Here is a 114,908-nt window from a genome sequence, read left to right as displayed (position 1 = left end):
CGACGCGGTCGGCATAGGTGGCGAGTGCGGCGTAGACAGCTTTGGCAGCCACGGAGAGGCCGGGCCGGCGCATGACCGACGCGGCAACGGTTCCCCATCGACTGCCCAGTTGTTGAGCGCCCATGATGTCCCTGCGGATATGTTGATGACCCGCGACGGACAAAGTCCTTCCCTGGCGAGAAACCGCTGGCCGGCTTTTCGCTTGTCAGGAAGGACGGGACCGGACTACTCTGGAGGTGTCGAGGCTACAGGTAGGTGGTTCCATCCGCCGCTTGTATTCGGGGAAAGGTCCGCCCTGGCAGGCGGGCCTTTCCTTGTTTTCCGGCTACGTCATGTCAAAAAACCTCATTCTCCCAAAACTTCGTTCCTGTGCCTTCACAGTTCCGGATTCCAGAACGGCAGCGTCGTGAAGTCCGCCGGCCTGCCGGAGGACCGCCGCCAGAAGATGACGGCGACATCCTTCAGCGGGATGCGTTCGGAGCCTTCCATCGGCCCGGCTTCCAGACGTTTCTGGTTGGCCAGCGCAATGCCGTAGTCGGGCAGGCTGTCCGCCTCCAGCAATTGCTTGACCAGATACTTGAACCCCTTGAGCGGGGTCGAGCCGCCGACATGGGTCTTGAGGGATTCCAGGTTGATCCGGAAACCCTCGTTGCCGCCCATGTGGCTGCGGGCGATCTCGTAGATGCGCCGGGGCAGCGGCGCCAGTTCGAAGTACCGCTGGTTATAGGTCAGCATCATGTCGTCGTGCAGGATGGCGCGGTAGAGCCAGTCGCACAGCTCGACCGTGATCGAGCGCATCGACTTCTTGCCGTCCTTGGTCGTGCGGTAGTTGATCTTGGCCTTCGAGATCCAGGAGAACCAGGCATCCTCGCCCTCGCCGCCGGTCTCGATATTGGTCTTGATCTGGGTACCCTGGAGCCGGTCGATACTCTCCCGGATCTGCTCATAGGCGGAGCCGCCCACCACCTTGCCGGATACCCGGCAGAAGTCGTTGGCGGTGAAGGTGAACTTCTGCGCCGGCCGCTCCCCCTTCTCCATCTTCTCGCGCATCAGACTGGCGATGTAGATGATGAAGTCCTTGTCCACGACGTTGGCCATGCCGGAATAACTCGGCTTGACCTCGATCCGGCGCAGACCGTCATCATAGACGATCGGGTCCATGGATTTCCGGCTGGTATCGAGAGCGAAGAAGCCCCAGACCATCATCCGGCGATCATTGCTGACGTCGCCCCGCAGGGGACTGTCGAACAGGCCTAACTGGCGTCCTTCACTCATGGCTCCTCCTCATGGATGCATGATGCCACCGCAGGTCCGCCCGTACAGTCGATGAATCGCGCAGGTCAACCAAACGCCAAATCTTTTTCCCTGGGGTCAACCAAACGCCAAACCGGTGAACCTCCGAGGTGAACCAAACGCCAATGCGGTCGACCATCAGGTAAACCGAACGCCAATACGATGGGCATCCAGGTAAACCAAGAGCCAACGAGACCCACTCGAATCGGCCCCGACTCCCGATTTGGTCCGTTGACGGGAGTGTGAGGCATCGCCGAGCTTGGCGTTCGGTTGACCAAAACCGCCCGAATCGCGTTTAGGAGCAGGTCGCACCCCCTGCACTTGGCGTTGGATTGACCTGATGGAGGTGGGGACTGGGGGCCGGACGTGCCGCTTGGCGTTCGGTTGACCAACCGGCGGGCCTATACACCGAAACCGATCGAGAGGAGACTTTGCGACATGGCGACGATCAGCGAGCAGCAATTTCTGGCATCCCTGGAGCAGGACCCGCCGACGGTCGAACTGCCGCCCCTGCTTCAGGCCATCCGGCTTGGGCTGAGGGGTGAGTGGGAAACGGCGCACGGGATCGCCCAGACGATGGAGGACGACGCCGACGGGGCCTGGGTCCACGCTTGGCTTCACCGGATCGAGGGCGACCTCGGCAATGCCGGTTACTGGTACCGCCGCGCCGGCAAGCCGGCCGCGACCGAGAGCACCGATGCCGAAGGTCGGGCGATAGCGCGGGCGCTGCTGGAGCGGTGAACCGGCGGTCATGGAGATCCCCACATAATAAAAGGGCCGCGGTTTCCCGCGGCCCAAGGTCGATCGATCGGTCTCTGAAGCGTGGTGAAGCTCAGAGGCTGTGTTCGGAGAAGAAACGCAGCATCTCGCGCGAGGCGTCCGGTCCGCGCGGATCGGTGTAGGAACCGGACGGGCTGCCGCCCGCCCAGGCGTGACCGGCACCCTTGATCGTCCACTGCTCGCACAGCGCCTTGCCGGAAGCGTCGGCGTGGACCGTGCGGCTGTAGCCGTGGCCGCCGGGCGCGGTCGCCTGCCCGCTCTCCACCTTGGATGTCAAACCGGACGCCGAGGCCTTGGCTTGGGCAACCACCGCGTCGCCATTGCGGAGGTTGACCGTGGAGTCCTTATCGCCGTGGAAGACGATGGTCGGGACAGGGCGGGTGCCGGCAGATCCCGTGCTCCCTCCCCCCTGACGCATCGCGGCGAAGGCGGAGGGGATGTCGCGGGCGGCGCCGACCGGCAAGCCGGAATGGACGCAGACCGCGGCGTAGAGCTCGGGATAAGCCGCACCCATGATCGCGGCCGCCGCACCGCCGGCCGACAGACCGGCGACATAGACGCGGGTGGCATCGACCGGATGCTCGGCGATGATCTGGCGCGTGATCCCGGCAATGATCGACGGTTCGCCCCGGTCGCGGCCCTGATCGTTGGGGGTGAACCAGTTCCAGCACTTCTGCGCGTTGGCCGACGACGGCTGCTGCGGGTAGACGACGATGCAGCCGTGCTCCTCGGCCAGTGCGTTCATGCGGGTTCCGGCGGCGAAGTCGTCGGGCGACTGGGTGCAGCCGTGCAGCATGACGACCAGCGGCATCGGCTCGGCGGTCCGCTTGGCCGGGACGTAGAGCTTGTAGTCGCGGCTACCGGCCTGGTTGGTGAAGGTCGCCGTGGTGAACGACGCGCCGTCGGGCAGCGGCTCGGCTGCTGGGCGCAGACCGGCGCCGCCCAAGCCGTTGAGGCCGCTCAGGCCGCCGATATCGAAGTTGCCGATATCGAACTTACCGATGTCGAACTTACTGATGTCGAACTGGCCGGCGTCGAACTGGGCTGTCTTGGCGCGGGCGGCGAGATCCCGCAACGTTTCGGCAAGACCGGTACGGGGCTTCGGGTAGAACTTGCCGGTGAAACCGGAGGCCGGTTCGGCAGCGGGTTTGGCGGCTTTGGCCTTGGTCGCGGGCTGCGGCTCGGCGTCGTCGAGAACGACCGGCTCCACGTCGATGATGGTCGAAGAGTTGGCGGTCGAAGCGGGGCCGGTGTGCGCCGGCTCCGGGATGTCGCCGCCCTGGAGCAGGCGCTGGATCAGGGCGGTAGCTTCGGCGAGGTTACCGGTCGAGGTGAGGCGGGTCGCTTCCGCCATTCCGAGGGACATTCTGTTGGACATGTCAAAGCCTTTCAAAGCTTGCAAGCGGGCTTGGGAGAGGGCGCAGGTCCTCTGGTCGAGGGACGATGCCGTCTCCCGCTGCTGGGTTCGGTCGGTGTCGGGGCCGGCGGCGCGTGGTGCCGCCGGAAGCGACTATTTGATGCGGTCTGCCAGGGCGGCCTTGACGGCGGCGCTGGCGTGCAGCGCCCCCAGCACGGTCAGGGAGGCGATAGTGGCTCGGGCGAGTTCGGGCGTTACGTCGGGGGAGATGGTTGCGAGCCCAAGGACGCGGACGTCGAGCATCTGCCCCGCTTCCTTCGCCGCTTCAAGATCCTCGCGGGTGAAGGTGCGGAGGCCGAGATCGACGCTTTTGCGGGTCACGGCCTGCCGGACCACGTCCGAGTGCCGTTCGATCTGATTGCGGATGGCGGTCCGGATGAAGTCGGTGCGGTTGGAATAGAACCCTTCCTGCACCAGGAGATCGACGTGGCCAAGGTCCACGTAGCCGAGATTGATCGTGATCTTCTCGCTGTCGGTCGCCTTCGATCTGATGTCAGTTACGTTGTTGGCCATCTCATTTCCATCCTCTCACCATCTGCATGGATGGTAATTGGTGCTGACCCGGATGTCCTTCAAGCGGAAACCGCCCTGCCCATGGAAGAATGTTCACATGCCCCTCGCGTGCGTAAATGTAAGCAGGTGTCATGATTCTGCGGTCTCCAGTATGCGGATATGCGAATGCGTTTCCGCCGAGGCTTCAGCGGATGGAAATGGCGGACATGGTTCGGGTGTTGACGGAAGGACACTTATCCTAGATCGGGAACGCCGTCAATCGTTGCGGATCGTGATGGTTCGGCTTGCCGTCTGTTGTTCCAGACAGGTGTTCAACGGGAAAAAGCAACAGGAGAGATCAGGTGAACGCGAGCATCAAATCGGATAAAACCGATGGGAAGAAAGACAGCGACGATCTGACGATCAACACCGACGATCCGCCCGCCGGCCTGCCGGATATCGGAGCGCCGGGGCTAGGCGGTGACGAGATGCCAGGCGGCGTCATTACCGGCGGCGACGGGAAGGCGATCCGGAAGGAGAAGAAGTCCGAGTCGTGAGGCGGACAGCTTCCTATAAAAGTGAACAAGTAATACTGCGACTTGATAAAGCTGCCTGGTAAAGACGTTTCCGCTGTAGGTCGGTCTAAAGCGGAAACGGTGGATGGATCGTGATCGAAAAATGTGTTACATGGTACTGTCTGGAAAACACATCAGGATGTCGAACATGCCGGATGCGACCTTCACTTTCCGCGTCGAGGACGAGTTGAAAGCAGCTTTCACCGCGGCAGCGAAAGCGCACGACCGCACGGGCGCGCAGTTGCTGCGCGATTTTATGCGCGACTACGTTGGCCGTCAGGGGGACGAGCAAGGATATGATCCATGGTTCCGGCGTCAGGTGCAGGCAGGCATCGAAGATGCCGATGCTGGCAGGGTCGTATCCGCCGATGAGGTAAATGCGACCTTCGCAGCGCGGCGAGCCGAAACTTTACGCAGACTTGACGGCGCGAAATCTTGAAACTGACTTGGACCAGGACTGCCATAGCCGACCGCCATAAAATTTACGATCATATCGAAGCCGATAATCCACGGGCCGCCGAGCATTTGGACAATGTGTTTGAAGAGAAAGCCAGCTAATTATTGCAATATATGAATATCGGCCGCCTTGGCCGTGTTTCAGGCACTCGCGAACTGGTAATCTCAGGAACGCAATATTTGATGATCTATCGTTATGACAAATCATCGGTCATCATCTTGCGCATACTGCATGGTGCTCAGCAATGGCCTGATGCCAGCGGGAACTGAAATTTGACTAGTGATTTCCGACTTCTCTGCCGGAAATCACTAGTCAATTCTAAATGCTATCGCCGCTACTTCACCTCTCCCGCCAGCCAGTGCCCGATCGTCCCCTTCTCGGAACTGACTTCGCTCCAGCCGGGCTGAACACCATCCATGTTGGGCAACTGGTGCGCGATGCCCTTGTGGCAGTCGATGCAGGTGCGTTCTCCCGTGAACAGGTAGCGCTCGTGGACTCGGGCGGCCCTGGCGCCTTGTTTGGTGATGTCCATCGATTCGGTCGAGTGGCAGTTGCGGCATTCGAGTGAGTTGTTGGCCTTGAGCCGCGCCCATTCGTGCTCGGCCAGTTCGCGGCGCATCGCCACGAACTTGTCGCGCGTGTTGATGGTGCCGAAGATCTTGCCCCAGACTTCCTTCGACGCCTGCATCTTGCGGGCGATCTTGTCGGTCCATTCATGGGGGACGTGGCAGTCGGGACAGGTCGCGCGGACGCCGGAGCGGTTGGTGAAGTGGATGGTCTGCTTCAACTCCTCGTAGACGTTGGTATTCATCTCGTGGCAGCCGACGCAGAATTGCTCCTGGTTGGTCGCTTCCAGCACGGTGTTGAAACCGCCCCAGAAGATGACGCCGGCGGCGAAGCCGCCGAGCGTCAGGAAGCCGAGGCTCAGATACCGGCTGGGGCTTGAGAGCGTGCGCCAAGGGCGCAGCAGGAACTCGGGCAGCTTCAGTCTCATTGCCCAGCACCTCCGGCAGACGGGCGGCTGATCATGCTGTCGATGGTCTGAAAGGTGTTGGGCACGAGCGGCTGGGCCGTGGTCTGCGGGACGTGGCACTGCATGCAGAAGTACCGGCGTGGCGACACGGCGCCCAGCGTCTGGCCTTCACGGTCTAGGTAGTGGGTGATGCTGATCATCGGCGCCTGAACGGCTTCCGTGTACTGGCGGCTATGGCAGGTCAGGCAGCGGTTGGTGTTCAGGTTCAGTTGATAGTCCCGGACATTGTGCGGGATGACGGGGGGCTGTTCCGGATAGTTGCGGGCGACGCGGCGGTCGTCGGTGACGTCGGCCGGGATCTGTGGCGGCGTCACCTCATCGGTGAACTGGACCGGCGGGCGGAAGGGCGAGTCGATCTTGACGCTGCCGGTGTTCACGCTGCCGGTGTTCTGGGCGGACAGGAGCGCCGGGACCAGGAGGCAGGGCAGCGCCGCGAGCAAGGCTAAGTGGTAGAGACGCATGATTCAGCCCTTCCTTATGCCGCGACGATCTTGACGGCGCATTTCTTGAAGTCGGTCTGCTTGCTGATGGGATCGGTGGCGTCGAGCGTGACCTTGTTGATCAGCCGGGCGCTGTCGAACCAGGGGACGAAGACCACGCCGCGCGGCGGCTTGTTGCGGCCGCGCGTTTCCACGCGGGTTAGCATTTCACCGCGCCTGGACATCACCTTGACCTCCGACCCGCGCCGCAGGCCCCTGTCCTTGGCGTCGTCCAGGTGCATGTAGACCAGCGCCATCGGCATCGCCTTGTAAAGCTCTGGCACGCGCATCGTCATGGAGCCGGAATGCCAGTGCTCCAGCACGCGGCCGGTGACCAGCCAGAGATCGAATTCCTGATCTGGAGACTCGGCCGCCGGTTCATAGGGCAAGGCGAAGATATTGGCCCTGCCGTCCGGGTTGCCGTAGAACTTCAGCCCTTCGCCGGCCTTGACGTAGGGGTCCAGGCCCTCGCGGTAGCGCCACAGGGTTTCCTTGCCCTCGACCACCGGCCAGCGCAGGCCGCGCGCTTCGTGGTACATGTCGAACGGCGCCAGATCGTGGCCGTGACCGCGCCCGAAGGCGGCGTATTCCTCGAACAGGCCTTTCTGGGGGTAGAAGCCGAAGGCCTTGGCCTCGCGGTTCTCGTAGTCAGGATTGGTTTCCGCTGCCGGGAAGCGGTCGACGGTGCCGTTGCGGTAGAGCACGTCGAACAGGGTCTTGCCGCGATACTCGGGGTGGGCGTCCAGGGTTTCCTTGGGCCAGACCTCGTCGGTGGTGAACCGCTTGGAGAACTCCATCAACTGCCACAGGTCGGAGCGCGCCTCGCCCGGCGCATCGACGAGCTGGTGCCAGAAATGGGTGCGCCGCTCGGCGTTGCCGTAGGCGCCTTCCTTCTCGACCCACATCGCCGCCGGCAGGATTAGGTCGGCGGCAGCCGCCGTGACGGTCGGATAGGCGTCGGAGACGACGATGAAGTTGGCCGGGTTCCTGTAGCCGGGCCATGTCTCGTTATCGCTGTTCGGCGCCGCCTGGAGGTTGTTGTTGACCATGATCCAGAAGGCGTTGAGCTTGCCGTCCTTGAGCATCCGGTCCATCAGGACGGCGTGATAGCCGACCTTGGCGGGCAGCAGGCCGTGCGGGATCTTCCAGATCTCCTCCGCGTGTTCGCGGTGGGCGGGATTGGTGACCACCATGTCGGCGGGCAGCCGGTGGGCGAAGGTCCCGACCTCGCGCGCCGTGCCGCAGGCGGAGGGCTGGCCGGTCAACGAGAACGGGCTGTTGCCCGGTTCCGAGATCTTACCGGTCAGCAGGTGGATGTTGTAGACCATGTGGTTGGCCCAGACGCCCCGGACATGCTGGTTGAAACCCATGGTCCACAGCGACATGACCTTGGTCTTGGGATCGGCGTAGAGTTCCGCCAGAGCGATCAGCCGTTCCTTGGGAACGCCGCTCAGTTCGGACGCCTTCTCCACCGTGTAGTCGCTGACGAACTTGGCGAACTGCTCGAAGTCTATCGGCGTGCTGTCGGCGGGAGTCTTGGAGTTGGCGGCGCTCGTTTCCAGTACGTGTTCCGGACGGAGGCCGTAGCCGATGTCCTTCTGGCCTAGGCGGAAGCTGCAATGCTTGGCCACGAAGTCCTGGTTTACCCGGCCGGTCTGGATGATGTGGTTGGCGATGAAGTTCATGATCGCCAAGTCGGTGCTTGGCTTGAAGATCATCGGGATATCGGCCAGCTCGAAGCTGCGGTGCTCGAAGGTGGAGAGCACGCCGACCTTGACGTGCGGAGCCGACAAGCGGCGGTCGGTGATCCGGGTCCACAGGATCGGGTGCATCTCCGCCATGTTGGAGCCCCAGAGCACGAAGGCGTCGGCGTGCTCGATGTCGTCGTAGCAGCCCATCGGCTCGTCCATGCCGAAGGTGCGCATGAAGCCAACCGCCGCCGAGGCCATGCAATGCCGGGCATTGGGATCGAGGTTGTTGGTCCGGAAACCGGCGCGCATCAGCTTGGTGGCGGCGTAGCCTTCCCAGATCGTCCACTGGCCGGAGCCGAACATCCCGACGGCGTCGGGTCCCTTCTCCTTGATCACCCGTTTCCACTGGCTGGCCATCTCGTCGAAGGCCCGGTCCCAGGAAACGGGCTGGAACTCGCCCTCCTTATGGTATTTGCCGTCGCGCATGCGCAGCAGCGGCGTGGTCAGGCGGTCTTCGCCGTACATGATCTTGGACAGGAAGTAGCCCTTGACGCAGTTGAGGCCGCGATTGACCTCCGCCTTGATGTCGCCGTGGGTGGCGACCACGCGGTTGTCCTTGGTCGCGACCATCACGCCGCAGCCGGTGCCGCAGAACCGGCACGGCGCCTTGGACCATTTGAGCTTGGCGTCCTGCCCGGCGACCATGGACGACTGCGCGAGAGCCGGGACGCTGATGCCGCCCGCTGCGGCTGCGGCGGCCACGGCCTGCGCCTTGATGAAATCCCGACGATCCAACATGGGTTGGTCCCCTGTTCCTTAAAAATCGGCTGTGAAAATTCAGACGGTGGCCAGCGCCGCTTCGTGTTCGGCGGGCTCGACTTGATGAAAGACCAGGACGGCGGACAGGACGCCGTCGAGCAGGTGCATCGCGGTCATGCGGTCGGCGATGAAGCCTTCGTGCGGCCCCTCGACCGTGACCACCAGCTTGCTTTCCTGGGCGAGGTGAATTTCCGCGCCCTCCATGGCGAGGATGGCGGCGTGGACCGCCTCTCTCATCGAGGGCTGGAAATGCACGAGCAGCGACGCGATGTGCAGTTCGCCACCCCATGGAATCCGCTTTTCCGTCTCAGACCTTGACTTAGGCGGCATGTCCGTCTCCCGCGTGCAACTGGATGGTGATCGCCCCGACCGGGCAGGTGGATACGCAGGCGCCGCATCCGGTGCAGGCTTGACCGTCGACAAGGACGCGGGCGATGCCGCCCGGGGCCAGCGCGAAACGGATGGCGGACTGGTCACAGGAGTCCTGGCAACTGCGGCAGGTGATGCCCTGGGCCGAAAGGCAGGAGGCGCCGGCCGCCGCGACGGCGTTCCAGGGGTTGCCGGCGGTGTCGCCGAACACAGGTGCCGGGCAGGCGGCGGCGCAGTCGCCGCAGAATGTGCATTCGCCCTTCAGGAAGTCGATCTCGGGGAAACCGCCGTCGCCGGCGCCGACGATGCCTTCCGGACAGGCCTCACCGCACTTCCCGCAGCGGATGCACAGGGAGGTGAAGCTGTTCTGGTCGGACCACGGAGGCCGGATGGACGGCCGGGAGGGGCGTGCGCGACCGCGCAGCAGGTTTCTCCGCCGGATATCGACTGTATCGCAGGTCATTGGGTGTCACCGATCCGCGATCAGACGGCCGGTGGTCCGGGAGGACCCATGATCATCTGGTAGATCCAGACGGCGAACCCGTAGCCGCCTACGACGGCGACGGCCAGGATCGGCCAGATCGCGAAGGCGAGGACGAGGAACATGGTGATTTCCCGGCGCTTGGCCCCGGCGTCGGCCGGGACCTTGAACTTGGACGCATACACCATGTCATCGGATGATCCTGGTGAGGATTCTGGGCGGTTCGGACGCATGATCACTCTTCCGCATACCGGGAGGGCATGGCCCTTCAGGTGAGTTCGTTTGGTCTTATTTGTTGGTAAGCGGGGTTGCCGGGGAAGAAATTGACTTGGATCAAATCACCGGACGTTAGTGAGCCGATTTACTCACTATTCTCCGTTTTCGGCAAGAAAAATTTAGCCTCTTGATAAATATCAAGTGACGCATTTAGCAGTGATATTGTTGAATGGGTGACTTTTACTGCCGGGTTTCTTGATGGGTGCTGTGTGGAAGCGGCGTCGAAGCCGACTGGTGAGTTCCGGCAGAAGTGTCGGGCTGAAGAGGCCCGACCTACAAAAGTAGCTTGGCGACAGCACGCTGACGTAGGTCGGGCCTCTTCAGCCCGACATTTAACGCTCCAGACCGGTCGCAATTTAAGGCCGTTGGTATAACTTTCTAGGTTGGCGTTATGCCGGCATGACGGGGAACGCCGGGCGCGCCTGAGCGCGCCCGGTAGCCGCCGAAGCGGATCGTTATGCCAGCGCCAGCTTGCGGGCCGCTTCCTCACGCTCGATCCAGCGCTCGAGGATGGCGACGTGCTCACTCTCCTCCTTGACGAACTCCTTCGCCAGCGTCTCGATCTCGGCGTCCTTGGTGTGACCGGCGACGGTCAGGTAGAACTCGAAGCCGAGCTTTTCGCCGTGGAGCGCCGCCTTCAGGGCGTCGAGACGCGACAGCGAGGGGTCGCCCGCCCACAGGGCGGTCCGCTCCGGTGTCGCCAGATCGGGCCATACGTGGTCGCCGGGCATGAAGCATGATACGTCCACCGACCCCGCCCGCTTCTTGGCTTCGGCCAGGTGCAGGCGCGAATATTCACCCAGCTGGGTGAAAAGCTCGCTGATCTCCTTGTTGCCGACCTTAGCCATTTCGACCGCCAGCTCTTCGAAGTGGATGGCGGCATCCTCCTCGACCTTGACGGCGTAGCCCAGGAACTCCTCGACCGAGGCGATCTCGAGGCCGCCCTTGTAGGACTTGACGGCGGTGGACAGGGCCGGCCGGGCCTTCGGCAGGGTCTCGTCGCCGGCGAAGATCACGGCGATGTCCTCGTCGCGCACGAAGTACTGGCACGCCAGCCGGTAGCGCGGCGGCATGTCGTTGGTTTCGGCGTTCTCGATCTCGGCCGGAGTGATCTTGCCGAGCTGGCGCAGCATCTCCTTTTCTTTTTCGGTCAGGGCAAGGCCATAGGGCTTGTTGGTGCCGAGGTGCTTGATCTCCACCAGGCAGGAGCCGCAATTGCCGTCGCCGCAGTCGAAGGGGATCGGAAGCTTGTGCTCCTTGGCGAGCGCCAGGAGCGTTCCGCGGTCGCCGGCGACCGCATACAGGGTGACGTCCTTCGCCATCACCGGAGACTTGAAGGTCACGTTCGCCAAAATAATAATCCTTTTTCAATTCAGGGTAGAACTACCCGTTGAGCAGCCGCCGGCCGGTCAGGCAGAGTCGTCGAAATCCTCGATGTATTTTGACGGTTCGATGAAAAGCCGGCAGCTCCTCCCTATCCCCGGCACTGCCGGGGATGTGGTGGAGGCTAAAGGTGCAAAATTCGTGCTAAAGCTACGTTTGCCTGTAATGGCAATGGCTTAGGCGATATAGCCGTGCCGAAGGGTTCGACGATTGAGATGAACCCGACACAAGACGAACCTGACAAATGGTCCCGTTCCGGACATCGCGTCGTCGGGTGTTTTTCGATTGCCGAAGGCGCCGCCGATCGAAACCGGCGGCCGCTGCCGGTTCAGTTCATCCGGCTTTCCGGACGGCGTCGAAGAAGCTGTGGTCGAACAGCGCATTGAGATCGACCGGCTTGATCTGGGCGCCCGTGGTCTGCTGGAAGTCCTGGAGGAGTGCGGTGGACTCCATGATCTCGTGCGGGTTGGCGACGAGGTTGGTGTTGGGCGACCGGAGCGCTTTGGCGATCACGTCGGGGTCGACCAAGCCCTTGCCGATAAAGGCGGAGACGTGCGCGGCGGCGCGGTCGTGTCGCGTGTTCGCGAAGTCGGTGGCGCGGACATGCAGTTCGACCAGCTTGGCGATGGCGTCGCGGTGTTCGGCGATCGCCGTTTCGCGTACCGCCAGCACGGCGCCCGGCTGGCGCGGCAGCATGGCGTTGGCGGGCGCGACGATCCGGGCGGTCGGGTCGCGTTCCTGCACGATCGTCAGGACGGGTTCCAGGATCGAGGCTCCCTCGACCGCACCGGCAAGCAGCAACTGCTGCACCTGATCCTCGCCGACGCCGACGATCTCGACATGCGCGGGATCGGCCTTGGCGACGTTCCGGATGTAATAGCGGAGTATCGTGTCGGGCACCGAGCCTTGCGGCAGCGTGGCGATCTTCGCGGGGCGCCCCGCCCTTTGATAGAACTGGCGGAACCCGTCGGCCGGAGACGCCGAGGCGGCCATGGTTTCCGCGAAAGGGCCGCGCCCGATGAAGGCGACCTGATCGATAATGTTGGAAGCCAGCACCTTGATGTCGATGCCGCGCGACCGCGCGACCATCGCGGGGCCGATGCCGACATAGACGACGTCCAAGCTGCCGGACGCCAGCGCCTGAACCATGGCTGGGCCGGAGGAGAACGACGTGAGCTTGAGGTCTAGCCCGGCCTGACCGGTCCAGCCTTCCCCTTCCATGATGAAGAGCTGCGTCATCGGTATGATCGGAATATAGCCCACGCGGAGCGTCACCGGGGACGCGGCCTCAGCGCGCGACGACAAGGCCGCCGGCGACAGCGTTGCAGGCGACAGGGCCAGCGTTGCGGCGGCTCCGGACAGGCGAAGGAACCGGCGGCGGGCTAAGGGTATCTGCATGACGGAAGCTCCCAGGCATTTCATTTTTCTTAACTTACACGGTCGATCGGACCGGGTCGCCCTGGAACTCCGGTGTGGAACCCGGCAAACGGTCAGGGAAAAAGTATAATCGCGATCTTGGCCCTACCCTATCGACCATCATCATAGTTGCCGCATCAGTATGCAATAGCGGCTGATCCATCGGGACCATCCATGGATATTGTGAAGTCATTCCGGTTCCCGGAGGACGACACGCCGTTGTTCGCCGGTGACTTCCGGTAGCGGAAAAGGGCTTTTGACACCTCATGCAGGTTTCCTGATGTTGATCATTGCAAGAACTTTCGTGGCAGCCGTGCTGGGAGCGCTGACCGTGCAGTCCGCACAGGCACAGGTCCAGCCGCAACAGGCCCAACAAGCTCAGGCCCAACAATCTCAAGCCCAGCCGCGCAAGGGCGCCAGCCAGTCGCCGAAGGAGAGGATAAACGCCTGGACGGTCGGCCTCGCGGGGGGGCAGCTGGAGGGCGCGCCGCTTCGGCTGGCGTCGGAGATCTCGCGGGTGGTGGACGACGGCGACAACCTGCACGTCTTGCCGATCGTGACCCGGGGCCCAACCGAGAACGTCAATTCTCTCCTGTACCTCAGGGGAGTCGACATGGCGGTCATCAATACGGACGTGCTGGATGAATACAAGGCGCAGGTGCCGAACATCCAGCAGCAGATTACGTATGTCCTGAACCTTTTTCCCTCCGAGCTTCATGTATTCGTCCGGCCGGAAATCCAGTCGCTCGCCGATCTCAAGGGTAAAAAGGTCAATTTCAACACGCTGGGTACTGCCGCGGCCTATTCGGGTCCCTTGATCTTCACGCGGCTGGGGCTCGACGTCGATAAGACCTTCATCCCGCATCAGGTGGCGCTGGAGCAGATGAAGTCCGGCGGGATGGATGCCGTCGTGTTCATCACTTCCAAGCCGGTGGACGCCTTTCTCAAGGGCCGCTGGGAAGCGGGCTTCAAGTTCCTGCCTGTCGAATACGACAACAGGCTGGCGGATTACTATCTGCCGTCTCAGCTTGGGTCCACGGACTATCCGTCCCTGATCGCGGAGGGCGCCCAGGTGCCGACGATCGCGGTCCCGACTTTCCTGGCCGCCTATAACTGGCCACGCAATTCGGACCGCTACAAGCGCATGGACCGGTTCGTCGACCGGCTGTTCAGCCGGCTCGAAACGCTCCAGGGGCCGGGGTTCGATCCGAAGTGGAAGAACGTCAATCTGGCCGCGAAGGTGCCGGGACTGGAACGCTACCGGTCGGCACAGGAATGGCTGGACCGGCCCGGCACGGTGGAAGAAAGCGGTTTGCCGAAATGAGGCGGGCCGCGATCCTTCCGCTGCTCCTGTCCTCCCTGATCACCGGACCAGACGCCTGGGCACAGGATACCGGCAGTTCCGACCGGCATGACCCGGAAGAATGGGTCATCAGCGAAACCAGGTCGCCGGTGGACTACAGCCCGCAGGTCAGTGCCATGATCGCGTCCATCCCGTCGCCGGGGAACTGGGGGATGTCGTTCTCCCTGCATTGCAGGCAGGGCAGGACCGAGGCGCTGTTCGGCATCCCGGACTTCGCCCGTTTTCCAGCGGGGTCGGGATTTCCGGTGGAGTACCTGGCAGTCAGCCAGCAGGCCATCGACGCCCGCTCGGTCGAGCGCCGCTGGGTGGAGCGGCGCGGCGTCGAAAGGGGCTTCGACGAGGTGAGCGGCGCGGTGGACGCCGCCCTAACGGGAGATGCCGTCGCATTCCTGAAGTCGCTGCCCGACGACGGCATCCTGTCGGTGCGGGTGCGCGACAGGAATGCCGTGACGCATGACGCCGAGTTCCATCTGAAGGACTTCGGCCCCGTTCGGGACAAGCTGGCGGCGGCCTGCAACTGGCCGCCGCGATAGGGATGGGGACCGGCGGCCCGGTGGGCCGGCCGGATCAGTCTTCGGAGGCGTCGGCGGCTTCGCCGTCGCTGTCCGGGGAGCCCATCATGGCGCTGGCGACGAGGCCGGCATTTTCCCGGATCTTCGCCTCGATGGTGTCGGCGATCTCCGGGTTCGACATCAGGAAGCCCTTAGCGTTCTCCTTGCCCTGCCCGATGCGCTGGCTGCCGTAGCTGAACCAGGAACCGGACTTTTCGACGATGCCGGCCTGGACGCCGAGATCCAGCAGCTCGCCGGTCTTGGAGATCCCCTCGCCGTACATGATGTCGAACTCGACCACGCGGAACGGCGGGGCCATCTTGTTCTTGACCACCTTGACTCGGGTCTGGTTGCCGACGACGGTGTCCTTGTCCTTGATGGCGCCGATCCGCCGGATGTCGAGCCGCTGCGAGGCGTAGAACTTCAGCGCGTTGCCGCCGGTCGTAGTTTCCGGATTGCCGAACATCACGCCGATCTTCAGCCGGATCTGGTTGATGAAGATAACCGTGCAGTTCGACCGGGAGATCGAGCCGGTCAGCTTGCGGAGCGCCTGGCTCATCAGGCGGGCGTGGCGACCGACATGGCTGTCGCCCATCTCGCCTTCCAGCTCGGCGCGCGGCACCAGGGCCGCGACGCTGTCCACCACCAGCACGTCGATCGCACCGGAGCGGACCAGGGTATCGACGATCTCCAGCGCCTGCTCGCCGGCATCGGGCTGCGAGATCAGCAACTCGTCGACATTGACGCCGAGCTTGCGGGCATAGCCGGGATCGAGCGCGTGTTCCGCGTCGATGAAGGCGCAGGTGCCGCCCGCCTTCTGCGCCTGGGCGATCACGTGCAGGGTCAGGGTGGTCTTGCCCGAGCTTTCCGGACCGTAGACCTCGATGATGCGTCCTTTCGGCACGCCGCCGATGCCGAGTGCTATGTCGAGCCCGAGCGACCCGGTGGAGATCGCCTCCACAGCCGGCATCTCGCCGCCGCCGCCCAGTTTCATGATCGCGCCCTTGCCGAAGGCGCGTTCGATCTGGGTCAGGGCTGCATCGAGCGCCTTGTTACGATCCTGTGTGGACTCAACGAGCCTCAACGGAGGTGTGGACATGATAGCGACGTTCCCAAATTCCAATCAGATCCGTTATGTACTATTTTTGTTCTCATTTTTTAGGGTTTGGCAGCGTTTTTCGCGCTGCTAATTAGGGGTAGAAATATACTGTGGGATGCAGCCGCCGCGATGTCGTCTTTGTCTTTACCCGCCGAACGGCATAGATTGTCGGCTGAGAGTTTGGCGGAGCCAGGACATGGAACGCACCTGCCTGCCGGCTAACCCAGCCTTAAGATTTGTAGCCTAATTTAACAAAAATTGCAGGAAGTCCGGGCCCCGGACGCAAGTTTTAAGTGGAAACCGTTGGAGACTGGACATGCTTGCGAGGGGAGAAGCGCGGGATCGCCTGATCGTGCTTGCCAGTTGCGCTTTGGCGCTGGCCGTTTCCTCATCGCTGGATCTCGTTGAAGCGATCCATGATTACCTGGATGGATTGGAGCATTTCGAGGCGGACGAAGTCTTCACCGCGTTCATCGTGGCCGCCATCGGGCTGGTGTGGTACTCCCGCCGGCGGCTGAAGGACTTCCGGCGGGAACTGAACCGCCGGATCGCGGCGGAAGCGTCCCTTACCCTGGCGGAGCAGCGTCTCGCCCTGGCGGTCGAGGCGGCCGATGTCGGCCTCTGGGACTGCGACCTGGAAACCGGCCGCATGGAACGCTCGCACCAGCTGGACGAGGTGATGGGCTGGAACGCGGCCGATCTCCATACCGGCGAGGACTTCCTGGACCGCGTGCATCCCGCCGACGCCGAGCGCGTGCGCGGTCGCGTGACCGAAGCGATGAACGGCGGTGCCTACCGGGTCGAGTTCCGCGTCCTGCGGTCGGACGGTTCCGTTGCCTGGCTCGAGTCACGGGGCCGCGTGCTTTTCGACGGGAGCGGATCTGTCGCCAGACCCAACCGGATAGCCGGGACGGTCATGGTGGTGACCGACCGCGTCCTCAGCGCCGAACGGCTCAAGGCGTCCCTTGCGGAAAAGGAAACCCTGCTTCAGGAGGTTCACCACCGCATCAAGAACAACCTTCAGGGGTTGTGGTCGCTGATCCAGCTGGAAAAACGCCGGCTGGGCCGCGGAGCGATCCGGGACCGGCTGGACGCGCTGGAGGGCCGCATCCAGGTGATGGGGGAGATCCACAAGGCGCTCTACGCTTCCGAAAACGTGTCCACGGTGGACATCGGTCCGCAGCTGCAAACCCTGTGCGAGGGCATCCGCAACATCTCGCCCAGGCCGGAGCTGATCTCGATACAGGTCGCCTCCGATCCTCTGCGGTGCTCTCTCGACACCGCCATTCCGCTGGGAATGCTCGTCCACGAGATCGTCACCAACGCGGTCAAGCATGCTTTTCCCGAAGGCAGTCCGGGGCGGATTTCGGTGTCGCTCCGACGGGCCGGCGACACGGTGCGGCTGATGGTGTCCGACGACGGCCGGGGCGACGGAACCTTGGACTCGGGGGAACCGGGCGGTATCGGCAAGCAGCTGATCCAGTCGCTGAGCGGCCAGCTTTGCGGTTGGGTGACGGTCTCGAAACTGGAGGGGACGACGGTCACCGTCGAGATGCCCGCCGGCCTGTTCCCGCTTTCCGACCCGAATTCCTCCAGCCACCATCCGGTGCTGGAAGCCGAACCGGTCTGATACCAGGAGCCTGTAGGTTGGGCCGTGGCCCAACAAACACTGTCCTCACAGGTCGATTTCTTCGGCCCGGCATCCCTGCCGGAGTCGGGAACCCCGGCCTAGGCACCCCACATCAGCCGGGATGGCTCAGCGAGGCCAGGGCGCCCCGGACGCGGTTATACTCGGTTCCGATGGACGCCAGGGTGCGGGTGGCCATCCCCTCGGGAGGGGCCGTGCCCTCGGCAGCGCCGCGCGCCGCCGTTTCCAGTTCCCCGCAACGGGCTGTCAGTTCGAGCGCCCCGATGCTGGCGCTGCTCGACTTCAGGCTGTGGACGGTCTTGGCGATCAGGGGCCAGTCACAGAATTCGACGCCCTCGCGCAGCCGCTTCATAAGGTCCGGCGTCTTGTCGAGATAGAGCTTGGCCACTCTCACCAGCACGTCGGGATTGCCGAAGGAACGCAGTTCGTCCAGCGTGCGCCGGTCCAGCACGCTGTCGGCATCGAGACCGTCCAGACCGGCATCCGGACCGGCGTCGCGCCGGGGTTCGGCGGCGGGCGGAGCGCCTGGTTCGCGCGCCGCCTCGTTCCGGGCCAGCCACCGGCGCAGGACCACGCCCAGCTGCTCGCGCGTGAAGGGCTTGGCGATGTAGTCGTCCATCCCGGCGGCAAGGCAGTTTTCCCGGTCGCCGTTCAGGGCATTGGCGGTCAGGGCGACGATCGGGATCCGGGCGGCCTTCAAGGGCTGGCGCGTTTCGTCCAGACGGATGGCGCGGGTCGCGTCGAAGCCGTCCATCTCCGGCATCTGGCAGTCCATCAGGATCAGGTCGTAGTTGTGGCGCCGCGTCCGTTCCAGCGCTTCCGAGCCGTTGACGGCGGTGTCGACTGTGCAGCCGAGCAGCTTGAGCCGTTCCATCGCCACTTCCCGGTTGATCGGGTTGTCTTCCACCAGCAGGACATGGGCCGAGAGCGGGTGGTTGAGCCTGCCCGGCACGAATACCGGCCCGGACGCCGACTGGTCCACGGCACAGCCGGCGGCAGCCGGTTCGAACGCAACGGTGAACCAGAAGGTCGATCCGGCGCCGGACCCGCTGGCGACGCCGATCTCACCGCCCATCAGGGAACAGAGCTGGCGCGCTATCGCCAGTCCCAGACCCGTGCCGCCGAAGCGGCGCGTGGTCGATCCGTCCGCCTGGGCGAAGGCATCGAAGATGGCCGCCTGCTTGTCCTGCGGGATGCCGATGCCGGTATCGGCCACTTCGAAGCGCAGGCCGATCTTTCCGGCGGGGATCTCGTCTCCGGCGGCGGGCTTGACCCGCACCGTGACCTCGCCCGAACGGTCGGTGAACTTGAGCGCGTTGCCGATCAGGTTGACCAGGATCTGGCGCAGCCGGCCGGCGTCGCCGACCAGGCCGGAAGGGATCGATATCGGGATCAGGCAGGCGAGTTCGATGCCCTTGGCGGCGGCTTGGCCGGTGAAGCACTCGGTGACCTCCTGGACCAGGGATCGCGGGTCGAAGGGACTGGAGTCGAGCTCCATCTTGCCGGCTTCGATCTTCGACAGGTCCAGGATCGAGTTAATCAGGCCGACCAGCGTTTCACCGGAGTGGCGGACCACTTCGGCAAGGTGCCGCTGCCGGTCGGACAGGTCGGTATCCAGCAGCAGCTCCATCATGCCCAGGACGCCGTTCATCGGCGTGCGGATCTCGTGGCTCATGTTGGCGAGGAACTCGCTCTTGGCGCGGTTGGCCGCTTCCGCCGTCCGCTTCGCGTGGCGAAGCTCGCGGACGATCCTTTCCAGCTCGGCATTGGCGGCGGACAAGGCCGCGGTGCGTTCGGCCACCTGCCGCTCCAGCATCTCGCCCTGGTTGGCCAGCCTCTCGTCGCGCAAGCCGATCTGCCGCAGCATGTCGTTGAAGCCGTCGATCAGGGCGTCGATCTCATCGCCGCGCCGCTCTTCGCGCCCGGAGCCCGGGTCGCGCCGGAACAGGCGTATCGCATAGTCGTTGGACGCCGATACGGCGGCCATCGTGGTGGTAAGGTCCACGATCGGACCGGACACCACCCGCTGGAGCCGAGACGAGATCAGGAACGTTCCCAGCAGCGAGATGACCGCGGCGAGCGCCACGATGCCGTAGTAGCTGCGAAGGTTGACGGCCAGCTCAGTCAGGTCCGCCGTCAGGTGGACCAGCCCCAGGATCTCGCCGTCGAGCCGGATCGGAACGAAGACGTCCAGTCCCTCGTCCGTGAACTCGTGGAACTCGTGGTCGTCGGGGCTTCCGGCAGTATAGGTACCATTGAATTTGCCGGTCAGCAGGGCATCCCTGATGAAGTCCTGCTCCATGTCGGCAACGGCATCCGCGGAATTCTCGGCTTCCACCTCGCCCTTGGCGGCATATGTGGCGAAGGCGCCGCCGCGCAGCCGGACGATGTGGGCGTGCCGGATCTGGGGCTGGGCATGCAGCGCCGCCAGGGTCTGCTCCGCCGCCCTCGGGTCTTCGAAGGTCAGCGCCGCCGTCGTGTTGGCGGCGATCACGTGGCCGATGCTCGCCAGCTGCGTCACGGCGCTCTGCCGGTAGCGGCCCTGCTCGTGGAAGATCAGCGCCGCCGTGATCATCAGCAGGCTGATGCCGCTGGTCAGCAGCATGATGCTGATGAGTTTCCGCTGGAGCGGCATCTGGCGGAACAGGGAGATCTTCATGACGAACCTCCGGCGCGGGTGATGATCGCCAGGTTGAGCAGTTGCGAACTGACGGTCAGGCCGGTCGGCGCTATCCTGTCCGGGTCGATCTCGAACCGGATGCGGCCGTCGGTGAGGACGAAGCCGACCATGCCGCCGGAGCGGACGAAACCCTGGCCGTCGCCCACCGTCAGGACCGGCTTGTCCTTGAGGTTTTCGGCCAGTCCGGCGATTTCCCGGGCGTAGGGAAGGCCGACGAAGACGATGCGGCACCGCCCGATCTCGCCCGGCTTCGTCAGCCGGCGCACCTCGACCGGCCTGCCGTCCACCGGCTTGCCCTTGAGCAGGTCGAGCGCCGGGCCGAACGGATCGTCGCCAAGGATGCAGATCGTGAAGGTCGCTTCAGTCGGTGAGGGCGAGGGTGGCCACGCCATGAATTTTGCGAAGTTGTAGAGGAAGGCGGCCTTCACTTCGTACTCGTTCGGCGCCGCATGGGACTGGCCTGAAGAACCCGTGGTCGCGAGCAGTGCTATGAGGATGGTCAGCGCATAGCCGTTCATGCGCCGGAAATGGCTGCGGACCTGTGCGCTCCATTTGAATAGGCGAGGCATGCTTCAGAACTGCACCGTCGCCTTGGCGTAGACGCTGCGGCCCACGCGGGTCGGAGCCGTCGACAGGAATTCCGGCCGGTACTCCAGGCGCGAGCCGCCGACGAGGTTCTGACCGACCAGCGACAGTTCCAACCCATCCGTCGCCCGCCAGCCGATGCGGGCGTCCAGCGTGGTGTAGCCGTCGATTTGGAGGGCCGGCAGCCCGGTGGTATGCCGGACGATCACGTCCATCTCGACATCGCCGCCGAGATCCGCCGAGGATTGCAGGTTGAACTGGTGCTGCGGACTGCTGCCGTCATCCAAAGCCGCCGAGAAAGTGTCCACGCTGCCGCTGTCGGCGCGCGTTTCCATCCGCAGGAAGGTGTAGGAGCCGCGCATCCGCCAGCCGTCGAGCGGCTGCCATTCGGCGGCGGCCTCGGTTCCCCAGGTCCGGGCGCTCAGGCCGTTGCCGGCGAGCAGGGGCATGTTGAACCGGGGAGCCGGCGCCGATGAGAACGCCACCGGCTGCTGTTCGAGCGAGCGCAGCTTGTCGTAGATGTTGTAGAAGCCGGCGATGTCCAGCGACAGGTTGGAGGCGAGATGGGCACGGTAGCCGGCTTCGAATGCCGTCAGGTTCTCGGAGTCGAAGCTGCGCTGGCCGGTCGGCTCGACCGTTACCGCCAATCCCGCCGGTCCCGGCTGGATCGCCTGGACGAAGCGGATATCGTCTTCCGCCCGCGACGGCGTGCGGACCGCGCGCGACACGGCCGTCCAGAACGTGTGATCGGCCGCCGGCGTCCAGAGCAGCCGGGCGCTGGGCTGGATCTCGGTCCCGCTATAGCCGTTGTGCTCGAACTTGGACCCGACCGTGAAGTGCAGGGTATCCGGGATCAGCGTGATCTCGTCCTGCACGAAGGCGCTGAAGACATGCTCCGTCCGCCGCCCCGGCTCGACCGACAGCGAGAAGTTGCTTGAGATGTCGTCGGAGTTCAGCCGGTATCCGGCGCCCCAGATCAGGTCGTGCCGGTCGAACGGCGCCATGCGGTGCTGGAACTCGATGTCGACCGTATCGTTGGTCGCCTCGACCTGCGGCCAGTCGATGCTTTCCCGGTTGTAGTAGGCTTGGAGCGAGATTTCCGACGTGGCGGACAGGGTGCGGGTCCATCGGCCGAGCAGGTCGGCGTTGAGCAGCTTGTCGCGTTCCTCGACGCTGCGGGCGAAGGGCGCATCGGGATGGAATAGCGTCGCCGTCTCGCCGAGCCTGCCGGTGGTGATACCGCCCTGGGCCGAAAAGGCATTGTCCGCATCGGTCTTCCAGTCCGCGCGAAAGCCGGCTCGGCTGCGGTCGAAATCGTCGGAGGCGTCCTCGCCGGACGATGTCAGGCCCTGCTCCCGCCGCGTGTGCTTGGCGTAGACCCGATAATGCCCGTCGCCATTGGCGAAGGCGTCGCCGAAGCGGACGGCGCCGGCCGCCCGCTCCTGATCGCCGACGGCGCCGGCGACCAGCATGCCCTGCGTCGCGGCGGCGGGCTTCGTGATGATGTTGATGACGCCGTTGACCGCATTGGCGCCCCACAGGGTGGCGCCTGGACCCCGGATGACTTCGATCCGGTCGATGTCCTCCAGCATCGTGTCCTGCAATTCCCAGAAGACGCCGGAGAACAGCGGCGTATAGACGCTTCGGCCGTCGATCAGGACCAGCAGCTTGTTGGCGAAGCGGCCGTTGAAGCCGCGCGCGGTGATCGCGTAGCGTCCGCTGTCGATCCGGGCGACCTGGAGGCCGGGGATCAGCCGCAGCGCGTCGGGTATGGTGGTGGCGCCGGAGCGCCGGATGTCGTCGCCGGTCAGGACCGAGACGGCCGCCGCCACGTCGCCGAGCGCCTGGGCCTTCTTCGCCGCCGAGGTGACCTCCACCCGCAGGTTCATCAGGTCTTCGAGGCTGAGATGCGTCAGGTCCGATACGCCCATCCGGTCGAGCGCCGAGGCGGCGCTTACCGGCATGACGACCGCTGCAAGGATGGACATCAGCGTCCTTAGACCGGGTCGGCGTCGCACGGCGGTAATCCTGGTTCGGATGGATGGCGGGATGTGGTTGGGCGGCATGACGGCTTGAAGTTCATTCGGCAGCCGTGACCGGCAGCCTCCGCTTTTCCGTAAGGATGCGCTCCTGTGGAAACGTCAGGATGACCGTCGTTCCGACATCGGGGGCGCTCAGGATCTCCAGCGTGCCGCCGTGGAGCTCGATCAGCCGCTTGGTCAGCGGCAAGCCAAGGCCCGTGCCCTCGTAGCGCCGGCTGTGGGAACTGTCGATCTGGCCGAACTTGGCCAGGGCGATCGGGATATCCTCGGCCCTCATGCCGATGCCGGTATCCGCGACTTCGAACACCAGGCCGCCGGTGCCGCCCTGGTCCGGGAATTGGCCCGGATGTTCGCGCCGGACCCGCAGCATCACCTGTCCATTGTCGGGCGTGAACTTCAGGGCATTCGACAGGATGTTCAGCAGGATCTGGCGCACCCGCAATTCATCGGCGAAAAGGGCGGGAAGCGGCCGTTTCGGCAGATCCAGGGTGAACGAGATCCCCTTGGCATCGGCCTGCGCCTGCAACAGGCGCCGGCAGGCATGGGCGACCCTGGTCACGTCGATGGGGTCGTCGTGAAGCTCGATCATGCCCTGCTCGGCCTTGGACAGGTCCAGGATCGCGTTGATCAGGTGCAGCAGATGTTCGCCGCTCTCGTGGATCATCCGGACATAGCTCTCGTACTGCTCGTTGCCGATCGGGCCGTAGAGCTTCCTGTCCATGATCTCGGTGAAGCCGAGGATGGCGTTCATCGGCGTGCGCAGTTCATGGCTCATGGTCGCCAGGAAATCGGACTTCGCGCGGTTCGCGGCTTCGGCCTGATTGAGAGCCCTGCGCAGGACGTCCTCGCTGCGGCGGCGTTCGGTGATGTCCTGGGCAACCCCGGCGACGCGGACGATCTCGCCGCGGCAATCCCGCTCCGGCCGTCCGGTGAAGCGGACGATCCTGATGTCATCGCCGTCGTCGACGATGCGGAAGTCGCCGCTTTCCTCGGCGGGCGGCATGCCCTGCCCGAGCAAGTCGGCCGCCGTGCCGAACCGGTCCCGGTCGTCGGGATGGATGCGCGAAAGGACGGCGGCTAGACTGGGGGCGAGTTGCGACCGTCCGTCGCCGTCCGGAGCGTAGCCGAGCAGGGAGAACATCTCCCTGGACCAATTCATCTCGCCCGTGCCGACGTCCCATTCCCAACTGCCGAGAGACGCGATCTTCTGGGCCTGCGCCAGCCGCCGCTCGCTTTCGCCCAGGCGGCGAAGGCTTTCGCTTGCGCGCAGCATGTAGCGCAGGCGCTGCATCAGGATCATCCAATTGATCGGCTTGGTGATGAAGTCGGTGGCGCCGGCGGTATAGGCCTGCTTGATCGAGCCGACGTCGTCCAGGCCGGTGACGATCAGGATCGGTATATGGGCGCCGATCCCGGTGGGCAGGGCGCGCATGGCGGCACAAGTCTCGAAGCCGTCCATTCCAGGCATCACGACATCGAGCAGGACCAGATCGGGCCGGTGATCCTGGAACATCGTCAGCGCAAGTTCGCCGTTGCAGGCGTCCACGACCTGAAAGCCTTCGCGCTCCAGCGCCTGGCGATAGAGAAACTGCGCCACTTCGTCGTCGTCGACGACAAGGACGAGAGGCTGCGATCGATCGCTCCAGCCTGGGCTTGTCAGATCGCTCAGCATTGGGGCACGACACGATTGGAGATGGGATTATGGCGGATTCCACAGGCGAGATGGAGGATCGCGTCCATTTTCAATCCCTTCGTCGCATCCTGGTGAATTACCTACAAATAGAGATATCTCAAATGCCCCGTGTAATTCATTAGAACGTTCGCCTTTACGCTAACAACGATCTAGGTATAACCATATGGCTATCGATATAGATAATTTAATAAAATGCCGTTATTTGGGGTAGAGGCATGTAGCGCCAAGGCTTGCGCGACAATATGGCAGCGGCTGCCGGGCCGATACCAAGGGGCCGAAGACATCGACCTGTGTGGACAGTGTTTGTTGGGCCACGGCCCAATCTATAGGATCCTGCTTCGCAGGTTGGGCCGTGGTCCAACACTGCCGGAGCGCCGGTCAAACTCTTCGGCTCCTGGTATGTTAAAATCGGCGGGAAGCCGCTTCCACGCCCGGCGACCGGCGGGACGAGTGGCTTGAACCCGTCCGGTCAGGCCGCTTTGCGGTGCGCCGGCCGCAGACGGCGCTTCATTTCGTCGAGAAACCGCCGCACCTCGCCGACGGTCAAGCCGTCGCGGGCCAGCAGGGCATGCAGGATCGGGTCGTTCAGCAACTCGTCGAGCGACGGCTCGGGTCTTCCTTTGTTCATCACCGATCTCCAGAAAATTGATTTTCGTAAACTTTGCCGGGACTCCACGGGGACTCCGGCGTCAGGAAATCCGGATAGGAGTTCGGTGAATCGGATCGGCTGGGCATCGCATGATTCCCTCCCTTGCAAAGCCGGTTTATTGTTGATGAGCTTTTTTCCGGCAGCGCCCTTTTAGGCTTTTCGCACTGATGTCTCCAATCTAAAAATACTGCCGGCTGCGAATCTTTCGGCATAAGGAATAGGCCCTTGTGCAAGTCTCTCCCGCAGCGAAGTGTGCGGTCGGAATAGACCGGCTGAGACCGTCCGAACCCCATGCGCTTGATGACGTGAAGGCAGGTGTCGCTGGATGGCTCGTTCAGCATCCCTAAGCTTTGGCTTCACCTGAATTCAATCTGGATTGCTTAAAACCAAAAGTTGTTCATCTTGAGAGTAAAAGAAACAAGGCGTAATAATCCGCGCCGCATTTTCAGATTGGTGTGAAACAAGATTAGTATCTTGAGAAATTAAAATAACTCAAAAATTTGATATTTGCTAATTGATAGTCTTTAAGCATTTAATTTTGATAATCATTTGCATGCATAAACAGTATCAAGGATGATGATGCTTTCACCTTCCGACTTTATGCATGAGCATAAGAGGTATTTCTATACATTTAATAAGCGATTTACCAAAAGAACTATGAGTATGATCATCGAGTGATCCAGTTAACTTATGCTAATAAAGCCCTGCCGATGCAAAAGGTCTTAACATGACGAAGGTTCCTGGTGTTTTGCGAACCTTCCGGTTTGCGAACCCGTCAGAGAAGTCCATGACAGGGAGTGTGAGCTTTGCCGTATGATATCGAGGCGCTGCGGACAGTTATCGGTCTGCTGAAAGACCCGGCCCTGCTGCTCGATACCGACGGTCGCACGCTTGCCGCGAACCGGCGTTCGGCCGCGCTGTTGCGTTCCTGTCCGGAAGCTTCCCGGAGAACCAATGCCGATGGGGAAAGGTTCTTCGACGGTCTTCCTGCCGCCGGAGATCGCGTACCCTGGCAGACGGCGGCAAGGAGCGTGGTCAAATCAGGAAAGCCGGTCCATCGTGAGGGCCTGATCCACGGCCGAAGGTTCGACGTCATGCTGGCGCCGCTGACCGGACCGGATGGGCAGCCCTGCGCCGTCCTGTGCCATGCGGTCGAGCAGGCGCAGCCCGAACCGGGCAGGAGCCGCGGCAGTGATGGACCCGATCTCCAGTCAATACTCGATCAGATCCCCTACGGCATCTTCTGGAAAGACCTTCACTCTCGGTATGTCGGCTGCAACAAGCCCTTCGCCGATGCGACAGGACTTGCCGATCCCCGCGAAATCGCCGGCTTGTCGGATTTCCAGCTCTTCGATCCGGATATGGCCCGGACCCTGCACCGGGAAGACCAGGAGGTGGTGCGGAGCGGACGGGTGCTGCGCAAGGTGGAACAGCAGGTCACATGGTCGAGCGGCAGGAGCCTGGACGTAGAAAAGCTGAAACTGCCGCTCCGGTCCGGAACGGGAGATATCATCGGCGTTCTCGGCATGGTCGAGGATGTGACGGCCCGCCGGGAAACCGAGGAGCGCCTGAGAGCGGCCAAACAGGAAGCGGAGCGGATCAGTGCCGCGAAATCTAGTCTCTTCGCGGCAGCCAGCCATGATCTGCGGCAGCCGATACAGGCGATGAGCCTGTTCGTCGCCCTGCTTGCGAACCGTGTCGCCGATCCGGCTGCCCTTGCCCTCGTCGAGAAGCTCCGGCAGAGCATGACCGAATACACGACGATGCTGGACGCCTTGCTGGATTTGTCGAAGCTGGAGACCGGGACGCTCGACCCGGTCATCATGCCGATCCGTCTTCAGGATCTCCTGCGGCGTCTGGACGATGAGTTCGCGCCGCTGGCCGCCGAGAAGGGGCTGCGGCTGACCGTCGTGCCGACCAGCCTGTCCGTTCGCAGCGATCCGATGCTGCTGGACCGGATGCTGAGGAACCTCATTGCCAATGCGATCCGCTACACCGCCAAGGGGCGGATCCTGATCGGCTGCCGGCGGCGCGGAAAATGCGCCTGCATCGACGTCCAGGATACAGGCATCGGCATTCCCGCCGACAAGCTGGGTCAAATCTTCCGCGAGTTCTACCAGATCGGGCACGACGCTTCCGGTGCCAGGGAAGGGGCTGGACTGGGATTGGCCATCGTGCACCGGATCTCCGTCAGCTTGCATCACGAGGTCAGCGTGTCATCCCGCGTCGGCCATGGGTCGCGCTTCAGTGTCGAGGTCCCGATCGAATTCAGCCCCGAGGCGGCCGCTTCTCAAGAGGGATGATGTGCCTAAATTTCGCTCACGCAATTACTTAGAATTGTCTCACTCTCGAACTTGACTCGAAAAGGCAAGTCAAAGTAGCAGTCTGGCATCGACATCAATCCTTATATGGAAATGGCAATGCCCGAACCTACCGCATACGATCAATTTTTGCTTGAGCTGATTAACAAGGCCCGCGCCAACCCGACCGCTGAGGCTTCCAGGCTCGGTATCACGCTGAACCAGGGTTTGAACTCCGGCCAGATCTCTACGGCCGCCAAGCAGCCGCTCGCTTTCGACGGCGATCTTGTGGACGCGGCTCATAAGCATTCGAAATGGATGCTCGATACCGATACCTTTTCACACACGGGCGCCGGCGGATCCAGCTTCACGACCCGCATGAAGGCCGAAGGCTATGTCTTGTCCGGCAGTTGGACGGCGGGCGAGAACATTTCCTGGGGCGGCAGCACGGGCACGATCAACCAGCTGACGCATACCCAGGCGCGGCACGACTCCCTGTTCAAAAGTCCGGGGCACCGCGTCAATATCCTGAACGACAACTTCAAGGAAATCGGCACCGGCGTCGAGTTCGGCAAGTTCGGCGCCTACAACGCGTCGATGGTGACGGAGGATTTCGCCAGGACCGGCACCGCGTCGTTCATCACCGGCGTCGCTTATGACGACCGCAACGACAACAACTTCTACACGCCCGGCGAGGGACGCGGCGGCATCAAGGTTTCGGCGGTTTCCACCGGAACGGCCACCCCAGTCACCGTGACCGACATTACCGGCGTCGCCGGCGGGTACGACATCGCGGTCGCTCCCGGCACTTATAAGGTAACCTTCTCCGAAGGCGGTCTGGCGGCCCCGATCGTTCGAACCGTCACCGTCGGCAGCAAGAACGTCAAGATCGACCTGATCGACGCACCCTCCGCCACGGCCCAGGTCGCCGGCGTCTCGGCTTCCGCTTCGACTTCGGATGCGCTGGACTTCACGGCACTGGCCGGAAGCGCCGGAAAGCACGGCGCAGGGCATCACGCCGGTGCGCCTCACCCCGGGGCCGCTCACGGTCACGACGGCGCCCACCACACCGCGCCCGTCGATTACGCCCAAGCCATGCTCGCCCTGATCGGCGTTCCCGACGGCCATCACCAGGGCGATTACCTGGCGGCGTAAGCGGGATAGGTTTCTCGAACCTGTTCGGAGGCTATCATGGTCTCTGGTACCGAGACCCCTAATACCAAAGGCATTTAAAATTGCCCGGTGAGTTCCTGTAAAGATGTCGGGCTGTAGAGGCCCGACATCTAACGCTCCAGACCGGTCAATGTTTGATGCCGTCGGTATAATACCAGGGGCCTAAGACATTGACCTGTGAAGACAGTGTTTGTTGGGCCACGGCCCAACCTACAGGCTCCTGCTTCGTAGGTTGGGCCGTGGCCCAACACTTGCCGACCGCCGGTCAGACTCTTCGGCTCCTGGTATAAGGCCACCGCCGAGCTTCGTGACCGCCGGATTGCGTTGATGCAAATAAGCGAAACCCAGGGTGCCATCCAGAAGAAGATCGATGAGGCGAACGACTGGTTGGCACGCCGGGTTGGCTGAAGGATCTGATCGCCTGACCGCTCGGAAACGTTGAATGTCGGGCTGAAGAGGCCCGACCTACAAAACCAAACGCGGGCAAAAGCACGCTGACGTAGGTCAGGCCTCTTCAGCCTGACATCCAGCGCTCCTGACCCGTCAATGTTTAATGCCCCCGGTATCAGGCCAGCGCCGCCGCCGTGACTTCCTCCAGGTCGTCGATCCATTCGCTGCCGAAGCGGACCAGCGGCCGGTCCGTTCCGGCGCGTTCGCTCAGCAGGTATAGTTGAATATGCCGGTCGTCGGCGCCGCGCGCGCCTAGGACCATCGTGAATGTCTCGCCCGCGACGACGTGCTGGAACCGGGACTGAGCCGTCCCGTGGGGCATCGGCGCTATCTGCGGCAGCACGGCGGACGCACTGCGGAAGGCGTAGCCGTGCTCGCCCTTGTGGCTTCCCTGGGGCTTGCCGCACTGCCCCAGCGTCGCCTTCGTCGCCTTGATCAGATCGCCAAGACGGGAGAGGGCAGCCGCGTCGAAGCTTTCGCCGCAGGCGTGCCATAAGCCGCCGTTGCCTTCCAGCAGGGTCGCGATGCCGCCCTCGAACGTGGGGTCGGTGGCATCGACGCCGATGGCGAAGTGCTTGCCCAGCGCCGTGGTGGTGAACATGCCTTCCATCTGCCTGGAACTGAGACGGATATCATGGTCCGCTTGCGTCATATGTTCGTCCTCTGGGTTCGGCCCATCCGGAAGCGGCGCGGCCATCTCCCCGTGGCGGCGCCCCCTTGACCCGCACGCTCCGCGTATCGGGCAGGGGGTGACGATGATGCGCCTAAACCCACCCGGACCGCTAGCTGCAAAGCACCGGGAGCAGGACGTCCGGACTGCGATTCGAGGCCGCGTCCGCCGGGATGCGGCGCCATTGCACGATACTTGATCTTCAGCCCAGATTTAGAGCGATGACTTTGTGTGCAAAACGGCGGCGGTTTTAATACTTCTGTCACTTAAGATTTGATCTAGATCAATAATGCGGCCGTGGTCTTTATTGGCGCAATTTGTTTAACCGACTCTTTATGTTGCAGTGCAATATTCCCGCATGGCGCGGTTGAGCGCAAAGACCTCAAGTCGAAGGGGCAGTTGGTTTTCCGGACCGTGGGGGCGAATCCGCGTCGTCACGACCTGGGAGCATGCTCCGAGACCAAGAAATTGGATTATTAATATGGATACCTTCCAACCGGAAAAGCCCGTCTCAGCCCCAGTCGCTTCGGGACTCGTCGAGAACGTAACCTACGACGAGATCACCATCGGCCAGACGGCGTCGCTGTCACGCGTGCTCGACCATAAGGACATCGAGCTGTTCGCGCGGGTTTCCGGCGACACCAACCCCGCCCATCTCGACGCCGCCTATGCGGCGGAGACGATCTTCAAGGGTGTGATCGGCCACGGCATCTGGTCGGCGTCGATCGTCAGCGCCGTGCTCGGCACCTGCCTGCCCGGACCCGGCGCCATCTATCTCAGCCAGGACCTCAGGTTTCGCCGTCCGGTGCGGCCCGGCGACAGGATCACCGCGACCGTCACCGCCAAGGAAAAGCGCGACGACAAGAAGATCGTCGTCTTCGGCTGCGAAGTCGTCAACCAGACCGGCGAAGTCGTGCTGAGCGGCGACGCCACCGTGATCGCTCCGTCCCATAAAGTGATCCGCCCGCGCATCCACCTGCATGAACTGCGCGTCCTTGACCATGCGGGACACGACGCCCTGCTGGCGAAGTGCCAGGGGCTGGAACCGATCCGCGCCGCCGTCGTGTTCCCGACCGACGAGGTTTCGCTGCGCGGCGCCGTCGAGGCGGCAGACGCCGGCCTGATCGTGCCCCTGCTGGTCGGCCCCGAGACCGTCATCCGCGCCGTCGCCGAGCGCCACGGGCTGGACCTGTCGGCCGCCGTCATCGTCCCGGCCGCCGATCCTGTGACCGCGGCGACGGTGTCGGTCGGCCTGGTGCGCGACGGTCAGGCGGAGGCCCTGATGAAGGGCAACCTGCATTCCGACATCCTGCTGGGCGAAGTCGTTCGCCGCGACTCCGGCCTGCGCACCGGCCGCAAGGTCAGCCACGTCTTCGTCATGCACGTCCCCGGCCGGGTCAGCTCGCTGCTGGTCACCGACGCCGCCGTGCTGATGTACCCGACACTGGACGAAAAGGTGGACATCGCGCAGAACGCGATCGACCTTGCCCATGTGCTGGGCATCGACGTGCCGCGCGTCGCGGTGCTGTCCGCCGTGGAGACCGTAAGCTCCAAGATCCCGAGCACGCTCGACGCCGCGTCGCTGACGGTCATGGCGGCACGCGGCCAGATCCGGGGCGCCGTCGTGGACGGCCCGCTGGCCTTCGACAACGCGGTCGATCCGGAAGCGGCACGCATCAAGGGCATCAAGAGCGAGGTCGCGGGCCGCGCTGACATCTTGCTGGTGCCGAATTTCGAGGCCGGCAACATGGTCGCGAAGGAATTGTCCAAGATCGCCCAGGCCGACGGGGCCGGAGTCGTGATGGGCGCCCGCTGCCCGATCGTGCTGACCAGCCGGTCGGATGACGAACGCACCCGCGTCGCGTCCTGCGCCGTCGCCGTCCTGGTCGCCCATGCCCGCCGGGGCGGCTGAGGCCTTCGGTTGCTCCGATACCGGCGCCGATCGCGGCGCCTCCGACATTTCAAGACCCCCGACACTTCAAGACTAGGAGCCAAGCGATGCCTGACACCACCTCCCCCGCCGCCGGCGCTGCCGTTCGCACCGCGCGCGTTCCCGACCTTGCCGGCAAGCGCGGCCTGGTCGTCGGCATCGCCAACGCCAGCAGCATCGCCTATGGCTGCGCCAAGGCCTATCGCGACCTGGGCGCCGAACTGGCGGTGACCTACCTGAACCCCAAGTCCGAGCGCTTCGTGCGCCCGCTGGCCGAGGAACTGGGCGCATCGATCATCATGCCGTGCGACGTCACGACCGAGAACGAGCTGGAGGCCGTCTATGCCGAGATCGAGCACACCTGGGGCAAGCTGGACTTCATCCTGCACTCCATCGCCTTCGCGCCGATGCAGGACCTGCATGGGCGGGTGATCGACTGCTCGCGCACCGGCTTCATGAACGCGATGGACGTGTCGTGCCATTCCTTCATCCGGATGGCCAAGCTGGCCGAGCCGCTGATGGAGAAGGCCGGCGGCGGCAGCATGCAGACGGTGTCGTATTTCGGCGCCGAGAAGGTCGTCGAGCACTACAACATCATGGGACCGGTCAAGGCGGCGCTGGAAAGCGTCACCCGCTATCTGGCGGCCGACCTGGGTCCCAAGGGCATCCGCGTCAACACGCTGAGCCCCGGCCCGCTGGCGACCCGCGCCGCTTCCGGCATCGACCATTTCGACGACCTGATGGTCAAGGCGACGGAGCGGGCACCGACCCATCACCTGACTACCATCGAGGAAGTCGGCTCCTACTCCGCGTTCCTGGCGACCGATGCCGCCAAGTCGGTGACCGGCCAGCTCGTCTATATCGACGGCGGCTACAACATCATCGGTTGAGCTGAGATCATGACCTCCCAGACCACTTTCCCCGAAGCTCACCTTCCCGATGCCGCCGCGATGTCGGAAGCCCTGAGCCAGATCGTCGAGCACGGTAACCATATCCTGGCCGAAGCGGCCGGCAAGGCCGGCTCCGGCGGAAAGGTCTCATCCGATCCGCTGCACATCGGCGATGTGGCGCTGGCCGCCGCGCGCTCGGTGATGGCCGATCCGTTCCGCATGATGGCTGCTCAGACCGACCTGCTGTTCGATTGCGGCAGGCTGTGGCGCAACACGGCGCGCCGCATGCTGGGAGAGGCGCCCCTGCCGGTCATCGTGCCGGAAAAGGGCGACCGACGCTTCTCCAACGCCGACTGGACGGATGTCTCGGCATTGGACAACGTCAAGCAGCTGTATCTGCTGTGGTCGCGTTTCCTGACCGACAGCATCGGCGACGCTAAGGCGCTCGACCCGCACATGGCGCGCAAGGTCCAGTTCTATACGCGCCAGCTGATCGATACCCTGGCTCCGACCAACAGCCCGCTGACCAACCCCGAGGTGCTGCGCGCCACGGTGGAGAGCGGCGGCCTGAACCTGGTGCGCGGCTTCCAGCACATGCTGGAGGACATGGACCGCGGCCATGGCCGGATGTCGCCGAAGATGACCGACTTCGACGCCTTCCAGGTCGGACGGAACATCGCGACGACCCCCGGCAAGGTCGTCTATCAGAACGACCTGATGCAGCTGGTCCAGTACACGCCGTCCACGGCCGATGTGAACAAGCGTCCGCTGCTGATCGTGCCGCCCTGGATCAACAAGTTCTACATCCTGGACCTGCGCGAGAAGAACAGCTTCATCAAGTGGGCGGTCGATCAGGGCCATACCGTCTTCGTGATCTCCTGGGTCAATCCGGATGGGCGCTTCGCCGCCAAGAGCTTCGAGGACTACATGCTCGAAGGTCCGCTGGATGCCCTGGACCAGATCGAGAAGGCGACCGGGGAGAGGTCGATCAACGCGGTCGGCTATTGCCTGGGCGGCACGCTGCTGGCATCCACGCTGGCCTACCTGAGCCGCAAGGACGGCGGCAAGGGCCGAGACCGCATCGCGTCGGCGACCTTCTTCACGACCATGACGGACTTCACCGATGTCGGCGAGATGTCGGTCTTCATCGACGAGGAGCAGATCTCCAGCATCGAAGCCGGCATGGCGGAGAAGGGCTATCTCGACGGCTCCGCCATGGCGTCGTCGTTCAACATGCTGCGCGCCAACGACCTGATCTGGTCGTTCGTGGTCAGCAGCTACCTGCTGGGCAAGGAGCCGCTGCCGTTCGACCTGCTGTACTGGAACAGCGACAACACCCGCATGCCGGCGGCCATGCACAGCTTCTACCTGCGCAACATGTACCAGAAGAACCTGCTGGCGAAGCCGGACGCCGTGACGCTGGCGGGCGAGCCGATCGACCTGCGCCGGATCGAGACGCCGTGCTTCTTCCTGTCCGCCCGCGAGGACCACATCGCCCCGTGGAAATCGACCTATGCGGCGACGCAGGTGTTCGGCGGGCCGGTCAAGTTCGTGCTGTCGGCGTCGGGCCATATCGCCGGCGTCGTCAACCCGCCGGCCGCCAACAAGTACTGCTACTGGACCGGCGCCGACCTGCCGGCGGCTCCCGACGCTTGGCTGGAGGGTGCGGCCCGCACCGAAGGCTCGTGGTGGCCGGAATGGAACGCTTGGGTCGGCGGCTACGGCGAGGGCAAGGTGCCGGCCCGCCAGCCGGGTGCCGGCGAACTGCCCGTGCTGGAAGACGCGCCGGGCAGCTACGTGGCGGCTCGGATCGAATAGCCGCCTTCCCGCATGGCGGCCTTGCCGGGGGAACTCCTTGGCATCGCCGCCATCCGGGCTAAATGAATGATGTCGCCGCTCCGGCGCCCGTGACACGGCGCCGGAGCGGCTTCGTTTTCAAGGCAGCGTAGCAAGCGAATGTCGGAAGCAATTGTCAGGGATCGTATCGAGCGTGCGTGAAAGAGGTCAGGGAGTTCCGCTATCCGATCTGATGGAGCCCCTGCTGGGAGCATCGGACGGCAACGACGGCGAGGTGCTGGATGCCGTCAACCTCGTGGCCGAGGCCATCGCGGCATTGGGCATCACGGTGACCGACACCCAGGGGCATCCGCTGCCCGGCGTCACCGACACGGTCGCCGTCCTGGCCATGCTCCAGCAGTACCGGCAGCAGCTTGTCCGCCGGGGCCGGATGGAGGACGCCGTCGGCCTGGGCGATCTGGCGAAGCGGATCGCCGGACTGAAGTAGAAGTGCGGAGTCCGATCGGACGGTAATCACTTTTAAAAGAATTCGTCCCAATATGCCGACGCAACAACTGAGGGCGTCGTCGTGGGGTTTTCGTCGATCCGGCATATTCCCGTTTATCTCGAAGCTGACATGGCGGCGCCGATCGCCGCATGCTCGATGAGCAAGGCGCGGATACTGATCAATGACTACGCGGCAAAGCTTGGGGCGATCAACGGCCGGTCCGGCCTGTCCATCGTCTCCGCCGATATTCTCAAGGACCATGTCGGACCGCTTCTTCAACTGATTTCGCCGGCGGCGGCCGGGGCTTCGAAGTCGGCGGACGGCGATGCGCCTGTACTGTCCCATCGGCCCATGAATGACCGCGAGGTGATGGAGCTTCTGGTGGAAGCCGCCAACCTGACGCGTGACGCCGTCGGCGGCTTGAGCGAACGGACCATCGCGGAGCTGCGCGAGATCAGGCAGAGGCTGTCGGATGCCGTTCCCGGCATGACCTTCCCGCGCCCGACCATCGGCCCCGTCGCCAGCAAGCTGAACCAGTTGCTCCAGGTCTTCAGTCAGGCCCAATCCGACAGGAAGCTGGACGACGTGGCGACGATCAGGAAGATTCAAGCCCTGACGTGGTGACCGAAGCCGAAGCCGGGTGAATGGCGCAAAGCGAAGACAGACATGACGAGGACTGGCATGACAAGGACCGGCGTATCCGTGTCCGCGTCCGTGGACAGGTCCAGGGCGTCGGTTTCCGGCCGCGTGTCTTCACGCTCGCATGCCGATTCGGCCTGACCGGCTGGGTGCTGAACGACGCGGAAGGCGTCCTGCTGGAGGTGCAGGGGACCTTGGCCGGGGACTTCCTGGCGGCGCTGACCGCCGAAGTGCCGCCGCTTGCCCGGATCGACGCGATAGTGTCGGAGCACGTGCCCTTGCTGCCCGGCGAGAACGGGTTCGAGATCCGGCACAGCCGGACCGGTGGCGGCATGGCCACGGGCATCGGTCCCGATGCCACGGTCTGTCCGGATTGCCTGGCGGAACTGTTCGACCCCGCCGACCGCCGCTACCGCTATGCCTTCCTCAACTGCACCCATTGCGGCCCGCGTTACACGATCACGCGCCGGCTGCCCTACGACCGGCAACAGACCTCGATGGCCGGGTTTCCGTTGTGCCCGACTTGCGCCGCCGAATACGGCGATCCCGCCGACCGCCGGTTCCATGCCCAGCCCACGGCCTGCCCGGATTGCGGCCCGCGCCTGTCCCATCCGCCCGAAGAGATCCTGGTCCATATTTCCGCCGGGCGGATCGTCGCGATCAAGGGCCTGGGCGGCTTCCATCTGGCGGTCGACGCCGGCAATGGCGATGCGGTCGAGCGGCTGCGGCGGGTCAAGCAGCGGAATGGCAAGCCCTTCGCCTTGATGGTCGCCAACGCGCGGTCGGCTGCGCGGTTCGTCCACCTGGACGCCGATGAGCGCCGCCTGCTGGAGAGTGCGGCCCGGCCCGTCGTTCTGCTGCGCCGCCGGGCCGATACTCCGCCGCTAGCTCCCGCCATAGCGCCCGACCTGGCGTGGCTGGGCGTCATGCTGCCCTACACTCCCCTGCACTACCTGCTGTTCCACGAGGCCGCCGGACGACCGTCCGGTACCGGGTGGCTGGACGAGGCGCTGGACCTGACGCTGGTCATGACCTCGGCCAATCCCGGCGGCGAACCGCTTGCGATCGACAACGACGAGGCGCACCGGCGGCTGGCCGGCATCGCGGATGTGGTGGTCGATCATGATCGCGATATCGTGGTCCGGGCCGATGACTCGGTCGTCCGGATGGTCGCGGGTGCTCCGGCCTTCCTGCGGCGCGGCCGGGGTTTCGTGCCGGTGCCGGTCCGGCTGCCGCGCGCCGTTCCGCCGGTCCTGGCGGTCGGCGGGCACCTGAAATCGACGGTCTGCGTGACGCGCGGGAGCGAGGCGTTCCTGTCGCAGCATATCGGCGACCTGGACAACGCGGCGACCGTTGACTTCCTGGAGGAGACCGTCGGCCACCTGCTCCATGTGCTGGGGGTGGAGCCGGTGGCGGTCGCCCACGACCTGCACCCCGATTTCCACTCCACCCGCTTCGCCGAACGGCTCGGCCTGCCGACGGTCCCGGTCCAGCACCATCATGCCCATGTCGCGGCCGTGCTGGCGGAACATGGGGTGGAAGGACCGGCGCTGGGGCTGGCGCTCGACGGCTTCGGGCTGGGAAGCGATGGAGGTTCCTGGGGCGGGGAAATGCTGCTGGTGGATGGTCCGGTGGCGCAGCGCATCGGTCATCTGGCGCCGCTTGCCCAGCCGGGAGGCGACGCGGCGGCCCGGCAGCCCTGGCGGATGGCGGCGGCGGCGCTGGTCCGTCTGAACAGGGCGGACGAGATCGCGGTGCGCTTCAACCGCTTCGGCCCGGCCGACGGCGTCCGCCGGATGATCGAGCGCGGCATCAACTGCCCCCTGACGACATCGTGCGGACGCTGGTTCGATGCCGCCTGCGGGCTGCTCGGCATACGCCCGACCGCCGGATTCGAGGGGGAGGCCCCGATGGTGCTGGAGTCCTTGGTCCGACATCCGCGCGCCGTTGTGGGAGCGTGGCGCATCGACGGCGGCGTGCTCGACCTGCTACCGCTGCTCGACGCCCTGCCGACGGCATCGGACGCAGCCGAGGGCGCCGACCTGTTCCACGGCACGCTGACCGCCGCCCTGATCGACTGGACGCTGCCGGTCCTGCGGGAACGCGGGCTGCAACGGGTGGCATTGTCCGGGGGTTGCCTGATGAACGGCGTCCTGGCCGAAGGCCTCGCCTCAGGCTTCGCCGCCGCCGGCATCGAGGCGCTGCTGCCCCGGCAGGCTCCGGCGAACGACGGCGGCCTTAGCCTTGGTCAAGCCTGGGTGGCGGCATCGAGCGTCCGGGAAACGCTTCAAAAGTCTGGACGGAACGGTATTGTCTTTCGGGCCGAATGAACGAAGCCTGAGGATCGAGACGCCATGTCCGCTACACCGGCCGCCCCGCGAATCGCCGCGACGCTGATCCTGCTGCGCGACGGTGCGCGCGGGTTGGAAATCCTGATGATCGAACGGCATGCCGGGCTGCGCTTCGCGCCGGGAGCGCTGGTGTTTCCAGGCGGAGCCCTGTGCGACGACGACCTGTGCGACGACGATCACGCCGATGGCGACGACAACGATATGCCGTTGCGTCTGGCGGCGATCCGGGAATGCTTCGAGGAATGCGGCATCCTGCTTGCCCGTCCCAGCGGAGGTACCGGGCCGATCGATGCGGAGGCTGTCGAGCGGTTGACCGGGCGATATCAGAGGCGGCTGCTTGCCGGAGAAATCGGTTTCAACGCGATGCTGGCCGCCGAGGGGCTGGTGCCGGCTTGCGACCTCCTGGTTCCCTATGGACACTGGATAACCCCGGAAATTCGGCCCAGGCGCTTCGACACGCTGTTCTTCCTGGCCCCTGCCCCATCGGGTCAGGCCGCCGAACCCGACGGGTCGGAGGTGGTAAGATGCCTGTGGGACCGTCCCCAGGATATCCTGCTGGCGGCGGATCAGGAGCGGGCGCGCCTGATCTTCGTGACGCGGATGAATCTCGCCCGGCTTTCGCGTAGTGCGTCGGTCGCCGCGGCGCTGGCGGGTGCATCGGCCCAGCGGATCGTCAGGATCACGCCGGAATATGTGGAAACCGGCGGAGGCGCCGAGCTGCACATACCCCAGGGGACCGGCTATGAACCCTGCGTTTCACCGGCCTCGTTGAACGATCTGGCGTAATTATCTTACGCAGCCGTATCACACACCAGAATGCACTTCCACCCAACGGGAAACTCTGCTGCTCCTGGTACGTGGCATATTGCATTCAATACGCCACAGGCAGAAGATGATTTGACATAATAAGAACCGTGGGAGGAATGTGTGAATAGCAATGGGACCCATCGTCACGCCCCGTCCGCCGTCATTGTCTCCGCCGTTTGTTTCGGAGTGCTGGCCGGCTTGGGGCAAGCCGCGATCATGCTGTTCACGGACCTGCCGGGCCTGGAACTGCCGCGGATGGTCTGGACGAGTTTCTGATGCCTATTCGATGCCGTACGGGCGCTCGTGGCCTTCGCCGCTCTGGGAAAGACGGTCGGACGTCCAGAAGATGCTGTCGGTTTCTCCTGCATCGTCGGACCGGGTGAACGGCCAGGCAGTGCCGGTAGTCGTCAGGACATGGGTCACGAGGCCGGCAAAGGCGGTGAGCGTAAGAAGGAAATCGGTGTTCTTCAGCATGGCTTGGGCCTCGTAGATAGGGTTGTGATGCTGTCGTTTGCTGCATAGCAACATAAACCCTTCGGCAGGCGCGATCAAGGTCGCTGAAATACAAAATACCAGATGCCAGCCTTGCATTTCGGGCAAGGCTTGGAGCATTGTGATCGGCAAGTAAAACGCAAGTGCCATGTTGCACTGCGAAGTTCCCGCGCAGCTCGGAGAAAGTCCTTGAGCATAGGTGCGGTCTATCCTTCGAGATCCCCCCGAGCAGAGCGAAATATAAAACCCCGGTTATGGCCGGGGCTTTTTGGTTTCGTTTTCAACTTTTTCTTTCGGATACCTCGCCTGATCCAGTTCCGCATCGTGGAAAAATAAGAAAAGCATTTGCAATGGACTTGGTGTATGGCATTCAATATACCAGACACCAGGGAGAACGGAGCCCGCAGAGGCGAGGGAACAACGGAAACTCCCCGGAAAAAATGAAGTACGGACCAAAAAGGCTGTCCATCCACACGGAGGAAACGTCCGATGAATACATCGGTTAATCAACAAGGAAGAACAGCGGCCGAACAGGCCGATCGGACGCGCTGGATTCAGTTAGTAGTTGGCGTCATCTGTATGGTCGCCACCGCCAACATCCAGTACGCGTGGACCTTGTTCGTCCCTGAAATTCAGGCGACCTATGGATGGACCCGCGCGTCGATCCAGGCCGCTTTCACGATCTTCGTCGTCGTCCAGACCTGGCTTACGCCGATCGAGGGCTACTTCATCGACAAATACGGCCCCCGCGTCATGGTCGCCATCGGCGGCGTGCTGACCGGTCTGGCCTGGGTCATCAACTCCTACGCCACGGACCTGACGGGCTTCTACATCGGCGCTGCCGTCGGCGGCATGGGTGTCGGCTGCGTCTATTCGACCTGCATCAACAACGCGCTGAAGTGGTTCCCGCATCGCCGCGGCCTTGCGGTCGGCCTGACCGCCGGCGGTTACGGCGCCGGCTCGGCACTGACCATCCTGCCGATCGCCAACATGATCGCGACGACCGGTTTCCAGAGCGCCTTCTTCTTCTTCGGTATCCTCCAGGGCACCATCATCTTCGCGGTGGCTTGGTTCCTGCGCTCGCCCCAGAAGGAAGAAGTCCGTCATTCGACCAAGGTCTCCCAGTCTCGCCGTGACTATACTCTGGGCGAGGCCCTGCGGACCCCGGTCTTCTGGACCATGATGGCGATGTTCATCCTGACGGTCACCGGCGGCCTGATGGCGGTGGCCCAGCTCGGCCTGATCGCCCACGACCTCGGCGTCAAGGAATTCCCGGTCAACCTCTACTTCTTCACGATGGCGGCCCTGCCCTTCGCCCTGATGCTGGACCGCGTCATGAATGGTCTGTCCCGTCCGCTCTTCGGCTGGATCTCCGACCACATCGGCCGCGAGAAGACCATGTTCATCGCCTTCACGATGGAAGGTGTCGGCATCGTCGCCCTCGGCTACTTCGGCCACAATCCCTACGCCTTCCTGATCCTCTCCGGTGTCGTGTTCCTGGCCTGGGGTGAAGTCTACAGCCTCTTCAGCGCCACGGCCGGAGACGCCTTCGGCACCAAGCACGTCGGCAAGATCTACGGCGTCCTGTACTGCGCCAAGGGCTTCGCCGCCCTCCTGGTCCCCGTCGGCAACCTGCTGATGGAAGCCACCGGAACGTGGTCGACCGTCCTCTACACCGTCGCCGCGATGGACCTCCTGTCCGCGACCTGCGCCCTTGTCGTCCTGCGGCCGATGCTGGCCAAGCACCACGCCCGCAACGCCGAGGAAATGCGGATCGCCGATCTGGCCCAGAACCAGCAGATCCGCCCGGCGACCACCTGATCTCCCCCTGAAGCACCCGACGTACCCGTCAGGGACTTCTAAACTCAAGCCGCTGCCGAAAGGCAGCGGCTTTTTTCTTGTGAGCTCTTATAGCAAGGGCCAAAGGCATTGACCTGGGAGGACGAGGTTTGTTGGGCCACGGCCCAACCTACAGGCTCCTGCTTCGTAGGTTAGGCCGTGGCCCAACATTTCCGGAGCGCCGGTCAAACTTTTCGCCTCCTGTTACTACACCCCGACCGCCGCCTTGATCCGCCTCCGCGTCAGCGGCAGTTCGTGCAGGCGGACGCCGGCCGCGTCGGCGATGGCGTTGGCGATGGCGCCCGCCGTCGGTCCCTGGGCTGCCTCCCCGGTGCCGAGATACGGCTTGCCGGGCCGGTCGATCACATGGACCTCGACGCTGTCGGGGATGTGGTCGAAGCGGAGGATGGGATAGGCGCTCCAGTCCCGGCTGGTGATCCGGGTGCGGTCGAACGTCACCTGCTCCATCAGCGTCCAGCTCGACGACTGGACGATGCCGCCCTCCGTCTGGTTGCGGATGCCGTCCGGATTGACCGCCTGTCCGCTGTCGATGGCGGCGACCGCGCGGACCAGCCGGGCGGCTCCCGTCTCCCGCTCGACCGCCACCTCCACGGCGACCGCGCAATAGGCCGCATAGTTCTTGTAGCGGCCGAAGCCGAAGCCCTTGCCGTGCCCCGCCGGAAGACGGGCGGAGGACCAGCCGAACTTCTCGGCGGCCATCGTGACGACGTCGCGGGCGCGGGGGTCTTCCAGGTGGCGCAGGCGGAAATCGACCGGGTCGGTGTCCGCTGCTGCGGCCATCTCGTCCATGAAGCTCTCCAGCGCGAAGACGTTCATGAAGGCGCCCAGCCCCCGGAGCGCCGAAGTCCTGACCGGCATATCCGGGATGTAGCGGTGGACGATCCGGACGTTGGGGATGGCATAGAGCGGGATGGCGTTGCGGTCGCCGCCGCCGGCCGGCTGCGGGATCGGCTTCGGCGGGTCCGGCTTGAACGGTTCGGCCAGATGCCACGCCGGCATCAGGGCACCCGCCCCGCCGGGGCGGGTCGAATGCGGGGCGCTCCAGACCTCGTACTGGTAGTCGACGATCCGGCCCTGGGCATCGACGCCGCCGCGCGCCTTCGACACCATGGCGGAACCGAACGGCTCCCAGCAGTGCTCGTCCTCCCGCATCCACTGGACCCGCACTGGCCGGCCGGGGAAAGCGCGGGCGATCAGCGCCGCGTCGGCCCCGGCGTCGTCGGCGCCGTTGTGGCCGTAGCAGCCGGACCCCTCCGTGTGGATGCAATGGACCTGCGCCTCGTCCATCCGCAGCATCTCGGCGATGGCGGAGCGTAGCGGGAACATGCCCTGGCCGTGGGACCACACCGTCATCGCGCCGTCGCGGAACAACCCGATCGCGCAGGACGGGCCGATCGAACCGTGGATCTGGAAGCCGCGATGGAATTCCGCGTCCAGCCGGTGGACGGCGCCGCCGACGGCGGCCGGGTCGTCGCGCCGGTCCTGGATCACCCGCTCGTCGGATTGCAGCGTCTGGATGTCGCGGAACAGCGTGCCCTGGTCGGGCAGTGTTTCATGTTCGTCCCACTTTACCGCTTGCGCCAGCACCCGCATGGCGTTGATCGCCTGCCATTCCCGCTCCGCCACGACGGCCAGATAGTTGCCGTCGCGGAACGTGCCAACCACGCCCGGCATCCGTTCGGCGACAGCGGTATCGACCTCGCGGATGCCGGCGCCATAGCTGGGCGGGCGGACGACGCGCGCATGGACCATATTGGAAAGCCGCATGTCTTGGACATAGGCGGCGCCGCCCGTAACCTTGGCGGGGATATCGACGCGCGGCAGGTCGCGTCCGATCACGCTGTAGGAAGCAGGGTCCTTCAGGACCGTTCCGGCTTGGGCGCGGACGCCTTCCAGCTCGCCGCCGGCCACCAGCTCGCCATAGCCGAGGCTTCGGCCGTCCGGGGCCGCGACGGCTCCCTGCGCCAGCTTCAAGTTGTCCGCCGGTACGCCGAAGCTTTTCGCCGCCAGATCGCGGAGGATAGCGGCTACCCGCGCTGAGGCGTGCAGGATGGCGGTGCCGCTTTCCTGCATCGACTGGCTGCCGGCGGTGTAGCTTTCGTTCGGCGTCCGGCCGGTATCGGCCGTAACCAGGGTGATCGCCATGGGATCGACGGCCAGTTCCTCCGCCGCGACCTGAAGCAGGGCGGTCCGGATGCCCTGCCCCAGCTCCGCCTTGCCGGTGAAGACGGTGATCCCACCGTCGGCGTCGATCCTGATCCAGGATTCTAGCAGCGGGTTGCTGTTCAGCGCCTTGGGCATGCCCGGCGGCGTCCCGCCGTCGCCCTCCTGCGGGGCCTGGGCCAGCAGGCGTCCGGGGAACAGCGTGAAGCCCACGACGAGCGCGCCGCCGCCGAGGAAGCCCCGGCGCGATAGAACCGGTCCGTTCATCGCCGGTCCTCCCCGTTGCTGGTGGTAGCACCCGCATCGGCGGTCTGCATGAACCCTGCCGCGCGGCGGACCGCCTTCATGATCCGCATATGGGTGCCGCAGCGGCACAGGTTCGGCTTCAGGGCGTCCCGGATTTCGGCGTCGGACGGCGAGGGCGTGCGCTCCAGCAGCGCCTGGGCGCTGATCATGAAGCCGGGGATGCAGTAGCCGCACTGTGCCGCCTGCTCCTCCATGAAGGCGCGCTGGACCGGTCCGGGATCGTCGACCGTGCCGAGACCTTCGACCGTGCGGATGGCGCGGCCCTCCAGGACGACGATCGGCGTGACGCAGGACACGACGGGAGCGCCGTCCACCAGCACCATGCAGGAACCGCACTGCCCCAGGCCGCAGCCGAACTTGGCCGCGTTCATCTCCAGGTCGTCGCGCAGCACGTAGAGCAGCGGCGTTGCCGGGTCGGCATCGACCTGATGGTCCCGGCCGTTGACGGACAGGGTAATCATCATTCCCCCTTCGCTATTCTGGTGCTGGAGCCGCCGGCAGAACCGGTTTCGGAGCGGATGCGGGCGACATGCCCCTCGATATCAGTCCAGGCGGGCTGGCCGCTGAACCGGGTACGCAGATACGCCGTCAGTTCCGCGAACTGCTTGTCGGTCAGGATGTGGGCGAAGCCCGGCATCAGCGGGGCGGCCGCCGCGTCGGGCGTCATGACGCCGCCCATGATGGCCTGGATCACGTTGCGCGGGTCCGGCTGGGCGATCGATGTCGCCTTGGCCAGATCGACCGGTGCCGCGAACTGAAGGGGACCACCCGGCTCGTGGCAGGTGGCGCAGGCCCCGGCATAGACCGTCGCGGCGCCGTTGCCGGCCGGCACGGCTCCGGCGGGAGGTGCTGGCCGCCGCTCGCCCATGCCGTCGGCGATATAGGTCGCCATCGCCCTGATGTCCTCGTCCGGTACGGACGACAGGTTGCGGATCACGGGAGCCATCGGACCGGCGGCCAGGGCATGGTCCTCGCTGACGCCTTTCCGTAGATAGGCGTAGAGGCTGTCCTGGTCCCACGGGACGGGAGCGGTCGAGGCTTCGTTCAAGGCCGGCGCGTGCCAGCCCTCGGACTCGCCGCCGGCGAACTTGCGGTCGGTCTCGCGCGCACCCAGCAGGTTGCGCGGCGTGTGGCAGGCGCCGCAGTGGGCGACGCCCTCGGCCAGATAGGCGCCCCGGTTCCACTCCGCCGAACGCGCCGGATCGTCCTTGAACGCGCCCTGATCAAGGAACAGCAGCTTCCATCCCGCCAGCAGCGGGCGGAACTGGAGCGGCCAGGGCAGCTCGTTGGCCGGCGCTTCGGCCCGCACCGGCTCCCGCGTCATCAGGTAAGCGTAGAGCGCGCGGTTGTCGTCCGCCGAGATGCGGGTGAAGTGGTCGTAGGGGAAGCCGGGATAGAGGTGATGGCCCTCACGGTCCACCCCCTCCCCCATCGAGCGGGCGAAGGCTTCCTCCGACCACGTGCCGATGCCGGTTTCCGGATCGGGCGTGATGTTGGTGCCATAGATCGTGCCGAACGGCGTCTTCAGTGGATAACCGCCGGCGAACGGCTTGCCGCCGGCGGCAGTGTGGCACTGGGCGCAGTAGCCGAGCGAGGCGAGCTTCGCGCCCTGCGCTATCCGTTCAGGCGGAAACGCGGAGCGCTCGGGCGGTTTTATCGGATCGAGTTCGGACCGCCACGCCAATGCTGCGAACCCGCCTGCACCGACGACCGCAAGCAGCAGCAATCCACCCAGGATACGCGTCGTCCGCAAATGACATCTCCCTCCGGTTTTGCGGCGTGACCGGAAGAAGCTGTTTCAATGCTCGAGAGGCCGCCGCGGGGTTTCTGTTTGGAACTATCCTGTTCCAACAAGTCTCCGCCCGCGACGGTTCCCGTCTTTATCCAGCCAAATCAGGCCGCTTCGCGCAAGCCGACGGTCGGCAGGTCGAACGGCATATCCGCCGCGATCTTCTCGGAGACCACCTGCGCGGTCGCGGCTGACAGCGTCCATCCCAGATGGCCGTGGCCGGTGTTGTAGAAGACACCCGCACGGCGGCCGGCTCCCACGCGCGGCATCATGTCCGGCATCATCGGGCGCAGGCCGCTCCACGGCACGACCTTGCCGGTATCGACCATCGGGAAGAGCTGGCGGGTCCAGTCGACCAGCGGCTGGATGCGGTCGGCCCGGATGTCGCGGTTCTCGCCGTTGAACTCCGCCGTGCCGGCGATCCGGAGGCGGTCGCCGCCCAGGCGGCTGGTGACGATCTTGGCCTTGTCGTCCAGCAGGCTGACCCAGGGGGCCGCGTCGCGGCTGGCTTCGTCGTCCAGATGGACGGTGATCGAGTAGCCCTTGACCGGGTAGATGTTGACCCGGTCGCCGACCATGGCGGCGAACTTGCGGCTGGCGACGCCGGCGCAGATCACGATGCCGTCGACGACCAGTTCGTCGTGGGAAGCCGTCGCGTCGCCGTTGGTCCAGACGACCTTGATCTCCCGGCCCAGATGGTCGAGCCGCTCGACCGTGGCGTCATGGACGAAGCGGACGCCGCGCCGGATGCAGGCCTTCGCCAGCCCACGGGTGAACTTGTGGATGTCGCCGGTGGCGTCCGACGGCGTGAAGAACCCGCCGTGGAAGTCGCCGGTCAGGGCCGGCTCGATCGCGCGGATTTCTTCCGCCGTCACGGCGCGGCGGTCGAGCCCGCCTTCCGTCAGCATGTCGTTGACTTGCGCTGCGTGGTCGAAGCTCTTGCGGTCGCGGTAGAAGTGCAGGATGCCGCGCGTTTCCAGGTCGAAGTCGATGCCTTCGCGCTCCGCCATGTCGAACAGGTGCTTGCGCGCCTCGATGGCGAGCCGCGTGGTCGCGATGGTGTTGGAGCGGTACTTGGGAATGTTGCCGACGAACTCGGCCATCCAGGAATACTTGTGCCAGTTGGGCGACGGGTTCATCAGCAGCGGCGCATCGCGCTTCAGCATCCAGGTGATGCCCTTGACGACCGTGGACCAGTGGTTCCAGACCTCGGCGTTGCTGGCGGAAAGCTGGCCGCCATTGGCGAAGGAAGTTTCCATCGCGGCGTAACGCTGCCGGTCGAACACGGTGACGGCATAGCCTTTTTCGGCCAGCGCGTAGGCGGTGGTGACGCCCGTGATGCCGGCGCCGATGACTGCGATATGGGGGGTCGTGTTACGCATGGGATCTGTTCTCCGGAGCGCGTGAGGATGACAGGGGCCGGGTGCGAGTACCCGGTCCGGTTTTCCCCATCTGTCTCTGTACCTGAGAGCTTGCCCCGAGGCTCCTTAGAGCGTCGAGCTTCCCCTTCGGTGGGCGTCGTCATGCCTGATGATTTGGCATGGCCGCCTCTCTCCAGATCGTCCGGCTGGTGCGGTCCCTGGTGCCTGAGAGTTTCCTGGGGGGTTGCTCCGTCGGCGCCGACGCCGGTTTGAACCGCGTCGAACTCTCCCGCATGGCCTTAGTGGACTGAGTTATTTATTCACATCGCCATTAAGGCGTCAACCAAAAAACCGAAGTATTTCATGGGCCGGTCGAAATCGAAGCGCCGGCCGGCCCACGAAATTTAAGACTTATTCGGCCGCTACAAGATGTCCGTTAGTTTCCTGCCGGAAATATTCGCGGGTCAACTTGACGATCACCGGCGACAGCAGCAGCAGGCTCAGCAGGTTCGGGATCGCCATGAAGGCGTTCAAGGTATCGGCGATCAGCCAGATCAGGTCGAGCTGGGCGACGGAGCCGACGAACACCGCGAGCGTCCACAGCACCCGGTACGGCTTCTCCGACTTGGTCCCGATCAGGAACTCCCAGCACTTCTCGCCGTAGTACGACCATCCCAGGATAGTGGTCATGGCGAAGACGGCAAGCTCGATCGACAGCAGATACTGGCCGATGCCGGGCATGGCGGCCTCGAAGGCCGACGACGACAGCACCGCTCCCGATTCACCGCTGTTCCACACCCCGGAAACGATGATCGCGAGGCCGGTCATGGTGCAGACGATGATGGTGTCGATGAAGGTGCCCATCATGCCGACCAGGGCCGACCGGACCGGGCTGCGGGTCATGCCGGCTGCCTGGGCGATGCCGGCGGTGCCGAGACCCGCTTCGTTGGAGAAGATGCCTCGGGCGACACCGTAGCGCATGGCCGCCCAGACGGCTGCCCCGGCGAAACCGCCGCTGGCCGCGACCGGCGTGAAGGCGTGGGTAAAGACCAGCGAGAAGGCTTCCGGAATGCGCTCGGAGAACATGAACAGGACGAACAGGGCGCACAGCACGTAGCTGATGCACATCAGCGGGACGAGCGATTCCGCGACCTTGCCGATCCGCTTGATGCCGCCCAGGATGACGGCGCCGGTTACGACCGTCAGGACGATCCCGGTGATCCAGACGGGGATGCCGAAGGTATTCTCGGCAACCCCGGCGATGGCGTTGGCCTGCACCATGTTGCCGATGCCGAAGCCCGCCACGCCGGCGGTCAGGGCGAAGGCGACGCCCAGCCAGCGCCAGTTCGGTCCCAGGCCGTTCTTGATCGCGTACATCGGGCCGCCGACATGCTCGCCGTTTTCATCGACTTCGCGGTAATGCACGGCCAGCAAGACTTCGGCGTATTTGGTCGCCATGCCGACAAGGGCGGTACACCACATCCAGAACAGCGCGCCCGGCCCGCCAAGGGCGATGGCCGTGGCGACGCCCGCGATGTTGCCGGTGCCGACCGTGGCGGCCAGCGCCGTCATCAGCGCCGCGAAGGGGCTGATCTCGCCGTCTTCGGCCGAGCCGGACTTGCGGCCCTGCCACACCAGTTTGATACCGTAGCCGATCTTGGCGATCGGCATCATCTTGAGGCGGATTTGCAGGAAAAGGCCGGTGCCCAGGATCAGGACCAGCATGGGCACGCCCCAAACGATGCCGTTCAAGGCATTGAGGCCTTGGCTAAAAGCTTCCACGTTTCCTCCGGTTAACTTTTATCTTCAATTCGATGAAGTTAAGGCCGGAGGCAGTGGAAAGGACCAATGGTCCGCCACGGCCTCCGACCTTGGTTAACCGTCAGTTAAGCAAGGCTCGTGCCAGCAGCGAAAACCTTGCCGTCACAGCGGCTTGCGGAAAAGCCGGGACGGCACGGTGCGTACACATAAATTTACACCAAGCCGGTCTGGCTTGGTGTTCATCACGAAAGATAGTTTCCGAGCAAGGGTTTGCCCGCAGTGTACATCGACGGGTACGGTGTACCTGGTTGTTTACGGCACTGCCGGCCTCAAGACCTTTGCTTCATGTGGGAACGGGGATTATGGCCGTATTCCTCCTCGAAGCGCCGGCGGCGCATCTGCGAGACCAGGGAGCGGACCAGATAGCCCGCGATAAACCCCAGCAGTATTCCCAAAAGCAAAGTGTCCATCGGTCCCCTGACTGGCCCGTTCGCGTATCGACGACCGATGGATAATATTTGCTTCAATTAGCGGGATACAAGCAGCCGCTTGGACGATGGCCGAAAGAAGCGGCCCCAAAAGAAATAGCCATCGGGCGGCAAGCGGCAGGGTCAGGCTGCGCTGTCGAGCGGCTGCAACCCGGCCGTGATCGCCGCGAAGGCCATCCTGAACCGCGCATCGGCGGCCTCCCGCGGGTCGAAGGTGACATGCAGCGCCTCCCTGTCCGCGTCCAGTACGGTAAACCCGATGCGGACCCCCTGCTTCTCCAGGATCAGGACGCCCGGCATGCCGGTCCTGACACCCCCGATGCCGGCGATCATGGCGCCGCCTTCCGACAGGTCCTCCAGCTTGGCGGTCCGGCGCTCGGTGCCGAACTCGACCGAGCACCGTTCGTCGACCCGGTAACGGACCATGCGCCGGCGGTTGGCCTCGACCGTCGATGTGCGGACCACGCGGACCAGGACGCGGCGCAGTTCCTCGATGCTGACGGCGACTTCCCCGGAGTTTGTCTTGACTTGGCCGGCCTGGATTCCGGTCTGCAACACTTCACTGGAAACCTCGGAGATCCGGTTGGAAACTTCCTGCGCGGCTTCCGTCGTCTCGCTGACGTTGCGGCTGATCTCTTGGGTCGCGGCGGCCTGTTCCTCCATCGCGGCGGCGATGGCACCGGAAACTCGGTCGATCTCGCCGATGGTCAGGCCGATCTCCTCGACGGCGGTGACGGCGCTCGCGGTGACGGACTGGATCTCGCCGATCTGGCGCGTGATCTCCTCGGTCGAGCGCGCCGTCTGGTTGGCCAGGTTCTTGACTTCCTGCGCCACGACGGCGAAGCCCTTGCCGGCGTCTCCCGCCCGCGCCGCCTCGATCGTCGCATTCAGCGCCAGGAGGTTGGTCTGTCCCGCGATGGCGTTGATCAGCTTGACCACTTCGTCGATCTTGCCGACCGCCTGGGACAGCGAACCGATGGTCGCCTGGGTGCGTTCGCCGCTCTCCACGGCGCGGCGCGTCACGGCGCCGGAATGGGCGACCTGGGCCGTGATCTCCCGGATCGACGCCGCCAATTCCTCCGTCGCGGACGCTACGGTCTGGGCATTGAGAAGCGCCTGGGTAGCGGCCGCCGCCACGCTGCGGGAGTTTTCCCCGACCCGTTCGGCGGAGGTCGCCATGCCGACGGCATCGCGCGCCATCCCGTTGGTGTGGACCGCAACCTTTTCCACGGCGGCCCGGGCTTCCTGCTCGACCGTTTCGGCCATCGCCCGGAGCGCCTTGGTCCTGTTCTCCTGCTCGGCTTCGGCGTATGTCTCCAGCAGCAGTTCCAGGTCTAGCCACGCCAGTTTGTTCAGAGCCGTGCGCAGTGCCAGTTTCCGGGCGGTGTCGGCTGCTCCGAACAGGGAACCCAGGCCCTTGCCGCCGGTGTCCACCCCCATTTCCTCGATTATGCCGTTGATGACGGTGCTGTGGCAGATGGCGACCGCATAGCCGGGAACGCCGTTGTCGTAGAAGGTCCGGGCCAGCCGTTTCGCGGAGTCCATGAAGTCGCCGTCGATCCTTCCGGAAACGGCTCTTACCCAGTGTTCCACCCGCACGGCATGGACGGCGGGGTTGGCCAGCGCCGCCTGGATCTCGGGCCAGGCGGAAAAGCGCGAGTGCCACTTCTCGAGCAGTGCCGGCAGGCGTGTTTCCGCGAAGGACTTCTGCTGACGAACCAGGTCGACTTCCGCATCGCTCAACTGAAACACGGCAAGCCGTCTGGAATGGTGGTCCAATTCGGGCGGATTGTTCGAACTGTCATGTATTCCCATAATTCACCCATGGATAATGTAAGGTGAGACTTTTCATGACAGTCGATATCGTATTTAGAATAAACGACTTGTTAAGTTATTACCTAATTTCTACAGATCATATGCTTGAAACTTATATCATATTTTGATATATTAAGGATTTTACAGTTCCTATAACTAAAAACATATTGGATGGCATCGATCCGCCGTCGATGCCGCCCCAAAACAGGGAACACATTTCCCATGTCACATCCCGTGCCGCCGTTTCGTCATCGGGGAGAAGGCAATCCCGCCTTCTTCCAGGATGGTGAAAAGACATGTCCCTACGTCTCGATGCAAGTAAAGCCGCTCCCGAATCCCTGCGCCCCATGATGGCGCTAGAAGCCTCGATCAAGGCGTCCGGCCTTGAGCACAGCCTGATCGAACTTGTGAAGACGCGCGCTTCGCAGATCAACGGCTGCGCCTATTGCATCCACATGCACACGGCGGATGCCCGCGCCGCCGGGGAAACGGAGGAGCGCCTGTACATGCTGAGCGCCTGGTGGGAATCGTCGCTCTACACCGCGCGGGAGCGGGCGGCGCTGCTCTGGACCGACGCCTTGACCCTGGTCGCGGAGACCCGGGCGCCCGACACTGCCTATGAAGGTCTGAAGGGTCACTTCACCGACGCGGAAATCGTCAAGCTGACGCTGCTGATCACGACGATCAACGCCTGGAACCGGATCGCCATCGGGTTTAGGATGGAGCACCCCAAATCCACCTCGAAGGCTGCGTGATGACCGGATCGGAGCGGCAAGGCGCGACGGAGCGGCAGGGCGCGACGGAGCGGCAAGGCGCGACGGAGGCCGTGGTGGTTCCGGCGGCGGACCCGTTCGAGGAGCGGCGGCCGTCGCTGCTCCGGCTCGGATATCGGATGCTCGGCTCGGTCGCCGAGGCAGAGGACGTGGTACAGGAAGCATGGCTGCGCTGGAACGCCGCCGACCGGCGCACGGTCGGCAACCCGCATGCTTTCCTCACCACCGTCGTCACCCGTCTCTGTCTCGACCACCTGAAGTCGGCGCGTGCCCGGCGCGAGACCTATGTCGGCGCCTGGCTGCCCGAACCCCTGATCGAAGCCGGCCCGTTCACCGATCCCGGTCTCGACGGCTTCGGGGGCGGAGACGGCGTTGCCGACGACCTGTCGGTGGCGCTGATGCTGACGCTGGAACGGCTGTCGCCGCTGGAACGCGCGGCCTTCCTGCTTCACGACGTCTTCGACCTGGACTTCGACGCGGTGGCCAAGGTGCTGGGCCGGACCAACGTGGCCTGCCGCCGGCTCGCGGCGCGGGCGCGTACCCATGTGAGGGCGTCGCCGCCGCGCTACAACGCCTCGACCGTAGCGGGAGAGGCGCTGGCGCACGCTTTCGCCGTCGCATCGCGCAGCGGCGATGTCGCGACTCTCCAGGCCCTGCTGACGGAGGACGTCGTCATGATGTCGGATGGCGGCGGCAAGCGGCCGGCGGCGATCAATCCTCTCTACGGGTCGGACAAGGTGGCGCGTTTCTTCGCGGGGCTGGTCCACAAGTTCGGCTTCGGTCCGGTCCAGCCCTTGCAGATCGTCCGCATCAACGGTTTGCCCGGTTTCGTCTCGGTCGAGAACGGCGGGGTCCTTCAGACGACCGCCCTGGAGATACGCGACGGCCGGATCGCCGGCATCTATATCGTCCGCAACCCCGACAAGCTCGCGCATGTCGGCGGTCCGGCGGCCGCCGACGGCTGACGGGACGGGTTCAGGCCGTCTGTTCAGGCCGTTTGGGGAAAGCGCAGGTTTGCCCAGGTCAGGGCGGAGGTCGCGTCCCTGGCGAAGGCGTCCGCGCCGATCCGGCGCCACAGGTCGGGGCAGCAGTTGAACGGATAGCCGCCGACCATGATCTTCGTGCCGTCGCAATGCGGGTTCGACCGTATCGCGCCGATCAGGGCGGACGCCTTGGGCAGGTTGGGTGCGATCGTGACGGAGAGCGCCAGCACATCCGGCCGTTCGAGTTCCACCAGCGACACGATCTCCTTCACGGGGATGCTGGCGCCGAGATAGACGGCGTCCCAGCCGTTCATCGTGAACACGTCGCAGACCATCCTGATGCCGATTTCATGAAGCTCGCCGTCGATGCAGGTGGCGATCAGACGCTGGCCGCCGCTCGGTCCCCGCATCAGGTAGGGGTAGAGCTGCGACATGATCGTCTTGGTCGCCGCGGTGAAATAGTGTTCCTGCGGGATCGTCACCCTGTTCATCTGCCACAGCCGGCCGACCTCGCGAAGAGACGGCTGAAGCACGTTCATGTACAGGTTGGATATGGGAATGCCGGCATCGGCGGCATTGAAGATCAGGTCGGTGGCGCCCGGCTGGTCCTGGGCCAGCAGCCGGCTCAGGTAGTCCTCGGCCATGGTGCCGAACGGGTTGTCTTCGGTCAGCCGGCTGGCGGGAACGTCCTCCATGCCGTCGAGCAGCCGCAGCGAGTCGTCCAGGTATTCGGCCTGGATGAAGTCGCCGCGCTCGATGAAGATCTCCTGCAAGGTCTCCAGCGTGCCGGTCAGGTCGTCCACGTCGATCTCGAAGCAGATGAAGATCGACCTGAGCCAAGTGACGTAGTCCCGGAAAAGCTCCATGCTGCCGGTCGAGACGGCGGCCTCCAGGTAGACCAGGGTATACAGCATGTCCTCGACGCATCGCTGGCGGCCCTTGTCGCCGTAGCGCGCGGCGATGCTGGGCTGCCGCAGCCAGTAGCGCAGCACGGCCCGTTCCGCGAAGGCGCGCCGCTGCTGATCGGAATTGGCGTCGAAGATAAGGCCCATGATCTTCCTTGGCGCGGAAATGCATGCCGTTCAAGGATGATATGGCCCCGCACCCCTTGTGCGTAAACGCATTTTCGAGGCATTGGGGATTAAAGCTATTGACGCGCGCCGCCGTCCGGGTTGGCCTTATCGGCTCAGGCATCAACGGACAGGGCTTGCGTCATGACCGAACCCGATCAATCGCGCTTCGCCGAACCGGATCACTCGCGCTTCGCCGCCGGGGCCGCCTATATCGACGGCCGCTACATGCCGGTCGCGGAAGCGGCGATCCCCCTGACCGACTGGGGCTACCGCCGGTCGGACGTGACCTATGACGTCGTGGGCGTATGGGACGGCGCGTTCTTCAGGCTGGACGACCACATCAGGCGGTTCCGCGCTTCCATGGACGGGCTTCACATGAAGCCGGCCGAGAGCGACGACGAGATCAAGGCCGTCCTGCACAAGATCGTCCGCCTGTCCGGACTGCGCGCGGCCTATGTCGCGATGGACTGCTTGCGCGGCGTTCCCGCTCCGGGCAAGCCGCGCCACCCCGCCTATGCCCGCAACTACATCGCCGCCTTCGCGGTGCCGTGGGTGTCGGTCGCCAGCCCGGAGATGTGCGAGCGCGGGCTTCACCTGATGATCGCCGATACGCTGCGCATCCCGCCGGAATCGGTCGAGCCGCGATACAAGAACTTCCACTGGGGCGACCTGACGCGCGGCCAGTTCGAGGCGATGGACAAGGGCGCCGACTTCGCGATCCTGCTGGACGCCCAGGGCAACGTCACCGAAGGCGCCGGCTTCAACGTCTTCAGCATCACCGACGGCGTCGTCGCGACCCCGGACCGGGGCGCGCTGGACGGCATCACGCGGCTGTCGATGATCGAGTTGTGCGAGGAACTGGGCATCCCGTGCGAGGTGCGGCCCGTCCCGGCGGCGGAACTGCGCGACGCCGACGAGATCTTCACCTGCACGACGGCCGGCGGCGTGATGCCGGCATCGCGCATCGACGGCCGGATCATGGGCAATGACCGGCCCGGTCCCATCTCGATGCGGCTGCGCGACGCCTTCTGGGCCAAGCGGGCGGAAGGCTGGCACGCGACGCCGGTGGATTACGAGGGGAAGGATTAGGGCGGCGCTCCACGCGACCAGGAACCGGCGTCCAGCGGCAAGTCGTCGTGCGGATCGAAGACCGAAACCGCTGCGGGCGACGCGACCTTCCAGAGGACGATGTTGACGCCGCCGGGGCGTACGGCCGAGCGGAAGAGGAGTCCCTGGCCGCCGGACTCGATCAGCCGGTCGGCCAGCGCCCAGGTCGGCGGCTCGCGTTTCTCGATGCGGAGCCGGTAACGCCAGTCGCAACCGAGATCGGCAGGCGTGATGCCGAGATCGGGAAGCGGCGGCTCCCGGGTGGCGTCCACGATCCTGCCGGCTTCGACGGTATAGCCGGCGACCAGTCCCGGCCTGGGAATGCTGCCGATCTGCTGGTACTCGGCCCATGCCGTCTCGATATCGGCAGACAGGTAAAGCGCTTCCTGGCCGATGCGGTTGAACCGCCCGCCGGTGAGAGCGGCGCCAGCGCCGCTGAGCGGCCGGTGCGCCCAGCGCGGCGTGAGAACCCGGATGAATGTCCCGGTCAGCGGTGTTCCGATCGGCGGCCTTCCGGTCAAGAATACGTGCCGTGACGCAGATCGTCCAGATAGGCGACCACGGCGTCCGCGTGCCCCTTGGCGACCAGTTCGGCGGGCGTCTGGAAGCGATAGGCTTCGATCGGCTGGTGCCTGTACCACAGCAGCGCGCGGTTCAGGTCGCCGGCAACTTCCGTGGCGCTTTCCAGAAGCCGGACCACTGCGCCGACCGCGTTCTGTACCTTGGGACTGCGCGGATTGCGAGCCACCGTGTTGCGGTCGACACCGGCAAGGGCCGCAAGGTCCTGGACCTGCATTCCGGTGAGGTTTAGAAACCGGCGCGGATCGAGGTATCGGCCCTCCGGCTCCGCGACAGCCTGAACTACGGGACCAAGCAACCCTTGGCCTATAGCCGCCTTCTCCATGACCCTATCCTCGCATCAAGATCGCACGACTTAGTATGGTCCTGCTATCTTGATGCGGCAAGCGTCATTCTCTCCCACGCTCGCCGAGATACGGAACGACTTCCGGTCTACTGCTTCCGAACCTTGTCGATCTCGGCGTAAAGCTCCGTCACCAGTTCCTCGCCGATCTCCTTGCGGAACTTCTCGATCACCGGACCGGCCTTTTCGCGCAGCTTGGCGATCTCCTCCGGCGGGAGTTCGTTGATCGTCATGCCGGACTTCGCGATCTCGTCCAGCGCCTTTTCCGCCTGCTCGCGCGCGACCTGACGCTGGTAGACCGTCGCTTCCGTCGCGGCTTCCTGAAGGATCTTGCGCTCGTCCTCCGACAGCTTGTCCCACAGCTTCTTGCTCGCGATGACCGCCTGCGGCGTATACATGTGGTTGGTCAGGCTGAGGTATTTGGAGACCTCGTTGAACTTGCCGTCCATGATGTTCAGCAGCGGGTTGGTCATGCCGTCGACGGCGCCGGTCTCCAGGGCGGTATAGGTTTCCGTGAAGGGCATCGGGACCGCGTTGGCGCCGACGGCGTTCATGAACTCGACGTAGATCGGCGTCGGGATGACGCGCATCTTCAGGCCCTGGAGGTCTTCGGCCTTGGTGATCGGGCGCTTGTTGCCGTGCATCTCGCGGAAACCCAGGTCCCAGTACGCCAAACCGACCAGCCCCTTTTCCGGTAGCTTGTCCAGCAGCTTGCGTCCGACCGGACCGTCCAGCACGGCATCGGCTTCCGCCGCCGTGTTGAACATGTAGGGGAAGTCGAGGACGGCCATCTCCTTGACGTTGCCGGCCAGCAGGCTGGCGTTCATGACGGTCAGGTCGACGGTGCCGCCCTGCATGGCGGAAACGGTCTGGAGGTCAGCACCCAGCACGCCGCCGGGAAACGGCTTGACGGTGATCTTGCCGCCGCTCTTCTCCGACACCAGATCGGCGAACTTCTGGACGCCCAGGACTTGCGGATGCCCCTTGTTGCTGGCGGACGGGAACTTCAGGGTCCGCTTCTGGATGTCGGCGGCACCGGCGGCGCCGGCCAGCAGCATGATGCCGGGAACCAGGAGACCGGCAAGGATCTTGGATGAAAGTGTTTTCAAGGCGTTTCCTCCTTCGCTGTCCGCTTCTTTGGGAGCGGCATGGTTGACTATACAACTCGTTCTGTTGAGCGGAGAATGCGCAGGCGGGCCGTTAACGTCAAATACCAAGATATCGGTCCGGATGAACATGATGTTAACTTGCGGGCTTGACGACCGCCGTCATTTCGGCCCGCAGCAGGGCGATGAAGCTTTCGGCGAAGCTCGACAGCCCGCGTTCCGCCTTGACCGCGACATAGGTGTCGAAGGCGGTCGGTTCGTCGATGTCGAGCAGGCGGATGCCGGGTACCGCGTCGTGGGCCACGGTGAACTGGTCGATCACCGCGATCCCCAGTCCAGCGCCGACCAGCCGGCAGACCGTCGTGCCGAAACGGGCGCGGATCGGCATGGTATAGGACAGGCCGCGCCGCTCGAAGATATCGGCCATGATGCGGCCATAGGGGTCGTTGGGATCGATGCCGATCAGCGGGTAGCGCGCGATATCTTCGGCGGAAACGGACCCGCGCTCCGCCAGCGGGTGATCGGGCGGCGTGATGCAGAGCAGCTTGCCGCGCGCCAGCGCGATGCAGTCCAGCGAGGGGTGATCGACCTTGTAGCTCATCGCGACGATCTCCCCCTTTTCCAGCAGGAGGTAGTCCAGCGCTTCCTCGATCTTCAGGATATCGACATCGATCAGCAGGCCGGGATGCTTGGCTACGATTCGCTCGATCGCCCGCGGGACCATCATGTTGGCGATGCTGGGGACCGACGCGATCTTCAGCTCCGATCCGTGGCCGCTCTCAAGCCGCTTCACCGTGAACTGAAGGTCCTCGACCTTCTTGTAGACGGCGTTGATCTGGCTGAAGACGTCGCTGGCCTCGCCGGCCGGCACGTAGCGGCCGTGGCGCCGGTCGAACAACCGTATGCCCAGCGACTTCTCCGTGTACTTCATCAGGCGGCTGATGCCGGGCGCCGACACGTTGAGCAGCTTCGCCGCTCCGTTGATCGTGCCGGCGACCATGACGGCCCGGATCACCTCGATTTGCCGTAAGGTCAGCATCCTCCATGGATCGCAGGTCGCTCCGGTTTGATCAAGGGAGATCAGGGCCGCCGGCGGGTCACCCTATCCACAAGATAGACGATGGACCGGTACGGAACGCCGGAATGGTCCGACAGGCCGATCTCGCAGGTCCGGTTCGACGAGTAGCCGCCTTCGCAGCCGGCAGGCACCGCATCGGGCAGGCGCCGGAGCGCGTGGTCGTTCAGCTCCGGGGTCGAGAAGCCCTTGTCGCCCGCGAAGCCGCAGCAGCCGACGCCTTCCGGCACGACGACCGTCTCGGCGCACGCCCTTGCGAGGCCGACGATCTTGTCGCCGAGGCCCAGGCGCTGGGCCGAGCAGTTGACGTGGACCAGCACCGGTTCGGCCTGCTTCGCGACTACTTCCAGCCGGGGCATCGCGTGGTCGTGCAGGAACTCGATGCTGTCCAGCACGGTCACCCGTCCCGCCAGCATCTTCTTCAGGCGCAGCGTGCAGGCGGACGCATCCATGACGACCGGGATGCGCCCGTAGTCGTCGACGGCGATCACCGCCGCTGCCAGCTCCGCCGTCTTGGCGTCGGCCTCCCGGTCCAATCCCTTGCTCTCGAACGCCTGTCCGCAGCACAGGCCGGCAAGGCCGTCCGGGAAGATCGGGCGATAGCCGGCCTTGACCATCAGCGACACCAGGCGATCCGGCACCGCATCGGTTTCGGGTGCTCCGGGCGACGCGCCGAAGGTCCGGTTGGCGCAACTCGGCAGGTAGATGACGGGCGTGCCGGAGGCATCGCCCTGCCCCGCCGCCGGCAGGCTCGCCGGACCCGGCAGCGCCGGTCCGATCTTCGGCAGTCGCCCGCTCGAAATGCGCCGGCCGTAGTCGGCCAGACGGCGCGTCGCCGCCGGTCCCAGCGTCCGGTTGGACAACGCCACCGCGCCTAAGCCGAAGCGGGCGGCGGCCAGCGCGCCGCCGAAGTGGCGGCCAGCGATCCCGGCGATCCGGTGGCCCAGCGTCGATTGCCGGCGTCCCCGCAGCGCCTTGGTCAGCAGTCCCGTTTCGATCCCGACCGGACAGGCGGTGGCGCAGAGGCCGCAGGCGGCGCAGGTCTCCAGCCCCTGGTAATCGTAGAGGGTGCGGAGGCCGGCTTCCCGCTCCGGATCGGTCCCGGTGTCGGACAGGTGCGAGATCTCGCGCCAGCCGACGATGCGCTGGCGCGGCGTCAGCGTCAGTCCCGCCGAGGGGCACATGCGCTCGCAGAAGCCGCATTCGATGCAGGTATCGACCAGCGGGTCGGCCTTGGGCAGCGGCTTCAGGTCCTTCAGATGGGCCTGGGGGTCGTCGCAGATGATGACGCCGGGGTTCAGGATGCCGTCCGGGTCGAGCAGGTCCTTGATCGACCGCATCAGCCGGTAGGCGTCGCGCCCCCACTCCATCTCCACGAAAGGGGCCATGTTGCGGCCGGTGCCGTGCTCCGCCTTCAGCGAACCGTCGTATTTGTCCACCACCAGCTTGCAGACGTCGTCCATGAAGGCGGCGTAGCGCTCGACCTCGGCATCGATGGCGAAGTCCTGGGTGAAGACGAAGTGCAGGTTGCCGTCCAGGGCGTGGCCGAAGATGATCGCCTCATGGTAGCCGTGCTTCTCGAACAGCGTCTGGAGGTCCAGCGTGGCGGCGGCCAGATCGGCGATCCGGAAGGCGACGTCCTCGATGATGACGGTGGTCCCGGCGCGGCGGACCGCGCCGACGGCGGGGAACAGGCCCTTGCGGATCTTCCACAGCTTGCCGAACTCGTCCGGATCGGACGTGAAGGCGGCGGGCGCCAGCGTCTCGACGCCGCCGAGCACGGCGGATACCTGGGATATCCGGGCGTTCAACTCCGCCGCGTCCTCGCCCCGGACTTCCACCAGCAGTGCCGTGACGCCGTCGCCCAGGCCCCGGATCGCCGCCGGCATGCCCGGCTTGTCCTCGACCGAGCGGAGCGCCGGCCGGTCCATCAGCTCGACCGCGGCGACCGGGGTCGCCTTCAGCAGCGCCACCGCGCGGCAGGCTTCCCCGATATCGGGAAACAGCAGCAGGGCGCTGGCCTTGTGGGCGTGCTCGGGCACGGTGCGGTAGGTGATCTCGGCGATGAAGCCCAGCGTGCCTTCCGACCCGATCATCAGGTGCTGGAGGATCTCCAGCGGGTCTTCGAAGTCGACCAGGGCGTTGATGCTGTAGCCGGTGGTGTTCTTGATCGCGAACTTGTCGCGGATGCGCCGCGCCAGCGTTTCATCGGCCCGGGTCGCCCGGCCAAGCTCGTCCAGCTTGCCGAGCAGGTCGCGGTGGCTGGTCCGGAAGCGGGCGACGCTGTCGGCGTCTCCGGTATCGACCAGCGTCCCGTCGGCCAGCAGCAGGCGCATGGAAACCAGCGTCTTGTAGCTGTTGTCGGACGTGCCGCAGCACATGCCGGACGAGTTGTTGGCGGCGATGCCGCCGATCTTGGCGCTGTCGATGGAAGCCGGGTCGGGACCGATCTTGCGGGCATGGCTTGCCAGCCGCCGGTTGGCGTCGGCGCCCAGCACGCCCGGCTGAAGCCGGACCAGCGCACCGGCCTTCTCGACGGTGACCCGGTCCCACTTCTCGCCCAGCATCATCAGCACGCTGTCGCTGACCGCCTGGCCGGACAGGCTGGTGCCGGCGGCGCGGAAGGTGACGGGCAACCCGTCGCGGCGGCAGGCGGCCAGCACGGCCAGCACCTCCGCCTCGCTCTCGACCTTGACGACGACCTGGGGGATCAGCCGGTAGAAGCTGGCATCCGTTCCGTAGGCCAGCAGCCTCAAGGGATCGCGGACGACGCGATCGGAACCGAAGAGGCCGGTGAATTCCCGGATGGCGCCGGCATAGGCGCCGGACCCGCGTACCACCGTATCGGATGACGTTCCATCAGGCATGCCGCGACACCCTTGTAGCTGTCGGACGGATGATTCCGGCCGCGTGTTTCCTCACCGTGCGGTCCTTCGATGGAGACCGCTGCCGCAAGGGGGTACGACAAGTTGACCCGTTTAGTAAAGCGGCAAAATTAGTTTGCCAAATTCCCGTTGGTGTGGCGCAGGGTCATTTCGGCTTACCGGTGACCAGTTTCGCGCCCTGCTGGCGGCGAAGTGCGACTTCTAGCCGCGCATCCGCCCGTTGCGCCTCCCGCAGCGCTTCCATGGTCGACGCGAGGTGGGCGTCGGCCGTCGCGCGCGCCGCTTCCGGGTTGCCGGCGGCGATGGCGTGATAGATCGCCTGATGCTGGCGTAGAAAGCTGTCCCGCACGCCCCGGCGCTGATACAGGCTGGTCCGCTCGTAGAAGACATCCTCGCTCATCATCCTGATGAACTGCTGCATGATCCGGATCAGCACCTCGTTGTGAGACGCCTCGTAGATCGCGAGGTGGAAGGCGGCGTCGGCCGCCGCTTCCTGCGACGGGTCGTCGAGCCCGTGAGCCTCCTCCATCTGGCGCAGGCAGGCGCCCAGCTTCTCGATATCAGCGGGCGTACCCCGCTCCGCCGCGAAGGCCGCCGCCGGTCCCGCCATCATCCGGCGGAACTCCAGATAGTCGAAGGCGGTCTCGGGATGGCACTGGAGCAGCCGGGCGAGCGGGTCGGCCTTGGCTGCGTTTTCTTCAGTATCTTCGGGGTCTTCGGGCGCTGTGTTCATGCCGCGACGATACCGGACCCGGGCACCTGCCTTCAACACCTGCGACAATTGCGACACCTCCTGAGATGCATTTTTCGATTTACAAGATCACGGCATTTAAATTATCCACCCTACAGATTGTCGGTCTAATAAGTTTACCAAAGCCGGCGACGTGGAAATAAAAATCATCGAATGGCCGTCGAGCGCCTGATCGGGCGCCGCCGCGGCAATCCGGAGTGGAAACGATATGCAGCCCTGGATGCAGGTTTACGACCCCGCAGGCAATCTGTGGGTGTCCGCGCTCGTCGCGGCGCTTCCCATCATCTTCTTTTTCGTGGCGCTGGCGGTCCTCCGCATGAAAGGCCACATCGCGGCGACGATCACCGTCGCCATCGCCCTGGCGGTCGCGATCGTTTTCTACGAGATGCCGGTGGGTCAGGCGCTGGCTGCCGCCGGCTACGGATTCGTCTACGGCCTATGGCCGATCGCCTGGATCATCCTGACCGCCGTGTTCCTGTACAAGGTCACGGTCAAGACCGGCCAGTTCGACATCATCCGCGCCTCGGTCGTCTCGATCACGGAAGACCAGCGCCTCCAGATGCTGCTGGTCGGCTTCTCGTTCGGCGCGTTCCTGGAAGGCGCCGCCGGCTTCGGAGCACCCGTCGCGATCACCGCCGCCCTGCTGGTCGGCCTCGGCTTCAACCCGCTCTACGCCGCCGGCCTGTGCCTGATCGCCAACACCGCCCCGGTCGCCTTCGGCGCCATGGGTATCCCGATGATCGTCGCGGGGCAGGTGACGGGTCTCGAAGCCTTCAAGATCGGCCAGATGGCCGGCCGCCAGCTGCCGCTGCTGGCGCTGTTCGTCCCGTTCTGGATCGTCTTCATCATGGACGGGGTCCGCGGCGTCAAGGAGACATGGCCGGCCGTGTTCGTGGCAGGCTTCACCTTCGCCATCGGCGTCTTCTTCACATCCAACTTCATCGGGCCTGAGCTGCCGGACATCACCTCGGCGCTGCTCAGCCTGGTCAGCCTTACCCTGTTCCTGAAGGTCTGGAAGCCCAAGCGCATCTTCCGCTTCGACAACGAAGCCAGCAACGCCAAGCCGGCCGCGGTCGACTATACCCGCGCCCAGGTTATCAAGGCATGGTCGCCCTTCGTCGTGCTGACCGCCGTCGTCACCGTCTGGAGCCTCGCTCCCTTCAAGGCGATGTTCGCCAAGGCAGGGTCGCTCGCCTCGACCGTCTTCTACTTCCCGATCCAGGGCCTCGACAAGCTGGTGACCAAGGTCGCCCCGATCGTGTCCTCGCCGAAGCCCTATGACGCCGTCTACAAGCTCGACCTCGTCGCCGCCACCGGCACCGCGATCCTGATCACCGCGATCATCTCCATCGTCTTCCTGAAGATGAAGCCGGCTACGGCGGTCGCCACCTTCGGCGAAACGCTGAAGGACCTCCGCCGCCCGATCTACTCGATCGGCATGGTGCTGTCCTTCGCCTTCATCGCCAACTATTCCGGCCTGTCCTCGACGCTGGCCCTTCTGCTGGCCGGCACCGGCAAGGCCTTCCCGTTCTTCTCTCCCGTGCTCGGCTGGCTGGGCGTATTCCTGACCGGGTCGGATACGTCGTCCAACGCCCTGTTCGGAGCGCTCCAGGCGACGACGGCGCAGCAGCTCGGCCTGTCCGACATCCTGATGGTGACCGCCAACACGACCGGCGGCGTCACCGGCAAGATGATCTCCCCCCAGTCGATCGCGGTCGCCTGCGCCGCCGTCGGCCTGGTCGGACGCGAAGCCGATCTGTTCCGCTTCACGCTCAAGCACAGCCTGTTCTTCGTGACGATCATCGGCGTGATCACCGTGCTCCAGGCCTACTACCTGACCTGGATGATCCCGTAAGCCCTGCGGGCCGCCCATGGAAAGACGAAGCGGCGGCAGGTCAGACCTGCCGCCGCTATTCCGTACGCCGGTCCCCGGTCGTCCGCTCAGAAGTTGAAGTAGATGAACTCGCTCACCGCCGACAGGCGGGTCAGGGTGAACAGGAAGCAGGCAGCGGCGACGCCCGCCCAGACCGGCGTGAAGCGCCAGCGCGGCACGGCGGCGAACCGCCTCCCGCCCTCGCCCATGATCCACTCCTGGGTATTGGGAGCGATCATGGCCAGGGCCAGCAGCAGTGCTATCTGGATCTGGTCGCGGTACTCGTACAGGTCGCCAAGGTTCAGCGGCGCCGAGGTCCAGCCGTTCGCCCCCGTCATGGCATGCAGCATCCCCATCGCTTCCCCGACGGACTCGGCGCGGAAGAAGACCCAGGCGATCGTCACGCAGAGGAAGGTGATGCCGCGCGCCACCCATATCCCCGCGGCGGAGCCCGAAGACTGCCACCCCAGGGCCGAGCGGAGCGCCTGCCAGCCGTGGTTGACGATCAGGAACGTGCCGTGCAGCGCCCCCCAGATCACGAAGGTCCAGGCGGCGCCGTGCCACAGCCCGCCGATCAGCATAGTCAGGAACAAGTTGACGTAGCGCCGCCCCCTGCCCTTCCGGTTGCCGCCCAGCGGCACATAAAGGTAGTCGCGCAGGAACCTGGACAGCGTCATGTGCCAGCGCCGCCAGAAGTCGATGATGTTGACCGACTTGTAGGGCGAGTCGAAGTTGAACGGCAGCCTGATGCCGAACAGCAGGGCAAGGCCGATCGCCATGTCGGAATAGCCGGAGAAGTCGAAATAGAGTTGCAGCGAATAGGCCAGCGCTCCGGTCCAGGCCTCCCCCGCCGTCAGCGCCTGCTCTCCGGCGACGGCGAAGACCGGGGTCGCGAAGCCGGCCAGCGTGTCGGCCAGCACGACCTTCTTCCACAGGCCGGCGACGAAGAAGGTCAGCCCCATGGCGAAGTCGGCATGGCTGAAGCGCATCGCTTCCGGCTGGCGGAACTGCGGCATCATCTCCCGGTGGTGGACGATCGGCCCGGCGATGAGCTGCGGGAAGAAGGTCACGAACAGGCAGTAGTCCAGGAACCGGTATTCCGACGCCTTGCCCTCGGCGGCGTCGACCAGGTACGCGACCTTCTGGAACGTGAAGAACGAGATGCCCAGCGGCAGGACCACGGCCTGTATGCCGAAGTCCAGCCCGGTCAGCGCGCCGACATTGTCCACGATGAACATCGAGTACTTGAAATAGGCGAGCACGACGAGGTTGGCGGTGATCCCGAAGACGAGCAGGCTGCGCTTCGCCGCCGCCGAGGCTCCCGGCTCGGTCAGCTTCATGCCCAGCAGATAGTTCGCGATGATGCTGGCCATCAGCAGCGGGACGTGGACCGGGTTCCACCAGCCATAGAAGAACAGCGACGCCACCACCAGCCACAGGAACGGCAGGCGCGTGTGGCCGGTCAGGCAGAGCAGCCGGTAGACGACCAGCGTTATCGGCAGGAACGCCCCGATGAAGACGTAGGAGTTAAAGAGCATGGTCGGGACCCCCGCCGGCCTGATCGGCGCCGGCATGGCTGAGGCTCAGCTCGGACTTGTCCAGTTGCGAGATCAGGTAGCGCATCAGCAGCGGCACGGATCTCCATTGCAGATGGGCATGGTCGGTGAACTGGTCGTTGCTCAGGTGCAGCCCCTGCTGGGCGTCGATCAGGACCGTCCGGGTCGGATCGAGCCTGCGCGAGACCTCCCGGCGGAACTCCGCGTCCCGTACCCCGCCCGGATCGTAGGCGTCGCGCCAGGCCGGCATCTGGGGGAGCAGGACGACGATGAAGTCGATGCCGCGCCTCGACAGGTCCTCGCTCATGGCGCTCAGGTGGTCCAGGCAGGTGGCGTCGAGCTGGAAATCCTCGCGGATTTCCGGTTTCGGCAAGGTGAAGGGGCCGGAACCGTAGGGGTCCATCACCATCGAAGCCGATGCATCCTTTCCCGAGCGCATGCCGGGCAGGTCGACGACGTCCCGCGCGAAGGACACCGGCCGGAAGTTCTTCAAGTACAGGTGCCAGGCCGGGTCCTTGTCGAAGACGTAGCCCTTGGCGTCTTCCGGCCGGAAGAACTCGGTCGGCGATGCGGCGCAGGCGGAGAAATCCCGCATCGAGAAGACCGACATGACCGATTTGACGCTCGGCATGTTGTCGAGCAGGAAGTCGGTATAGAAGGCCGTCTGGTTGACGTAGAGGAAGCAGGGTGCCGCGTTCAGCGGCTCGACGTCTCCGCCGTAATGCTCCGCGAAGACCGAGAAGTCGAGGTTCCGCCACGTCACCGAGGATCCGACGGCGATCAGGCCGGGGTTCCGGATCTCGGTGTCGTGCATGAACTTGAACTTCTCGTCGATGCAGTTGGTGGCGGTGACGGGAGGGGCCGGCAATCTGCCCACAGCGGACAAGCCGGCAAGGCCGGCTCCGCCCAGCAGCAGGAACAGCGCGCACCACAGGATGAAAGCGATGTTGAAACGCATGGCGTTGGAATTGGTCATTTAGAAAAAGCTCTCGGTCTTGCCCAACCGGCGCGCCCCGGGAACGACTGGGGGGCGGCCGGTCCGAACTGAACAGACGGGCATGCTCGACGCCCGCCGGGTTCCCGGCGTGCTGTGATCGTTTCCGCCCCGGAACGGGACAGTATGCATCTGGGAAACGCCGCGAAGACGCGGCCGCTCACCGCCGGGACATGGCTGCCGGCAGGGACGGATCGATCACGTTGGCGTAGGAGAGCTTATGGCGGTGCGCTGGGAACGCACCGTTGACCGTTCCTCGACACGGCGGCGGGTCGGAAGGAACGGGGCGCCGCCGGCAAGCCGAGCGAGGAGACCGCGGTGCGTACAAGGGTGAAACGGCGCCGCGCCGAAAGGGCGGGGCGTCCATGAACAGGATCGAAGTTACTGGCTAGACTAGTCCAGACTCGCATCTGTTGCTCTTCACCACGTCAGAAAAATCATGCGCACGAAAGCGGCGTTTTACTAAAGTACTTCAATATTAACTCAGATCAGGCTGTTTTGTTTCCTGAAAATTCCAGGGCGTTGGAGGGAGGGCGCTGCCTCAGCCGGCGAGACTTTCGGACAATCTCTTTCCCCCCGGCTGGGTCACGCTTCCGGGTGCCCTGTCGGTGCCGAAACCGGCGCCAAGTGATAGGCCCTCTTCCATTCCGCCGGTTCCCGCCCACAGGGCGGCGTTGATCCGCCGCCGTTCGACCACGTGATAGGCGGCCAGGGCTATGGTGAACATCCAGACGATGCTGAGAGTACCCGGCAGGCGGGTGTAGAAGGCCGTTTCGGTGATGCCGCTGACCAGCAGCGTCAGCAGCATGACGTCGCGGAACAGGTCGGGACTGATCAGGAAGGTCCGGAGCTGGATGATCAGGATCGTCACCAGGAACAGCGTCCCGACGATCCCGACCGAGAACAGCGACTGGAGGATCAAGTTGTGCGCATGCGTCACCGTGAAGAACAGGAACCGCTCCAGGAAGATCGTCTCGGCCGAATTGTGGCCGTGTCCCAGGATCGGCGCATCCGCGATCTGGTTGAGCGTGAAGTCCCAGATGACGGAGCGGCCGGTCAGCGTCAGCAGTTCGTTGACGTCGCCCGAGCGTGATACCAGCTTGACCAGCTCCTTGGGCAGGACGTTCTCCAGCCCGACCGACGCCGTCGTCAGCGTGACCACCGTGGCGGCCAGCACGCCGATCGGGATCAGCCAGGACGCACCCGGCCGGATGCGCAGCCAGAAGATAAAACCCGACGCGAGAACAGCGACGAGCGCCATACGCGACTGCGACAGCATCAGAGTGGCCAGCGACAGGACGATGACGCCGCCCAGGATGATGCGGCGCTTGGGAAAATAGAGCATCAGTGCGGCACAGCACACCATCAGCATCGAACAGATGGCGGCTAGCGACACCGGATGGTTGGTGAAGCCGCGCAGCCGGTCGGCCTCGCCAAGGCTGTCGGCGTTGACCGGGGCGAAGCTGGCCATGAAGGGACTTATGGCAAGCGACGGCAGGACGACCAGGCAATACCCGATGGTCAGTCCGATCAGGATGTCCTTCACCGCCAGCTCGGCCACCATCGCCATCGCGAACAGCAGGGTGCAGAACAGCAGGATGCTGGAAACGATGCTGTCGCCGGGATCGGGCGCCCAAAGCGCGGACAGCATCATGAAGCCCATGAAGATCATCGCCGCGGCGCCGATCGGCGTCCGCAACAGCTCGATGACCGAGTTGATCCGCAGCATGGCGAGGAACGTGCCGCCGAACCAGACGGCAAGCTTCATGGCGACCTGCCAGTCCAGCCCGCCGGCACCGATCGGCCGGGTGCGCAGGTTGACTTCGGTCAGGAAGATGTAGAGCGCCAGGAACGCGATCCAGGCCCAGCGCCGGCCGGAGATGACCGCATGTCCGTAGAAGCCGAGCCAGATCACGATCACGAAGCTCAAGGGCAGGACATAGAGCGGCGCCTCATCGGCGCCCACCCCCGACGCCCAGAGCAGGACCGCCAGGAAGGCAAGGCAGACCGCGATGACGCCGCCCTTGAGAATGCGTTGGAACCCTAGCGGAACATCCATGCTACGCGCTCGCCGTCGGTTTGGCTTCTGTTGAATGATGATGCTTCATGTGCCTGCGGAACTTCCAGAACGACCACGATCCGCTGAGAGCCCAGCCGGAGATCACTCCCAGCAGCGCGCCGTTGGCGCCCAGGTACGGGATGGTCGCGACGCAGACCACGACGCTGGCGACCCCCGCCCAGATACGTCCCCGTCCGACCAGTTCAGGCCGCTTCAGCACGTAGAGCGAAGTCTCCGCCGGATAGGCCAGGATTGATACGACGCTGAAGGCGATCCAGAGGTATATCGGAACGGCGCCGTCGGCGTAGGCTCCGCCGTAGACGAGGTGGATGATCTGGTGGGGAAACAGCCCCAGCACCAGCCAGATCGGCATGCACATGACGAACAGCACGAGCGTCGCCTTCAGCAACTGGCGGAACATCTCGCCCATGCCGCCGGCGTTGAGGCTGCGGATCGCGCGCGGCCGGTCGAAATTGTCGACCGCCATCATCAGCACGCTCATCGGCTGGGTGAAGGTGCGGGTCGCCTGGAACAGCGCCACGGCGGACGGTCCGGCCATGATGGTCAGGATCAGCGGCGGGATCTGGTTGTAGCCGTTATAGGCGACGGCGCTGATGCCCGACCACGCGAAGTAGCCGCGCCGCTCGCCGACGAACCGACGGAGCGGCTCGAACTCCGCGTCGATCCCGAAGGCCCGGTTGCGTGCCCACGACGTCACGGCGGCAGCGAAGGCGGCAAGCCACAGCCCGCCCAGCGCCAGCCAGATGTTCTCCAGGCGGATCGCGAGCCCGGCGCCCAGCAGCAGGATCGCCGAATAGGCCGCGGCCGCCATCAGCACGGCGCCGATGTTGCCGATCTGGATCGACCAGCGCCTGTTGAATTCCTGGTACGCTCCCGGGATCATCAGAAGCGTCGCGGCCACCGTCATCGCGGCGATCCAGCCGCCGTCCGGCCATAGGAAGTTCAGTCCCGCCGCCGCCGCCAGGCACAGCGCCGTGAAGATGCCCAGCACCAGCACATTGTAGCGCCGCCACGTCCGCCCCGCCTTTCGCAGCAGGGCATGGTCCGCCGTCTCGATCACGAAGGGGACGACCACGAAGGCGCGGTGCAGGCTCAGCAGCAGATAGAACCCGACCCAGCAGCCGGAGAAGAAGCCAAAGCTCTCACGCGGGAAGTGCCGCGCCAGCAGCAGCATGAAGATGAAATTGGTGGCGGAGAGCAGGACCTGCTCGAGGATGGAGTATCGCCGCACCGGATCGGCGAACAGGGCCAGGAACTTGGCGGTTCCGCTTTTCCTAGAACCCGCCACGACCGCCGAAGCCCCTTCCACGGTCTGGGCGTCATCCTTCATCGCGAAGTATCCGGGCGACCGCCGCGGCCGCCTTCTTGGGATTCAGATCGTCGTCGAACGGCAGCGGCCTGTCGTCGGCATAGCGGCGCCGCTGGAAAGTGTAGCGGTCGGTCAGGCCCCAGGTTACGACGGTATCGCAGCGGGAATTGGCGAACACGGTTTCCAGATACGACGTGTACAGGTCGGCGACCTTGGCATCGATCGCCGAGGCGTCGCCCGACGCCCGGTCGGCCCGGACGTCCATTTCCGTGACGATCGGCTTTATACCCATGTCCTGGACTTCGCGCAGGAACTCCCCGAACGCCTTCGGGTCCCAGGGATCGCCCAGGCGCAGATGCGACTGGAGGCCGAGCGCGTCGATCCGGCCGCCCTCCCCTTTCACCCGTTCCAGCAGGCGCAGGATCGCGACGCGGCGGTCGCGGCTCCACCGGGCGTTATGCTCCGTGCCGTAGTCGTTGTAGACGAGCTCGGCCTTGGGCGCGATCTCGGCCGCCATCTTGAACGAGTCGGAAATGTAGCGAGTGCCGAACGCGGCCAGCCAGTCGGACTCCCGCAGCCCGTCCGGCCGGTCGTCGGTCGGTTCGACCGCCTCGTTGACGACGTCCCACGAGCGTACGACCCCGGCATAGCGGGTCATCAGCGTGTTCATCCAGGTATGAAGCACGTCCCTGCCCTGGGCTTCCTTCAGCCGGGTCTTCGCCCAGTCGGGCAGACCCAGGTGCCAGACCAGGGTATGGCCGCGAAGCTCCATCCCGTTCTCGGAAGCGAAGGCGGCCAGCTTGTCGCAGCCGCTGAAGTCGTAGCGGTCCGGGTTCTTCTGGATATTGTACCACTTCATCTCCCATTCCGGGACGATGATGTCGCACTCTCGCCTGATCAGGTCGCGGTAGCCCGCGTCCTTGCCCAGCAGCTCGCTTGAGACGGCGGCGCCGTATCGCCGCCGTCCCGCCTTGGCGGCGGCACGCAGCGGCATCACGCTGTCGGCGGCTGAACCGGTCCCCGGCCCCAGCGCGCAGCCCGACAGCGCCGCGGCCAGGGCTCCGGTGCCGAGACGCCGGAGTACGGCCCGACGGCTGTACCCCGGTGCTGCACCCATCGGGTTCTTCGGCACCATCAGGCGATCGGGTCCGTCTGTCGTTTGCCTTCGGCCACCGAGATGCCCGACGGCCAGCCCAGCGCTTCATAGGCGCTCAGCAGGACGGGAGCCTGGTGTTCCCAGGCCAGCACCGTCTCGATCCGGCGGCGTCCGAGCTGGCCCATCGCCGCCCGGGTTTCCGGATCGTCCAGCAGGTCCAGGATCCTGTCGCCTAGATCGACGGCGGAGTTCCGCTTGGCGTAGACGGCGGCGTCGCCGGCCGAATAGCGGCTTTCGGTCAGGTCGTACTGAACGATCGGCTTGCCAAGCGCCATGTATTCCATGACCTTGTTCATGGTCAGCTTGTCGTTCAGCGTATTGTACGGGTCGGGGCAGACCGCGACCTCGGCGGTGTTGAGCACCGGCACGATGACCTGGTCGTTGACCCATCCGGTGAAGGTCACGTAGTCGTCGACGCCCAGGTCGACCGCCATCTTCTGGAGGTTTTCCAGCTCCGGCCCCGATCCCATCAGGACGAACTGAACGTCGTCGCGCTTCCGCTCCTTGACGATGTGGGAGACGGCTTCAAGCAGGTAGTCGATGCCGTCCTGGTCGTTCATCACGCCCAGGTACGATACCATGTGCTTGCGGCCCTTCTTCCAGGACTCGACCGGCGCTTCCAGGCGGAAGCGGTTCAGGTCGGGACCGCTGCGGACGATGAAGATGCGGTCGGACGGCACCGACCCGCGCGTCTCGGCGATCCTGCGGAAGCTGTCGTTGGTCGAGATCACGACGTCGGCGGTCCGGAAGGTCAGCCGCTCCAGCTTGAGAAGGATCTTATGGAGCGGTCCCTTCTTCTGGAACTTGGCCTCGTAGAGTTCGGGCGACAGGTCGTGGTGGTCGAAGATGAACTTCTTGCCGAAGACGTACTTGAAGAAGCCGCCGACGATGAAGATCGTGTCCGGCGGATTGCACGCCTGGATGACGTCGAAGCCGTGCTTGAACAGGATGCGGAACGCCAGCAGGAACTGCCAGAACAGGGCGGAACTGTATTCGACCAGATAGCCCCACAGCCCGACGCCCTCGGTCGGATAGGGGTGCCGGTAGATGTGGACGTTCTCGAGGAACTCGTAAGGCTCGGGGTGCTTGTCGCTGCGCGGGCAGCAGACGATGACCTGATACCCGGCGGCGCTCAAGGTACGCGCTTCGATCCATACCCGGCGGTCAAGAGGGACCGGAAGGTTTTCAACGATGATCAGCACTGAGCGTTGCTGTTTGGAAACCCGCGTCGACATCATCAGTCCCCTTGTTTGATCTGTGCGGGAAGCACTTGGCTTACCGGGCTCGACGGAGCTTTCCGCACTTTCTTTGCTCTAGCTATGAAGGCGTTCACCTCCCTTGCCTGTTTGAGCCACCGCTCATCACGCTTGAGACGAAGTTCCCGCATGCCGGTTTCCAGTTGCGCCCACCGGCCGAGCGCGTCCTCCACTCCGTTCGCGATCGATCCCGCATCCAGCGGATCGACGAAGACGCTGCCCCCCGCGAACAGGGAGCGCAGCGTTTCCGTGTGGCTGAGCACCATCGGCTTGCCGGCCGCCACCCCTTCGTTGGCCGCCGACAGCTGGACCCCTTCCAGCGTCGTCAGGCCGACCAGCAGGTCGCAGCCATGAAGCAGGGCGTCGAAGTCCCGTTTGGATATGAACCCCGGGAACTCGACGTTCGGCGGCGCCCCGGCGACCAGCCCTTCATGAGCCTTCTTCGGGTTGCCGGTGACGACGTAGCGGACACCGGGCGTCCGCCGCGCCGCCTCCAGCAGCTGTTCGATCGGCTCGTCCTTGGCGAAGGAGCACGGCACCAGCACCAGCGGCGTCGCTCCGGGCTTCCGCTCGGACGATGATGCCGGTCCTTCGGACAGGCCGGCGCTGCGGTCCTCCAGCACCATCACCTGACCGGCGGGCGCGCCCAGCGCCGTCAGCGGCCCGACCACGTCGGCGTTGTGGGCGATGCTGAGGTCGGCCGACCGCAGCGACCAGCCATGGAACGGCACCTTCGACCACGGCGGACGGATCACCGCGTTGTGGCAGTCGATGATCACGACCATCGACGGCGCCATGACGCGGCGCCACGCCAGCACCAGATGCGGGATGAAGCTTGGCGGCGACTGCACCCAGACGACATCCGGGCGTTCCCGGTGGAGCAGGCCCAGCGTCTTTGCGCTCTTGACCAGATAGTCCAGCCCTTTCAGGGCTTTTGACGAAAATCCGCTCGTTACATACTCAACCTTGATGCCGAAGAAAGAGGCCAGTGTTTCCGGCCTGCGCTGAAAGCTCTTCCAGATCAGAAAAAGCTGGCGGTCCTGTTCCACTTGCGTTCGTTCCGGTCTATTGGCCGGCATTCGACGCTCCTATGCGGGAATGTTGTGATAGTCCTTGTAGCGGTATGCATAGGCCGACATGTCGCCCGCATAGCGCTGCTTGGAGTAATCGACCTTGGTCAGCACGATGCCGGCCACCGCGATATCCAGCGCCGTCAGGCTTTCGATGCCGGCCTTGACGGCGCTGCGCGGGGTCTTCTCCCACTCCACCGCGTAGAGCACGCTGTCGCAGCCCTTGGCGATCAGGGCCGCGTCCGAAGCGACCATGACGGGAGGGCTGTCGATCACGATGAAATCGTAGTTCATCATCAGCCGCTGCAATGCACCGCCCACGGCCGAGGACGAGGCGAAGAACCGCTGCGGGTTCTGGATGCCGCGTCCGGCGGGCATGACGTCCAGGCCGGTAGCCTCGTCCACGCGGATCGCTTCCTCCAGGCTGACGCCCTTTTCGATGCACTCCACCAGACCGGCCGCGTTGCCGAACCGGAAGGCCGCACCCACGGACGGGCGGCGGAGATCGCAGTCCAGCAGCAGGACCCGGAGGCCGCTGAGCGTCAGCGTGCGGGCGACCGCGATGGCGAGGGAGGTCTTGCCTTCGTCCGGCACCGAGGACGTGACGAGGACCATCTTGGCCCTGCCCCCGGCGGGCCGCTCGTGGGTAAGCCCGGTGATGATCGTCCGGATCGCTTCGGCATACGGTTCGAGCGGTTTGAGCAGGACCTGGTCGGCGATGCTCTGGCCGCTCAGGCGTACCTTGGGCACCGCTCCCAGCATCTTCAGCCCAAGCTCGTTCTTGATCTCGCGGGCCGAGCGGAAGCCGGGCGTCAGGTGGTCGTAGAGGATCGCCAGCGTCATCGCGAGCAGCATCGAACCCAGGGCCGCGACCGCGAGGAACAGCGGCTTGTTCGGATGCGACGGCTCGAGCGGCGCCCGGGCGGAGGTGACGATGCGGGCTCCGGCCTGATCCAGGTCGATGCGGCTGGTCGCTTCCTTGAAGCGCTGTTCCAGCGCCTCGAGCTGAAGCGCCTTGCCGTCGGCTGCGCGCTGAAGCTGGGCCAGCTCGTCGGCGCCGCGGCCGCTCAGATTGGCTTCCTGCCGCAGGCTGTCGATTTCGGCCTGCGCGCTGCGCTCGCGGGCACGGACCTCGTTGGCGCGGCTCTCCAGACCCTGTACGACCTTGGCGACTTCGATCGCCCGCTCGCGGCGCGTCTGGTTGAGCTGTTGGGTCAGCTTGACCAAGTCGGGGTGACGGGCGCCCAGCGACTGGGATAGGTTGGCGACCTGGGCCGCCAGATCCGCTTCCTGCTGGCGCAGGATCTGGATCGTCGGGTTGCGGGTGACGATCTCCATGCTGTCGGTGCGGCCCGATGCCTGAAGCTGCTTGACCTGGGCCAGTTGCGCTTCGGCTTCCAGCCGGGCGACCTTGAGCGTGCCGAGTTCGGTGTTGAGCGCGATGATGCGCTGGGTCGCGAGCTGAGCCTGCGGTCCGACCGGGACGAGGTTGTTCTTCGTCCGGAAATCGGCCAGCGCCGCCGTTGCTTGATCCAGCTCGGCGCGCACGCCGTTGACGCGCTGCTCCAGCCAGACCATGGCCTGGCTGGCTTCCCGCTGGTTTTCCGCGACCTGGTTCGCCAGATAGTGATCGACCAGTTCGTTTACGATGAGCGCCGCTTTTTCCGGCACTTCCGATACGAACTGGATGCGGATCGTATAGGCGTCGGGAGCGCTGCTGACCTGAAGCTGCCGTGCGATGGTGTTAATGACGGCGCTGCGCGGATCGACTTCTGGATCGGGCTCCGGGGCCGGCAGTTCGATGCCGACCTGTTTCAGTCCATCCGCGGCCAGTGCGTAGGCCCCGTTCATGATCAGCCTGGCACGGTCGCGCAGCGACAGTTCCTCGGCGATGGCGAGGTTGAATTCGGGGTCGGCGACCAGGTTCATCTGATCGACGACCTGGCCTATCAGGAGGGTCGAACGCACCGATTCCGCTTCGGTCTTGACGCTAGCGATGTCGGGACGCGCTGCGATGGCTGCGGGTGCTGCGTTGTCGATCAGCGTCTGGGGACGCGTCTTCAACGCGACCACTGCTTCCGCCGTGTAGAGCGGGGTCACTTGCCTGACGCCCCAATAGCCCAAGCCGATCGAGACAACAACAAACAGGGCGATCAGAAACTTACGCTGCCATAGAACGGCAGCATAATGGGCAAGCTGCTTCTCGTTGGTTTGAATGATAGTCCTCATAAGCAGAAATGCCCTGTAAGGATGGTTGCCGTTACCATTGCCCGAAACTTGCCTGCGACGCATGAAGCTGGAATAGGACTTGACAGTAAGCGTCGTAAGATCAGCGAAAAAATGCAAAGCAGCTTATGGCGAGTAACCGTTTGGCAGTAAGGCGCACCACAACGGATGGTATTTCCGTCGAATTGAAGCCACGAAAACCCCATACGCCGACAACACATTAAAAAGGCAATTAAAATTGCGACTACCTGCGAAAGTGGTAGAGGTCATGCCCGCGGCTGGTAGAGGATTCTCGTTCGGTGAGGCACTGCTTACCCCCGTTTCCGGCTCGACCGACCGAATCACTTAGCTTCGACGATGTCGACGGTACCCTGTCCAGCCAGCGAGATCTGTGAACCACCACACAGCTACTTGCGGAAGTATGATTATTTTCTACAAAACCGAACTATCGATTGGATTATACTAGATGCTTTCAAGCAAACATGTCGGGCTGAAGAGTATGACCGGCGGTCGGCAAGCGTTGGGCCACGGCCCAACCTACTAAGCAGGAGCCTGTAGGTTGGGCCGTGGCCCAACGAGCACTATCCACATGGATCAATGTCTTCCGCCCCTGGCATAACGTTCCGGACAATCCAAGCTTAAATGCCGCTCAAGCCCGACGCCGCTGCCTGCCGCAACGCCGGAGCCAGATCGCCGCGGTCCGCGATGCTCATCCGCTCCAGCAGCAGCCAGTCTGCCATATGCCGAAGTTCCGCCAGAAGCGCCTCGGCGGTATGCGCTGGCGCATGCGGTTCGGCATGGACCGCCAGCACATGCAGCGTACCGGTCGCCCGCTCCGCCTTAAGATCGACGCGGGCAGCCAGCCGGTCGCCCAGCAGGAACGGTAATACGTAGTAGCCGTGCTGCCGCTTCTCGACCGGCGTGTAGATCTCCAGCCGGTAGCGGAAGTCGAACAGCCGTTCCGACCTTGACCGCTCCCATACCAGCGGGTCGAACGGCGACAGCAGCGCCGCGGCGTCGATCCGCCGGGGCCGCCGGGCGTCCCGGTGCAGGTATGCCTGATGTTTCCAACCCTCGACCTCGACCGGCAGCAGGGTCCCCTCCTCTACCAGTTCGGCAATCCGGGGTTTGACGTCGGTGGCATCCAACCTGAAGTAATCGCGCAAATCGTTGGCGGTGCCGATGCCATGGGCGCGGGCGGACAGCGCCAGAAGTTCCCGGTGCGCACCCGCTTCGTCGGGTGTGGGCAGGTTCAGGATCTTTCCCGGCAGTGCCCGCTCCGGCAGGTCGTAGAGCCGCTCGAAACCTCGGCGCGTCCGGGTCGTGAGCATCCCCGCCCAGAACAGGTATTCAAGCGCGCATTTGACGTCACTCCAGCCCCACCACGAACCATTGCCCTTGCTGCCCTCGAAGTCCGAAGCGGCGAGAGGTCCCCGATCCCGGATTGCGGCCAGCGTCGCCGTGACGAAGTCCGGCCGCTCCCGGGCGATGGTCCCCAGCCGGCCATAGACCCCCTGCCCCGCCGCCGCCCGGGCCATCCGCCAGCGCAGCAGCGGGTGAAGGTCGAGCGGCAGCAGCGACGCTTCATGCGCCCAGTATTCGAACAGCGTCCGCTTGCCGCCCCAGGCCGCTTCGTCCAGTACGCCCACTGGATAGGACCCAAGGCGCGAGAACAGCGGCATGTAGTGCGCCCGCACCAGCACGCTGACGGAATCGATCTGAAGCAGCCCGGTACGTTTCAGCAGACGGCCGAGATGACCTTGCTGAAACGTGCCGCCGTCGAGCCTCGGCTTACCGAAGCCCTGGGCCGCCAGCGCGATGCGCCGGGCTTCCTTGAGCGACAGCTTCAATCGGGCACGCGTCCGCCCAGTTCGTCTTCGATATGTACCCGGATGATTTCGTCGAACGACTGCTCTGCCGTGAAGCCCAGCGACGCTGCCCGGCTGGTGTCGAAATCGCGTGCCCAGCCGCTCACGATCTTCATGATCATCGGGTCCGGTTCGCGCCGGATCAGCTTGACCGCCTTCTCGCCCGCGACCCGGCGCAGCGCCTCGATCTGCTCGCCCACCGTGGCGGACAGGCCCGGCATCGACAGGTTGCGCCTCCAGCCGAGCTGGCTCAAGTCCATGGTGGCCGCGTGCAGCAGGAACCCGACGGCGGAACGCGGGCTGGCGTGCCAGTGCCGGACATCCTCGGCGACGGGCAGCACCGCTTCCTGGCCGGCTAGCGGTTCGCGCAGGATGTTGGAGAAGAAACCCGATGCCGCCTTGTTCGGCTTGCCCGGGCGGATGCAGATGGTCGGCAGCCTGATGCCGATGCCGTCGAAGAAGCCGCGCCTGGAATAGTCGCTCAGCAGCAGTTCGCCGATCGCCTTCTGCGTCCCATAGCTGGTCAGTGGCGTCGTGAAGAACTCGTCGCCGATCTTCTCCGGGAACGGCGCTCCGAAAACCGCGATGGAGGACGAGAACACGAGGCGCGGTTTATAGGGAGACTTCGCACTCTCCAGCCGGACGGCATCGAACAGGAAGCGGGTGCCGTCCAGGTTGATCGCGTAGCCCTTGTTGAAGTCGGCTTCCGCCTCCCCCGACACGATGGCGGCAAGATGGAAGATGGTATCGGGCCGGCTGGCGACCAGCTTGTCCACCTCCCCCGGTTTGGAGATGTCGACCGCGACCGTGCTTGCTTCCCCCTTGAAGCCTGTCGGGGCCGGCGGATCGATGACATCGGCCAGCGTCAGCTTGGTCACTTCGCCGCTGCCCAGCCGCCCGTCGGCGACCAGTCTTTCGGTCAGCTTGCGGCCGAGCATGCCAGCCGCGCCAATGATGAGAATGTGCATGATGTCCTGCGACTTTGTTCATTGGGAACCCGGTCGCGTCAGGCTGTCTCGCCGGGCTTCACCAAGGACTATAAGGGTATGTGCCGGAAGCCTCCAGGGGTTTTGCTCACCAAGGCAATGGAGAAACCATTAGATAAATAATGCCAGTGGACAGTGTTTGTTGGGCCACGGCCCAACCTACGGGCTCCTGCTTCGTAGGTTGGGCCGTGGCCCAACACTTGTCTACCGCCGGTCAAACTCTTTGACTGGACGTTATAAGAACGATTGACCGGATCTAACGCTCCACACCAGCCAACTCTTCGGCCCCCGCTATCACACGTCCTCGACCGCGACTGCTTCACCCTCCAAATAATCTCCATCCTGAAGGTGACCGCCCTCGCCTTCCAACTCGCGGATGCGGTCCTCGACCTCGACCAAGGCTTGACGCAACCGATCGCGCTGCGCCTTCAGCCGCCGGAGATCCAGACCGGTCTGGCGCGGCCGAGCCGAGCGCTGGATGCGCTTGAACTCGATGATGTCCTTGCGGCCGATATCCGGCCTGACGATACCCTGCGCGCGGGCACGCTTGATTTCTTCGTTCGACAGCGTCGTCAGCTGATAGGCGATCGAATAGGACGGCGGAATTTCATCCTCGGAAAGCTTCTTGTCCTCGACAGCCCTGGCGATGGCGATCATCTGGCTGGCGATCGGCCGAGAGAACGGCAGGCCCTCCACAAGGGATTCGAACCGTCCCGGGAACGGCTCCAGCTTCTCCAGCGCGTTCATCAGGTTGCGGCCGATGGCAAGCACCCGCTGTCGTGTTTCCTTCCACAGACGTTCAAGATGTTCGCGGAAGGCATCGGGTTCGTCCAGCGGATCGACGATCCGGTCCAGGTCGCTTTCCGCGACGGCCGGGACAGTAGCCGGCGGAGCTTCAGCGGCGGCGCCGATGAATGAAAGCATCCGCGAATCCGCGACAGCCCCTTTCTTCTTGGCTTCACGCAGACTGACCATCAGAGCCTCATCTCGTTGCGAATGAAATGCCACAATCCCATGCAGTCGTCGCGACCGCTGGCATTGTCGATGTCCACAGCCGAAAGGCCCTGGTCGGCAAAGTTATGGATGTTCTCAAGGTCCGGGATCTCGGCCGGGCAGAGCCGCCCTTCCTTCAGGAGAAGCTTCTTCGCTTCCCGGAAAGCGACCGTGCTCCGCTTGACCCGGTTCATGACGAAGGCGGCTTCCTTGCCATGGTGCTTCATGACGCCCATCCACGGGATGGTGGACCGCCGGTCGTCGAACGTCGCTCCGGTCGGGATCAGCACGAAGTCGGCAAGCCCGATCAGCGCCACGAACTGGTCGCGGTATGCCTGCACGGCATTGGGAGTATCGATGATGATCAGGTCGTAGTCGGTGGCTTTGGTGATCGTCTCGGCCGCGTTGTCCATATCGACGGCGACGCAGTCGATGGGAGCTAGGCTCTCGTAGCCGGAAGCCTCACGCAGTTCGTGCCAAGCGGCGAGGCTGCCTTGAGCATCGGCATCGACAAGGAGGACCTTCAACCCCGCCATGCTGGCTGCGACGCCGATAATGCGGGAACAGCCGGTCTTGCCAAGACCACCTTTGGGACCGGAAACCAGCAACTTCTTCGGCGTCCTGGGTGCTGCCTCCGCTGCCGGCGCGGGAGCGCTCTTGGGCTTTTTGGACTTTGGCTTTTCAGCCACGGCTGTATCTGCCATCGCTCAACCCTCTGCTGCTTTAATGGCCGAGGTTTACAGCAAAGCGGGCAGGGGCGATAGGTGGAGCGGACACGGGATGACGATTAGTTCGCCGAGTGTGGCCCGTTTACCCGGTAAACGGCGCTCAATGATTTTGTCGGCCTTCGTTTACCCGGTAAACGAGCCAGCGATCTTGAGATGCCATAAGCCGGACATTCTCCGCCGGATCTAATTAGTTGGCTAATCCTTCGCCCGATGCTACGGTCGCCCTCCTCCGCAGTCTTGCATCCTGGCTGGAACAGTAATGCCTATCAACCGGCAGAATCGCTTCTTTTATCCCATTGACTGGCCGCAGATATCCGACTCCATTCGCTTCAAGCGCGCACGTGGTGTTTGCGAACGATGTGGCAGGAAGCATCTTTCCAGGATACGAATACTTCCCGACGGGCGCTGGCTCGATACCGTAGCGGGAGACACATGGCGAGACCGTTACGGACATCCATCGATATGGCCGGATATGTTGGAGATCAGCAAGTCCAAGTTCAGCCGCGTCGTACTGGCCTGTTGCCACAAGGACGGCAACCTCAGCAACAACCATCCGCGTAATCTGGCGGCGTTGTGCCAGTGGTGCCATCTCGACACCGACCGTGACTGGAACCGGCACCAGATGAAAATCACCGTCCAGATGCGGCGCTCGCTGGGCGATCTGTTCACCGGCCCTTATGTCCGCTGGTAGCTGAATGGATTTGGACGGTCAGGCAACGGCGATCCAGGCTGTCTCAATTCTTCAGATCATCCCAAGTTTAAGATCACCCCAGGCCAGGGCAGGGACCTCCGAGCGATCATGGATTTAGTAGCGCTGTTCTCCAGCATGACGGCAGTCATCGCTCCCGTATTCCTCGTCGCGGCGCTCGGGTTCTGCTGGACTCGCGCCAACCTGCCCTACGACAGCGCGTTCATCACCACCTTCGCGGTGAACGTGTCGACGCCCTGCCTCGTCTTCTCCTCCCTGACCCATACGCCTCTCTCTGGAGACCAGCTCGGCATCATGGCGGCGGCATCGATCGCCTGCATCGTCCTGCCGGGACTGGTCGCCTACCCGTTCCTCCGGCTTGCCCGTATCCCTTGGCGGGTTTACCTGCCCGCGCTCAGCTTCCCCAATGCCGGCAATCTGGGCCTGCCGATATGTCTCTTCGCATACGGGCAGGAAGGATTGAGCCTTGGCGTCATGTTCTTCGCCGCCATGGCGATCGGGCAATTTACCTTCGGACCGGCGATCGCCGCCGGCAAGTTCAGCTTCCGACAGCTCGTCCGGACGCCCGTGCTCTACAGCGTCGCGGTGTCGCTGCTGATCCTCCTGACCCAAGTCAAAGTGCCGTTGTGGATCTCGAACACGACGTCACTGCTCGGCAACTGCGCCGTGCCGCTGATGCTGTTCTCACTGGGCGTCGCCTTGGCGCGCCTGCGCTTCGGCGGCACGGCCCGCGCGATCCTGATGTCGGCATTCCGCCTTATCCTGGGCATTGCGGCAGGGTACGGCGTGTCCTGGGCGATGGGCCTTGAAGGCGCCATGCGGGGAGTGACCATCCTGCAAAGCGCCATGCCCGTGGCGGTCTTCAACTATCTCTGGGCGCTCCGCTACGACAACTCGCCGGAGGAGGTCGCCGCCATGGTGCTGGGCTCGACCGTGTTGGCCTTCCTGGTGCTGCCGATCCTGCTGCTGAACGTCATGTGATGCTAACGGCATTAAGATTGACCGGTGAGTTCCGGCAAAAGATGTCGGGCTGAAGAGGCCCGACCTACAAATTTATGCTGGCAAAAGCACGCTGACGTAGGTCGGGCCTCTTCAGCCCGACATCTAACGCTCCAGACCGGCCGATGTTTAATGCCGTTGGAATCACGTTCCACACCGACATAAAAAAACCGGCCTCCGTCTGTCATGACGGAGGCCGGCCAGCACCCCAAAACACCGCCGGGATCGCTCCCGGCCACAGCATCAGAACGGCGAGTCAGGGAAGTAGAAGTCCTTGGCATTGTCCTTGGTGATCAGCACCGACGGCACGATGGTCGTTGCCGGCAGCGCCTCCCCCTTCAATCTTGCCTCCGCCGTCAGCTTGATCGCCTCGTAGATGAACTTCGGCGAGTAGGAGACGTTGGCCTGGATGCGCGAATCCTTGCCGTCGATCAGCGTCTTGATCATGCCCTTGGACCCGGCGCCGCCGAAGACGATCTTGATGTCGTCGCGCTTGGCCTGCTCGATAGCTTTCAGCACCCCGACCGCCATGTCGTCGTCAGCCGCCCAGACGGCATCGATCTGCTTGAAACGCGTCAGGTAGTCCTGCATCACCTTGAACGCGTCGTCCCGGTTCCAGTTGGCGTATTTGGCATCCAGCAGCTTGATGTCCGGATAGTCCTTCATCACCGAATTGAAGGCGTCCATCCGCTCGTTGTCGAGCGTCGTGGCGATGCCGCGCATGGCGACGATGTTGCCCTTGCCGTTCAGCGCCTTGGCGATGTACTCGGCCGGGACCTTGCCAAAAGCGGTGTTGTCGCCGGAGATATAGGCGTCCTGCGCGCTCGGGTCCGTCAGCCCCCTGTCCACCACCGTCACGTAGACGCCCTTGTTCTTGACCTGTGCCACGGGCTTGGTCAGCGCCGCGGATTCGAACGGGAAGATCACGAGCGAGTTGATCTTGTTCGCCGTCACCAGATCCTGAAGCTGGTTGGCCTGCTCACCGGCATTGGCCGCCGTCTTGATCGTGACCTTTAGGTCCTTATGCTCCTTTTCCAGCTCAGCCTTGGCGGCGTTCGCCCACCAGACGATGCCGGCGGTGAAGCTATGGGTGGCGGCCGGAATGGCGACGCCCAAGTTGACCTTGTTCTGGGCGAAGGCTGCCGCCGGCGCTCCCAGCGCCACGACGCTTGCGGCCACACCAAATATAATGGATTTGATATTCATTTTATAGGCCCTCCCTTGGACGATTTTCTGAAGCTTCGATACTCGCATGAAACCCACTGTCCGACCCCTCATTTCCGCCTTTGCAGGAATGCTACCGTTATGATGACGAACCCTTGGACGGCAGCGTTCAGGTAGACGCTGATGATGCTGGTCAGGTTGAGGATGTTGCTGATGACCGACAGCAGGATGGCGCCCACGACGGTTCCCGCGATGCTGCCAGCCCCGCCTTTCAGCGCCGTGCCCCCGACGATCACCGCTGCGATGGCTTCAAGCTCCCACAACAATCCCGTAGTGGGGGAGGAGGAGCCAAGCCGGGGAACGTAGAGCAGCGTGGCGATGCCGACACAGGCCCCGAGCAGTGCATAGGTCAGCACCTTTATCTTGTCGACATCGACCGCCGCGTAGCGCGCGACCTGCTCGTTCGAGCCGATCGCCTGGACGTAGCGGCCGAAAGCAGTCCGGTTCAGGATCACTCCTCCGGCAATCGCCACCAGCAGGAAGACCCAGACGGGGATCGGCACTCCCGCCAGGCTGGTGTAGTAGACGGGGCTGTAGACGTCGGACAGGCTGTCGTCCAGCGTGATGGCTCCACCGTTGGAGAAGTATGTCAGGTATGCTCGGAAGATCCCGAGCGTCCCGAGCGTGACGATGAACGGCTCGATGCGGCCCCGCGTTATCAGCAGCCCATGGGCCAGCCCGAACGCCGCTCCCAGAACGACCGAGAACGCCATGCCGATGGCGACCACAAGGATCGGCTGGTCCATCCACCCGGCCATCGTGTTCATCAGCAGGATCACCAGCCCAGCGATCAGCGCCGCCATCGACCCGACTGACAGGTCGATGCCGCCGGAAATGATCACGAAGCACATGCCGACCGCGATGATCCCGATGAAGGCGGTACGGGTCAGCACGTTCATCGCGTTGTCCAGCGACGCGAAGTCGCTGTTCAGCAGGGTGCCGGCGACGCACAGCAGCGCCAGCCCGACGACGGGTCCGACGCCATGCAGCCAGGAGCCGAACGACCTCGCGCGTTCAAGCCTCCCCTCTACCACGGTACGGCCCCTGGACGGTGGTTCCTCGGCCTAGTTCTTCGTTCCGGTCGCATGGGAAATCAGTTCCTCCTCGGTCAGGTGTTGCGCATCGACCATGGCCTCAAGGCGGCCCGCCCGCATCACGGCGACCCGGTGGCACAGGCCCACCAGTTCCATCAGCTCGGACGACACCACGATCACGCCATGTCCCTCCCGCGCCAGCCGTTGGATCAGGAAGTAGATGTCCCGCTTGGCCCCGACATCGACGCCACGCGTCGGCTCGTCCAGGACGATGACTTTCGGCTTCGGGTGCAGGACCTTCGCCAGCGCCAGCTTCTGCTGGTTGCCGCCCGACAGCGACGACGCCCGGATGTCGAGCGACCCGGTCCGGATGCCGAAGTCCTTCACCGCCGTCTGAAGCGCCCGCATCTCGTCGCCGGGCCGAAGCCACGGCTTCGCGTAGTGCTCCAGCGCCATCAGCGTCAGGTTCTCCCGCAGGCCGAAGCCGACATGCAGCCCCTTGCCCTTGCGGTCCTCGCTTAGGTAAGTCAGCCCCTGTGCTACCGCTTCGCGCGGGTTCCGGATGCGGATCTCGTGGCCGTCCAGTTCGATCCGTTCCACGCTGTGGGGCCGCAATCCCAGAAGCCCCTCGAACAGCTCGGTCCGTCCGGCTCCGACAAGTCCCGCGAACCCCAGGATCTCACCCGGCATGACCTCGAAGCCGACATCCTGCGCCCAGCCCGGTACCGTCATGCCGACGACCTTGAGCCGTGGCATCGCACCGGCCGACGATGGGGCGGGGGAGGGGTCCTTTGGCGGATACAGGTCGGACAGCTCGCGCCCGACCATCAGGTTAGCCATCTCGCGCCGGGTCAGCTCGGCCGTCGGGCGGCGAGTGACGAAGCGGCCGTCGCGCATGACGATCACCTCGTTGGTCGTCCGCTCGACCTCGTCCAGCTTGTGCGAGATATAGACGATGGTCACGCCGGCCTCATGCAGCCGGCCCATCAGCCTGAACAGCGCCTCGGTCTCTCCCGGCGTCAGCGAGGCCGTCGGCTCGTCCATGATCAGAAGGCGGGCATTGCGCGCCAGCGCCTTCGCGATCTCGACCAATTGCTTCTCCGCGACGATCAGGTGCCGCACCGGCATATCCGGGTTCTTGTCCAGCCCGACCTGCGCCAGCACACGGGCGGTTTCGGTGCGCATCGCCGCATCGTCGAGCCACCAGCCGCGCTTCTTCTCATGGCCGAGGAAGATGTTCTGGGCGATGGTCAGGTCTTCGGCGAGGTTGAATTCCTGGTGGATCAGGACGATCCCGGCGGCTTCCGCCGCGCGCGAGTTGTTGAAGACCCTGGCTTCGCCGTCGACGAACACCGCGCCTTCGGTCGGCTGCTCGTAGCCGCTCAGGATCTTCATCAGCGTCGATTTGCCGGCGCCGTTCTCGCCGAGCAGACCGTAGACGCCGCCGCGCGGCAGTTCGAAACTGACGCCGTGAAGGACCCGGACGGTCCCGAACTCCTTCACGATGTTCTCGAAACGGACCGCAATGCTCATCCGCGCCGGCTCCCCCTCCCGTTTGGCCGTCTGATCGCGGCTTGGGACGCCACTGTGAAGCGGGCCTCCCCAAGCGTCAAGCTAGATCATTGATCCAAAAGGGCATATTGGCCGGCAAGGCCTTATGGCGGGCTTAGGGGCTCAGCCGCCGGGCCGCCTCAGCTCGGTCGCGAAGAAGACCAGCGCCGCCAACGCCAGGACGCCGCCGGTCAGCATCGACGTCCACCAGCCGCCATGATGGTAGGTCAGCGTCGCCACCGCCGATCCCCCGGCGCCCAGCAGGAAGACGATGGTCATGTAGACGGAGTTCATCCGGCCGCGCGCTTCGCCGGCAAGCGAGTAGATCACTCTTTGGCCCAGCACCTGATTGACCTGCGTCGCCGCGTCCAGCGTCACCGCGAACACGACCAGCGCCGCAAGGGAGGGCAGGGCTGCCGCCCAACCCGCGAGGAAGCAGCTGAGCATGACGGTGGCCAGCGCAACACCCGTCCCGATCCTCACATAACCCCTGTCGCCCAGCCGCCCGGCGAGCGGCGCCGCCAGCGCGCCTCCGGCGCCCGCCAGGGCGAACAGCGCGATCCCCTTCTGCCCATAGCCGAAGAGGCTCGCCAGCATCAGGGGCGCCGCCGTCCAGAAGATGTTGAAGATGGCGAAGACGATGCCCTGGTAGACCGCCCGCCGCTGAAGCGCCGGCGTCGTCAGCAGGATGCTCCACATCGAGGCCAGCATCCGTCCGTAGCTCCCCTGCGCCGGTTTCGTCTGGCCGTCGCCGCCGGAACCGTGGCTGCGGGGCAGGGCCTTCGCCAGCCATGCGGTCAGCAGCAGCATCAGGCCGGCGGACACCCAGAACACCGCCCGCCAGCCCAGCGTATCGGCAAGCATGCTCGATGCCGGCCGCGCCAGCATGATGCCCGCAAGCAGGCCCGCCATGACGTTGCCGATGGTGCGGCCGCGCCGTTCCTCCGGCGTCAGCGCGGCGGCGAACGGCACCACGACCTGAGCGCCGGCCGAACAGAAACCGACCGCGACCGAAGCCGCCAGGAAGACCGCGGCGGAAGAAGAAACCGCGACACCGGCCAGCGCCGCCGCGGCGCAGAGCAGGGTGGTCAGGATCAGCCGGCGGTTCTCGATCCGGTCGGCGAGCGAGACGACCAGCAGCAGCCCGGCCCCATAACCGAGCTGGGTCAGGGTGACGATCAGGCCGGAGATGTTCTCCCCAAGCCCAAGCTCGGGCGCTATCAGGCCGATCAGCGGCTGGGCGTAATATAGGTTGGCGACCATGGCGCCGCAGGTCGCGGCGCAGGCGACCGTCAGCGCCGGCGAAAGGCCACGGCCGGCGTTCGCGTCCTCCGCCGTGGACGCGGTAACGGACTGCGCGAGTGTGCGCATGCGGAACTCTCCCCTGAATTTCGCCGCATCGGCGGCGGAGTGGAGAGCATGCGCTTCCAAAGGGTTTTGGAAATGGATGCATGCCCGCAACGGCAACCGCTGCGGGCCTGCGATGTTCCTGAACGGCCTTCGCTTCAGCGAAGGTGCTGCGTCGCCGTCACATCATACCCATCGCGCCGGACAGCAGGCTGTCGGCTTTCTGCCGCTGGTCCTCCGTCAGGACGGCGTAGAGGGGACCGGCAGCCGTTTCCACCGCTTTCAGCGCCTCGGCATGGCTGGACATCATCCGCGTCTTCCCCTGTACCTTCTGCAACCAGCTCTTCGGCGGCGAGGCGTCGGGAGCCATCATCTGGTCATGCATGGTCCGGTGAACCTCGGCATTGCGGCGGAGGGCGCCGGCGAAGGCGTTCCACTGTTCCCGCTGACCCTCGGTAATGCCGATTTCCGTCTGAAGGAAAGCGAGCCGGCCTTCGATATGCTCGAACGGCATGCCCATTCCCATGCCCATGCCGGCATTGCGCCTCATCGCGCCCATCATCGGGCAATCCATCGAACCGCCGCCCTGGCCGCCCATCGGCATGCCATTCATGTCCATGCCCCGCATCGGCATCGGCATGGATGAACCGGGTGCCGGAGCGTCCTGGACTTCCTGCGCTTGGCCGCTGGGGTGATGGCGCTGATGGGGATCGGACTGCGCCTGCACGGCCGGGCTGAAAGCCAGCACTGCGAGGACGGGAAGCGCCAGGCGAAACGAAGTCTTCATGGTGTCCTCCAAAACGGCTACCGTCATGTCTGCAAGCCCATCTGGAGAGCATAGCCCGCCCCCACGCGGCACTCCTTAATCTAAATCAACTGCCTGCCGCGGGCGCCAGTTCCGCCCAGGCCGCACGCAGCATCTCCGCCGGCAGATCGCGGGTTATCAGCACCAGCCGGGTCCGCCGGTCGGCGTCCGGCCAGTTCTCCAGCGCCACGGGCGGATGGAAGACGTGGTGGACGCCATGGACCACGACCGGTCCGGCCTCGCCCCGAAGGTCGAGGATGCCTTTGACCCGCAGCAGGTTCTCGCCGTAGTGGGCACGAAGCGCCGACAGCCAGTCGTTGACGTCGGCCCATTCCAGCGGTTCGTCATGCGTCAGGCAGGTCGCCGCGATCCGCGCACCGTGCCGGTTGACGTCGTGGCCATGCCCGTGGTGTCCGTGGCCATGCCCGGCGTCATCGCGATACGCCTCCTCGTTCAGCCAGCGGCGCACGTCGGCGGTCTTGGCTTCCGGATCGAACAGCCCGGCGCCGAACAGCCGGTCCGGCTCCACCGCACCGTGGCTGACCGGCAGGATCGGTGCGGCGGGGTTGAGAGCGCGCAGCCGCTCCGTCAACATCTCGACCGCGCCGGCAGGGGCGATGTCCGTCTTGGTCAGCACCAGCCGGTCGGCCAGGGCGGCCTGCTTGACCGGCTCGGGCTGCTCGTCCAGTTGCCGGGCGCCGTGGACCGCGTCCACCACAGTCACGACGGCGTCCAGCCGGACCCAGTGGCAGACCATCGGGTTGTTCAGCAGCATCTGGACGATGGGGGCAGGGTCGGCAAGTCCGGTGGTCTCGATCAGGATGCGGCGGAACGGCGGGATCTCGCCGGCATCCATCTTGGACAGCAGGCCGCGCAGCGTCGTTTCCAGATCGTTGCGGATGGTGCAGCACAGGCAGCCGCTCGCCATCACGACCATGTCGCCGTCCACCCGCTCGACCAGCAGATGGTCCAGCCCGATCTCGCCGAACTCGTTGATGATGACGGCGGTCTCCGCCATGCCGGGATGCCGGAGCAGATGGTTGAGAAGCGTCGTCTTGCCGCTGCCGAGGAACCCCGTCACGACCGAAAGCGGCAGGCGGTCGGCTGACTTGTCGCGATCGAACAGGCTCATGACGATGCGTTCCCACTTTCTTGCTTGTTACTTGCCGGCGCCAGGATCATGGCGGGTCCGGGATGATATCGGCGTCGTGTCCAGCCGACAATCCTTCACGTTCTTGTTCGCGGCTGCAATAAACCGCCTTTTGCAACAGGCCGGGGGCACGCCCTTATTTGTCACTTCGCCGCGCTTGACAACGTCGGCACGCGCCCCGACGCTGGTAGGACCAATCAAGTCATTGCCCGAACAATGACCCCGAAGAACACCAAGGGAGGAACGCATCGATGGATGAGGAACAACCCCCACAGGATTCCAGCAACCCCGCCGGCGACGTCGAGCAGCCGGAACGCCGGACCTTCATGAAGACCGCCGGCGTGGTCACCGCGGCGGCGGCGGGCGCCGCCTTCGGCAAGTTCGGCTCCGCACCGATCACCGTCGCCCAGGCGCAGACCACGGCGGGCGGCGCAAGCGCCGCCTCCGGCTCGGCTTCCGGCGAGACGTGGTGGCCGTCCAAATGGGGCGCCGGCGACGAGGCCGGAGCATCCAACCACATCACCCCGGCCAAGGTGCTGGAAGCCGTCAAGTCGATCCGAGACGGCAAGATCTACAAGATCGGCCGCACTTACGAAGCGGGAATGCCGCTGTTCGGCGCCCGCGTCTTCGCTCTCCGCATCCCCGGTTCGCCGACCGGCGGTCCGTTCGGCAACAACAAGATGGTCTACAACGACGAGTTCGTGTCGGCGGAGATCGGCCAGATCGGCACCCAGTTCGACGGGTTGGGCCATATCGGCGTGCAGACCGGCAAGGCTGGCGACCTCAACGACATGCGGTTCTACAACGGCGTCACGATGGCCGAGATGTCCAACGCCTACGGCCTCAATAAGCTGGGCGTCGAAAAGCTGAAGCCGCTGTTCACCAACGGCCATCTGGCCGATATCGCCGGCCTCAAGGGCCGCATGCTGGAAGCGGGGGAGGAAATTTCGCTGGCCGATGTCCGCGCCGCCTTCCAGCGCCAGAACATGAGCGAGGACAACATCAAGCCGGGCGACGCCATCTTCTTCAACACGGGCTGGGGTCAGCTCTGGATGAAGAACAACGACCGCTTCAATTCGGGCGAACCCGGCATCGGCCTGGAAGTCGCCCGCTGGGTGATCGAGAAGGACCTGTGCCTGACCGGCGCCGACACCTGGGCGGTGGAAGTCGTGCCGAACCCCGACAAGAACCTTGCCTTCCCGGTCCATGTCGAGCTTCAGACCAAGCACGGCATCCACAACCACGAAAACCTGATCTTCGACGAGCTGCTCGCCGACCGCAAATACCAGTTCGTCTACATCTTCAGCCCGATGGCGCTGAAAGGCGCCACGGCGTCCGGCGGCACGCCGATCGCGGTGACCTGACGCGGCGCCTGCCGGAAAAGAATGGAAGAGGGGAGGGGGCGTCGAGCCCTCCCCCGGTCCTTACTCCGCCTTCTGCCCGACCTCGAAGTTGCTGGCGATCTCCAGCGCCCGCAGCATGCCCGAATGGTCCCAGGCCGATCCGCCATGTGCCGCGCACGAGTTGAAAAGCTCCTGGCACGTCGCGGTATTGGGCAGCGACAGCCCCAGCGCGCGGGCGCCGGACAGCGCCAGGTTCAAGTCCTTCTGGTGCAGTTCGACCCGGAATCCCGGATTGAAGTTGCGGGCGATCATCCGTTCGCCGTGGATCTCCAGGATGCGCGACGACGCGAAGCCGCCCATCAGCGCCTGCCGCACCTTGGCCGGGTCCGCCCCCGCCTTCGACGCGAACAGCAGGGCTTCCGCAACCGCCTCGATCGTCAGCGCCACGATGATCTGGTTCGCGACCTTGGTGGTCTGGCCGTCGCCGTTGCCGCCGACCAGCGTGATGTTCTTGCCCATCAGCTCGAACAGCGGCTTCGCCCGGCCGAACGCCTCTTCCGGACCGCCGACCATGATGGTCAGCGACGCCGCCTTGGCGCCGACCTCGCCGCCGGAAACCGGCGCGTCCAGATAATCGCAGCCAAGCTCGTTGATCCGAGCCGCGAACTTCTTGGTCTCCAGGGGAGCGATCGAGCTCATGTCGATCACCAGCTTGCCCGGCTTCAGCCCCTCGGCGACGCCGCCGGGTCCGAACAGGGCCGCCTCGACATGGGGAGTGTCCGGGACCATCGTGATGACGACGTCGGCCTGTTCCGCCACCTCGCGCCCGGACCGGAAGTCCTTGGCGCCCTTGTCGAGCAGGTCCTGGGGAGCGGCCCGCAGGTCGTGGACGAACAGCTCGTGCCCGCCGTCTGCCAAATGGGCGGCCATGGGCCGGCCCATGATGCCGAGCCCGATGAAACCGATCTTCATGAAATCTCTCCCTGTAGTTCCGGCCGGAAAACTCCGTTACGCCGGGTTCCTGAACTTGTTCGCCAGCGCTTCCGAGGACTTGACCAGCAGCCCGACGTCGGAACCGACGGCGGTGAAGATGCAGCCTTTCTCGATGAAGTGCCGCGCCAGGGTCTCGTCGCCGGTCAGGATGCCGGCCCGGTTGCCGCAGGCCACGATCCGCCCGATCGCGTCGTCGATCGCGGCGGTCACGTCGGGGTGGCCCGGCTGCCCCAGGTAGCCCATGTCGGCCGACAGGTCGCCGGGTCCGATGAACACGCCGTCCACGCCGGGAACGGCGGCGATCTCTTCCAGATGGCCCAACGCCTCGCGCGTCTCGATCTGCACCAGGACGCAGGTTTCCTCCGCCGCCCGCGCGTAGTAGTCCTTCACCCGGCCGAACCGCGACGCCCGCGAGGCCGAGGCGAAGCCGCGCAGCCCGTCCGGCGGATAGCGCGTCGCGGCGACCGCCTGACGGGCCTCTTCCGCGTTCTGGACATAGGGGATCAGGAACGTCTGGACACCCGCGTCCAGGTAGCGCTTGATCACCACCATGTCGTTCCAGGGCGGCCGCACGATCGGGTGCGCGGTCCCGCCGACGGCGGCCTGAAGCTGGCTGAAGACCATCGGCAGGTCGTTCGGCGAGTGTTCGGTATCGATCAGCAGCCAGTCGAAGCCCGACCCGGCCAGGATCTCGACCGAGATGTTGCTCGACAGGCTCGACCACAGGCCGATCTGCTGCCGGCCTTCCATGATCGCCCGCTTGAACGTGTTGATCGGCATGTCCATGGCGTTTCCTCCCTGTTTTTTGATGAGACCGGTTTTAACACAGAGCCGGTTCGGTTCAGTGGATCTCCGGCTCGCCCGCGGCCGCCGTCTTCGCGCCGGTCTCCAGAAAGCTGAAGTCGCAGCCCTCGTCGGCCTGGGAGACGAACTGCGAGAACATCGCCCCATAGCCGCGCTCGAACCGCGACGGCGGCGCCTTCCACTCGGCCTTCCGGCGGGCCAGCTCGTCCTCGGCGACCCGAAGCTCCAGCCGCCGGGCGGGGATGTCCAGCTCGATCACGTCGCCGTCGCGCACCAGCGCCAGCGGACCGCCGATGAAGGCTTCCGGGGCGACGTGAAGCACGCAAGCGCCGTAGCTGGTGCCGCTCATCCGTGCGTCCGAAATCCGCAGCATGTCGCGGACACCCTGCTGAAGCAGCTTCTTCGGGATCGGCAATTGGCCCCATTCCGGCATGCCCGGCGCTCCTAGCGGTCCGGCATTGCGCAGCACCAGCACGGAAGTCGCATCGACGTCCAGATCAGGATCGTCGATCCGCGCCGCCATGTCGTTGTAGTCGTCGAACACCACGGCCTTGCCGGAATGCCGGTGCAGGTGCGGCTCGGCGGCCGGCGGCTTGATGACGGCGCCCTTGGGTGCCAGGTTGCCGCGCAGCACCGCCAGGCTGTCCGACGCCACGACCGGGTTGTCGAGCGGCCGGATGATCTCGTCGTCGAAGACCTTGAAGCCTTTGATATTGGCGCCCAGCGTCAACCCGTTGACTGTCAGGCAGTCCGGGTGGATCAGGTCGCCCAGCCGCGCCAGCATCGCCCGCAGGCCGCCGGCATAGTAGAAGTCCTCCATCAGGAACTTGCCCGACGGCCGCAGGTTGGCGAGCAGCGGCGTCTTCCGCGCCAGCTCGTCGAACCGGTCGAGCGTCAGGTCGACGCCGGCGCGCCGTGCCATCGCGATCAGGTGGACGACCGCGTTGGTCGAGCCGCCCAGCGCCAGCACGGTCGTCACCGCGTTGTCGAACGCCTGCGGGCTGACGATGTCCGACGGCTTCAGGTCGTTCCACACCATGTCGACGACCAGCTTGCCGGTCAGCGTCGCCATCGCGGCATGACGCGAGTCAGGAGCCGGGATGCTGGATGCGCCCGGCAGCGTGAAGCCTAGTGCCTCGACCGCGCCCGTCAAGGTGGATGCGGTGCCCATCGTCATGCAGTGGCCGGCGGAGCGCGCGATGCCCTGCTCGACGCCCTGCCAGTCGTCTTCCGTGATGTTGCCGGCGCGCAGTTCCGCCCAGTATTTCCAGCTGTCGCTGCCCGACCCCAGCACAGCACCACCCCAGTCGCCGCGCAGCATCGGCCCCGCCGGCATGAAGACGGTCGGCAGGTCCATCGAGAACGCGCCCATCAGCAGGGCAGGGGTGGTCTTGTCGCAGCCGCCCATCAGGACGCAGCCGTCGGCCGGATACGACCGCAGAAGCTCCTCCGTCTCCATCGCCAGGAAGTTGCGGTAGAGCATGGTGGTCGGCTTCTGGAACGGCTCCGACAGCGACATCGCCGGCATCTCGACCGGGAAGCCGCCGGCCTGCCAGACGCCGCGCTTCACTTCCTCGACCCGCTGCTTGAAGTGGGTATGGCAGGGATTGATGTCGCTCCAGGTATTGACGATCGCGATCACCGGCTTGCCGGCATAGTCGGAGCGGTCGTAGCCCATCTGCGCGGTGCGCGACCGGTGCCCGAACGACCGCAGGTCCTTGACCCCATACCAGCGGTGACTGCGAAGTTCCTCAGGTTTCTTCCTGGTCATTGTCTGCTTCTCCCTCCCAGGCCCGTGGCGCCGGCTTTTCTTTTAAAAAACGAATGGACCCTGATGATAACGCTAACAAACGCATGATAGCGTTATCATCACGCTCTGTGAAGCTTTTTCCGTTCCTCCAGCACTGCAATACCACAGTAGCCACCCCACGGCCCCGTAAACGCCGTTGTCATCGGCGTCTCCAAGGGAGATACGACCGTACACCCCCTTTCCGATGTAAGCCTGAAGTGGTAACTTGCCGCCCGAAACGCTCCGTCCGCATTTCGGAACCGATCTGACTAAGGAAGGCCCCATGGCAAAGAAGAAGGATGAAAGCGAGGCTATCGCCAATCAACTCGGCTTCGCGGTGAAGGAACTGAATGCCGTCGCCGAACGCATGCGTGCCGCCGGCTATGCCGAGCTGGGCGACGAGATCCAGACCCTTGCCAACAGCGGCGCTTTCTTCGCCGAGGAGTACGCGCGCCTGCGCGCCCTCCAGGTAGCCGCAACGGACGCCGGCGGCCAGTAAAGCCTCCGGCGTCCCGCCGTCCCGTCGGGCTGGCACAGCCCGGCATATCTTCTCAGACCGCGGCCCCCGCCGTTCCTTCCTTGGCCGTCAGCTCGCGCGCCTCGGCGCTCGCCATCGCAAGCCGCCTCTGGCGGCGGCGCTGGAGCTGCTGGTCGGCGAGGACGCCGAGCAGGATCACGGCCCCCATGACGGCGAAGTTCAGCGAACTCGGGATGCCCAGGATGTTCACAAGGTTCTGCAATACCTGGAGCAGGACGGTGCCGAGCACGATGCCGACGATCGATCCCTCGCCGCCGCGCAGCGAGCATCCGCCCAGCACGGCCGCCGCGATGGCATAGAGTTCGTAGAAGTTGCCATGTGCGGAGGGGGAGACCGACTGCGTATAGAAGACGAAGAAGACGGACGAGATGCCGGCCAGCGTCCCCGCGATGACATACGCCATGGTGATCACCGTGGTCGTGGGAATGCCGGAGAACCGGGCGGCCTCCTCGTTCTTGCCGACGGCGAACAGGTAGCGGCCATAGACCGACTTATGCAGCACCACGCTCATGACGATGGCGACGATCACCAGGAAGATGAAGGTGTGCGGGATGTTGTAGGTCCGGCCGGACATCAGCCATTCCAGCGTTTCGTAGCCGCCGCCATAGCCGAAGCCTTGGGTCGAGTCCGCCGTGTACCAGCGCGCGATGCCCCGGTACAGCAGAAGCCCGCACAGGGTCACCACGAAGGGCTGCATCTTGAGGCGGGTCACCAGCAACCCGTGGATGGAGCCGAGGACCGCCCCGGCGGCGATCGTTATCAGCAGGGAGATCGGCCAGGGGATTTCATAGTTTACCAGCATGTCCAGGAAGAAGATGCCGAGCAGCGCGAACATCGATCCGACCGACAGTTCCACGCCGCCGGTGATGATCACGAGGCCGACGCCGATCGAGATCAGGCCGAACAGGCCGATCTGATTGGCAAGGTTCATCAGGTTGACCTGGGACGCGAATTGCGGGTTGATCGCCGCCGTGATGGAGCCGATCACCACGATCAGAAGAAACAGGCCGAGTTCTTTCTTAAGCATGGGTGACCACTTCCTCTTTCCCCAGATCTTCTTTTCCGAGATCTTCTTTACCCAGGTTGCCCACGGCCAGCGTCAGCACGTTGTGCTCCGAGAACTGCGACCTGTCGAGTATCCCGCTGATGCCGCCTTCGTGCATGACCGCGATGCGGTCGCTCACGCCGATGACTTCCTCCATGTCGCTGGAGATCATCAGGATCGCGACGCCGGCATCGGCCAGACCGCGCATCAGGGCATAGATCTCGCCCTTGGCCCCGACGTCGATGCCCCGCGTCGGCTCGTCGAAGATGATCAGCTGCGGCGCCATGGAGATCCATTTCGCCAAGACGACCTTCTGCTGGTTGCCTCCCGACAGGGTCACCGCATCGGTGTCGATCGACGGAGCCTTGATCGAGAGTGAGCGGCACTGCTCCGTCGCCACGCTGACTTCGCGCGAGGTATCGACCAGCATCGCCTTGGCGAAGCGCTTGAGGTCGGGCAGCGAGATGTTCTCGGCGATCGACATGTCGAGCAGCAGGCCCGACTTCTTCCTGTCCTCCGGCGCCAGATAGATGCCGTGGGCGATGGCGTCCGCCGGCGTCCTGATCGTGACCGGCTCGCCATCCAGCAGGATCTGGCCGCCCTTGGCCGTATGGACGCCGAAGATCGTTTGCGCCAGCGACGTGCGCCCGGCGCCGACCAGACCGGCCAGCCCCAGGATCTCGCCGCGATGCACCATCAGCGAAACATCCCGCTCCGGAAAGGCCGATGTGACGAAGTTCCGAAGCTCCAGCCCGCCGCGCCGGATGCCGACCTTGGGAGGGATGTAAAGGGACTTCAGGTCCCGGCCGATCATCAGCCGGACCATGGCGCCGCTGGTGATCTGGCCCTTGGGCAGCTCGCCGACCTGACGTCCGTCCCGCAGCACCACGACCCGGTCGGCGCAGTGCTTCACCTCGCTCAGCCGATGCGAGATATAGATGATGCTGACACCGGCCGCCTTGAGGTCGGCGATGACGCTCAGCAGCTTGTCGGTTTCCGTCAGGGTCAGGCTGGAGGTCGGCTCGTCCATGATGATGATGCGGGCATCCATGGACAGAGCCTTGGCGATCTCGACCATCTGGCGCTGTGCGATGGACAGCGCATCGACCGGATCGTCCGGCGCGAAATCGACGCCGAGCCGCCGCAGCAGGGGTTTGACGCGCTGGTGCAGGGCCGCATTGTCGATCAGGTTGAGGAATCCGCCCCGCCGAGGCTCCCTCCCGATATAGATGTTGGCGGCGACGTCGAGGTTTTCGAACAGGTGCAGTTCCTGGTGGACGAAGGCGATGCCGGCATGGGCGGCATCCTTGACGCTCAGCGCCGTTCTTGACTCGCCGTCGATCACGATCGAGCCCGACGAGGGTTTGACGACGCCCCCCAGGATCTTCATCAGCGTCGACTTGCCGGCGCCGTTCTCGCCGATCAGGCCGACGACCTCACCTTTCCCGACCGATAGATCGACACCACGCAGAGCCTGGACACCCGGATAGGACTTCGTGATCGAGCGTAGCTCCAAGAGTGTATCCGACATACGCGAACCTCGTTTGCGCGCAAGGAGCACTGCTCCCTGCGACGCTCGTATTCCAAGGACAGGCAGGTCCGGCGCCAGGGTGCCGGACCGGTAGGGGCGTTACTTCTTCAGCAACTCCCTGACCTTGGCCGCGAAGTCCTTGACGTTCGTTTTGTCGATGACCTGGGTCGGAATGATCCGCTGCTTGTTCTCCGGGATGAAGGACTTGTCGCCCTCGATGTACTTGGCCAGGTAGATCATGGACTGGTAGCCGAACTCGTAGGGCTGCTGCACCACGGTCGCGTCGATCACGTCCTCGGAAATACCCTTGAGCGTCTGCTGGTCCTCGTCGAAGCCGACGATCTTGACCTTGCCTTCCTTGCCGGCGGCCTTGACGGCGTTGTAGATCTGGGGAGTGTTGTAGGCCCACAGCCCGACCAGAAGGTCGATATTCGGGTACTTGGTCAGGGTGTCCTCGACGTTCGCCTTGGCCTTGGTCTGGTCGCCGCCGTCCGTCCGGACGTCGAGGATCTCGATCTTCGACCCGGCGATCGCTTCCTTGATGCCTTGCAGGCGCTCGCGCGCATTGGCGGCATCGAGGGTGCCGACGAACACCATCGCCTTGCCGCCATTGGGCAGCGACTTCATCATCTGCTCGCCCGCCTGACGGCCGGCCGCGACGTTGTCCGTCCCGATATAGAGCGCCCGATTCGATTTCGGCGCATCGGCGTCCTGGGTGAACAGGGCGGCCTTGGCGGCGACCTGATTCAGGATTTCAGTCGAGTTGTCGGGATTGACCGGGCTGATCGAAACCCCCGCGACGCCCTTTGCGAGCAAATCTTCCAGGATGCGCTTCTGCGCTGCGGCCGACATCTCGCCCGGGATGTAGAACTCGATGTTGTAGTTCGGCAGCTCCTTCTGGGCCTTTTCCGTGCCGCGCCGGGCGATCTGCCAGAAATCCGCCGGGACGTTGACCACGAAGGCCAGGGTCTTCTTCTCCTGGGCGAACGATGCCTGGGTTGCGAAGGCGCCAGCCGCGACGGCGGCAGCCATGCCGATCAGGGCACTTCTACGTCTGATCATAGCGTTTCCTCTATTATCGATTGTTATTTTCTTAGGCTCCCCTTGCCCCGACCTCCCTGGAAACGCCGGACGAATGCACAGGGCATCGGTCCGGGACCCAGGCCGGTCTCGGCAGTCAATTTCAGAATGCAAACCGATCCCAAGTCAAGCAGTAATTAGCCTCTTGACGTAGCAAAATTATTACTACCAGTGCGGCCGCGATGGCCGTGCGAATCTTGTTATTTATTATGAAGCACGGCGTTCGCGCCGGAATAACGGCGGCGGCTTCCGGGACCGGCCGGTGCTTCGGCTGGGCCGCCGGTCAACGTCCACCTGTTGGTCGGTCCGCCACGGCAAGAAGCCACCCACAACAAAAAATCCATGATGCTTGTTCAGGCAAGCTCTGAAAAAAGCGCAGGCGCTATGCGGCGGTCTTCAACCACCCGAATTCCGTTTCCTTGAACGTGACCGCTCTAGAGTCGTGCTCAAGCTCATCGATTTCGGTAAGAAGGTCGGCGACCTCCCTTGCGATCGGATCGCTTGTCATTCTGGCAGCATAGAACAGGCGAAGTGCAACGTCGGCAGAACCGGGAATTTCCTTCTGTGGGTTGCCTTCATAACGTGCGATAGCGGGGCGGCTCGTTCGCATGATTCGCGCCAGTCCCTCCTGGGACAAGCGCATGCGCCCCGCAGAAAACGCACTTCCTGGCCGCACATACGAGTTGGCCGCCTGACAATCTCCTTGGCATTGGCTTCGTGTAGTTGCTCAGCGTGTTGAATGGATACTCCACGGCCATAGGCGGTATCATGTATAGTATACCCGTTCATCAAGTAAACATAATCGAGCTCGCTTTTGATCTAGTGATAACCTTCGGTCATCGGCCCAAATCCATCCATTCCACGGTTTTCACGAAGAGCATCTGGCCCTTCACGAAAACGATTGTGACTACTCCAGCTTCCCGTCTTCCCAGCACTCTACGAACCATCATTAATATCAACGGCATTGAAGATTGACTGGTGAGCTTCGGCAGAGATGTCGGGCTGAAGAGGCCCGACCTACGGCAGCACACGATCCTCTTGACCGATGATCCGGCCATTATACACGAGCAGGCTCACGTAGGTCGGGCCTCTTCAGCCCGACATCTAACGTTCCCGCCCGGCAAAGCTTCGATACCGCTTAACCCCATTCGTCAGATCCACCGCCCGCAACAGCACCGCTTTCGTCTTGCGTTCTAACAGAAAAAAGGATTATATTCTTTTTATCTTCCTACTCAAGAAAGTCTCCGCCATGACCGCATCGCCAAGCCCCAGCATCCGCCTCACCCCACGGCAGGAAGCCTTCTGCGACGCCATGGCTTGCGGCGTCGGTGGGGCGGAAGCCGCCCGGCGTGCAGGATTTTCGGCGCAGGGTGCCAAGCAGCGGGGTGCGTTCCTGATGCGGCAGCCGGAAATCCGGACCCGGATCGACCGGCTGCGGGCAGCCCGGCGGGCCGAGCATCAAGCCCTGCTCGATGAAGCGGCGGAGCAGGTGGAGGCGATCATCGCCGGCGCACAGGAAAACAATCGTGGCGGGCTGGCGCTCCGCGCCATCGAGTTCCGCCTGAAGCTGCGCGGCGTCATCCAGGACAAGCGGATCGCCCATCACTACCATCTCGACCGGACCCATCCCGATGCCGATCTGGAAGATCTCGACGGCGATCCGCTGGAAGAACTCGACGCGCTCGAACCGCCGCCCGCCGCCATGGCTCTCCCCGCAACGACTCCCGCCGGTCAGGTCACGGACCTCCGGATAGTGACCAATAGTGACCTTTCGCGGTCGTTGCCGAAACGCCCAGCGCCGGCGTCCCGGTTCTCCGTTCCCGCCTCCGCCGTCATTGCCGCCATCGCCGCTTCCGCCGCTCCCAGCCCTACTGCTCGATCCGCAGGTTGCTGAGCTGGGAGCCGATCTGCTGGAAGATGCCGCGCAGTTCGGTGGCGCTGGGGGAGTTGAAATAGTAGCTCGGCTGGGAAGCGCAGGACCGGTACAGATCCTTGGTCGTGTTGCTGGTGACCATCAGCGTGATCGTGTAGATCGTAATCTTCTTCGCCTTCATGGCGGTGCACAGATCGGTCATCCGGCTGTTGATCCGCGATGTCGCCTGACCGCCGGTGGTCGTGCCGAGCCGGCCTTCGGACAGCCGTCCATAGGCGGTGTAGTCGTAGGAAGGCTGCTTGGCGTGGTCGTACCATTCATTGCTGCCGTCCGTCAGCAGCACGACGGCCTTGTCGGTATCGGCCGTGCCATAGTCCAGCGGCATGCCCGCCGGGGTCGGATCGCCCCACAGCCCGCGCCATTGCGGCGACAGGGTGAACCAGCCGGCCTGAAGGCCCAGGTTCGCCATGGTGCCGCCCCGGTTGACGCCCTTCAGCGTGGCGATCTTGCTCAGGATGTCGGCCCGTTTGTTGGTCAGCGACGTCAGCGGCGGACCGCAGCCCAAGTTGGGGCCGGCGCGGTCGTTGGTATCGACGTAGTTCGTGCTGTCTGTGATGGCCGGCCAGTCGTTGTCGCCGCCGCCGGGATACAGGCCCAGCGTGGACTTGTAGAGGAAGGCGGTGAACGGAGCGGAGGAGGGCGGCAGGTCGCTGGCGTCGTTGTTCGGGCGCGCTTCGACGCAGCCGCGCCAGGTGTCGGGCGCATAGGCGGATGCATCGGGCGACGAAGCGGTCAGCCAGTTTCGCCGCGTCGGCCCCAGATTGACGGTGGCGGTATAGGGTACCAGCGAGATCCACAGCGTCTGCGACTGCTCGTTGGGGCCGAACAGGATGTTGACCAGATCGGTGGCCGAACTCCGGAGCTGCCCGATCTTGTTGCTTCCCCACATCGACCCGGTGACGTCCAGCACCAGGGCCAGTTCCATGCCGCGCACGGTGCGGCGGATCCGGTTGGTCACCGATACCGGGATCGTGTCGAAGCCGAGCACGCGGGCGAAGGTCGTCGGCAGGGTGGCGCTGGCGCTCAGCGTCAGCGTCTCGTCATTGGCGCCGACCGTCACCTTCGGGCTGCCGACCGTGGCGCCGAGATAGTCGGCGGGGATGTTGGCGTTGAAATACATCCGGACATCCGCTTCGACATTGGCGGTGGAAAGCACGCGCCCGCCCGCCAGCGCTGCGGCGTCGAGCGCGCTCACCATCCTGTTGTGAAGCATGTAGGCCCGGACGCCGTCGACCGACAATCCGGCGGCGCCGATCAGCGGCACCGACATCAGGGCCGCCATCGTCGCGATGTTGCCGCTTCGGCCAAGAGTACGGCGGAGTTTCAGGCGAGATGCCAGCTCAAGGATCGGCCAGGACTTGAAGGTGCGCGGAACGGCGGACATCTCACGGTTCTCCGGAAAAATTGGAGCGTCGGTCGGATCGGAAAATATGAAGCGAAATCATTGACTGAGGGTCGTCAGGGTGCCCCAGCGCGGCCGGTATATCGCGACCGACCGGATATCGACGCTCTGGTCGGTCGGACTCAGCCAGCCGACGCTGAACAGGTAGGGGTGGAGCGTGTAGAAGACTTCGACGATCAGGACGTTCTCGCCGTAGCGGACGCTGAATCCCGGCGGCAGCGTCAGGCCGCCGCCGGAACCGATCCGGCTGACGGCATCGATGCGGCCCGACCGCCTTTGCCACATCACCGCCGGGCCGGACCCCTGGTCGCCGATGCAGGTGATGATCACGGCGCCGTATTGCGGCAGGTCCAGCGGCTTCGCGAGCTGCTCGGCCGCCAGGAACAGCATGCCGACCTCGTCGCCCTTGACCACCGTCATCGAGTCGCGCAGCTTGTCGTACTGCGCGCCGATATCGGCGGTGCCGGAACTGACGCGCTCCAGCTTCAGTACCGTCGAGACGTAGCCGGTTATGTCCACCATGCCGACCAGCAGCAGGATCAGCACCGGCATCAGCAGGGCGAACTCCACCGCCGCGACGCCGCGCCTTCCCCTGGGACTAAGAAGCTTCTTCATGACCGGTCCATTCCCTCAGCCCCGGAAGGGTTCGTTGCGGACGACCACGCGGGCCGAATAAGTCATCGGCGACGCCGCCATCAGCGCCGCGACCATGCCGGTCAGCGGGACGTCGGTGTAGCTCAGGGTATAGATCACCACCTGTCCGCCGCTGCCGGCGCTGGCCTTGCCCTGGTCCTTGTCCCAGAGGCCGTTGCCGTTGACGTCGGTGAACGGCTCGGACGGGTCGCAGACGCCGTTGCCGTTCAGGTCCATGCAGGGCTCCGGCTGGCCGATCTTCTCGAAGCCGTCATAGGCGGTGATGCCGATCGTCACGCGGGCCGGGTCGATCAGGCCCAACCCGGTCTCGCGCACGATCGCCCGCAGCATCTCCTCGCGGGTCATGCCGCCGGTCGGCGTCTCGCCCGTGACTCCGCCGCGCGACGCCTTGCGCGCCGACAGCTCCAGCAGGTTCTGGACCGTCATGATGTAGCCGAACTCGACGATGGCGACGGCGACCAGGATCACCAGGGGAGCCACCAGGGCGAACTCCAGCGCCGTCGTCCCCTTCCGCGACAGCCATCTCTTCATCGCCTTGCCGTCCATGACGGTCATCCCTTCCGCAGCCGCTCAGTTGGCGCCGGGGACGTGCCGGGCCGCCTCGTAGAAGGCGAGGTTGGCGCGGACGTCCTGCTCGCTCAGGTCGGCCCGGGCAAGCTGCGCCGCGCGGCCGCTGTCGCCCTTCAGGCCCAGCACCAGTGCCAGGTTCTGGCGCAGACGGGGCGTGCTGGACGGACCGTCGGCCAGCGGCTCCAGCAGCGCTTCGCCTTCCGCCGGGTTGCCGGCCAGGGCCAGCGACAGGCCCAGATTGTTGATCGCCGTCTTGTTGTTTGGGTTGACCGCCAAGGCGGCCCGGTATTCCTTCTGCGCCTCGGCGTGGCGGCCCAGCGTGTCGAGCGCCACGCCCAGCCCGACATGGCCGCGCGCGTCGTTGGGCGACTGGTCGACCACGGCGCCGAACTGGACGACCGCCAGGTCCGGCTGGCGGAGCTGCATCGCGACCCGTCCCAGGCCCAGCCGGGCGTCCGCGTTGAAGCGGTCGATCGCGATGGCGTCGCGGTAGGCTTCCGCCGCCGCCTCGAAGTCGCCGGCGCCCGTCAGGGTGTCGCCCAGCGCCACGTGCAGCGGCGCATTGCCCGGCTGGCCCGCCGCCAGCGTGCGGTACAGCTTGGCGGCATAGGGGAAGTTGCCGGCTTCGCGCGCACTCTCGGCAAGCCGCATCTGGATGCGGCCCTTCTCGTCCAGGATGCTGGCGGGCGGCGCGTTAGACACGGACGGGCCGGTGCCCGTGCCGGTTCCGACGCAGGCGGACATCATCAGGCAGCCGGCGATCAGCAGCAGGCGGGAGGCGGAGGCGAAATTCGGCATGGCGGCAAATCCTTCAAACAAAAGAATGAATTAACGAGAACCGAGGGTATTGATGAGGTCGAGGGCGGCGGGGCCGGCCACGACGATGAAGACGCAGGGCAGGATGAAGCAGATCATCGGCAGGGTGATCAGCACGGGCAGGCGGGCGGCCTTCGCCTCGAACTTGGTCAGCCGCTCGCGGCGCATCTCGTTGGCGAGCACCCGCAGCGCCTGTCCCAGCGGCGTGCCGTAGCGCATGGTCTGGCTGAGCGTCGCGACGAGGCTGCGCAGCGTTTCCAGCTTCAGCCGGTCGGCCATGTTGGCGAGCGCCACGAAGCGGTCGGGCAGCACCCGCATCTCGGCGGCGGTGATCGCCAGTTCGCTGCCAAGCTCCGGATGGGCGTGCTTCATCTCGCGGGCGACCCGCTCGAAGGCGATGTCCAGGCCCAGGCCGGCCTCGCCGCAGATCACCAGCAGGTCCAGCGCGTCGGGCAGGCCGCGCTCGATCGCGTCGCGCCGGCGCTTGGCCAGCCTGGACAGCACCATGTCGGGCAGCCGCCAGCCAGCCAGGGTAGCGGCCAGCAAGGTGCCGACCGTCATCAGCAGCGGCGCGGGGACTGTCTTGGCTTCCAGCCAGATCCAGTCGGCCAGGACGGCGGTCAGCGCCAGCACGGCCTTCAGGCCGACATAGTATGCCGGTCCGCCCGGCCTGTTGAAACCGGCGGTCGCCAGTTGGCCCTTGATCAGCGCCATCTCCGCCTGACCGATCAGCGGTCCCTTGGCGAGAAAGCCGCCGAAGCGCTCCAGCAGGCCGGGCGCTTCCACGATTGCGGCCCCTCCCTGCGACACCAGGGCGGTCTGCCGGACATGGTCCAGCCTGCCGTTGAGCCGGCGGCGGGACAAGCCGAGCTGGACCACGGCGGCGACCGTCACCAGCATCACGACGGCGGCGCACAGCAAGGCGATGTCCAGCGGGGCAAGGGTGGCGAGGGCGGTGTTCATGACAGGGCTTTCCGGATCAGCATCGACATGGAGCCAAGGCCGCAGGCGAGGCTCACGGCGGCGGCGGCGAGCATCAGCTTGCCGTCGCTGGTCGTGAAAAGGCGGGCGAGATAATCGGGATTGATCACATACAGCCCGCCGCCCGTGATGAAGGGCAGGGCCGCGAGGACATAGGTCGACGTCCGGGCCTCCGCCGACAGGGCGTGGGCGCGCTGGCGCACGGCCCGGCGCTTGCGGATCACGTCGGCCAAGTTGTCCAGCGTCTCCGTCAGATTGCCGCCGGTCTCGCGCTGGAGCACTATGGTCACCACGAAGAAGCGGTATTCCGGCAGGCCGGTCCGGGTCGCCAGCGACCACAGGGCGGTCTCCAGGTCGACGCCGACCGACAGCTCGTCGATCACGCGCTTGAACTCAGGCCCGGCGGGCGCCGGCATCTCGGCGCTGACGATCCGGATGCCCTCGGTCACCGGCACGCCGGCCCGGACCGCCCGGACGATCAGGCCGATCGCGTCGGGGAACTGGTCGAGCAGCCGCTCCGCCAGGGCGCGCCGCGCCCGGCCGAAGACGAAGCGCGCGCCCAGCATCGCGCCGCCGGCCGCCGCCGCCATCATGACCGCCGACGGCAGGCCGACGAACGGCCCGGCGATCCAGCCTGCCGCCAGGGCGCCGGCCAACCCGGCGCCAATGGCCGTCAGCACGACCGTCTTCGTCGTCTCCACCCGGTCCCGGTGGTAGCCGAAGCAGACGGCCGCCACCTTCCGGAGAGCGGGCCAGCGGCCGTCCGGCTGGCCCAGCGTGATGCTCACCGGCTTGGCGTCGGCGGCCACCGCCGGGACGCCCCGGTTCTCGGTGTCGTACAATCCGGCGATGCGGCGGTCGAGCCGGCGGCGGCGCGCCTGCGAGGTCAGGATCGCGGGCACCGTCATCAGGATCAGTACGCCCAGCCCCAGCAGCATCAGGTCGAACAGCGGAATGCCTCCCATCGCCCGGATCTCCCCTTACCCGCGGTCCTGCTCGACCGCCGCCATGTAGGCGCCGTCGAGCCCGAAATACTCAAGCCGGTCCATGAAGGACGGCCGCACCCCGGCGGAGCGGTAGGTGCCCCGGATCGTGCCATCGCGGTGCTCGCCCTGGAACTCGAAGGTGAACAGGTCCTGCGTGACCATCACGTCGCCCTCCAGCCCGGCCAGTTCCGAGATCTGGGTGATCCGCCGGACGCCGTCGCGCATGCGCTGGACCTGGACGATGATGTGGACGGCGCTGGCGATCTGGTGGCGCACCGCGCGCGGCGGCAGGCTGACGCTGCCCATCATCACCATGTTCTCGATGCGGGCCAGCGCGTCGCGGGTGTTGTTGGCGTGGACGGTGGACATCGATCCGTCGTGGCCGGTGTTCATCGCCTGGAGCATGTCGAAGGCTTCGGACCCGCGCACCTCGCCGATGATGATCCGGTCCGGTCGCATCCGGAGCGCGTTCCGCACCAGGTCGCGCTGGGTGATCTGGCCCTGGCCTTCCAGGTTGGCCGGCCGGGTTTCCAGCCGGACCACGTGGGGCTGCTGAAGCTGAAGCTCCGCCGCGTCCTCGATCGTCACGACGCGCTCGCCGATGTCGATCATCCGCGACATGGCGTTGAGCAGGGTCGTCTTGCCCGACCCGGTGCCGCCGGAGATGATCACGTTGAGCCGGGCGCGCGAGAAGATCTCCAGCGCCCGCGCCATCGGCTCCGACAGGCTACGGTAGCTGACGAGGGAGGCGAGGTCGATCCGCCGCCGTGCGAACTTGCGGATGGAGATGCAGGTGCCGTCGAGCGCCAGCGGCGGCACGACGATGTTGACGCGGCTGCCGTCGGGCAGGCGGGCATCGACCATCGGGCTCGATTCGTCGATGCGCCGGCCGATGCCGCCGGCGATCCGCTGGGCGATGTTCAGCACATGCGCCTGATCGCGGAACCGGACTCCGGACAGCACCAGCTTGCCCTGCTGCTCGACGAAGACCCGGTGCGGGCCGTTCACCATGATGTCGGTGATCCGGTCGTCCTCCAGCAGCGGCTCCAGCGGGCCGAAGCCCAGCATGTCGTGGACCAGTTCGTTGGCGAGCTGGCTCTGCTCGCGGCTGTTGAGCTGGAAGCGGTTCTCGGTCGCGATTTCGTCGATCAGGTTCTCCAGCAGCGGCCGGAGCGCCGCCGGCTCCAGCCGGGCGACGGCGGCCGGATCGATCCGGCTCATCGCTTCGGTCCGGATGCCGTCGAGCGAGCGGGCGCGCGGCGACGACTGATCGTGCGTAACAGCGGCTTCCACCAGCGCCGGTTGAGGCTGCGGCTGGAGCTGAGGGGCCGGCGCCGCCTCGGTCAGGGCAGCGCCCGACTTGCGTCCGAACAGGCCGCTCATCGTTTGAACATCCGGGCGAACAGGCCGGGCGCGCCGGAAGCGGACTGGCCGGAAACCGCCTGCGCCAGCTTGGCGATCTCGTTCTTGAACGGGGTGCAGCGGCGGATCGCCGGCTCGCCCAGCGTGGCGGCCTCGATCAGCGGCTTGGGCCGGTTCTCCATCACGCAGTCGGCGGCAGCACCCAGCGCGCGGTCGAACTCCGCCGGCTTCAGGGCGCCGGGAGCGCCGGAGCGGTTGTGCAGGACCAGCGTCGGGCGGGACACTCCCGCTGCTTCGAACGTACTCCGCAGCCGCAGGGCGTCGCGCGCTCCGGCAAGACTGCCGTCGGCCACGACGATCCGCAGCGCCGCCTGGTCGAGCACTTCGCGCGATGCGCCGACCAAGCCATGCGGCACGTCGAGGATGACGTAGTGGTACTGGCTCCGCAGCAGTTCCAGCAGGTCCATGACGGCCTTGGAGTCCTGATGGATCGCCGGGACGATCGGCTCTTCCGCCGCCAGCACGTCGAGCCGGTCGGAGGCCGGCTGCATCGCCCGCTCCAGGAACAGCCCGTCCACCCGGTCAGGCGATTCGATCGCTTCCCGCAGTCCCCGGCCCGGCTTGAGGTTGAGGTGCAAGGCCACCGTGCCGGTGTGGAGGTCGAGATCGACCAGCGCTATCCGGCGCCGGCCGACATCGGCCAGATACGAAGACAGGTTGACGGCGACCGTCGTGGTCCCGACGCCGCCCCGGGCGCCGGTGACGGCGATCAGCTTGCCCTGGCGGCCGGTCGCCTGACCCGATGCGGCGGCGCCCATGGCACGGCCGAACATCGCTTCGACCTGATCGGTGGGCAGCGGCTTGAACAGGTACTCGGCGACACCCAGTGCCCGCAGGTTGCGGTAGAGCGCCACGTCGTTGCGGTCGCCGATGGCGACCACGGTGACGCTCGGTTCGCAGACCTGGGACAGGCTTTCCATGGCGCCGATCGGCAGGTCGTTGCCGCTCAGGTCGACGATCAGCAGGTCGGGCGAGCGCTGCCGGGCCAGATCGCGGGCGGCGGTCCGGACATCGCCGCGCCGGATCTCGAAATCGGTCAGCAGCATCGGTGCTGCGACCTGCCGCAGGGCCGTCTCGGTGGCGGCGTCGGCGACATAGGCCAGCACCTTGCCGGAGCGGTCGCTGGAGGTCGGGGTAACGGCCTGGAGGAGGGGTTTGGGGAGTGCGCTCATGGGATTACTGCCTGCTCAGGCTGGCGCCGGAACCGCCGGTCGCGGTGTTCGACAGGAAGGGCTTGACCTTGTCGGCCCGGTAGCGGTTGACGGCGGCGACCTCGCGCTCCGTGTCGGCATCGCCCAGCGACCTTCCGACGATCAAGTCGCGTGGGTCCTCGACCATCAACTGGAGGTTACGGTTGGTGACGCAGCCCATCGGCAGGACCGGTCCGTTCTCCACGTAGTTCTTCTGGATGTCGGGCCAGCCGGCGCAGGTCGGCGGCGTCACCTCGAAGCGCTGGAGGGCGATCCGGACCTGCCCCGGAGCGGTGGCTGCGTCGCCGCCGAAGCTGAGATGGCCGGGAGGAACGCCGGCATCGGCGAACAGCTCGACCAGTGCCGCGCGGGCCTGGGCCGTGGTGCCGCTCTCGACCCGTGCCCGGACGGTCCGGACGGCGCCGAAGTCGGACAGGGTCTTCAGGGCCGCGGAACGCTCCACCGGGGAAATCCGGCCCTGGCCGTCCATCGCCACGGTGAAGGTCCCGTCGATCGCGTCGACGACGCCGATATTGTCGATGCGGGCCTGTTCGATCGGCAGTTCGGGAGTGGTGCAGGCCGTGGTGATGAGCAAGCCGGCAATCGCGGAAATCAGTCGGGGAAGGGAATTCATGGGAAAATCTCCTGTAACGCGCCGGACCGCCGGAGCCGCCCTGATCGAGGCATTGATCGAGCCATTAATCGAGAATGAAGCCGACGTCGCCGCGCAGCCGGACGCCGCCGGGACCGAACAGAAGCCCGCTGGCATCGGACTTGCCGGGCTTGTTCAGCCGGCCGACGAAGATCCGTTCCAGGTCGGAGGCCGGGATGTAGCCGTCGTTGGGGACCTGGAGCGCTCCAGGCTGGGACACCGGGGCGACCAGGTAGGGGGTCACGACGATCACCAGTTCGGTCTCGTTCCGCTGGAACTGGGTGGAGTTGAACAGGCTGCCGAGAACCGGGACGTCGCTGATGCCGGGCACCTTCTGGACGACCGTGCGGCTGTTGTTCTGGAGCAGGCCGGCGACGGCGAAGCTCTGGCCGCTGCCCAGTTCGACCGTCGTTTCGGCCCGGCGGACGCTGAGCGCCGGGATCTTCAGCCCTTCGATCACGACGGCGCCCTCGTCGGTCAGTTCGCTGACTTCCGGGCGGACCTTCATGCTGATGCGTTCGCCGGACAGCACGCTGGGGGTGAAATCCAGGCTGACGCCGAACTGCTTGAACTCGATCGTGATCTGGCCGTCGCGCTGGTTGACCGGGATCGGGAACTCGCCGCCGGCCAGGAAGCTGGCGGTCTCGCCGGACAGCGCCGTCAGGTTCGGCTCGGCCAGGATGGAGATCAGGCCGTCTTCTGCCAGGGCGTCGATCACGGTGTTGACGTCGACACGGCCGTTGCTGGACTTGTAGCCGATCGGCAGGCTGGCGGCGCCGGTGACCGAGCGGAGGATCGTGCCGCCCGCCGTCAGGGCGTCGCGGCCGGTGGCGATGCCGAAGGTGAAGGCGCCGACGTTGAACAGGCTTTCCCAGTTGAAGCCCAGTTCCTTGGTGACGGTGCGGGAGACTTCGGCGATCCGCACACGCAGGTTGACCTGCGTTCCGGCGGTTACCCGCATCCGGTTGACGAGCTGCTGGTCCTTGCCGAGGTAGTGGCGGACCAGATCGGCCGCGGCCGCGGCGGATGCCGGGTTGGGCGCCGACCCGGCCAGGACGATGCCACCGGGGGTGGAGTCCAGGTCGGCCTGGACGTCGGGGAGCTGTGTGGTCAGCCGGCGCTTCAGGTCGGCCAGGGAGTGGGTCACCTCGACCGAGTACGACACCATCGGCTTGCCGTCGGCGCCGAGCGCGAAGACGGAGGTCCGTCCCGGCGCCTTGCCGAAGACAAAGAAGGACGCGCCGTTGGTCGGGGCCTGGACGTCGGCGATCTCGGGGTTGGCGACGAAGACGGTTGTGGCAGGGCGGGCCAGGGTGACGGTCTTGCCGGCGTTGACTTCGAGCGTGACCTCCGTATCGGCGCTGGCGGCGCCGGCCATGACGACGAGCGCGAGGCTTACGAGGATCGCACGGCCCATTCGGCGGGCGAGGGTCTTGAACATGACCTGTGTTTCCTTGAGCGCTGGTGTCATTGGCCGGAGCGGGACGAGCCGCGGAGGATCTGCACGCCGGCGGGAGCGGATGATGCTGCCGGTGCCGCGACGGGGCGGGGGGCTGGTTTCTGGAGCGCCAGGGCCGGGGAAACATCCGCGGCCCAGGTGGAGACGACCTTGCCGGCGGGTTCGGCGTCGTCGGCTTCGGTGGCGATGCTGCGCAGCGCCAGGGCCAGCCGGCCCAAACCGGAAGCAACCGCGATCATCTCGGCCTGCCGGGCCGTCGCTTCCAGCGTCACGGTGCGCGGCACGCGGAGTTCGGCGGGATCGGACTGGCCGCTGACCGCTTCCTTGAGATGCTGGTCCATCGCCAGCACCCGCAGATCGGTCAGTACGGTCTCGCCGACCGCCTTCTGGCTGGGTTTGGTATCGTCGTGCTCGAAGGTCTGGGTCAGGATCAGGTCTACCCGGTCACCGGGCCAGATCAGGCCGCTGGCGGCGCTGACCGCATCGACCGCGACGGAGACGGCGCGGTTGCCGGGGGTCAGGACGGCGGCGAGGAAACCCCGGTCGCCCGGACTGACGATCTGGCCCTGGATCAGAGGCTCGTCCGGAGCGAAATTGCGCCGGGCGACCGAGCCGATGACGGCATCGGCGGAAACGTAGGTGCGGTTGAAATAGCCTGCCGGCACGCTGCCGGCCGTCCAGTCCTGCCAGCGCACGTCGTCGGCGCGGATCAGGGTGCCGGCGGAAACGGTCTTGGCGGCGACCATGATCGCGGCGCCCAGAACCGGCGCCGGAGCGGCTTCGGCCGTCCCGACGGTTTCAGTCGGCAGGGAGCGTACGACGACGATGCCGATGATGCCGAGCGACAGGCTTACCAGGCCGATAAGCAGAATACGAAGAAACATGACGGCACCCTTATCAATGGAGGCCGCCGAGCGAGATCAGTGCGCCGGCGGCGATTGCAACGCCGTAAGGGATCGATTGCTTTCGGGCGACGCGCCGGTGTTCCGCCGCCAGTGCCACCTTGAGGCGGCGTCTCCAGGAATGGCGCGAGGCGGCGCCGGAGAGCGGCGGGAGACGCATGGTGCGGCCGGACAATACGGCGTGACCGATCAAATAGAGGAGGGCCAGAATTCCCCCCGAAAGAGCTGTGGTGCTGAAAAAATCCGCCAGCCGTTCGAACCCGAGGAAGAACGTGCTGGCGGCTATCAATTTGGCGTCGCCGCCGCCGAGAAGTCCGGCCATGCAGAGCATGACGAGGACGATGAAGGTCCCGGCGGCGGTTGCGGCATCGGCGAATGCCGACGCGCTGCCATCGATCAGTAAGAGGCGAAGGAGACCAAGGAGAAGAAGTACTAGAGAACAGGTGTCCGGTATGATCCTGGTTGCCAGATCGAATGTCGCAGCCAGGATGTATACGAGGCAGGCCGCCAAGAGGATCAGGTCGATGAAAGGCACAGCGATTCTCCCAGCGGCGATCCAAGCGATCCTTAGCTGCCGGAAGCGGGAGCGGGGTTAGTCAACTTAGTCGCGATACCTTCGAACAGTGTTCCCATCGCCTCGCCCAGCGTGCCGAAGGAAGCGATGATGATGACGGCGATCAGGGAAGCGATCAGGCCGTATTCCAGGGCGGTGACGCCGCGGCGGTTCGACAGGGCCGGGGCGATCTTGGCGACGACCGGCAGGTTGGAAACGTATTCGGCGGCGAACTTGATGCTTTCCATGACAATCACTCCATGAGGATAAATAGGTGGGATCAGAAGCAGAAGGGTACTAAACGACAGTTATCGGAGATCAAATGGCGGTCACAGCGTAATCTGTTAGGCCCCTGAGAACTACTCGACATTCATACTGCCAAAATAAACCAGTTTTTTGAATGAATATTAAGCTCTTTATTAACTTGGTAATCTAGGATTTTTGTTTCGAATTTGCTGGCATTGGATCTTATTGGGTCGTCTGTGGTTGCCTGCGCTCCCTCGTTGTTGGTGATGACAATGTGCTTTAATTTCGTATTAACTTCAAACTATCGATAGGCGTAATCAAATCTACCCCCAACGATTTAGACATTGCGTAAACGGTCTGATAAAGCATTGATCGGCAACAAGATTTTTTCTGCGATCCCGACCAAATACGCATCGAATGAATATAAAATTTAATCAAATCTTAAGTATTATCCGGATAGTATGCGTGGCTGCGCCTTCGCTCCTGCGAAAGGAAGAACCGGTGCCGGGATACACGGCTTCTGGCATAGTTTCCGGCTTCCTCGTAGAGTTTCCGGCGGCGAAATCGCGCCGGGCTAACGGCTGGAGTATCGATTGAAAGTGCGTTTCCGCCGGAGAGGGCGCGGTGTTTCGGGCAACGGCGCGCTGGGTGAATTCGGTACCCTGCTCAGGCTGGTCTTCGGATCGGCTGCTGCGACGGTCGCGGCTTACCTGGACGGACTGGACCCGGCCAAGCGTTCGGGATCCGCGCGGACGGAGGGAGCAGGTTCCGCCATCATGCGCCTTCGCCGCGAACTTGCCGCTGCCAAGAGTCGGCGGGACGCCCTGATCTCCGAGATCCTACGCTATGACAAGGCGCGGGAGGTCATGACCGCCCAAGTAGCGGACGAAGCGGACCCTGAACGGCGCGCGGCCTTGCGGGTGTCGTTGGAAAGTCTCGAGGATCGGCTGACGATCTGGCTGGACGAACATGACGACCTGACGGCCACGATAAGCAGGCTCGAGGCGGACCTGTCGTTCTTCGATGCCGCTTCCGGTTCGGAATACGATACCGGGGAACGGGCGGGGCCGGACCCGTCGCCCGGAGAGACCGGGCCTGTCGTCGATGCCAGGACGCGGGACGCGCTGGCGTCGCTTGGCCTGACCAGGATGCCGGAGACCCTCGCCGACCTTAAGACCGCCTATCGCGACCGCCTGAAAGCGGTCCATCCCGACGTCAGCGGCCAGGGATCCACCGAGGCGGCGGCGCTGGCCACGGTCGCCTTCGCCGAGCTACGGAAGCGTTTTTCATAGCACGGCTCGCTGAAGGGCAAAACTTCACCGAACGTTAACCATCGCACCGCTATACCGCGCCACTGCCGGAAAAATCACCGGCGGACACCTCCGCGAGGGTTGGATAGATGATCCTTTTCCGCTTAGCCCTGGCCGCCGCGATGATCGCGGCGACAGCCTTCGTCTCCCCTACCACTGGCAACTCGGCCGAGAAGAAGGCCGACGCTCATAAGACCGCAGAGAAGGGACCGCCGGCCTGTGGTGCCGTCTCCTTCCGGCCGCTGCCCGCCGGGATGGCTGACGGCAACCAGCAGTCCGGCCTGTACCGGTCGCGTTACGGTTCGATCGTGCTGCAAGCCAAGGTCCAGGGCGGCCAGCCGACCGACTACTTCATGGAACTGAACGGCAAGACGCCGGAAGCCTTCACCGCCGCTCTCCCGAAGAGCGCCGACGGCTGCCTGAAGTCCAAGAGCGTTAAGCTGCCGGTCGCCAAGGCGCAGGGCGCCTGCGTCGGAACACGCTTCCGCGTCGTGCTGGACCGCAGCACATCTCAGCCGCTGGCGTTGCTGTTCGCCTTGCAGGGTGACGACTGGAAGCTCTGCTCGACCGCCAAAGCCTGATCCCGCTCTTCTTCGAAGGCCCCTCCTCCCGACCGGGAGGAGGGGCCTTTTTCGTTTTGTTCCCTGTCGTGGCTCCTGTGTCGTTAGCTAAGTTGACTAAGTGATGCCGTCTGGCTAAGCTAATCTTCCCAGCAGCAGGAACCGGGATGCAGCAGTTCACCATTCACGCCGCCAAGACCAACCTGTCCAAGCTCATCGAGGCGGCGCTGCGCGGCGAGGAAGTCGTCATCGCCAAAGGCAGCAAGCCGGTCGTCAGGCTGGTCCCGGTCGTCAAGGGCGCTTTCAAGGTCGGTCTGCTCAAGGGGAAGCTCGGCACTGGACCCGATTTTTTCGAGCCGATGGAAGAGGACGACCTTGATCTGTGGGAAGGCGGTCGGTGACGGCTGTCCTGCTCGATACCCACGCCTGGGCGTGGAGTCTGTCGGGGGATGGCCGTCTGTCGAGACCGGCCCTCGCCGCCATTGAGGCGGCGGACACGGTTCTGGTCAGCCCGATCACGTTCGTCGAGATCGCGCAGAAGGTTCGGCTCGGCAAATGGCCGGAGATGGAACCGTTCATCGATGGGTTGGCCGCACTGCTGGGCGAACAGGGCGGCTCGGTCGCCGGCTTCGATCCGGCGGTCTGCATCATGGCTGGCACAATGGCCTGGTCCCACCGCGATCCCTTCGACCGGTTGCTGGCGGCAACGGCGCTGACCTACAACCTGCCGCTGGTATCGGCGGACGCCGTTTTCGACGGCGTCGTCACGCGGCTGTGGTGATAGGCGCGCCTTTTCGCCCGCATCAAGCCTGTTACGAGATCGACAGTGGCATGGAGCATCACCCGCCGCAGTCCCAGTGTCCGCATCGTCGGCTCCGGTCCGGCCAGAAGTGCGCCCCAAGCCCACGCTTGGAGAGGCTTGCCCATCCGCAAAAATCTTCCATTGGTCAAAATGAAATTGCGCATTGACCATGTTGGTAAAATCATTTATCCGTCTAAAAAATCATGGTCAAGGTATCGATCATAGCGGTGGTTTCGAACAACCGCGCATGATCGGGCGGGAAGTGATTGGAGAGGAAACGGCGGAGCGGGGCGTGACGATGGTGCGGGGTCGGGTCCCGGCATCTACCGTCCGGCGATGCTCCTGATTTTCATAGTGGGGGAGACAACCTTGAGCGTCGCGCACATGTCCACGGCAGCGTCTGTGCCTGCCGAACGGCCGTCAACGGTCTATTTCTTCGGCACCTGCCTCGTGGATTTGTTCTATCCGGAAGCCGGCCTTGCCGGGATGGAACTGCTGAAGCGCGAGGGCTTGCGCGTCGTGTTCCCCCAGGGGCAGACCTGCTGCGGCCAGCCGGCCCGCAACTGCGGCTTCTTCGAGGAAGCCCGCACCGTGGTCCGCGCGCAGTTCGCTGCTTTCCCCGAGCCCTGGCCGATCATCGTCCCGTCGGGCAGCTGCGCCGGCATGATGCGCGTCCACTACCCCCAGCTGTTCGCCGGCGAACCGGACCAGGCACAGGCGGAAGCCTTCGCCTCGCGTGTCTACGAACTGAGCTGGTTCCTGGTCCATGTCCTCGACCTCAAGCTGGAAGACAAGGGCGAGCCGGTCACCGTGACGTGGCATGCCTCCTGCCACTCGATGCGGGAGATGGGCATCACCGACGAGCCGAAGCGCTTGCTGCGCTCGCTGTCCAACGTGACCCTGGTCGAGAACCCGAGGGAGCGGGAATGCTGCGGTTTCGGCGGCACCTTCTCGGTCC

The 114,908-nt window shown here is 64.7% G+C and carries 103 protein-coding genes, 1 pseudogene and 2 riboswitches (2 of these 106 cut by a window edge); of the genes and pseudogenes, 32 read left to right on the top strand and 72 right to left on the bottom strand.

The features are described 5' to 3' along the window. Positions 1-124, bottom strand: the beginning of a protein-coding gene (locus N826_RS16630) for a helix-turn-helix domain-containing protein (protein WP_147040792.1). The gene continues 716 nt to the left of window position 1, outside the view; the window shows 124 of its 840 coding nt (coding positions 1-124); the start codon lies at positions 122-124; its stop codon lies off the left edge, out of view. Between the two features lie 251 nt (positions 125-375). After that, on the bottom strand, positions 376-1,275 hold the full coding sequence (locus N826_RS16625; protein WP_044430613.1) for a replication initiator protein A: 900 nt from the start codon (positions 1,273-1,275) through the stop codon (positions 376-378). Between the two features lie 456 nt (positions 1,276-1,731). On the opposite strand from N826_RS16625, the gene N826_RS16620 reads away from it, so the two are divergent. Then, complete coding sequence (locus tag N826_RS16620) at positions 1,732-2,034, top strand: hypothetical protein (RefSeq protein ID WP_052831443.1); 303 nt, start codon at positions 1,732-1,734, stop codon at positions 2,032-2,034. 91 nt (positions 2,035-2,125) lie between these two features. On the opposite strand, the gene N826_RS16615 is transcribed toward N826_RS16620, so the two are convergent. Next, positions 2,126-3,451, bottom strand: a complete 1,326-nt coding sequence (locus N826_RS16615) for an extracellular catalytic domain type 1 short-chain-length polyhydroxyalkanoate depolymerase (RefSeq protein ID WP_044430612.1) — start codon at positions 3,449-3,451, stop codon at positions 2,126-2,128. Positions 3,452-3,583: 132 nt separating this feature from the next. After that, complete coding sequence (locus tag N826_RS16610) at positions 3,584-4,003, bottom strand: CopG family transcriptional regulator (RefSeq protein ID WP_044430611.1); 420 nt, start codon at positions 4,001-4,003, stop codon at positions 3,584-3,586. Between the two features lie 341 nt (positions 4,004-4,344). On the opposite strand from N826_RS16610, the gene N826_RS16605 reads away from it, so the two are divergent. The 3 genes and pseudogenes from N826_RS16605 to N826_RS45280 all read left to right on the top strand — a co-directional run bounded on the left by N826_RS16605 (position 4,345) and on the right by N826_RS45280 (position 5,283). Next, positions 4,345-4,539 carry a hypothetical protein gene (locus N826_RS16605; protein WP_044430610.1) on the top strand — a complete coding sequence of 65 codons (195 nt, stop codon included), beginning with the start codon at positions 4,345-4,347 and terminating at the stop codon, positions 4,537-4,539. 166 nt (positions 4,540-4,705) lie between these two features. Continuing rightward, positions 4,706-4,996 carry a CopG family ribbon-helix-helix protein gene (locus N826_RS16600; RefSeq protein WP_044430692.1) on the top strand — a complete coding sequence of 97 codons (291 nt, stop codon included), beginning with the start codon at positions 4,706-4,708 and terminating at the stop codon, positions 4,994-4,996. Further along, positions 4,993-5,283 (top strand): annotated as a pseudogene (locus N826_RS45280) (type II toxin-antitoxin system RelE/ParE family toxin). The gene N826_RS16600 and the pseudogene N826_RS45280 overlap by 4 nt, the downstream one beginning before the upstream one ends. A 65-nt stretch (positions 5,284-5,348) precedes the next feature. Here N826_RS45280 and N826_RS16595 read toward each other — a convergent pair. The 8 genes from N826_RS16595 to N826_RS16555 form a co-directional block, all read right to left on the bottom strand. Next, the gene (locus N826_RS16595) at positions 5,349-6,008 is read right to left on the bottom strand and encodes a NapC/NirT family cytochrome c (RefSeq protein WP_044430609.1); all 660 of its coding nucleotides are present in this window, start codon (positions 6,006-6,008) and stop codon (positions 5,349-5,351) included. Then, complete coding sequence (locus N826_RS16590) at positions 6,005-6,508, bottom strand: nitrate reductase cytochrome c-type subunit (protein ID WP_044430608.1); 504 nt, start codon at positions 6,506-6,508, stop codon at positions 6,005-6,007. The genes N826_RS16595 and N826_RS16590 overlap by 4 nt, the downstream gene beginning before the upstream one ends. Positions 6,509-6,522: 14 nt before the next feature. Then, positions 6,523-9,015 carry a periplasmic nitrate reductase subunit alpha gene (gene napA / locus N826_RS16585; protein WP_044430607.1) on the bottom strand — a complete coding sequence of 831 codons (2,493 nt, stop codon included), beginning with the start codon at positions 9,013-9,015 and terminating at the stop codon, positions 6,523-6,525. Between the two features lie 39 nt (positions 9,016-9,054). Then, entirely contained in the window at positions 9,055-9,366 is a 312-nt protein-coding gene (locus N826_RS16580) for a chaperone NapD (protein ID WP_044430606.1), read from the bottom strand. Beyond that, complete coding sequence (gene napF / locus N826_RS16575) at positions 9,356-9,868, bottom strand: ferredoxin-type protein NapF (RefSeq protein ID WP_044430605.1); 513 nt, start codon at positions 9,866-9,868, stop codon at positions 9,356-9,358. The genes N826_RS16580 and napF overlap by 11 nt, the downstream gene beginning before the upstream one ends. Positions 9,869-9,888: 20 nt before the next feature. Next, positions 9,889-10,074, bottom strand: coding sequence for a periplasmic nitrate reductase, NapE protein (gene napE, locus N826_RS16570; protein WP_044430604.1), 186 nt, complete (start codon positions 10,072-10,074; stop codon positions 9,889-9,891). Positions 10,075-10,617: 543 nt separating this feature from the next. After that, entirely contained in the window at positions 10,618-11,505 is an 888-nt protein-coding gene (locus N826_RS45720) for a 2Fe-2S iron-sulfur cluster-binding protein (RefSeq protein ID WP_280178474.1), read from the bottom strand. Between the two features lie 373 nt (positions 11,506-11,878). Beyond that, a complete protein-coding gene (locus N826_RS16555; RefSeq protein ID WP_052831441.1) occupies positions 11,879-12,943 on the bottom strand; it encodes an ABC transporter substrate-binding protein in 1,065 nt (354 codons plus the stop codon). A 298-nt stretch (positions 12,944-13,241) separates the two neighbouring features. Between N826_RS16555 and N826_RS16550 the strand changes: the two genes are divergently transcribed. Both N826_RS16550 and N826_RS16545 read left to right on the top strand, forming a co-directional pair. Next, entirely contained in the window at positions 13,242-14,285 is a 1,044-nt protein-coding gene (locus N826_RS16550) for a TAXI family TRAP transporter solute-binding subunit (protein ID WP_044430601.1), read from the top strand. Further along, positions 14,282-14,857: a hypothetical protein gene (locus tag N826_RS16545; RefSeq protein ID WP_044430599.1), complete on the top strand. Its 576-nt coding sequence runs from the start codon at positions 14,282-14,284 to the stop codon at positions 14,855-14,857. Before N826_RS16550 ends, N826_RS16545 begins: the two co-directional genes overlap by 4 nt. Positions 14,858-14,891: 34 nt before the next feature. Here N826_RS16545 and recA read toward each other — a convergent pair whose 3' ends face one another. After that, positions 14,892-15,974: a recombinase RecA gene (gene recA / locus N826_RS16540; RefSeq protein ID WP_044430598.1), complete on the bottom strand. Its 1,083-nt coding sequence runs from the start codon at positions 15,972-15,974 to the stop codon at positions 14,892-14,894. 316 nt (positions 15,975-16,290) lie between these two features. Here recA and N826_RS16535 point away from each other — a divergent pair, with 316 nt between their 5' ends. Further along, positions 16,291-17,604 carry a sensor histidine kinase gene (locus N826_RS16535; protein ID WP_044430596.1) on the top strand — a complete coding sequence of 438 codons (1,314 nt, stop codon included), beginning with the start codon at positions 16,291-16,293 and terminating at the stop codon, positions 17,602-17,604. A 112-nt stretch (positions 17,605-17,716) separates the two neighbouring features. Here the strand turns inward: N826_RS16535 and N826_RS16530 are convergent, their stop codons facing one another. The 5 genes from N826_RS16530 to N826_RS43085 form a co-directional block, all read right to left on the bottom strand. Beyond that, positions 17,717-20,281, bottom strand: a complete 2,565-nt coding sequence (locus N826_RS16530; protein ID WP_052831440.1) for a hybrid sensor histidine kinase/response regulator — start codon at positions 20,279-20,281, stop codon at positions 17,717-17,719. Then, complete coding sequence (locus N826_RS16525) at positions 20,278-20,871, bottom strand: TOL_0243 family YfiR-like periplasmic protein (RefSeq protein WP_084720817.1); 594 nt, start codon at positions 20,869-20,871, stop codon at positions 20,278-20,280. The genes N826_RS16530 and N826_RS16525 overlap by 4 nt, the downstream gene beginning before the upstream one ends. 3 nt (positions 20,872-20,874) lie before the next feature. After that, positions 20,875-22,875, bottom strand: a complete 2,001-nt coding sequence (locus N826_RS16520; RefSeq protein ID WP_052831438.1) for a TOL_0244 family TonB-dependent receptor — start codon at positions 22,873-22,875, stop codon at positions 20,875-20,877. Between the two features lie 91 nt (positions 22,876-22,966). Next, the gene (locus N826_RS40140) at positions 22,967-24,601 is read right to left on the bottom strand and encodes an ATP-binding response regulator (protein WP_052831434.1); all 1,635 of its coding nucleotides are present in this window, start codon (positions 24,599-24,601) and stop codon (positions 22,967-22,969) included. 490 nt (positions 24,602-25,091) lie between these two features. Next, the gene (locus N826_RS43085) at positions 25,092-25,250 is read right to left on the bottom strand and encodes a hypothetical protein (RefSeq protein ID WP_157599345.1); all 159 of its coding nucleotides are present in this window, start codon (positions 25,248-25,250) and stop codon (positions 25,092-25,094) included. Between the two features lie 827 nt (positions 25,251-26,077). On the opposite strand from N826_RS43085, the gene N826_RS40135 reads away from it, so the two are divergent. Next, positions 26,078-27,574, top strand: a complete 1,497-nt coding sequence (locus N826_RS40135) for a PAS domain-containing sensor histidine kinase (RefSeq protein ID WP_052831428.1) — start codon at positions 26,078-26,080, stop codon at positions 27,572-27,574. A 147-nt stretch (positions 27,575-27,721) separates the two neighbouring features. Next, positions 27,722-28,726, top strand: coding sequence for a CAP domain-containing protein (locus N826_RS16505; RefSeq protein WP_169789362.1), 1,005 nt, complete (start codon positions 27,722-27,724; stop codon positions 28,724-28,726). Between the two features lie 583 nt (positions 28,727-29,309). On the opposite strand, the gene N826_RS16500 is transcribed toward N826_RS16505, so the two are convergent. Further along, on the bottom strand, positions 29,310-29,846 hold the full coding sequence (locus N826_RS16500) for a hypothetical protein (protein ID WP_147040790.1): 537 nt from the start codon (positions 29,844-29,846) through the stop codon (positions 29,310-29,312). 499 nt (positions 29,847-30,345) lie between these two features. Between N826_RS16500 and N826_RS16495 the strand changes: the two genes are divergently transcribed. From N826_RS16495 to N826_RS43080, 8 genes are all read left to right on the top strand, one after another. Continuing rightward, positions 30,346-31,776, top strand: coding sequence for a bifunctional enoyl-CoA hydratase/phosphate acetyltransferase (locus tag N826_RS16495; protein ID WP_044430593.1), 1,431 nt, complete (start codon positions 30,346-30,348; stop codon positions 31,774-31,776). A gap of 86 nt (positions 31,777-31,862) precedes the next feature. Further along, positions 31,863-32,684 (top strand): enoyl-ACP reductase FabI, encoded by an 822-nt coding sequence (gene fabI, locus N826_RS16490; RefSeq protein ID WP_044430592.1) that lies wholly within the window; start codon positions 31,863-31,865, stop codon positions 32,682-32,684. A 9-nt stretch (positions 32,685-32,693) separates the two neighbouring features. Then, a complete protein-coding gene (locus tag N826_RS16485; RefSeq protein WP_044430591.1) occupies positions 32,694-34,502 on the top strand; it encodes a PHA/PHB synthase family protein in 1,809 nt (602 codons plus the stop codon). Positions 34,503-34,674: 172 nt separating this feature from the next. Next, the gene (locus N826_RS16480) at positions 34,675-34,968 is read left to right on the top strand and encodes a hypothetical protein (protein WP_147040787.1); all 294 of its coding nucleotides are present in this window, start codon (positions 34,675-34,677) and stop codon (positions 34,966-34,968) included. Between the two features lie 129 nt (positions 34,969-35,097). Further along, entirely contained in the window at positions 35,098-35,592 is a 495-nt protein-coding gene (locus tag N826_RS16475; protein WP_044430589.1) for a hypothetical protein, read from the top strand. A gap of 20 nt (positions 35,593-35,612) precedes the next feature. Further along, complete coding sequence (hypF, locus tag N826_RS16470) at positions 35,613-37,937, top strand: carbamoyltransferase HypF (RefSeq protein ID WP_044430588.1); 2,325 nt, start codon at positions 35,613-35,615, stop codon at positions 37,935-37,937. A 24-nt stretch (positions 37,938-37,961) separates the two neighbouring features. Further along, positions 37,962-38,744, top strand: coding sequence for an NUDIX hydrolase (locus tag N826_RS16465; protein ID WP_044430587.1), 783 nt, complete (start codon positions 37,962-37,964; stop codon positions 38,742-38,744). Between the two features lie 141 nt (positions 38,745-38,885). Further along, positions 38,886-39,041 carry a hypothetical protein gene (locus N826_RS43080; protein WP_157599344.1) on the top strand — a complete coding sequence of 52 codons (156 nt, stop codon included), beginning with the start codon at positions 38,886-38,888 and terminating at the stop codon, positions 39,039-39,041. Between the two features lie 3 nt (positions 39,042-39,044). Here the strand turns inward: N826_RS43080 and N826_RS43075 are convergent, their stop codons facing one another. Continuing rightward, complete coding sequence (locus N826_RS43075) at positions 39,045-39,407, bottom strand: hypothetical protein (RefSeq protein WP_147040785.1); 363 nt, start codon at positions 39,405-39,407, stop codon at positions 39,045-39,047. Positions 39,408-39,746: 339 nt separating this feature from the next. Here N826_RS43075 and oxlT point away from each other — a divergent pair, with 339 nt between their 5' ends. Beyond that, positions 39,747-41,078, top strand: a complete 1,332-nt coding sequence (gene oxlT / locus N826_RS16455) for an oxalate/formate MFS antiporter (protein ID WP_084720814.1) — start codon at positions 39,747-39,749, stop codon at positions 41,076-41,078. 225 nt (positions 41,079-41,303) lie between these two features. Here the strand turns inward: oxlT and N826_RS16450 are convergent, their stop codons facing one another. From N826_RS16450 to N826_RS16425, 7 genes are all read right to left on the bottom strand, one after another. Then, positions 41,304-43,547, bottom strand: a complete 2,244-nt coding sequence (locus N826_RS16450; RefSeq protein WP_044430584.1) for a xanthine dehydrogenase family protein molybdopterin-binding subunit — start codon at positions 43,545-43,547, stop codon at positions 41,304-41,306. Beyond that, complete coding sequence (locus N826_RS43070) at positions 43,544-44,050, bottom strand: (2Fe-2S)-binding protein (protein ID WP_044430583.1); 507 nt, start codon at positions 44,048-44,050, stop codon at positions 43,544-43,546. The genes N826_RS16450 and N826_RS43070 overlap by 4 nt, the downstream gene beginning before the upstream one ends. Continuing rightward, a complete protein-coding gene (locus N826_RS16440; RefSeq protein WP_044430582.1) occupies positions 44,047-45,339 on the bottom strand; it encodes a c-type cytochrome in 1,293 nt (430 codons plus the stop codon). The genes N826_RS43070 and N826_RS16440 overlap by 4 nt, the downstream gene beginning before the upstream one ends. Positions 45,340-45,479: 140 nt before the next feature. Beyond that, positions 45,480-46,757: a D-amino acid dehydrogenase gene (locus N826_RS16435; protein ID WP_044430581.1), complete on the bottom strand. Its 1,278-nt coding sequence runs from the start codon at positions 46,755-46,757 to the stop codon at positions 45,480-45,482. Between the two features lie 60 nt (positions 46,758-46,817). Further along, positions 46,818-46,938, bottom strand: a riboswitch (glycine riboswitch). Next, positions 46,939-47,038, bottom strand: a riboswitch (glycine riboswitch). 109 nt (positions 47,039-47,147) lie between these two features. Next, positions 47,148-48,518 carry an alanine/glycine:cation symporter family protein gene (locus N826_RS16430; protein ID WP_044430580.1) on the bottom strand — a complete coding sequence of 457 codons (1,371 nt, stop codon included), beginning with the start codon at positions 48,516-48,518 and terminating at the stop codon, positions 47,148-47,150. 308 nt (positions 48,519-48,826) lie between these two features. Further along, the gene (locus N826_RS44200; protein WP_169789361.1) at positions 48,827-48,967 is read right to left on the bottom strand and encodes a hypothetical protein; all 141 of its coding nucleotides are present in this window, start codon (positions 48,965-48,967) and stop codon (positions 48,827-48,829) included. Positions 48,968-49,108: 141 nt separating this feature from the next. After that, positions 49,109-50,800: a globin-coupled sensor protein gene (locus N826_RS16425; protein WP_052831424.1), complete on the bottom strand. Its 1,692-nt coding sequence runs from the start codon at positions 50,798-50,800 to the stop codon at positions 49,109-49,111. 296 nt (positions 50,801-51,096) lie between these two features. Between N826_RS16425 and N826_RS16420 the strand changes: the two genes are divergently transcribed. Together N826_RS16420 and N826_RS16415 are read left to right on the top strand one after the other, a co-directional pair. Continuing rightward, entirely contained in the window at positions 51,097-51,555 is a 459-nt protein-coding gene (locus N826_RS16420; RefSeq protein WP_044430579.1) for a carboxymuconolactone decarboxylase family protein, read from the top strand. Continuing rightward, positions 51,555-52,538: a sigma-70 family RNA polymerase sigma factor gene (locus tag N826_RS16415; protein ID WP_084720813.1), complete on the top strand. Its 984-nt coding sequence runs from the start codon at positions 51,555-51,557 to the stop codon at positions 52,536-52,538. Before N826_RS16420 ends, N826_RS16415 begins: the two co-directional genes overlap by 1 nt. 23 nt (positions 52,539-52,561) lie before the next feature. Here N826_RS16415 and N826_RS16410 read toward each other — a convergent pair whose 3' ends face one another. Beyond that, positions 52,562-53,608 (bottom strand): cobalamin B12-binding domain-containing protein, encoded by a 1,047-nt coding sequence (locus N826_RS16410; RefSeq protein WP_044430578.1) that lies wholly within the window; start codon positions 53,606-53,608, stop codon positions 52,562-52,564. A gap of 162 nt (positions 53,609-53,770) precedes the next feature. On the opposite strand from N826_RS16410, the gene N826_RS16405 reads away from it, so the two are divergent. Beyond that, positions 53,771-54,718: a branched-chain amino acid--2-keto-4-methylthiobutyrate aminotransferase gene (locus N826_RS16405; protein ID WP_044430577.1), complete on the top strand. Its 948-nt coding sequence runs from the start codon at positions 53,771-53,773 to the stop codon at positions 54,716-54,718. Here the strand turns inward: N826_RS16405 and N826_RS41720 are convergent. The 6 genes from N826_RS41720 to N826_RS16375 all read right to left on the bottom strand — a co-directional run bounded on the left by N826_RS41720 (position 54,715) and on the right by N826_RS16375 (position 61,457). After that, positions 54,715-55,257 carry an RES family NAD+ phosphorylase gene (locus N826_RS41720; RefSeq protein ID WP_052831422.1) on the bottom strand — a complete coding sequence of 181 codons (543 nt, stop codon included), beginning with the start codon at positions 55,255-55,257 and terminating at the stop codon, positions 54,715-54,717. The two genes, N826_RS16405 and N826_RS41720, sit on opposite strands and share 4 nt — an antisense overlap. After that, positions 55,254-55,640 carry an antitoxin Xre/MbcA/ParS toxin-binding domain-containing protein gene (locus N826_RS43065; protein ID WP_044430576.1) on the bottom strand — a complete coding sequence of 129 codons (387 nt, stop codon included), beginning with the start codon at positions 55,638-55,640 and terminating at the stop codon, positions 55,254-55,256. Before N826_RS43065 ends, N826_RS41720 begins: the two co-directional genes overlap by 4 nt. Positions 55,641-55,747: 107 nt before the next feature. After that, on the bottom strand, positions 55,748-56,767 hold the full coding sequence (locus N826_RS16390) for a TRAP transporter substrate-binding protein (RefSeq protein ID WP_244619621.1): 1,020 nt from the start codon (positions 56,765-56,767) through the stop codon (positions 55,748-55,750). Positions 56,768-56,900: 133 nt separating this feature from the next. Next, on the bottom strand, positions 56,901-57,803 hold the full coding sequence (locus N826_RS16385; RefSeq protein WP_044430574.1) for a LysR family transcriptional regulator: 903 nt from the start codon (positions 57,801-57,803) through the stop codon (positions 56,901-56,903). 41 nt (positions 57,804-57,844) lie between these two features. Continuing rightward, positions 57,845-60,706 (bottom strand): FAD-binding and (Fe-S)-binding domain-containing protein, encoded by a 2,862-nt coding sequence (locus N826_RS16380; RefSeq protein WP_084720811.1) that lies wholly within the window; start codon positions 60,704-60,706, stop codon positions 57,845-57,847. A gap of 163 nt (positions 60,707-60,869) precedes the next feature. Next, a complete protein-coding gene (locus N826_RS16375) occupies positions 60,870-61,457 on the bottom strand; it encodes an FCD domain-containing protein (RefSeq protein WP_044430572.1) in 588 nt (195 codons plus the stop codon). Between the two features lie 226 nt (positions 61,458-61,683). Between N826_RS16375 and lldP the strand changes: the two genes are divergently transcribed. After that, on the top strand, positions 61,684-63,330 hold the full coding sequence (gene lldP / locus N826_RS16370; protein WP_044430570.1) for an L-lactate permease: 1,647 nt from the start codon (positions 61,684-61,686) through the stop codon (positions 63,328-63,330). Between the two features lie 86 nt (positions 63,331-63,416). Here lldP and N826_RS16365 read toward each other — a convergent pair whose 3' ends face one another. The 12 genes from N826_RS16365 to N826_RS16310 all read right to left on the bottom strand — a co-directional run bounded on the left by N826_RS16365 (position 63,417) and on the right by N826_RS16310 (position 79,531). After that, positions 63,417-64,886: an MBOAT family O-acyltransferase gene (locus N826_RS16365; RefSeq protein ID WP_044430672.1), complete on the bottom strand. Its 1,470-nt coding sequence runs from the start codon at positions 64,884-64,886 to the stop codon at positions 63,417-63,419. Further along, entirely contained in the window at positions 64,876-65,880 is a 1,005-nt protein-coding gene (locus N826_RS40130) for a hypothetical protein (RefSeq protein ID WP_052831420.1), read from the bottom strand. The genes N826_RS16365 and N826_RS40130 overlap by 11 nt, the downstream gene beginning before the upstream one ends. Positions 65,881-66,439: 559 nt before the next feature. Continuing rightward, on the bottom strand, positions 66,440-67,957 hold the full coding sequence (locus N826_RS16355; protein WP_044430569.1) for an O-antigen ligase family protein: 1,518 nt from the start codon (positions 67,955-67,957) through the stop codon (positions 66,440-66,442). A gap of 1 nt (position 67,958) precedes the next feature. After that, positions 67,959-69,308: a lipopolysaccharide biosynthesis protein gene (locus N826_RS16350; RefSeq protein ID WP_044430567.1), complete on the bottom strand. Its 1,350-nt coding sequence runs from the start codon at positions 69,306-69,308 to the stop codon at positions 67,959-67,961. Next, on the bottom strand, positions 69,298-70,404 hold the full coding sequence (locus tag N826_RS16345; protein ID WP_044430670.1) for an endo-1,4-beta-xylanase: 1,107 nt from the start codon (positions 70,402-70,404) through the stop codon (positions 69,298-69,300). The genes N826_RS16350 and N826_RS16345 overlap by 11 nt, the downstream gene beginning before the upstream one ends. 17 nt (positions 70,405-70,421) lie before the next feature. Further along, positions 70,422-71,645 (bottom strand): glycosyltransferase family 4 protein, encoded by a 1,224-nt coding sequence (locus N826_RS16340; RefSeq protein WP_211099303.1) that lies wholly within the window; start codon positions 71,643-71,645, stop codon positions 70,422-70,424. 35 nt (positions 71,646-71,680) lie between these two features. Continuing rightward, the gene (locus tag N826_RS16335) at positions 71,681-72,778 is read right to left on the bottom strand and encodes a glycosyltransferase (protein WP_084720810.1); all 1,098 of its coding nucleotides are present in this window, start codon (positions 72,776-72,778) and stop codon (positions 71,681-71,683) included. 9 nt (positions 72,779-72,787) lie between these two features. After that, positions 72,788-74,998, bottom strand: a complete 2,211-nt coding sequence (locus tag N826_RS16330) for a GumC family protein (RefSeq protein ID WP_044430565.1) — start codon at positions 74,996-74,998, stop codon at positions 72,788-72,790. A 635-nt stretch (positions 74,999-75,633) separates the two neighbouring features. Further along, on the bottom strand, positions 75,634-76,845 hold the full coding sequence (locus N826_RS16325; protein WP_044430564.1) for a winged helix-turn-helix domain-containing protein: 1,212 nt from the start codon (positions 76,843-76,845) through the stop codon (positions 75,634-75,636). Next, positions 76,842-77,831 carry a D-erythronate dehydrogenase gene (denD, locus tag N826_RS16320; RefSeq protein WP_044430562.1) on the bottom strand — a complete coding sequence of 330 codons (990 nt, stop codon included), beginning with the start codon at positions 77,829-77,831 and terminating at the stop codon, positions 76,842-76,844. The genes N826_RS16325 and denD overlap by 4 nt, the downstream gene beginning before the upstream one ends. Before the next feature lie 312 nt (positions 77,832-78,143). Continuing rightward, on the bottom strand, positions 78,144-78,773 hold the full coding sequence (locus N826_RS40125) for a hypothetical protein (protein WP_147040777.1): 630 nt from the start codon (positions 78,771-78,773) through the stop codon (positions 78,144-78,146). Between the two features lie 50 nt (positions 78,774-78,823). Then, on the bottom strand, positions 78,824-79,531 hold the full coding sequence (locus N826_RS16310; RefSeq protein WP_169789360.1) for a ParA family protein: 708 nt from the start codon (positions 79,529-79,531) through the stop codon (positions 78,824-78,826). Between the two features lie 511 nt (positions 79,532-80,042). Here N826_RS16310 and N826_RS44810 point away from each other — a divergent pair. Both N826_RS44810 and N826_RS16300 read left to right on the top strand, forming a co-directional pair. Continuing rightward, positions 80,043-80,261, top strand: coding sequence for a hypothetical protein (locus N826_RS44810; RefSeq protein WP_211099302.1), 219 nt, complete (start codon positions 80,043-80,045; stop codon positions 80,259-80,261). 108 nt (positions 80,262-80,369) lie between these two features. Next, complete coding sequence (locus tag N826_RS16300; protein ID WP_052831412.1) at positions 80,370-81,260, top strand: AEC family transporter; 891 nt, start codon at positions 80,370-80,372, stop codon at positions 81,258-81,260. A 261-nt stretch (positions 81,261-81,521) separates the two neighbouring features. Here the strand turns inward: N826_RS16300 and N826_RS16295 are convergent, their stop codons facing one another. The 6 genes from N826_RS16295 to N826_RS16270 form a co-directional block, all read right to left on the bottom strand. Further along, positions 81,522-82,484, bottom strand: a complete 963-nt coding sequence (locus N826_RS16295) for a substrate-binding domain-containing protein (RefSeq protein ID WP_084720807.1) — start codon at positions 82,482-82,484, stop codon at positions 81,522-81,524. A gap of 68 nt (positions 82,485-82,552) precedes the next feature. After that, positions 82,553-83,536 (bottom strand): ABC transporter permease, encoded by a 984-nt coding sequence (locus tag N826_RS16290; protein WP_044430558.1) that lies wholly within the window; start codon positions 83,534-83,536, stop codon positions 82,553-82,555. A 30-nt stretch (positions 83,537-83,566) separates the two neighbouring features. Beyond that, entirely contained in the window at positions 83,567-85,069 is a 1,503-nt protein-coding gene (locus N826_RS16285; RefSeq protein WP_044430556.1) for a sugar ABC transporter ATP-binding protein, read from the bottom strand. Positions 85,070-85,210: 141 nt separating this feature from the next. Then, complete coding sequence (locus N826_RS16280) at positions 85,211-86,458, bottom strand: MFS transporter (protein ID WP_044430555.1); 1,248 nt, start codon at positions 86,456-86,458, stop codon at positions 85,211-85,213. 157 nt (positions 86,459-86,615) lie between these two features. Next, positions 86,616-87,221, bottom strand: a complete 606-nt coding sequence (locus N826_RS40120) for a Spy/CpxP family protein refolding chaperone (RefSeq protein WP_052831410.1) — start codon at positions 87,219-87,221, stop codon at positions 86,616-86,618. 85 nt (positions 87,222-87,306) lie between these two features. Then, positions 87,307-88,371 carry a CobW family GTP-binding protein gene (locus tag N826_RS16270; protein ID WP_044430553.1) on the bottom strand — a complete coding sequence of 355 codons (1,065 nt, stop codon included), beginning with the start codon at positions 88,369-88,371 and terminating at the stop codon, positions 87,307-87,309. Between the two features lie 269 nt (positions 88,372-88,640). On the opposite strand from N826_RS16270, the gene N826_RS16265 reads away from it, so the two are divergent. Next, positions 88,641-89,753: a cyclase family protein gene (locus N826_RS16265; RefSeq protein WP_044430551.1), complete on the top strand. Its 1,113-nt coding sequence runs from the start codon at positions 88,641-88,643 to the stop codon at positions 89,751-89,753. 60 nt (positions 89,754-89,813) lie between these two features. On the opposite strand, the gene glxR is transcribed toward N826_RS16265, so the two are convergent. From glxR to araD, 3 genes are read right to left on the bottom strand one after another with little or no spacing between them, the layout of a single operon-like run. After that, complete coding sequence (gene glxR, locus N826_RS16260; RefSeq protein ID WP_044430549.1) at positions 89,814-90,704, bottom strand: 2-hydroxy-3-oxopropionate reductase; 891 nt, start codon at positions 90,702-90,704, stop codon at positions 89,814-89,816. Between the two features lie 36 nt (positions 90,705-90,740). After that, entirely contained in the window at positions 90,741-91,511 is a 771-nt protein-coding gene (locus N826_RS16255) for an aldolase/citrate lyase family protein (protein ID WP_044430548.1), read from the bottom strand. A gap of 55 nt (positions 91,512-91,566) precedes the next feature. Beyond that, positions 91,567-93,300, bottom strand: a complete 1,734-nt coding sequence (gene araD / locus N826_RS16250) for an L-arabinonate dehydratase (protein WP_044430545.1) — start codon at positions 93,298-93,300, stop codon at positions 91,567-91,569. A gap of 301 nt (positions 93,301-93,601) precedes the next feature. Here araD and N826_RS16245 point away from each other — a divergent pair, with 301 nt between their 5' ends. Then, a complete protein-coding gene (locus N826_RS16245) occupies positions 93,602-93,817 on the top strand; it encodes a hypothetical protein (RefSeq protein WP_147040775.1) in 216 nt (71 codons plus the stop codon). Positions 93,818-93,869: 52 nt separating this feature from the next. Here the strand turns inward: N826_RS16245 and N826_RS16240 are convergent, their stop codons facing one another. The 4 genes from N826_RS16240 to N826_RS16225 all read right to left on the bottom strand — a co-directional run bounded on the left by N826_RS16240 (position 93,870) and on the right by N826_RS16225 (position 98,122). Beyond that, complete coding sequence (locus tag N826_RS16240; RefSeq protein WP_044430542.1) at positions 93,870-94,883, bottom strand: ABC transporter permease; 1,014 nt, start codon at positions 94,881-94,883, stop codon at positions 93,870-93,872. Next, positions 94,876-96,432, bottom strand: coding sequence for a sugar ABC transporter ATP-binding protein (locus tag N826_RS16235; RefSeq protein WP_044430541.1), 1,557 nt, complete (start codon positions 96,430-96,432; stop codon positions 94,876-94,878). Before N826_RS16235 ends, N826_RS16240 begins: the two co-directional genes overlap by 8 nt. A 99-nt stretch (positions 96,433-96,531) precedes the next feature. After that, a complete protein-coding gene (locus N826_RS16230) occupies positions 96,532-97,494 on the bottom strand; it encodes a sugar-binding protein (protein WP_044430540.1) in 963 nt (320 codons plus the stop codon). A 400-nt stretch (positions 97,495-97,894) separates the two neighbouring features. Next, positions 97,895-98,122, bottom strand: coding sequence for a hypothetical protein (locus N826_RS16225; RefSeq protein WP_147040773.1), 228 nt, complete (start codon positions 98,120-98,122; stop codon positions 97,895-97,897). A 639-nt stretch (positions 98,123-98,761) separates the two neighbouring features. On the opposite strand from N826_RS16225, the gene N826_RS16220 reads away from it, so the two are divergent. Continuing rightward, complete coding sequence (locus N826_RS16220) at positions 98,762-99,406, top strand: terminase small subunit (RefSeq protein ID WP_084720805.1); 645 nt, start codon at positions 98,762-98,764, stop codon at positions 99,404-99,406. Here the strand turns inward: N826_RS16220 and N826_RS16215 are convergent. The 13 genes from N826_RS16215 to N826_RS16155 form a co-directional block, all read right to left on the bottom strand. Then, entirely contained in the window at positions 99,381-100,829 is a 1,449-nt protein-coding gene (locus N826_RS16215) for a pilus assembly protein TadG-related protein (RefSeq protein WP_044430535.1), read from the bottom strand. The two genes, N826_RS16220 and N826_RS16215, sit on opposite strands and share 26 nt — an antisense overlap. A gap of 57 nt (positions 100,830-100,886) precedes the next feature. Beyond that, positions 100,887-101,462 (bottom strand): TadE/TadG family type IV pilus assembly protein, encoded by a 576-nt coding sequence (locus N826_RS40115; protein WP_052831408.1) that lies wholly within the window; start codon positions 101,460-101,462, stop codon positions 100,887-100,889. A gap of 15 nt (positions 101,463-101,477) precedes the next feature. Then, entirely contained in the window at positions 101,478-102,056 is a 579-nt protein-coding gene (locus tag N826_RS40110; RefSeq protein ID WP_052831406.1) for a TadE/TadG family type IV pilus assembly protein, read from the bottom strand. Between the two features lie 15 nt (positions 102,057-102,071). Beyond that, on the bottom strand, positions 102,072-102,869 hold the full coding sequence (locus N826_RS16200; RefSeq protein ID WP_052831404.1) for a tetratricopeptide repeat protein: 798 nt from the start codon (positions 102,867-102,869) through the stop codon (positions 102,072-102,074). Between the two features lie 30 nt (positions 102,870-102,899). Then, positions 102,900-103,850: a type II secretion system F family protein gene (locus N826_RS45270; RefSeq protein WP_052831402.1), complete on the bottom strand. Its 951-nt coding sequence runs from the start codon at positions 103,848-103,850 to the stop codon at positions 102,900-102,902. Further along, positions 103,847-104,833: a type II secretion system F family protein gene (locus N826_RS16190; protein ID WP_052831400.1), complete on the bottom strand. Its 987-nt coding sequence runs from the start codon at positions 104,831-104,833 to the stop codon at positions 103,847-103,849. Before N826_RS16190 ends, N826_RS45270 begins: the two co-directional genes overlap by 4 nt. Before the next feature lie 15 nt (positions 104,834-104,848). Further along, complete coding sequence (locus tag N826_RS16185) at positions 104,849-106,237, bottom strand: TadA family conjugal transfer-associated ATPase (protein ID WP_052831399.1); 1,389 nt, start codon at positions 106,235-106,237, stop codon at positions 104,849-104,851. After that, entirely contained in the window at positions 106,234-107,448 is a 1,215-nt protein-coding gene (locus N826_RS16180) for a CpaE/TadZ family protein (RefSeq protein ID WP_044430533.1), read from the bottom strand. Before N826_RS16180 ends, N826_RS16185 begins: the two co-directional genes overlap by 4 nt. Positions 107,449-107,452: 4 nt before the next feature. Continuing rightward, a complete protein-coding gene (locus N826_RS40100) occupies positions 107,453-108,100 on the bottom strand; it encodes a CpaD family pilus assembly lipoprotein (RefSeq protein WP_052831398.1) in 648 nt (215 codons plus the stop codon). A 64-nt stretch (positions 108,101-108,164) separates the two neighbouring features. Then, on the bottom strand, positions 108,165-109,559 hold the full coding sequence (locus N826_RS16170; RefSeq protein ID WP_052831396.1) for a type II and III secretion system protein family protein: 1,395 nt from the start codon (positions 109,557-109,559) through the stop codon (positions 108,165-108,167). Positions 109,560-109,585: 26 nt separating this feature from the next. Next, positions 109,586-110,461 (bottom strand): Flp pilus assembly protein CpaB, encoded by an 876-nt coding sequence (cpaB, locus tag N826_RS16165; RefSeq protein ID WP_044430531.1) that lies wholly within the window; start codon positions 110,459-110,461, stop codon positions 109,586-109,588. Between the two features lie 13 nt (positions 110,462-110,474). Continuing rightward, on the bottom strand, positions 110,475-111,014 hold the full coding sequence (locus N826_RS40095) for a prepilin peptidase (protein WP_052831394.1): 540 nt from the start codon (positions 111,012-111,014) through the stop codon (positions 110,475-110,477). Between the two features lie 32 nt (positions 111,015-111,046). After that, positions 111,047-111,280, bottom strand: coding sequence for a Flp family type IVb pilin (locus tag N826_RS16155; protein ID WP_044430530.1), 234 nt, complete (start codon positions 111,278-111,280; stop codon positions 111,047-111,049). A 591-nt stretch (positions 111,281-111,871) separates the two neighbouring features. Here N826_RS16155 and N826_RS16150 point away from each other — a divergent pair. The 5 genes from N826_RS16150 to N826_RS16130 form a co-directional block, all read left to right on the top strand. Next, positions 111,872-112,570 carry a hypothetical protein gene (locus N826_RS16150; RefSeq protein WP_044430528.1) on the top strand — a complete coding sequence of 233 codons (699 nt, stop codon included), beginning with the start codon at positions 111,872-111,874 and terminating at the stop codon, positions 112,568-112,570. Positions 112,571-112,677: 107 nt separating this feature from the next. Further along, the gene (locus N826_RS16145; RefSeq protein ID WP_044430527.1) at positions 112,678-113,169 is read left to right on the top strand and encodes a hypothetical protein; all 492 of its coding nucleotides are present in this window, start codon (positions 112,678-112,680) and stop codon (positions 113,167-113,169) included. A 146-nt stretch (positions 113,170-113,315) separates the two neighbouring features. Next, positions 113,316-113,549 carry a type II toxin-antitoxin system Phd/YefM family antitoxin gene (locus N826_RS16140; RefSeq protein WP_044430526.1) on the top strand — a complete coding sequence of 78 codons (234 nt, stop codon included), beginning with the start codon at positions 113,316-113,318 and terminating at the stop codon, positions 113,547-113,549. Next, complete coding sequence (locus N826_RS16135; protein ID WP_044430525.1) at positions 113,546-113,929, top strand: type II toxin-antitoxin system VapC family toxin; 384 nt, start codon at positions 113,546-113,548, stop codon at positions 113,927-113,929. The genes N826_RS16140 and N826_RS16135 overlap by 4 nt, the downstream gene beginning before the upstream one ends. 405 nt (positions 113,930-114,334) lie before the next feature. Next, a protein-coding gene (locus N826_RS16130; RefSeq protein ID WP_044430648.1) for a (Fe-S)-binding protein crosses the window boundary here: on the top strand, positions 114,335-114,908 show its 5' portion. 191 nt of this gene lie beyond the right edge of the window; only the first 574 of its 765 coding nucleotides appear in the window; the start codon lies at positions 114,335-114,337; the stop codon falls past the right edge of the window.

Origin of the sequence: Skermanella aerolata KACC 11604, assembly GCF_000936425.1 — a bacterium.
Taxonomy (GTDB): Bacteria; Pseudomonadota; Alphaproteobacteria; order Azospirillales; family Azospirillaceae; genus Skermanella; species Skermanella aerolata.
Note: the sequence above shows the minus strand (reverse complement) of the source record. Positions and strands in the feature narration are given on the sequence as shown.

Bases quoted from the DNA above. Each gene is read 5' to 3' on its own strand.
- N826_RS16270 (WP_044430553.1), bottom strand. From the start codon at position 88,371: ATGAGCCTGTTCGATCGCGACAAGTCAGCCGACCGCCTGCCGCTTTCG.
- N826_RS16335 (WP_084720810.1), bottom strand. From the start codon at position 72,778: ATGCCGGCCAATAGACCGGAACGAACGCAAGTGGAACAGGACCGCCAG.
- N826_RS16350 (WP_044430567.1), bottom strand. From the start codon at position 69,308: ATGAAGGATGACGCCCAGACCGTGGAAGGGGCTTCGGCGGTCGTGGCG.
- N826_RS16170 (WP_052831396.1), bottom strand. From the start codon at position 109,559: ATGTTCAAGACCCTCGCCCGCCGAATGGGCCGTGCGATCCTCGTAAGC.
- N826_RS16220 (WP_084720805.1), top strand. From the start codon at position 98,762: ATGACCGCATCGCCAAGCCCCAGCATCCGCCTCACCCCACGGCAGGAA.
- N826_RS16415 (WP_084720813.1), top strand. From the start codon at position 51,555: ATGACCGGATCGGAGCGGCAAGGCGCGACGGAGCGGCAGGGCGCGACG.
- N826_RS40100 (WP_052831398.1), bottom strand. From the start codon at position 108,100: ATGAATTCCCTTCCCCGACTGATTTCCGCGATTGCCGGCTTGCTCATC.
- N826_RS40110 (WP_052831406.1), bottom strand. From the start codon at position 102,056: ATGACCGTCATGGACGGCAAGGCGATGAAGAGATGGCTGTCGCGGAAG.
- recA (WP_044430598.1), bottom strand. From the start codon at position 15,974: ATGTCCACACCTCCGTTGAGGCTCGTTGAGTCCACACAGGATCGTAAC.
- N826_RS16420 (WP_044430579.1), top strand. From the start codon at position 51,097: ATGTCCCTACGTCTCGATGCAAGTAAAGCCGCTCCCGAATCCCTGCGC.
- N826_RS40140 (WP_052831434.1), bottom strand. From the start codon at position 24,601: ATGCTGAGCGATCTGACAAGCCCAGGCTGGAGCGATCGATCGCAGCCT.
- N826_RS16155 (WP_044430530.1), bottom strand. From the start codon at position 111,280: ATGGAAAGCATCAAGTTCGCCGCCGAATACGTTTCCAACCTGCCGGTC.
- N826_RS16435 (WP_044430581.1), bottom strand. From the start codon at position 46,757: ATGCGTAACACGACCCCCCATATCGCAGTCATCGGCGCCGGCATCACG.
- cpaB (WP_044430531.1), bottom strand. From the start codon at position 110,461: ATGTTTCTTCGTATTCTGCTTATCGGCCTGGTAAGCCTGTCGCTCGGC.
- N826_RS16405 (WP_044430577.1), top strand. From the start codon at position 53,771: ATGACCGAACCCGATCAATCGCGCTTCGCCGAACCGGATCACTCGCGC.
- N826_RS16185 (WP_052831399.1), bottom strand. From the start codon at position 106,237: ATGAGCGGCCTGTTCGGACGCAAGTCGGGCGCTGCCCTGACCGAGGCG.
- N826_RS16180 (WP_044430533.1), bottom strand. From the start codon at position 107,448: ATGAGCGCACTCCCCAAACCCCTCCTCCAGGCCGTTACCCCGACCTCC.
- N826_RS16230 (WP_044430540.1), bottom strand. From the start codon at position 97,494: ATGATCAGACGTAGAAGTGCCCTGATCGGCATGGCTGCCGCCGTCGCG.
- N826_RS44810 (WP_211099302.1), top strand. From the start codon at position 80,043: ATGTTGGAGATCAGCAAGTCCAAGTTCAGCCGCGTCGTACTGGCCTGT.
- napF (WP_044430605.1), bottom strand. From the start codon at position 9,868: ATGACCTGCGATACAGTCGATATCCGGCGGAGAAACCTGCTGCGCGGT.
- N826_RS16610 (WP_044430611.1), bottom strand. From the start codon at position 4,003: ATGGCCAACAACGTAACTGACATCAGATCGAAGGCGACCGACAGCGAG.
- N826_RS16145 (WP_044430527.1), top strand. From the start codon at position 112,678: ATGATCCTTTTCCGCTTAGCCCTGGCCGCCGCGATGATCGCGGCGACA.
- N826_RS16365 (WP_044430672.1), bottom strand. From the start codon at position 64,886: ATGCTCTTTAACTCCTACGTCTTCATCGGGGCGTTCCTGCCGATAACG.
- N826_RS16215 (WP_044430535.1), bottom strand. From the start codon at position 100,829: ATGTCCGCCGTTCCGCGCACCTTCAAGTCCTGGCCGATCCTTGAGCTG.
- N826_RS43065 (WP_044430576.1), bottom strand. From the start codon at position 55,640: ATGGAGAAGGCGGCTATAGGCCAAGGGTTGCTTGGTCCCGTAGTTCAG.
- N826_RS16450 (WP_044430584.1), bottom strand. From the start codon at position 43,547: ATGAACGGACCGGTTCTATCGCGCCGGGGCTTCCTCGGCGGCGGCGCG.
- N826_RS16600 (WP_044430692.1), top strand. From the start codon at position 4,706: ATGCCGGATGCGACCTTCACTTTCCGCGTCGAGGACGAGTTGAAAGCA.
- N826_RS16495 (WP_044430593.1), top strand. From the start codon at position 30,346: ATGGATACCTTCCAACCGGAAAAGCCCGTCTCAGCCCCAGTCGCTTCG.
- N826_RS16620 (WP_052831443.1), top strand. From the start codon at position 1,732: ATGGCGACGATCAGCGAGCAGCAATTTCTGGCATCCCTGGAGCAGGAC.
- N826_RS16520 (WP_052831438.1), bottom strand. From the start codon at position 22,875: ATGTCCATCCTTGCAGCGGTCGTCATGCCGGTAAGCGCCGCCTCGGCG.
- N826_RS16410 (WP_044430578.1), bottom strand. From the start codon at position 53,608: ATGGGCCTTATCTTCGACGCCAATTCCGATCAGCAGCGGCGCGCCTTC.
- lldP (WP_044430570.1), top strand. From the start codon at position 61,684: ATGCAGCCCTGGATGCAGGTTTACGACCCCGCAGGCAATCTGTGGGTG.
- N826_RS16380 (WP_084720811.1), bottom strand. From the start codon at position 60,706: ATGCCTGATGGAACGTCATCCGATACGGTGGTACGCGGGTCCGGCGCC.
- denD (WP_044430562.1), bottom strand. From the start codon at position 77,831: ATGCACATTCTCATCATTGGCGCGGCTGGCATGCTCGGCCGCAAGCTG.
- N826_RS40130 (WP_052831420.1), bottom strand. From the start codon at position 65,880: ATGACCAATTCCAACGCCATGCGTTTCAACATCGCTTTCATCCTGTGG.
- glxR (WP_044430549.1), bottom strand. From the start codon at position 90,704: ATGAAGATCGGTTTCATCGGGCTCGGCATCATGGGCCGGCCCATGGCC.
- N826_RS40120 (WP_052831410.1), bottom strand. From the start codon at position 87,221: ATGAAGACTTCGTTTCGCCTGGCGCTTCCCGTCCTCGCAGTGCTGGCT.
- N826_RS16375 (WP_044430572.1), bottom strand. From the start codon at position 61,457: ATGAACACAGCGCCCGAAGACCCCGAAGATACTGAAGAAAACGCAGCC.
- hypF (WP_044430588.1), top strand. From the start codon at position 35,613: ATGGCGCAAAGCGAAGACAGACATGACGAGGACTGGCATGACAAGGAC.
- N826_RS16245 (WP_147040775.1), top strand. From the start codon at position 93,602: ATGGCAAAGAAGAAGGATGAAAGCGAGGCTATCGCCAATCAACTCGGC.
- N826_RS16530 (WP_052831440.1), bottom strand. From the start codon at position 20,281: ATGAAGATCTCCCTGTTCCGCCAGATGCCGCTCCAGCGGAAACTCATC.
- N826_RS16355 (WP_044430569.1), bottom strand. From the start codon at position 67,957: ATGGATGTTCCGCTAGGGTTCCAACGCATTCTCAAGGGCGGCGTCATC.
- N826_RS16225 (WP_147040773.1), bottom strand. From the start codon at position 98,122: ATGCGAACGAGCCGCCCCGCTATCGCACGTTATGAAGGCAACCCACAG.
- N826_RS16425 (WP_052831424.1), bottom strand. From the start codon at position 50,800: ATGGGAATACATGACAGTTCGAACAATCCGCCCGAATTGGACCACCAT.
- napA (WP_044430607.1), bottom strand. From the start codon at position 9,015: ATGTTGGATCGTCGGGATTTCATCAAGGCGCAGGCCGTGGCCGCCGCA.
- N826_RS16625 (WP_044430613.1), bottom strand. From the start codon at position 1,275: ATGAGTGAAGGACGCCAGTTAGGCCTGTTCGACAGTCCCCTGCGGGGC.
- N826_RS16590 (WP_044430608.1), bottom strand. From the start codon at position 6,508: ATGCGTCTCTACCACTTAGCCTTGCTCGCGGCGCTGCCCTGCCTCCTG.
- N826_RS16295 (WP_084720807.1), bottom strand. From the start codon at position 82,484: ATGAATATCAAATCCATTATATTTGGTGTGGCCGCAAGCGTCGTGGCG.
- N826_RS16280 (WP_044430555.1), bottom strand. From the start codon at position 86,458: ATGCGCACACTCGCGCAGTCCGTTACCGCGTCCACGGCGGAGGACGCG.
- N826_RS16240 (WP_044430542.1), bottom strand. From the start codon at position 94,883: ATGCTTAAGAAAGAACTCGGCCTGTTTCTTCTGATCGTGGTGATCGGC.
- N826_RS16200 (WP_052831404.1), bottom strand. From the start codon at position 102,869: ATGCCGAATTTCGCCTCCGCCTCCCGCCTGCTGCTGATCGCCGGCTGC.
- N826_RS16580 (WP_044430606.1), bottom strand. From the start codon at position 9,366: ATGCCGCCTAAGTCAAGGTCTGAGACGGAAAAGCGGATTCCATGGGGT.
- N826_RS45270 (WP_052831402.1), bottom strand. From the start codon at position 103,850: ATGAACACCGCCCTCGCCACCCTTGCCCCGCTGGACATCGCCTTGCTG.
- napE (WP_044430604.1), bottom strand. From the start codon at position 10,074: ATGGTGTATGCGTCCAAGTTCAAGGTCCCGGCCGACGCCGGGGCCAAG.
- N826_RS16190 (WP_052831400.1), bottom strand. From the start codon at position 104,833: ATGGGAGGCATTCCGCTGTTCGACCTGATGCTGCTGGGGCTGGGCGTA.
- N826_RS16555 (WP_052831441.1), bottom strand. From the start codon at position 12,943: ATGCAGATACCCTTAGCCCGCCGCCGGTTCCTTCGCCTGTCCGGAGCC.
- oxlT (WP_084720814.1), top strand. From the start codon at position 39,747: ATGAATACATCGGTTAATCAACAAGGAAGAACAGCGGCCGAACAGGCC.
- N826_RS16255 (WP_044430548.1), bottom strand. From the start codon at position 91,511: ATGGACATGCCGATCAACACGTTCAAGCGGGCGATCATGGAAGGCCGG.
- N826_RS43075 (WP_147040785.1), bottom strand. From the start codon at position 39,407: ATGGCACTTGCGTTTTACTTGCCGATCACAATGCTCCAAGCCTTGCCC.
- N826_RS16235 (WP_044430541.1), bottom strand. From the start codon at position 96,432: ATGTCGGATACACTCTTGGAGCTACGCTCGATCACGAAGTCCTATCCG.
- araD (WP_044430545.1), bottom strand. From the start codon at position 93,300: ATGACCAGGAAGAAACCTGAGGAACTTCGCAGTCACCGCTGGTATGGG.
- N826_RS16345 (WP_044430670.1), bottom strand. From the start codon at position 70,404: ATGGGTGCAGCACCGGGGTACAGCCGTCGGGCCGTACTCCGGCGTCTC.
- N826_RS40115 (WP_052831408.1), bottom strand. From the start codon at position 101,462: ATGAAGAAGCTTCTTAGTCCCAGGGGAAGGCGCGGCGTCGCGGCGGTG.
- N826_RS16285 (WP_044430556.1), bottom strand. From the start codon at position 85,069: ATGAGCATTGCGGTCCGTTTCGAGAACATCGTGAAGGAGTTCGGGACC.
- N826_RS16535 (WP_044430596.1), top strand. From the start codon at position 16,291: ATGCTTGCGAGGGGAGAAGCGCGGGATCGCCTGATCGTGCTTGCCAGT.
- N826_RS16485 (WP_044430591.1), top strand. From the start codon at position 32,694: ATGACCTCCCAGACCACTTTCCCCGAAGCTCACCTTCCCGATGCCGCC.
- N826_RS16550 (WP_044430601.1), top strand. From the start codon at position 13,242: ATGTTGATCATTGCAAGAACTTTCGTGGCAGCCGTGCTGGGAGCGCTG.
- N826_RS43085 (WP_157599345.1), bottom strand. From the start codon at position 25,250: ATGAACAAAGGAAGACCCGAGCCGTCGCTCGACGAGTTGCTGAACGAC.
- N826_RS16545 (WP_044430599.1), top strand. From the start codon at position 14,282: ATGAGGCGGGCCGCGATCCTTCCGCTGCTCCTGTCCTCCCTGATCACC.
- N826_RS16465 (WP_044430587.1), top strand. From the start codon at position 37,962: ATGTCCGCTACACCGGCCGCCCCGCGAATCGCCGCGACGCTGATCCTG.
- fabI (WP_044430592.1), top strand. From the start codon at position 31,863: ATGCCTGACACCACCTCCCCCGCCGCCGGCGCTGCCGTTCGCACCGCG.
- N826_RS16475 (WP_044430589.1), top strand. From the start codon at position 35,098: ATGGCGGCGCCGATCGCCGCATGCTCGATGAGCAAGGCGCGGATACTG.
- N826_RS16615 (WP_044430612.1), bottom strand. From the start codon at position 3,451: ATGTCCAACAGAATGTCCCTCGGAATGGCGGAAGCGACCCGCCTCACC.
- N826_RS16140 (WP_044430526.1), top strand. From the start codon at position 113,316: ATGCAGCAGTTCACCATTCACGCCGCCAAGACCAACCTGTCCAAGCTC.
- N826_RS44200 (WP_169789361.1), bottom strand. From the start codon at position 48,967: ATGGACACTTTGCTTTTGGGAATACTGCTGGGGTTTATCGCGGGCTAT.
- N826_RS16595 (WP_044430609.1), bottom strand. From the start codon at position 6,008: ATGAGACTGAAGCTGCCCGAGTTCCTGCTGCGCCCTTGGCGCACGCTC.
- N826_RS16500 (WP_147040790.1), bottom strand. From the start codon at position 29,846: ATGACGCAAGCGGACCATGATATCCGTCTCAGTTCCAGGCAGATGGAA.
- N826_RS16265 (WP_044430551.1), top strand. From the start codon at position 88,641: ATGGATGAGGAACAACCCCCACAGGATTCCAGCAACCCCGCCGGCGAC.
- N826_RS16385 (WP_044430574.1), bottom strand. From the start codon at position 57,803: ATGCTGACCTTACGGCAAATCGAGGTGATCCGGGCCGTCATGGTCGCC.
- N826_RS40125 (WP_147040777.1), bottom strand. From the start codon at position 78,773: ATGCTTTCATTCATCGGCGCCGCCGCTGAAGCTCCGCCGGCTACTGTC.
- N826_RS16525 (WP_084720817.1), bottom strand. From the start codon at position 20,871: ATGCCTCGCCTATTCAAATGGAGCGCACAGGTCCGCAGCCATTTCCGG.
- N826_RS16300 (WP_052831412.1), top strand. From the start codon at position 80,370: ATGGATTTAGTAGCGCTGTTCTCCAGCATGACGGCAGTCATCGCTCCC.
- N826_RS43070 (WP_044430583.1), bottom strand. From the start codon at position 44,050: ATGATGATTACCCTGTCCGTCAACGGCCGGGACCATCAGGTCGATGCC.
- N826_RS16330 (WP_044430565.1), bottom strand. From the start codon at position 74,998: ATGAGGACTATCATTCAAACCAACGAGAAGCAGCTTGCCCATTATGCT.